Source organism: Pseudomonas sp. SAR267, from assembly GCF_052077595.1.
GTDB classification, from domain to species: Bacteria; Pseudomonadota; Gammaproteobacteria; order Pseudomonadales; family Pseudomonadaceae; genus Aquipseudomonas; species Aquipseudomonas vlassakiae.
The window spans coordinates 3,700,927-3,814,019 of sequence record NZ_JBQIHU010000001.1 but is presented as its reverse complement, the minus strand read 5'-3'; the positions used below and the strand labels follow the sequence as shown (position 1 = coordinate 3,814,019).

102 protein-coding genes, 6 tRNA genes, 3 rRNA genes and 3 pseudogenes (2 of these 114 only partly in view) are annotated in these 113,093 nt (G+C 60.9%); 47 read left to right on the top strand and 67 right to left on the bottom strand.

Going from position 1 to position 113,093, the window contains the following annotated elements; genetic code table 11:
* A protein-coding gene (mksF, locus tag ACTORR_RS17905; protein ID WP_441343745.1) for an Mks condensin complex protein MksF crosses the window boundary here: on the top strand, window positions 1–1,803 show its 3' portion. Its footprint begins 1,029 nt before the window's first position; 1,803 of the gene's 2,832 nt are visible here — the last part of the coding sequence; the start codon falls outside the window, past its left edge; it ends in the stop codon at window positions 1,801–1,803.
* A gap of 135 nt (window positions 1,804–1,938) precedes the next feature.
* On the opposite strand, the gene ACTORR_RS17900 is transcribed toward mksF, so the two are convergent.
* The 5 genes from ACTORR_RS17900 to rplU all read right to left on the bottom strand — a co-directional run bounded on the left by ACTORR_RS17900 (window position 1,939) and on the right by rplU (window position 5,629).
* On the bottom strand, window positions 1,939–2,400 hold the full coding sequence (locus tag ACTORR_RS17900) for a CreA family protein (protein ID WP_099815047.1): 462 nt from the start codon (window positions 2,398–2,400) through the stop codon (window positions 1,939–1,941).
* On the bottom strand, window positions 2,397–3,515 hold the full coding sequence (gene proB / locus ACTORR_RS17895) for a glutamate 5-kinase (RefSeq protein WP_313365846.1): 1,119 nt from the start codon (window positions 3,513–3,515) through the stop codon (window positions 2,397–2,399). The genes ACTORR_RS17900 and proB overlap by 4 nt, the downstream gene beginning before the upstream one ends.
* Before the next feature lie 85 nt (window positions 3,516–3,600).
* The gene (gene cgtA, locus ACTORR_RS17890; RefSeq protein ID WP_054887600.1) at window positions 3,601–4,830 is read right to left on the bottom strand and encodes an Obg family GTPase CgtA; all 1,230 of its coding nucleotides are present in this window, start codon (window positions 4,828–4,830) and stop codon (window positions 3,601–3,603) included.
* A 188-nt stretch (window positions 4,831–5,018) separates the two neighbouring features.
* Window positions 5,019–5,276 (bottom strand): 50S ribosomal protein L27, encoded by a 258-nt coding sequence (rpmA, locus tag ACTORR_RS17885; protein WP_003247464.1) that lies wholly within the window; start codon window positions 5,274–5,276, stop codon window positions 5,019–5,021.
* Window positions 5,277–5,314: 38 nt separating this feature from the next.
* A complete protein-coding gene (gene rplU, locus ACTORR_RS17880; protein WP_003247466.1) occupies window positions 5,315–5,629 on the bottom strand; it encodes a 50S ribosomal protein L21 in 315 nt (104 codons plus the stop codon).
* A gap of 244 nt (window positions 5,630–5,873) precedes the next feature.
* On the opposite strand from rplU, the gene ACTORR_RS17875 reads away from it, so the two are divergent.
* The 3 genes from ACTORR_RS17875 (at window position 5,874) to ACTORR_RS17865 (ending at window position 7,674) form a co-directional block, all read left to right on the top strand.
* Entirely contained in the window at window positions 5,874–6,842 is a 969-nt protein-coding gene (locus tag ACTORR_RS17875; RefSeq protein WP_099815048.1) for a polyprenyl synthetase family protein, read from the top strand.
* Between the two features lie 163 nt (window positions 6,843–7,005).
* Window positions 7,006–7,347 carry a zinc ribbon domain-containing protein YjdM gene (locus tag ACTORR_RS17870; protein ID WP_054887598.1) on the top strand — a complete coding sequence of 114 codons (342 nt, stop codon included), beginning with the start codon at window positions 7,006–7,008 and terminating at the stop codon, window positions 7,345–7,347.
* Window positions 7,348–7,428: 81 nt separating this feature from the next.
* Window positions 7,429–7,674, top strand: coding sequence for a PA4570 family protein (locus tag ACTORR_RS17865; protein ID WP_054887597.1), 246 nt, complete (start codon window positions 7,429–7,431; stop codon window positions 7,672–7,674).
* Window positions 7,675–7,775: 101 nt separating this feature from the next.
* Here ACTORR_RS17865 and ACTORR_RS17860 read toward each other — a convergent pair whose 3' ends face one another.
* The 5 genes from ACTORR_RS17860 to ACTORR_RS17840 all read right to left on the bottom strand — a co-directional run bounded on the left by ACTORR_RS17860 (window position 7,776) and on the right by ACTORR_RS17840 (window position 12,557).
* Window positions 7,776–8,393, bottom strand: a complete 618-nt coding sequence (locus tag ACTORR_RS17860; RefSeq protein WP_054887596.1) for an FKBP-type peptidyl-prolyl cis-trans isomerase — start codon at window positions 8,391–8,393, stop codon at window positions 7,776–7,778.
* An 85-nt stretch (window positions 8,394–8,478) separates the two neighbouring features.
* Window positions 8,479–8,784 (bottom strand): DUF6482 family protein, encoded by a 306-nt coding sequence (locus tag ACTORR_RS17855; protein WP_099815049.1) that lies wholly within the window; start codon window positions 8,782–8,784, stop codon window positions 8,479–8,481.
* 237 nt (window positions 8,785–9,021) lie between these two features.
* Window positions 9,022–9,510, bottom strand: coding sequence for a TIGR00645 family protein (locus ACTORR_RS17850; protein WP_003247486.1), 489 nt, complete (start codon window positions 9,508–9,510; stop codon window positions 9,022–9,024).
* A gap of 108 nt (window positions 9,511–9,618) precedes the next feature.
* On the bottom strand, window positions 9,619–9,957 hold the full coding sequence (locus tag ACTORR_RS17845; RefSeq protein WP_054887213.1) for a PA4575 family protein: 339 nt from the start codon (window positions 9,955–9,957) through the stop codon (window positions 9,619–9,621).
* Window positions 9,958–10,118: 161 nt separating this feature from the next.
* A complete protein-coding gene (locus ACTORR_RS17840; RefSeq protein WP_099815050.1) occupies window positions 10,119–12,557 on the bottom strand; it encodes a Lon protease family protein in 2,439 nt (812 codons plus the stop codon).
* Window positions 12,558–12,810: 253 nt separating this feature from the next.
* Between ACTORR_RS17840 and ACTORR_RS17835 the strand changes: the two genes are divergently transcribed.
* The 4 genes and pseudogenes from ACTORR_RS17835 to ACTORR_RS17820 all read left to right on the top strand — a co-directional run bounded on the left by ACTORR_RS17835 (window position 12,811) and on the right by ACTORR_RS17820 (window position 16,362).
* Window positions 12,811–13,299, top strand: coding sequence for a DUF3015 domain-containing protein (locus ACTORR_RS17835; protein WP_054887210.1), 489 nt, complete (start codon window positions 12,811–12,813; stop codon window positions 13,297–13,299).
* 75 nt (window positions 13,300–13,374) lie between these two features.
* Window positions 13,375–15,228: an Lnb N-terminal periplasmic domain-containing protein gene (locus ACTORR_RS17830; RefSeq protein ID WP_313365547.1), complete on the top strand. Its 1,854-nt coding sequence runs from the start codon at window positions 13,375–13,377 to the stop codon at window positions 15,226–15,228.
* 217 nt (window positions 15,229–15,445) lie between these two features.
* On the top strand, window positions 15,446–15,802 hold the full coding sequence (locus ACTORR_RS17825) for a hypothetical protein (protein WP_099815051.1): 357 nt from the start codon (window positions 15,446–15,448) through the stop codon (window positions 15,800–15,802).
* A 68-nt stretch (window positions 15,803–15,870) separates the two neighbouring features.
* A pseudogene (locus ACTORR_RS17820) lies at window positions 15,871–16,362 on the top strand (GreA/GreB family elongation factor).
* 36 nt (window positions 16,363–16,398) lie between these two features.
* Here the strand turns inward: ACTORR_RS17820 and gdhA are convergent.
* The 3 genes from gdhA to ACTORR_RS17805 form a co-directional block, all read right to left on the bottom strand.
* On the bottom strand, window positions 16,399–17,739 hold the full coding sequence (gdhA, locus tag ACTORR_RS17815; RefSeq protein ID WP_054887206.1) for an NADP-specific glutamate dehydrogenase: 1,341 nt from the start codon (window positions 17,737–17,739) through the stop codon (window positions 16,399–16,401).
* A gap of 313 nt (window positions 17,740–18,052) precedes the next feature.
* Complete coding sequence (gene ettA / locus ACTORR_RS17810; RefSeq protein WP_054887205.1) at window positions 18,053–19,720, bottom strand: energy-dependent translational throttle protein EttA; 1,668 nt, start codon at window positions 19,718–19,720, stop codon at window positions 18,053–18,055.
* A gap of 388 nt (window positions 19,721–20,108) precedes the next feature.
* Complete coding sequence (locus tag ACTORR_RS17805) at window positions 20,109–20,519, bottom strand: hypothetical protein (RefSeq protein WP_313364812.1); 411 nt, start codon at window positions 20,517–20,519, stop codon at window positions 20,109–20,111.
* A gap of 258 nt (window positions 20,520–20,777) precedes the next feature.
* On the opposite strand from ACTORR_RS17805, the gene ACTORR_RS17800 reads away from it, so the two are divergent.
* The 4 genes from ACTORR_RS17800 (at window position 20,778) to ACTORR_RS17785 (ending at window position 28,016) form a co-directional block, all read left to right on the top strand.
* Complete coding sequence (locus ACTORR_RS17800; RefSeq protein WP_313364811.1) at window positions 20,778–24,608, top strand: sensor domain-containing protein; 3,831 nt, start codon at window positions 20,778–20,780, stop codon at window positions 24,606–24,608.
* 313 nt (window positions 24,609–24,921) lie between these two features.
* Window positions 24,922–26,175 (top strand): serine hydroxymethyltransferase, encoded by a 1,254-nt coding sequence (gene glyA, locus ACTORR_RS17795; RefSeq protein WP_054886141.1) that lies wholly within the window; start codon window positions 24,922–24,924, stop codon window positions 26,173–26,175.
* A gap of 145 nt (window positions 26,176–26,320) precedes the next feature.
* Window positions 26,321–26,914, top strand: a complete 594-nt coding sequence (locus tag ACTORR_RS17790) for a hypothetical protein (RefSeq protein ID WP_262110277.1) — start codon at window positions 26,321–26,323, stop codon at window positions 26,912–26,914.
* Window positions 26,915–27,059: 145 nt separating this feature from the next.
* Window positions 27,060–28,016, top strand: coding sequence for an arsenic resistance protein (locus ACTORR_RS17785; protein ID WP_313364809.1), 957 nt, complete (start codon window positions 27,060–27,062; stop codon window positions 28,014–28,016).
* Between the two features lie 74 nt (window positions 28,017–28,090).
* Here the strand turns inward: ACTORR_RS17785 and ACTORR_RS17780 are convergent, their stop codons facing one another.
* The 3 genes from ACTORR_RS17780 to ACTORR_RS17770 all read right to left on the bottom strand — a co-directional run bounded on the left by ACTORR_RS17780 (window position 28,091) and on the right by ACTORR_RS17770 (window position 30,138).
* Window positions 28,091–28,507, bottom strand: coding sequence for a hypothetical protein (locus ACTORR_RS17780; protein WP_054886138.1), 417 nt, complete (start codon window positions 28,505–28,507; stop codon window positions 28,091–28,093).
* Complete coding sequence (locus tag ACTORR_RS17775) at window positions 28,504–28,986, bottom strand: ImmA/IrrE family metallo-endopeptidase (RefSeq protein WP_099815055.1); 483 nt, start codon at window positions 28,984–28,986, stop codon at window positions 28,504–28,506. Before ACTORR_RS17775 ends, ACTORR_RS17780 begins: the two co-directional genes overlap by 4 nt.
* Window positions 28,987–29,208: 222 nt before the next feature.
* Window positions 29,209–30,138 carry a malate dehydrogenase gene (locus ACTORR_RS17770; RefSeq protein ID WP_313364808.1) on the bottom strand — a complete coding sequence of 310 codons (930 nt, stop codon included), beginning with the start codon at window positions 30,136–30,138 and terminating at the stop codon, window positions 29,209–29,211.
* Window positions 30,139–30,517: 379 nt separating this feature from the next.
* Between ACTORR_RS17770 and ACTORR_RS17765 the strand changes: the two genes are divergently transcribed.
* Window positions 30,518–31,903: a GntP family permease gene (locus ACTORR_RS17765; RefSeq protein ID WP_313364807.1), complete on the top strand. Its 1,386-nt coding sequence runs from the start codon at window positions 30,518–30,520 to the stop codon at window positions 31,901–31,903.
* Window positions 31,904–31,935: 32 nt separating this feature from the next.
* On the opposite strand, the gene ACTORR_RS17760 is transcribed toward ACTORR_RS17765, so the two are convergent.
* The 3 genes from ACTORR_RS17760 to ACTORR_RS17750 all read right to left on the bottom strand — a co-directional run bounded on the left by ACTORR_RS17760 (window position 31,936) and on the right by ACTORR_RS17750 (window position 34,559).
* Window positions 31,936–32,748, bottom strand: a complete 813-nt coding sequence (locus ACTORR_RS17760) for a class I SAM-dependent methyltransferase (protein ID WP_256218663.1) — start codon at window positions 32,746–32,748, stop codon at window positions 31,936–31,938.
* 423 nt (window positions 32,749–33,171) lie between these two features.
* Complete coding sequence (locus ACTORR_RS17755) at window positions 33,172–33,615, bottom strand: GFA family protein (protein WP_082433622.1); 444 nt, start codon at window positions 33,613–33,615, stop codon at window positions 33,172–33,174.
* Between the two features lie 101 nt (window positions 33,616–33,716).
* Window positions 33,717–34,559, bottom strand: coding sequence for a LysR family transcriptional regulator (locus ACTORR_RS17750; protein ID WP_313364806.1), 843 nt, complete (start codon window positions 34,557–34,559; stop codon window positions 33,717–33,719).
* Window positions 34,560–34,662: 103 nt separating this feature from the next.
* Between ACTORR_RS17750 and ACTORR_RS17745 the strand changes: the two genes are divergently transcribed.
* Complete coding sequence (locus tag ACTORR_RS17745) at window positions 34,663–35,052, top strand: tautomerase family protein (RefSeq protein ID WP_054886132.1); 390 nt, start codon at window positions 34,663–34,665, stop codon at window positions 35,050–35,052.
* Window positions 35,053–35,073: 21 nt separating this feature from the next.
* On the opposite strand, the gene ACTORR_RS17740 is transcribed toward ACTORR_RS17745, so the two are convergent.
* The 5 genes from ACTORR_RS17740 to ACTORR_RS17720 form a co-directional block, all read right to left on the bottom strand.
* Window positions 35,074–35,691 carry a LysE family translocator gene (locus ACTORR_RS17740; protein WP_099815060.1) on the bottom strand — a complete coding sequence of 206 codons (618 nt, stop codon included), beginning with the start codon at window positions 35,689–35,691 and terminating at the stop codon, window positions 35,074–35,076.
* A gap of 25 nt (window positions 35,692–35,716) precedes the next feature.
* Window positions 35,717–36,349, bottom strand: a complete 633-nt coding sequence (locus ACTORR_RS17735; protein WP_099815061.1) for a hypothetical protein — start codon at window positions 36,347–36,349, stop codon at window positions 35,717–35,719.
* 103 nt (window positions 36,350–36,452) lie between these two features.
* The gene (locus ACTORR_RS17730; RefSeq protein WP_313364805.1) at window positions 36,453–37,262 is read right to left on the bottom strand and encodes an AraC family transcriptional regulator; all 810 of its coding nucleotides are present in this window, start codon (window positions 37,260–37,262) and stop codon (window positions 36,453–36,455) included.
* Window positions 37,263–37,386: 124 nt separating this feature from the next.
* Complete coding sequence (locus ACTORR_RS17725) at window positions 37,387–37,617, bottom strand: hypothetical protein (protein WP_054886128.1); 231 nt, start codon at window positions 37,615–37,617, stop codon at window positions 37,387–37,389.
* Between the two features lie 456 nt (window positions 37,618–38,073).
* On the bottom strand, window positions 38,074–38,307 hold the full coding sequence (locus tag ACTORR_RS17720; RefSeq protein ID WP_313364804.1) for a hypothetical protein: 234 nt from the start codon (window positions 38,305–38,307) through the stop codon (window positions 38,074–38,076).
* Between the two features lie 341 nt (window positions 38,308–38,648).
* On the opposite strand from ACTORR_RS17720, the gene ACTORR_RS17715 reads away from it, so the two are divergent.
* The gene (locus ACTORR_RS17715) at window positions 38,649–39,542 is read left to right on the top strand and encodes an FRG domain-containing protein (RefSeq protein ID WP_313364803.1); all 894 of its coding nucleotides are present in this window, start codon (window positions 38,649–38,651) and stop codon (window positions 39,540–39,542) included.
* A 107-nt stretch (window positions 39,543–39,649) separates the two neighbouring features.
* Window positions 39,650–40,678: a restriction endonuclease gene (locus ACTORR_RS17710; protein ID WP_313364802.1), complete on the top strand. Its 1,029-nt coding sequence runs from the start codon at window positions 39,650–39,652 to the stop codon at window positions 40,676–40,678.
* 237 nt (window positions 40,679–40,915) lie between these two features.
* Here ACTORR_RS17710 and ACTORR_RS17705 read toward each other — a convergent pair whose 3' ends face one another.
* From ACTORR_RS17705 to ACTORR_RS17675, 7 genes and pseudogenes are all read right to left on the bottom strand, one after another.
* On the bottom strand, window positions 40,916–43,429 hold the full coding sequence (locus ACTORR_RS17705) for a DEAD/DEAH box helicase (RefSeq protein WP_313364801.1): 2,514 nt from the start codon (window positions 43,427–43,429) through the stop codon (window positions 40,916–40,918).
* Window positions 43,430–43,438: 9 nt separating this feature from the next.
* Entirely contained in the window at window positions 43,439–44,275 is an 837-nt protein-coding gene (locus tag ACTORR_RS17700; RefSeq protein WP_196184736.1) for a HamA C-terminal domain-containing protein, read from the bottom strand.
* An 86-nt stretch (window positions 44,276–44,361) separates the two neighbouring features.
* Entirely contained in the window at window positions 44,362–44,595 is a 234-nt protein-coding gene (locus ACTORR_RS17695) for a hypothetical protein (protein WP_418056010.1), read from the bottom strand.
* 362 nt (window positions 44,596–44,957) lie between these two features.
* A pseudogene (locus tag ACTORR_RS17690) lies at window positions 44,958–45,932 on the bottom strand (integrase domain-containing protein); the annotation flags it as partial.
* Window positions 45,933–46,828: 896 nt separating this feature from the next.
* The gene (locus ACTORR_RS17685) at window positions 46,829–48,151 is read right to left on the bottom strand and encodes a tyrosine-type recombinase/integrase (protein WP_313365512.1); all 1,323 of its coding nucleotides are present in this window, start codon (window positions 48,149–48,151) and stop codon (window positions 46,829–46,831) included.
* A gap of 160 nt (window positions 48,152–48,311) precedes the next feature.
* Window positions 48,312–48,387 (bottom strand) — tRNA-Thr (locus ACTORR_RS17680).
* A gap of 70 nt (window positions 48,388–48,457) precedes the next feature.
* Window positions 48,458–48,868, bottom strand: coding sequence for a pilin (locus ACTORR_RS17675; protein ID WP_313365513.1), 411 nt, complete (start codon window positions 48,866–48,868; stop codon window positions 48,458–48,460).
* A gap of 216 nt (window positions 48,869–49,084) precedes the next feature.
* Here ACTORR_RS17675 and ACTORR_RS17670 point away from each other — a divergent pair, with 216 nt between their 5' ends.
* The 4 genes from ACTORR_RS17670 to yacG are packed head-to-tail and all read left to right on the top strand — an operon-like array spanning window position 49,085 to window position 51,982.
* Entirely contained in the window at window positions 49,085–50,293 is a 1,209-nt protein-coding gene (locus ACTORR_RS17670; RefSeq protein WP_054886120.1) for a type II secretion system F family protein, read from the top strand.
* Window positions 50,294–50,295: 2 nt separating this feature from the next.
* On the top strand, window positions 50,296–51,162 hold the full coding sequence (locus ACTORR_RS17665; RefSeq protein WP_313365514.1) for a prepilin peptidase: 867 nt from the start codon (window positions 50,296–50,298) through the stop codon (window positions 51,160–51,162).
* Window positions 51,162–51,785, top strand: coding sequence for a dephospho-CoA kinase (coaE, locus tag ACTORR_RS17660; RefSeq protein ID WP_054886118.1), 624 nt, complete (start codon window positions 51,162–51,164; stop codon window positions 51,783–51,785). Before ACTORR_RS17665 ends, coaE begins: the two co-directional genes overlap by 1 nt.
* Window positions 51,782–51,982, top strand: a complete 201-nt coding sequence (gene yacG / locus ACTORR_RS17655) for a DNA gyrase inhibitor YacG (RefSeq protein WP_054886117.1) — start codon at window positions 51,782–51,784, stop codon at window positions 51,980–51,982. The genes coaE and yacG overlap by 4 nt, the downstream gene beginning before the upstream one ends.
* A gap of 137 nt (window positions 51,983–52,119) precedes the next feature.
* Here yacG and ACTORR_RS17650 read toward each other — a convergent pair whose 3' ends face one another.
* Window positions 52,120–52,827, bottom strand: a complete 708-nt coding sequence (locus tag ACTORR_RS17650) for an energy-coupling factor ABC transporter permease (RefSeq protein ID WP_313365515.1) — start codon at window positions 52,825–52,827, stop codon at window positions 52,120–52,122.
* A gap of 86 nt (window positions 52,828–52,913) precedes the next feature.
* Between ACTORR_RS17650 and ACTORR_RS17645 the strand changes: the two genes are divergently transcribed.
* The 3 genes from ACTORR_RS17645 to ACTORR_RS17635 all read left to right on the top strand — a co-directional run bounded on the left by ACTORR_RS17645 (window position 52,914) and on the right by ACTORR_RS17635 (window position 55,228).
* A complete protein-coding gene (locus tag ACTORR_RS17645) occupies window positions 52,914–53,543 on the top strand; it encodes a DUF1780 domain-containing protein (protein ID WP_027918232.1) in 630 nt (209 codons plus the stop codon).
* Between the two features lie 131 nt (window positions 53,544–53,674).
* Entirely contained in the window at window positions 53,675–53,848 is a 174-nt protein-coding gene (locus ACTORR_RS17640) for a DUF3094 domain-containing protein (RefSeq protein WP_054886115.1), read from the top strand.
* 84 nt (window positions 53,849–53,932) lie between these two features.
* Window positions 53,933–55,228: an NAD(P)/FAD-dependent oxidoreductase gene (locus ACTORR_RS17635; protein ID WP_054886114.1), complete on the top strand. Its 1,296-nt coding sequence runs from the start codon at window positions 53,933–53,935 to the stop codon at window positions 55,226–55,228.
* 177 nt (window positions 55,229–55,405) lie between these two features.
* On the opposite strand, the gene ACTORR_RS17630 is transcribed toward ACTORR_RS17635, so the two are convergent.
* The 8 genes from ACTORR_RS17630 to rluD all read right to left on the bottom strand — a co-directional run bounded on the left by ACTORR_RS17630 (window position 55,406) and on the right by rluD (window position 60,769).
* A tRNA-Lys gene (locus ACTORR_RS17630) sits at window positions 55,406–55,481 on the bottom strand.
* Window positions 55,482–55,486: 5 nt separating this feature from the next.
* Window positions 55,487–55,563: transfer RNA gene (locus tag ACTORR_RS17625), tRNA-Pro, on the bottom strand.
* Window positions 55,564–55,613: 50 nt separating this feature from the next.
* A tRNA-Lys gene (locus tag ACTORR_RS17620) sits at window positions 55,614–55,689 on the bottom strand.
* Window positions 55,690–55,695: 6 nt separating this feature from the next.
* Window positions 55,696–55,772: transfer RNA gene (locus ACTORR_RS17615), tRNA-Pro, on the bottom strand.
* Between the two features lie 4 nt (window positions 55,773–55,776).
* A tRNA-Asn gene (locus tag ACTORR_RS17610) sits at window positions 55,777–55,852 on the bottom strand.
* A gap of 404 nt (window positions 55,853–56,256) precedes the next feature.
* Window positions 56,257–58,821, bottom strand: coding sequence for an ATP-dependent chaperone ClpB (gene clpB, locus ACTORR_RS17605; RefSeq protein WP_099815069.1), 2,565 nt, complete (start codon window positions 58,819–58,821; stop codon window positions 56,257–56,259).
* 248 nt (window positions 58,822–59,069) lie between these two features.
* On the bottom strand, window positions 59,070–59,810 hold the full coding sequence (gene pgeF, locus ACTORR_RS17600) for a peptidoglycan editing factor PgeF (RefSeq protein WP_313365396.1): 741 nt from the start codon (window positions 59,808–59,810) through the stop codon (window positions 59,070–59,072).
* Window positions 59,807–60,769, bottom strand: a complete 963-nt coding sequence (rluD, locus tag ACTORR_RS17595) for a 23S rRNA pseudouridine(1911/1915/1917) synthase RluD (RefSeq protein ID WP_027918228.1) — start codon at window positions 60,767–60,769, stop codon at window positions 59,807–59,809. The genes pgeF and rluD overlap by 4 nt, the downstream gene beginning before the upstream one ends.
* Before the next feature lie 147 nt (window positions 60,770–60,916).
* Between rluD and ACTORR_RS17590 the strand changes: the two genes are divergently transcribed.
* Window positions 60,917–61,936, top strand: coding sequence for an outer membrane protein assembly factor BamD (locus tag ACTORR_RS17590; RefSeq protein ID WP_054886111.1), 1,020 nt, complete (start codon window positions 60,917–60,919; stop codon window positions 61,934–61,936).
* Between the two features lie 93 nt (window positions 61,937–62,029).
* The gene (locus ACTORR_RS17585; RefSeq protein WP_103445776.1) at window positions 62,030–62,260 is read left to right on the top strand and encodes a PP0621 family protein; all 231 of its coding nucleotides are present in this window, start codon (window positions 62,030–62,032) and stop codon (window positions 62,258–62,260) included.
* Window positions 62,261–62,390: 130 nt separating this feature from the next.
* Here ACTORR_RS17585 and thiO read toward each other — a convergent pair whose 3' ends face one another.
* Genes thiO through ACTORR_RS17560 form a run of 5 tightly spaced genes read right to left on the bottom strand, consistent with a single transcriptional unit; the run spans window position 62,391 to window position 65,232 of the window.
* Window positions 62,391–63,488, bottom strand: a complete 1,098-nt coding sequence (gene thiO, locus ACTORR_RS17580) for a glycine oxidase ThiO (RefSeq protein ID WP_313365395.1) — start codon at window positions 63,486–63,488, stop codon at window positions 62,391–62,393.
* A 53-nt stretch (window positions 63,489–63,541) separates the two neighbouring features.
* The gene (locus ACTORR_RS17575; protein WP_313365394.1) at window positions 63,542–63,931 is read right to left on the bottom strand and encodes a type IV pilin protein; all 390 of its coding nucleotides are present in this window, start codon (window positions 63,929–63,931) and stop codon (window positions 63,542–63,544) included.
* 1 nt (window position 63,932) lies between these two features.
* Window positions 63,933–64,406: a hypothetical protein gene (locus tag ACTORR_RS17570; RefSeq protein WP_313365393.1), complete on the bottom strand. Its 474-nt coding sequence runs from the start codon at window positions 64,404–64,406 to the stop codon at window positions 63,933–63,935.
* Window positions 64,403–65,053 (bottom strand): PilW family protein, encoded by a 651-nt coding sequence (locus tag ACTORR_RS17565; RefSeq protein WP_313365392.1) that lies wholly within the window; start codon window positions 65,051–65,053, stop codon window positions 64,403–64,405. The genes ACTORR_RS17570 and ACTORR_RS17565 overlap by 4 nt, the downstream gene beginning before the upstream one ends.
* Window positions 65,050–65,232 carry a prepilin-type N-terminal cleavage/methylation domain-containing protein gene (locus ACTORR_RS17560; protein WP_054886105.1) on the bottom strand — a complete coding sequence of 61 codons (183 nt, stop codon included), beginning with the start codon at window positions 65,230–65,232 and terminating at the stop codon, window positions 65,050–65,052. The genes ACTORR_RS17565 and ACTORR_RS17560 overlap by 4 nt, the downstream gene beginning before the upstream one ends.
* Window positions 65,233–65,341: 109 nt before the next feature.
* Here ACTORR_RS17560 and ACTORR_RS17555 point away from each other — a divergent pair, with 109 nt between their 5' ends.
* On the top strand, window positions 65,342–65,821 hold the full coding sequence (locus ACTORR_RS17555) for a GspH/FimT family pseudopilin (protein WP_054886104.1): 480 nt from the start codon (window positions 65,342–65,344) through the stop codon (window positions 65,819–65,821).
* Between the two features lies 1 nt (window position 65,822).
* Here ACTORR_RS17555 and ispH read toward each other — a convergent pair whose 3' ends face one another.
* From ispH to murJ, 6 genes are all read right to left on the bottom strand, one after another.
* A complete protein-coding gene (gene ispH, locus ACTORR_RS17550) occupies window positions 65,823–66,770 on the bottom strand; it encodes a 4-hydroxy-3-methylbut-2-enyl diphosphate reductase (protein WP_054886103.1) in 948 nt (315 codons plus the stop codon).
* A gap of 14 nt (window positions 66,771–66,784) precedes the next feature.
* Window positions 66,785–67,222: an FKBP-type peptidyl-prolyl cis-trans isomerase gene (fkpB, locus tag ACTORR_RS17545; RefSeq protein ID WP_054886102.1), complete on the bottom strand. Its 438-nt coding sequence runs from the start codon at window positions 67,220–67,222 to the stop codon at window positions 66,785–66,787.
* Window positions 67,215–67,730 carry a signal peptidase II gene (gene lspA, locus ACTORR_RS17540; protein ID WP_054886101.1) on the bottom strand — a complete coding sequence of 172 codons (516 nt, stop codon included), beginning with the start codon at window positions 67,728–67,730 and terminating at the stop codon, window positions 67,215–67,217. Before lspA ends, fkpB begins: the two co-directional genes overlap by 8 nt.
* Window positions 67,723–70,554, bottom strand: a complete 2,832-nt coding sequence (gene ileS, locus ACTORR_RS17535; protein ID WP_441343742.1) for an isoleucine--tRNA ligase — start codon at window positions 70,552–70,554, stop codon at window positions 67,723–67,725. Before ileS ends, lspA begins: the two co-directional genes overlap by 8 nt.
* Window positions 70,551–71,501 carry a bifunctional riboflavin kinase/FAD synthetase gene (ribF, locus tag ACTORR_RS17530; RefSeq protein ID WP_054886099.1) on the bottom strand — a complete coding sequence of 317 codons (951 nt, stop codon included), beginning with the start codon at window positions 71,499–71,501 and terminating at the stop codon, window positions 70,551–70,553. Before ribF ends, ileS begins: the two co-directional genes overlap by 4 nt.
* Before the next feature lie 118 nt (window positions 71,502–71,619).
* Entirely contained in the window at window positions 71,620–73,158 is a 1,539-nt protein-coding gene (murJ, locus tag ACTORR_RS17525; protein WP_054886098.1) for a murein biosynthesis integral membrane protein MurJ, read from the bottom strand.
* 250 nt (window positions 73,159–73,408) lie between these two features.
* On the opposite strand from murJ, the gene rpsT reads away from it, so the two are divergent.
* Complete coding sequence (gene rpsT / locus ACTORR_RS17520; protein ID WP_003247625.1) at window positions 73,409–73,687, top strand: 30S ribosomal protein S20; 279 nt, start codon at window positions 73,409–73,411, stop codon at window positions 73,685–73,687.
* A gap of 110 nt (window positions 73,688–73,797) precedes the next feature.
* On the opposite strand, the gene ACTORR_RS17515 is transcribed toward rpsT, so the two are convergent.
* The 8 genes from ACTORR_RS17515 to ACTORR_RS17480 all read right to left on the bottom strand — a co-directional run bounded on the left by ACTORR_RS17515 (window position 73,798) and on the right by ACTORR_RS17480 (window position 85,935).
* A complete protein-coding gene (locus tag ACTORR_RS17515; protein ID WP_054886097.1) occupies window positions 73,798–76,098 on the bottom strand; it encodes a PqiB family protein in 2,301 nt (766 codons plus the stop codon).
* Complete coding sequence (locus ACTORR_RS17510) at window positions 76,091–76,714, bottom strand: paraquat-inducible protein A (protein WP_054886096.1); 624 nt, start codon at window positions 76,712–76,714, stop codon at window positions 76,091–76,093. Before ACTORR_RS17510 ends, ACTORR_RS17515 begins: the two co-directional genes overlap by 8 nt.
* Window positions 76,701–77,360: a paraquat-inducible protein A gene (locus ACTORR_RS17505; protein WP_262110398.1), complete on the bottom strand. Its 660-nt coding sequence runs from the start codon at window positions 77,358–77,360 to the stop codon at window positions 76,701–76,703. Before ACTORR_RS17505 ends, ACTORR_RS17510 begins: the two co-directional genes overlap by 14 nt.
* A gap of 148 nt (window positions 77,361–77,508) precedes the next feature.
* A 5S ribosomal RNA gene (rrf, locus tag ACTORR_RS17500) occupies window positions 77,509–77,624 on the bottom strand.
* Between the two features lie 131 nt (window positions 77,625–77,755).
* Window positions 77,756–80,648: ribosomal RNA gene (locus ACTORR_RS17495) — 23S ribosomal RNA — on the bottom strand.
* Between the two features lie 278 nt (window positions 80,649–80,926).
* A 16S ribosomal RNA gene (locus ACTORR_RS17490) occupies window positions 80,927–82,463 on the bottom strand.
* Together the 16S, 23S and 5S rRNA genes form the textbook arrangement of a ribosomal RNA operon.
* Before the next feature lie 559 nt (window positions 82,464–83,022).
* Window positions 83,023–84,516, bottom strand: coding sequence for a CoA-acylating methylmalonate-semialdehyde dehydrogenase (locus ACTORR_RS17485; protein WP_099814404.1), 1,494 nt, complete (start codon window positions 84,514–84,516; stop codon window positions 83,023–83,025).
* 72 nt (window positions 84,517–84,588) lie between these two features.
* Window positions 84,589–85,935, bottom strand: a complete 1,347-nt coding sequence (locus tag ACTORR_RS17480; RefSeq protein WP_054886801.1) for an aspartate aminotransferase family protein — start codon at window positions 85,933–85,935, stop codon at window positions 84,589–84,591.
* Window positions 85,936–86,053: 118 nt separating this feature from the next.
* On the opposite strand from ACTORR_RS17480, the gene ACTORR_RS17475 reads away from it, so the two are divergent.
* The 5 genes from ACTORR_RS17475 to ACTORR_RS17455 all read left to right on the top strand — a co-directional run bounded on the left by ACTORR_RS17475 (window position 86,054) and on the right by ACTORR_RS17455 (window position 90,407).
* Window positions 86,054–86,971 (top strand): LysR family transcriptional regulator, encoded by a 918-nt coding sequence (locus tag ACTORR_RS17475; RefSeq protein ID WP_054886800.1) that lies wholly within the window; start codon window positions 86,054–86,056, stop codon window positions 86,969–86,971.
* Between the two features lie 90 nt (window positions 86,972–87,061).
* Entirely contained in the window at window positions 87,062–87,724 is a 663-nt protein-coding gene (locus tag ACTORR_RS17470) for a TetR/AcrR family transcriptional regulator (protein ID WP_054886799.1), read from the top strand.
* Window positions 87,725–87,733: 9 nt separating this feature from the next.
* Window positions 87,734–88,318 (top strand): IMPACT family protein, encoded by a 585-nt coding sequence (locus tag ACTORR_RS17465; protein WP_054886798.1) that lies wholly within the window; start codon window positions 87,734–87,736, stop codon window positions 88,316–88,318.
* A gap of 370 nt (window positions 88,319–88,688) precedes the next feature.
* Window positions 88,689–89,375 (top strand): SDR family oxidoreductase, encoded by a 687-nt coding sequence (locus ACTORR_RS17460; protein ID WP_313364564.1) that lies wholly within the window; start codon window positions 88,689–88,691, stop codon window positions 89,373–89,375.
* Window positions 89,376–89,459: 84 nt separating this feature from the next.
* Window positions 89,460–90,407: an adenosine deaminase gene (locus tag ACTORR_RS17455; protein ID WP_054886796.1), complete on the top strand. Its 948-nt coding sequence runs from the start codon at window positions 89,460–89,462 to the stop codon at window positions 90,405–90,407.
* Window positions 90,408–90,412: 5 nt separating this feature from the next.
* Here the strand turns inward: ACTORR_RS17455 and ACTORR_RS17450 are convergent, their stop codons facing one another.
* Complete coding sequence (locus tag ACTORR_RS17450) at window positions 90,413–91,114, bottom strand: ArsR/SmtB family transcription factor (RefSeq protein ID WP_054886795.1); 702 nt, start codon at window positions 91,112–91,114, stop codon at window positions 90,413–90,415.
* A 451-nt stretch (window positions 91,115–91,565) separates the two neighbouring features.
* Between ACTORR_RS17450 and ACTORR_RS17445 the strand changes: the two genes are divergently transcribed.
* Window positions 91,566–91,763 (top strand): hypothetical protein, encoded by a 198-nt coding sequence (locus ACTORR_RS17445; protein ID WP_082433666.1) that lies wholly within the window; start codon window positions 91,566–91,568, stop codon window positions 91,761–91,763.
* Here ACTORR_RS17445 and ACTORR_RS17440 read toward each other — a convergent pair.
* Together ACTORR_RS17440 and ACTORR_RS17435 are read right to left on the bottom strand one after the other, a co-directional pair.
* Window positions 91,714–92,895: a multidrug effflux MFS transporter gene (locus ACTORR_RS17440; protein WP_313364563.1), complete on the bottom strand. Its 1,182-nt coding sequence runs from the start codon at window positions 92,893–92,895 to the stop codon at window positions 91,714–91,716. The genes ACTORR_RS17445 and ACTORR_RS17440 overlap by 50 nt on opposite strands.
* A gap of 105 nt (window positions 92,896–93,000) precedes the next feature.
* A complete protein-coding gene (locus ACTORR_RS17435) occupies window positions 93,001–93,198 on the bottom strand; it encodes a heavy-metal-associated domain-containing protein (protein WP_054886793.1) in 198 nt (65 codons plus the stop codon).
* Window positions 93,199–93,343: 145 nt separating this feature from the next.
* Between ACTORR_RS17435 and ACTORR_RS17430 the strand changes: the two genes are divergently transcribed.
* The 5 genes and pseudogenes from ACTORR_RS17430 to ACTORR_RS17410 all read left to right on the top strand — a co-directional run bounded on the left by ACTORR_RS17430 (window position 93,344) and on the right by ACTORR_RS17410 (window position 98,722).
* A complete protein-coding gene (locus ACTORR_RS17430) occupies window positions 93,344–93,730 on the top strand; it encodes a hypothetical protein (protein WP_054886792.1) in 387 nt (128 codons plus the stop codon).
* Between the two features lie 57 nt (window positions 93,731–93,787).
* Window positions 93,788–96,187 (top strand): heavy metal translocating P-type ATPase, encoded by a 2,400-nt coding sequence (locus ACTORR_RS17425; RefSeq protein ID WP_099814402.1) that lies wholly within the window; start codon window positions 93,788–93,790, stop codon window positions 96,185–96,187.
* Window positions 96,184–96,588 (top strand): Cu(I)-responsive transcriptional regulator, encoded by a 405-nt coding sequence (gene cueR / locus ACTORR_RS17420; protein ID WP_054886790.1) that lies wholly within the window; start codon window positions 96,184–96,186, stop codon window positions 96,586–96,588. The genes ACTORR_RS17425 and cueR overlap by 4 nt, the downstream gene beginning before the upstream one ends.
* A gap of 139 nt (window positions 96,589–96,727) precedes the next feature.
* A pseudogene (locus ACTORR_RS17415) lies at window positions 96,728–97,864 on the top strand (cache domain-containing sensor histidine kinase); the annotation flags it as partial.
* 90 nt (window positions 97,865–97,954) lie between these two features.
* Window positions 97,955–98,722: a methyl-accepting chemotaxis protein gene (locus ACTORR_RS17410; protein WP_371263267.1), complete on the top strand. Its 768-nt coding sequence runs from the start codon at window positions 97,955–97,957 to the stop codon at window positions 98,720–98,722.
* A 58-nt stretch (window positions 98,723–98,780) separates the two neighbouring features.
* Here the strand turns inward: ACTORR_RS17410 and ACTORR_RS17405 are convergent, their stop codons facing one another.
* Together ACTORR_RS17405 and ACTORR_RS17400 are read right to left on the bottom strand one after the other, a co-directional pair.
* Complete coding sequence (locus tag ACTORR_RS17405; RefSeq protein WP_262109677.1) at window positions 98,781–99,560, bottom strand: AraC family transcriptional regulator; 780 nt, start codon at window positions 99,558–99,560, stop codon at window positions 98,781–98,783.
* 58 nt (window positions 99,561–99,618) lie between these two features.
* On the bottom strand, window positions 99,619–100,896 hold the full coding sequence (locus ACTORR_RS17400) for an acetyl-CoA C-acetyltransferase (RefSeq protein ID WP_313364561.1): 1,278 nt from the start codon (window positions 100,894–100,896) through the stop codon (window positions 99,619–99,621).
* 117 nt (window positions 100,897–101,013) lie between these two features.
* On the opposite strand from ACTORR_RS17400, the gene ACTORR_RS17395 reads away from it, so the two are divergent.
* The 8 genes from ACTORR_RS17395 to ACTORR_RS17360 all read left to right on the top strand — a co-directional run bounded on the left by ACTORR_RS17395 (window position 101,014) and on the right by ACTORR_RS17360 (window position 107,122).
* Complete coding sequence (locus tag ACTORR_RS17395) at window positions 101,014–102,366, top strand: 3-oxoacyl-ACP reductase (RefSeq protein ID WP_313364560.1); 1,353 nt, start codon at window positions 101,014–101,016, stop codon at window positions 102,364–102,366.
* A 2-nt stretch (window positions 102,367–102,368) separates the two neighbouring features.
* Window positions 102,369–103,220, top strand: coding sequence for a MaoC family dehydratase (locus tag ACTORR_RS17390; protein ID WP_313364559.1), 852 nt, complete (start codon window positions 102,369–102,371; stop codon window positions 103,218–103,220).
* 64 nt (window positions 103,221–103,284) lie between these two features.
* The gene (locus tag ACTORR_RS17385; RefSeq protein ID WP_313364558.1) at window positions 103,285–103,590 is read left to right on the top strand and encodes a MazG-like family protein; all 306 of its coding nucleotides are present in this window, start codon (window positions 103,285–103,287) and stop codon (window positions 103,588–103,590) included.
* Window positions 103,587–104,336 carry a methyltransferase domain-containing protein gene (locus ACTORR_RS17380; protein ID WP_054886783.1) on the top strand — a complete coding sequence of 250 codons (750 nt, stop codon included), beginning with the start codon at window positions 103,587–103,589 and terminating at the stop codon, window positions 104,334–104,336. Before ACTORR_RS17385 ends, ACTORR_RS17380 begins: the two co-directional genes overlap by 4 nt.
* Before the next feature lie 22 nt (window positions 104,337–104,358).
* Complete coding sequence (locus ACTORR_RS17375; RefSeq protein ID WP_054886782.1) at window positions 104,359–104,994, top strand: DUF4136 domain-containing protein; 636 nt, start codon at window positions 104,359–104,361, stop codon at window positions 104,992–104,994.
* A 19-nt stretch (window positions 104,995–105,013) separates the two neighbouring features.
* Window positions 105,014–105,583 carry a DUF4136 domain-containing protein gene (locus ACTORR_RS17370; RefSeq protein WP_099814397.1) on the top strand — a complete coding sequence of 190 codons (570 nt, stop codon included), beginning with the start codon at window positions 105,014–105,016 and terminating at the stop codon, window positions 105,581–105,583.
* Between the two features lie 167 nt (window positions 105,584–105,750).
* Entirely contained in the window at window positions 105,751–106,221 is a 471-nt protein-coding gene (locus tag ACTORR_RS17365; protein ID WP_313364557.1) for an A24 family peptidase, read from the top strand.
* 115 nt (window positions 106,222–106,336) lie between these two features.
* Entirely contained in the window at window positions 106,337–107,122 is a 786-nt protein-coding gene (locus ACTORR_RS17360) for a response regulator transcription factor (RefSeq protein WP_409521006.1), read from the top strand.
* Between the two features lie 40 nt (window positions 107,123–107,162).
* Here ACTORR_RS17360 and ACTORR_RS17355 read toward each other — a convergent pair whose 3' ends face one another.
* Both ACTORR_RS17355 and pbpC read right to left on the bottom strand, forming a co-directional pair.
* Window positions 107,163–108,824, bottom strand: a complete 1,662-nt coding sequence (locus tag ACTORR_RS17355; RefSeq protein WP_313364555.1) for a ShlB/FhaC/HecB family hemolysin secretion/activation protein — start codon at window positions 108,822–108,824, stop codon at window positions 107,163–107,165.
* A gap of 90 nt (window positions 108,825–108,914) precedes the next feature.
* On the bottom strand, window positions 108,915–111,269 hold the full coding sequence (pbpC, locus tag ACTORR_RS17350) for a peptidoglycan glycosyltransferase PbpC (protein WP_262109667.1): 2,355 nt from the start codon (window positions 111,267–111,269) through the stop codon (window positions 108,915–108,917).
* Window positions 111,270–111,346: 77 nt separating this feature from the next.
* Here pbpC and ACTORR_RS17345 point away from each other — a divergent pair, with 77 nt between their 5' ends.
* Window positions 111,347–111,640, top strand: coding sequence for a hypothetical protein (locus ACTORR_RS17345; protein ID WP_012270337.1), 294 nt, complete (start codon window positions 111,347–111,349; stop codon window positions 111,638–111,640).
* A 132-nt stretch (window positions 111,641–111,772) separates the two neighbouring features.
* Here ACTORR_RS17345 and ACTORR_RS17340 read toward each other — a convergent pair whose 3' ends face one another.
* Window positions 111,773–113,093: the 3' end of an alpha-2-macroglobulin family protein gene (locus tag ACTORR_RS17340; RefSeq protein WP_054886776.1), read on the bottom strand. Its footprint extends 3,581 nt past the window's final position; 1,321 of the gene's 4,902 nt are visible here — the last part of the coding sequence; the start codon falls outside the window, past its right edge — the gene reads right to left on this strand; its stop codon occupies window positions 111,773–111,775.

Sequence of the window (113,093 nt, the reverse complement as noted above, 5' to 3'; positions counted from 1 at the left end):
GTCAAGGTGCTGGAACAGGGCCTGTTGGCCGCCAAGGACGCCCACGACGAACTGGCCGGCGCCCTGGCGCAGTCGCGCCAGTTCAGCGCCGAAGACCTCGACGAGCGCGTGCGCGACCTGGAAAAACGCCTCAAGCAGGTCAAGCAGCAGCTCGACCACGCCGACAACAACAGCTACGCCCGCCTGCGCGAAGAATTCTCGCAGCAGGACGTCGACCGCCTGATGCGCCTGTTCAACGGCGCGCTGTTCAGCTTGCCGCTGGGCGAGCGCGGCATCGAACTGGACGACAGCGACCTGTGGGTGAAGTCCCTGGAAGCCGTGCTCGACAGCTTCAAGGGCGAGCGCTTCGAGGCCCCTGGCCTGTCCATCGACCTCTCCAACATCGACCCGCCAGCGCTGCAGGCCTTGGCCGACCGCGCCGCCCTGCGCGACCAGAAGGAGCGCCTGGAAAAAGAGCTCAAGCAGCTCAAGACCCAGCAACAGGTCGCCGCCGACCGTACCGCCTCCAAGGCGCAGACAGAAGCCCTGTACCAGGAAGTGCTGGACGCCCAGAAGGCCCTGGAAGACTACCGCCGCAGCGAAACCCTGAGTGCCGAAGAGCCCGAGAAGCTGGAGCAACTGGCACAGCTGGAAGCCGCCCAGGACGAGCTCAAGCGCTCCAGCGACGCCTTCACCGAGCGCGTCCAGCAGCTGTCGGCCAAGCTGCAGCTGGTCGGCCGCCAGATCGGCGACCTGGAATCCAAGCAGCGCACCCTGGAAGACGCCTTGCGCCGCCGTCAGCTGCTGCCGGCCGACCTGCCCTACGGTACGCCGTTCATGGAAGAAGTCGACGACTCCATGGAAAACCTGCTGCCGATGCTCAACGACTATCAGGACAGCTGGCAGGCCCTGCAACGCGTCGACAACCAGATCGAGGCGCTATATGCCCAGGTGCGCCTCAAGGGCGTGGCCAAGTTCGACAGCGAAGACGACATGGAGCGCCGCCTGCAGCTGCTGGTGAACGCCTACGCGCACCGCACCGACGAAGCCCTGACCCTGGCCAAGGCGCGCCGCGCCGCAGTCACCGACATCGCCCGGACCCTGCGCAACATCCGCAGCGACTACGACAGCCTCGAGCACCAGCTGGCCCTGTTCAACCGCGAGATCAACAAACGCCAGGTCTCCAACCTGGAAAGCTTCCGCGTAGTGCTGGCGCCGAACAAGGAAGCGCTCAAGCACATCGACCAGATCATCCACAGCGCCGGCCAGTACGAGGAAGGCGAGACCCTGTCGGTGTTCGACCTGACCCAGAGCGCCGAGCAGGACAACAAGAACGAAGAGGCCAAGGAGTACCTGGCGCGGCTGGTGGCTGCAAACCATAACCAGCTGGGCCTGAAGGACCTGTTCGAGCTTGCGTTCGAGATCACCAAGGTCAACGGCCAACCGATCATCCACGCCGACATCGACGGCGCGGCATCCAACGGCACCACCATGACCATCAAGGCGCTGACCAACATGTACCTGTTGCTGCACCTGATGGACCGTGACCTGGCCGGGCGCATTCGCCTGCCGTACTACCTCGACGAGGCGGCGGACATCGACGAACGCAACCAGGCGGCACTGCTGGAAACCAGCCTGCAACTGGGCTTCGTGCCGATTCTGGCGAGCGTGAAGCCGCAGGTGTCGGCGCGCGTGGCGATCGACCTGGAAGGTGGCAGCGGGCCGAATGGCATCTACATCGACGAGGCGGACTGGAAGTACATCAGCCGGCTGGATGAGGTGAAGGCTATCGTGCGCGAGGATCAGTCTGAGGAGTTGGCCTGAGGAATCTGGGGCCGCTTTGCGGCCCTTTCGCGACACAAGGCCGCTCCCACAAAGGTCCTGCGTACACCGGCCAATGTGGGAGCGGCCTTGTGTCGCGAAAGGAGGCCAAAGGCCTCCCGGCGATCTACCAGGCTATCAATGAGCCCAAGGCAGGATCGGGATCGCCGTCACCGCATTCTGCGGGCTGCCTTCGATCATGCGGTCGCTGTACACCAGATAAACCAGCGTATTGCGCTTCTTGTCGAGGAAGCGCACCACCTGCATGGTCTTGAATACCAGCGAGGTGCGCTCCTTGAACACCTCCTCACCGTCTTTCAGTTCACCCTTGAAGTTGATCGGCCCTACCTGACGGCAGGCAATCGAAGCCTCCGCCCGATCTTCCGCCAAGCCCAAACCACCCTTCACGCCGCCAGTCTTGGCCCGCGACAGGTAGCAGGTCACACCCTCGACCTTGGGATCATCGAACGCCTCGACCACGATGCGATCATTCGGCCCAAGGAACTTGAACACGGTGGACACCTGGCCGATCTCCTCGGCCCCGGCCAGCACCGGCAGGGTAAGGACCGCCATCGCGATTACCCGCTTGAGCAGCTTCATACCAGCACCAGGTTGTCGCGGTGCACCAGCTCCGGCTCGGCGATGTAGCCCAGCAAGGCCTCGATCTGATCGGACGGCTGGCCGATGATCTTGTGTGCCTCCAGCGCGCTGTAGTTGGCCAGGCCACGGGCCACTTCGACGCCATCCGGGCCTACGCAGACCACCATCTCGCCACGGCGGAAACTGCCCTGCACCGTCTTCACGCCGACCGGCAGCAGGCTCTTGTTCGCCTCGCGCAACGCCTGCACGGCACCTGCGTCGAGCACCAGGGTGCCGCGGGTCTGCAGGTGGCCAGCCAGCCACTGCTTGCGTGCCGCCAGCATGCCGCGCTCGGGCGACAGCAGCGTACCCAGGCGCTCACCGGCTTTCAGGCGATCCAGCACTCGCTCGATGCGGCCACCGATGATGATCGTGTGGGCGCCGGAACGGGCTGCCAGGCGTGCGGCACGCAGCTTGGTCTGCATGCCGCCCCGGCCCAGCGCACCACCGGTACCACCGGCCACGGCGTCGAGCGACGGGTCGTCGGCACGGGCTTCGTAGATCAGCTGGGCTTCGGGGTTGTTGCGCGGGTCGGCGTCGAACATGCCGTCGCGGTCGGTGAGGATCACCAGCAGGTCGGCTTCCACCAGGTTGGCCACCAGCGCGGCCAAGGTGTCGTTATCGCCGAAGCGGATCTCGTCAGTGACCACGGTGTCGTTTTCGTTGATCACCGGTACCACGCCCAGGTCAACCAGGGTACGCAGGGTACTGCGGGCGTTCAGGTAACGCTTGCGGTCGGACAGGTCGTCGTGGGTCAGGAGGATCTGCGCGGTGTGTTTGCCGTGCTCGCCGAAGCTCGTTTCCCAGGCCTGCACCAGGCGCATCTGGCCAATCGAGGCAGCGGCCTGCAACTCGTTCATTGCACTCGGTCGCGAAGTCCAGCCCAGCTGGCTCATGCCGGCAGCCACGGCCCCGGAGGAGACCAGTACCAACTCCACGCCTGCTTCACGCAGCGCGACCATCTGCTCGACCCATACGGCCATGGCGCCGCGGTCGAGACCCTTGCCATCAGCGGTCAGCAGGGCACTGCCAATCTTCACGACCCAGCGCTTGGCGCCCGTCACCTTGCTTCGCATCTTCTTCCAACCTATGCCGAATCTATAGATACCGTGGATACAAAAACGCCGCTCCCGAGAGCGGCGTTTAGTGTACTGCAACCGATCAGTCGCGCACGTAAATGATTTCCGGGCCGTCTTCGTCGTCCTCGAAATCATCGTCCCAGGCATCGTCGTCGTCGCCGATGTCGTGCACGCTCTTGACGCCGGTACGACGCAGGGTACGGGCGTCGTCCAGGGCCTGCAGCTGGGCGCGGGCTTCGTCTTCGATACGTTGATCCAGTTCGGCCAGTTCCTCGGCGTAGGCCGGGTCGTTGGCCAGGCGGTCGGCGCGGTCTTCGATGTAGCGCATCAGGTCGTGACTGAGCTGCTCGGTACCTTGCTTGGAGATTGCCGAGATCACATAGACCGGGCCCTCCCACTGGAGGCGCTCGATCACTTCCTTGACCCGCTCTTCGCGCTCGTCTTCCATCAGCATGTCGGACTTGTTCAGTACCAGCCAGCGCTCGCGGTCGGTCAGCGACGGGCTGAAGCGGGTCAGCTCGTTGATGATGACTTCAGCGGCATCGGCCGGGCTGCTGCCGTCCAGCGGCGCCAGGTCGACCAGGTGCAGCAGCACGCGGGTACGCGCCAGGTGCTTGAGGAAGCGGATACCCAGGCCGGCACCGTCGGAAGCACCTTCGATCAGGCCGGGGATGTCGGCGATGACGAAGCTCTTCCAGCGGTCGACGCTGACCACGCCCAGGTTCGGTACCAGGGTCGTGAACGGATAGTCGGCGACCTTAGGCTTGGCGGCCGAAACCGAGCGGATGAAGGTGCTCTTGCCCGCGTTCGGCAGGCCGAGCAGACCGACGTCGGCCAGGACCTTCAGCTCCATCTTCAGGTCGCGCTGTTCACCTGGCTTGCCCGGTGTGGTCTGGCGCGGCGCACGGTTGGTACTGGACTTGAAGCGGGTGTTACCCAGGCCGTGCCAGCCGCCCTGGGCGACCATCAGCTTCTGGCCTGGAGTGACCAGGTCACCGATCACTTCCTGGGTCGAGGCATCGATCACGGTGGTGCCGACTGGCACACGCAGGAACAGGTCCTCGCCCTTCTTGCCGGTGCAATCGGTGCTGCCGCCATTGGAACCGCGCTGGGCTTCGTGGTGACGGGTGTAGCGGTAGTCGACCAGGGTGTTGAGGTTTTCGTCGGCAACCATGTACACCGAGCCACCGTCACCACCGTCGCCGCCGTTGGGGCCGCCGTTCTCGATGAACTTCTCGCGGCGGAAGCTCATGCAACCGTTACCGCCGTCACCGGCCTTGACCCGGATGGATACTTCGTCAACAAACTTCATTCAAAACCGCCTCTCGCCTGCGGGCGAGTTGAATACTGAAAAACCTGAGGCTCTTGCAAAAATGAGCGCGGCGGCCCCGTACGACCGTAGAAACCCACGCCGGCAGCCCATACAAACAGCTTTGCAAGAGGCTCACCACAAACGAAAAAGCCCCGTCGCGTGACGGGGCTTCTGGAGCGACGTCGCGATTAAGCGGCGACGATGCTCACGTAACGGCGCATGAACTCGCCTTTCTTCTCGAACTTGATCACGCCTTCGATCTTGGCGAACAAGGTGTGGTCCTTGCCCATGCCAACGCCGTAGCCAGCGTGGAATTCGGTGCCGCGCTGACGGACGATGATGTTGCCTGGTTTGATAACCTGGCCGCCATACATCTTCACGCCAAGGCGTTTCGATTCTGAGTCGCGACCGTTACGAGTACTACCACCAGCCTTCTTGTGAGCCATGGTTCAATTCTCCAAATAAATTCAGGGGACCGAGGCGATTAAGCCTGGATACCGGTGATTTTGATCTCGGTGAACCACTGGCGGTGGCCCATACGCTTCATGTGGTGCTTACGACGACGGAACTTGATGATACGAACCTTGTCGTGACGGCCTTGCGAAACGACTTCGGCAACCACTTTAGCGCCGGCGACGACTGGTGCGCCGATGGTGACTTCTTCACCGTTGGCAACCAGCAGGACGCGGTCGAAAGTCACGGATTCGCCAGTGGCGACTTCCAGCTTTTCGATCTTGAGGAATTCACCTTCAGCGACTTTGTACTGCTTGCCGCCGGTAACGATTACTGCGTAAGACATGGTATTTCTCCGATAATCCTGCTCACCCAGCGCTTTATATGATGAGTATTGGCTGGCATGGCTGCATGGGGCTGGAACGGCCCTGTGCAATTGCGTAAGGCAGGTGCTGCCCAGGAAGTTAGGGTGCGCGATTGTACGCAACCCCGGTTTTGCTTGCAAGTCCCGCCCCCGGCCAGCGGGCACCGCGCCTTGACACACCGGGACCCGCGACCTAGCATGCCGCGCAACCTCACTGGAGCAGCCGATGCAACCCCAAACCTTCTACCGCGCGGTGGCTGAAGATTTCAGCGCCGTCGACGAGATCATCAAGAAGCAGCTGACCTCGCGCGTGCCGCTGGTATCGAAGATCGGCGACTATATCACGTCGGCCGGTGGCAAGCGCCTGCGTCCACTGCTGGTCCTGCTGTGCGGCAAGGCCCTGGGCCGTGAAGGCGCCGACCTGCGCCTGCTGGCCGCGACCATCGAGTTCCTGCACACCGCCACCTTGCTGCACGACGATGTGGTCGACATGTCCGGCATGCGCCGTGGCCGCTCCACCGCCAACGCCCTGTGGGGCAACGCGCCGAGCGTCCTGGTAGGCGATTTCCTCTATTCGCGTTCGTTCGAGATGATGGTCGAACTGGGCTCGATGCCGGTCATGCAGATCCTCTCCAAGGCCACCCGGGTAATCGCCGAGGGCGAAGTGCTGCAGTTGTCGCGGGTACGCGATGCCAGCACCACCGAAGAGGTCTACATGGACGTCATCCGCGGCAAGACCGCCATGCTGTTCGAAGCCTCGACCCACAGCGCCGCGGCACTGGCCGAAGCCAGCGAAGCGCAGCGCGAAGCCCTGCGCACCTTTGGTGACCACCTGGGCGTGGCTTTCCAGCTGGTCGACGACCTGCTCGACTACGAAGGCGATGCCGAAGCCCTGGGCAAGAACGTCGGCGACGACCTGGCAGAAGGCAAGCCGACCCTGCCGCTGATCTACACCATGCGCGAAGGGACGCCGGAGCAGGCGGCACTGGTGCGCAAGGCGATCCAGAAGGGCGGCCTGGAAGATCTGGAGCAGATTCGCGAGGCCGTCAACGCCTCTGGCGCACTGAAGTACACCGCCGAACTGGCACGGGACTACGTCAAGCGTGCCATCGAGTGCCTGGAAGTGCTGCCAGCCAGCGAATACCGGGATGCGCTGGTTGAACTGAGTGAGTTTGCCGTCGCGCGAACCCACTGACAGACCGAGTCGCCTTCATTCGCGGGTAAACCCGCTCCCACAGATTGTGCAAACGCTGTGGGGGCGGGTTTACCCGCGATGCATTTGTCCGGACAAAATTACTTCTGCCGCTAGACCTTATACAATATGGGCCTTTAACCGTCTGTCTGTTTAAGGAACCGAAGTGAGCACCCTGCCTCCCTGCCCTAAATGCAACTCCGAATACACCTACGAGGATGGCAGCCAGCTGATCTGCCCTGAGTGCGCCCACGAGTGGTCGGCCAGCGGTGAAGCCGAGGCGGCCAGCGATGACGTAGTGAAGAAGGATTCGGTCGGCAACGTCCTGCAGGACGGCGATACCGTTACCGTGATCAAGGACCTCAAGGTCAAGGGCTCGTCCCTGGTGGTCAAGGTCGGCACCAAGGTGAAGAACATCCGCCTGTGCGATGGCGACCACGACATCGACTGCAAGATTGATGGCATCGGTGCAATGAAGCTCAAGTCGGAATTCGTGCGCAAGGTCTGATTACAAAATCTGCCAATTGGCGCTTGCCATTCAGATAATAAGAATTATTCTCATTGGAGCCGTTTTCCAAGGAGAATCTCCATGACTTATCTGATCGACGCCTGGCTGGACCGCCCCCACCCCTATCTGCGCATCCTCCATCGGGAAACCGGTGAGGTGTGCGCAGTGCTCGAAGAAGAAGCACTGGACGAGCTGCGCGACCAGGGTGACCTGGACTTCAGCGGGCTGAACTCGAGCGAGCCGATCGTGCTCAAGGAATTGGTGCGGAATTTGTTTCTGTTCTGCTATGCGCGGGCGTTGCGCCCCGGGGGGACAGACTGGAACTGAGGCTGGCAGGCCCGGCCTCTTCGCGGGTGAACCCGCTCCCACAGAACTCTGTGCAGTGCCCTGTGGGAGCGGGTTTACCCGCAAATGGCCTCAAGCAGATCTTACAGAACGTCGAGCAGCTCGACGTCGAACACCAGTACGCTGTGCGGCGGGATGCTGCCAACGCCTTGCGCGCCGTAGGCCAGCTCGCTCGGCACGTACAGGCGCCATTTGCTGCCCGCGTTCATCAGCTGCAGGGCTTCGGTCCAGCCAGCGATCACGCCGCCAACCGGGAATTCGGCAGGCTGGCCACGATCGTAGGAGCTGTCGAACACAGTGCCGTCGATCAGGGTGCCGTGGTAATGGGTGCGGACGTTGCTTTCGCGGGTCGGCTTGGCGCCTTCACCTGCGGTCAGCACTTCGAACTGCAGGCCCGAAGCCAGGGTGGTGATGCCGTCACGCTTGGCGTTTTCGACCAGGAAAGCCTTGCCAGCGGCTGCGGCGGCTTCAGCCTTGGCGGCAGCTTCGGCTTGCATCAGCTCACGAATGACCTTGAAGCTGGCCGACAGGTCGGCTTCGTTGACACGGCTTTCGGCGCCGTTGAAAGCATCGGTCAGGCCGGCCAGGATGGCTTCCAGGCTCACGCCTGGCGGCGGGTTGTCACGCAGCTGGCCGCCCAGTTGACGGCCGATGCCGTAGCTGACGCGCGTTTCGTCGGTGGACAGGTTGAGTTCGGACATGGTCATGCTCCACTGCAGGGCGCAGTGCAGCCGCGCCCTTGATGAAAAGGGCGAGCAGCCTAGCACACTGGGCAGCCGCGAGCAGCTACCAGGCCGAACGCTGGGAAATCGGCACCTTCAAATCTTCTTCGGGGTGCATGCCCATGCCACACATCTCGTCCTGCACCGACCAGTGCACAAGGTTCATCGACACCATCGGGATGGTCTGCAACAACTTGCGCGCATCCTCCACCGAGTGCACGCGCAAGCGCTCACCGCGGGTATCGGACAGGGGATGGGGATGGCCTTTGATCCGCGCTTCGATCAGGTAGTCGCCGCCCTCGATGGCAATGAGGTTCAGTTCGTCGACATGGCCGGCCCTGGCCTCGGTGTTGAGCTGATGCAGGTTCATGAGAGCACCTCGCTATGGGAACCACGCATGAGTGCTCATTTTTTGTACGAATCTAATGATTGCACAAGGCATTACTGACGCCGCTCGTCAGTTGGTTTGATCCTCTGTGGGAGCGGCCTTGCGTCGCGAAAGGGCCGCAAAGCGGCCCCAGCAATCTATGCACCAACGCTGATATCTGGGGCCGCGCTGCGGCCCTTTCGCGACGCAAGGCCGCTCCCACAATGACCGCGACAGCTGTCAGTGCTTGGTCAGCTTGTCCAGGTAGCCCATGCAGAACGCCGAGACCACGAAGGTCATGTGGATGATCACGTACCACATCAGGTAGTCGGTGGAGATATTCTGCGCATCCATGAACACCCGCAGCAGGTGGATCGAAGAAATCGCCACGATCGAGGCGGCTACTTTCATCTTCAGCGACGAAGAATCCATCTTGCCCAACCAGTTGAGCTTTTCTTTGCTCTCGTCGATGTCCAGCTGCGACACGAAGTTCTCGTAGCCGGAAATCATCACCATTACCAACAGGCCGCCAACCAGCGACATGTCGATCAGCGACAGGATGACCAGAATCAGGTCGGCTTCACTGAGGGCAAAGACGTTGGGCAGGACGTGGACAACTTCCTGGAAGAACTTCAGCGCCAGGGCCAGCAGGCCGAGGGACAGCCCGAAGTAGATGGGAGCGAGCAGCCAGCGCGAGGCATACATCGCGTTTTCGAGAATACGTTCCATGGAGAATTTGGGACTCGTCAGGTGACTGGAAATTCGGCCGGGAGTATAGCCAGCCACCTGTGACAGCAAAAGCCTGCGGCCTGATGCCGCACCGCTGGCAAAGAGTGCTCAGGTTTCAGGATGAAACTGGTAGTCCCCCAGATTGCGGCAGCGTTCGCCATTGATCCGGCGCAGCTGAGCCTGCAGGTGCAGGCACCAGATCTGTGGATCGTCGGCCACCTGATACCCATGCAGCGTCAAGCTGTCGACGATGGCGCTGAGCACGGACTCGGCCACTACCGGCCCATGGAACGGCCCCTGGGCTTTGATTGCCGAGGGTTGTTCACCGGCCATGCCGGCGGCAAACAGCAGCGTCCACATGCCGTTGTCACCGGCCAGTGGGCGGATGCTGCATTCAATGCGGGTCACCAGGCCCAGGCACTGGCGAGTAAGGCTGAGGTTGCGCATGGCCGCGTCCCCTCCAATGAGCCCTGTTCAGCCTGAAAACCAGGCTGTTTCCATCCTGAACCCTGATACCGTCCTTAAGTTCCAGCATAGAAGAATGGCACAGAAAGATGGAAAACCGGCGCTGAACGGTAGCACTTGGCCGCCAGCGCCGATTTTTTGACTCAGGCCGGCTTGGCTTGGGCAATCACCTCTTCCAGCCGTTCCTTTTCTGCCTTCTCGATCTCTTCCTCGCTGATCATCTCGGCGATCTCGCGCAAGCGTTCCACCACCCGGGCGTTGACGCTGCCTTCGGTAAAGACGCCTTTATCGTTGAGTTCGCCAGCTTCTTCGCCCACCAGCAGGCTCAACGCTTCATCAGCCTGGCTGACTGCATAGACGTGGAACATGCCGTTCTCGACCGCCTGCAACACGCGCTCGTCGAGCATCAGCGTGGCGACGTTGGCGCGCGGAATGATCACCCCCTGCTCGCCCGTCAGGCCACGTGCCTCGCAGAGGCGGAAGAAGCCTTCGATCTTCTCGTTGACCCCACCCACCGCCTGCACTTCACCGAACTGGTTGATCGAACCGGTGATGGCGAAGCACTGCTTGAGCGGCGTGCGCGACAACGCCGAGATCAGTGTGCAAGCCTCACCCAGCGAGGCGCTGTCGCCATCGACATAGCCGTAGGACTGCTCCAGGGCGATGCTGGCGGAAATCGCCAGGGGGAATTCCTGGGCATAGCGGCTGCCCAGGTAGCCCGTAAGGATCATTACGCCCTTGGAGTGGATCGGCTGGCCGAGGTTGACCTCACGTTCGATGTCGACGATGCCGCTGCCGCCCGGGTAGACGGTGGCGGAAATGCGCGCTGGCATGCCGAAAGCCGAATCGCCGACTTCGAGCACGGTCAGGCCGTTGCACTTGCCGATCGCCGCGCCTTCCGTGTCGATCAGGATGATGCCTGCGAGCATGTCATCGAGCACCCGCTGCGAGACACGCCCGGTACGGGTGGCCTTGGCCTTGAGCGCCCGCTCGATGTGCCCGGCGTCGGTCATTTCGTCACTGGCCAGCTGACGGATGAAATCCGCCTCGCTGACCAGCTGGAACAGGTCGCCAATGCGTGCCGACAGGCGCGACTGGTTTTCCGCCAGGCGAGCGCTGTAAGTAGCCAGGCGCGCCACCGCATCGCTGGTCAGCGGTGCCATGCCTTCTTCGTTGGTGCGGGTGCGCAGCAGCTGGGCGAACTGCTCGAGGTTCTCGTCGACCATCGGCATGTCTTCGTCGAAGTCGACCAGCACACGGAACATCTCCTGGAAGTCCGGGTCGTGGTCCTGCAGCGCGTAGTACAGCTGGCGCGAACCGATGATCACCAGCTTGATGTTCAGCGGAATCATCTGCGGCGTCAGGCTGACCGTGGCTACGCGGCCCAGCTCGCCCAACGGCGACTCCATCTTCAGCTTGCGCGACTGCAGGGCGCGCTTGAGGGCGTCCCAGACGAACGGCTCGCCCAGCATCTTCTCCGCTTCGAGAATCAGGAAGCCGCCGTTGGCGCGGTGCAGCGCGCCAGGGCGCAGCTGCCGGTAAGAGGTGTACAGCGCCCCTTGATCGGTGCTGTATTCGATGCGCCCGAACAGGTTGTCGTAGGTCGGGTGCGGCTCGAATACCACCGGTGCACCACCGTCAGCGTGGTGGCCGACCACCAGGCTTGGCGCGTACTGTTCTTCAAGCAGCTTGCGCGCAGCAGCATCGGTCTTGCTGTCTTCAACCAGCTGCTCGACCACGGTGCGCAGCAGGTTCAACTGCACGGACTGCAGGTAAGCGCAGACCGCCGCGTTCTCCGCGTACTTTTCCGACAGCGGCGCCAGCAGCGGCTGCAGGGCCAAGGTGATGGTTTCTTCGTTGAGCTGACGCAGCTGGTTGTTCGACTCACGCTTCCATTGCGGCAGGCTGGCCAGCTCCTCGTTGAGGCGCTCCTCGAGCAGGGCGATGTCCTCGTGGAATCGCTCGCGAACCTCTTCGGGCAACTGGGCGAATTCGGCTTCGTCCAGCGCCTTGCCGTCGGCCATCGGGGTGAAGGCCACGTTGCTGGCATCGCGGTACAGGGCCACGTCCTTTTCCAGCGAGGCGCGCTCGATCACGTCCAGTGCACGGTCATAACGCTGGTTGAAGGCGCGGTCGATGGCGCCCTTCTTTTGCTGGTACGACGGGTGCTCGAACACCGCCGGGAAGGTCGCCAGCAAGTTGTCGATCAAGCCGCCCATGTCGTTGATGAACTCGGCAGCGCTGCCGGAAGGCAGCTCCAGGGCGCGTGGCTCGCGGGTGTCATCGAAATGGTTGACGTAAAGCCAGTCGGACGGGGTCTGCTGACGCTTGCCCTCGGCCTTGAGGTAGCGTTTGACGAACGAGAAGCGGCCGGTGCCCGGCTCGCCCATCACATAGACGTTGTAACCCGGGCGCGGCATGGCCACGCCGAACTGCAGGGCCTCGACAGCACGCTCCTGGCCCAGGACTCCGCGAAACGGCTCCAGATCGTCGGTATTGGTAAAGGCAAACTGCTCGGGGGAGAAACGCCGGGTCAGGGCTTCAGGCGCGAGACGCAGGCGCGCAGCGACAGGATCGGGCATTGGGTTTCCTTACTTCGGCGGGGCAGATACGCAGCATTCTGGCGCTGCCCGCGCGCGCCTTGCAAGGTTCCTCGGGACTTTATGTCGCAGCGGTGATGATGTCATCTGCGAGCAAATTTTTCGCAATCAACAACGCAACCTTTAGATCCTGCCTAAACTCCAAGCTGCGCGGGTGGGTGAAATGCTTTCCCGACCTGGCAACCGAGTTGCCAGAAACCCTGACCCTTGGTTAAGACAAATAGAGAACAATGCTATGAAACGGATTCTTCTGGGTACTCTGTTCACCGTGGTTTCGCTCAACGCGCTTGCCGAAGCGCCGGGTGGCCCGAACTGCGGCTGGGGCAACATGCTGTTCGAAGGCCAGCGCGGCACGCCGGCCCACTTCCTGGCTTCCACCACCAACGGTACCTCCGGCAACGCCACCTTCGGCATGACCTCCGGCACCAACGGCTGCTCGACCAAGGCCTCGCTGACCTATGGCGGCAAGTCCTGGTTCGCCATGAACGGCATGATGAACGAGCTGTCCGAAGACATGGCCATGGGCCAGGGCGAAGCCCTGACCACCTACGCCGTGGTCCTGGGCGTCGCTCCGGAAGATCGTGGCTACTTCGCCTCGGTCACCCACCAGCACTTCAATCAGATCTTCAGCAGCGCCGACGTGACTGCCGAGACTGTCCACAGCAATACCCTGGCCGTTCTGAAGAACGACCCACGCCTGGCCAAATACGCCACCGAGGCCTGAGTGCAGCTACCCCCGCCCCGGCCTCCGGGGCGGGTTTCGCCTTTCTTCGGCATCGTTAAGAAGTAGTTGCCCGACATGCTCAAACGCCTCGCATTCCTGGCGCTGTGTGCCTGCGCCCCTGTACATGCCATGCCCGTGCTGGACTCAGGCCGTATCCAGCAACTGGCCAACACCCCTTACTGGATTGCCCTGGGCCACTATGAAACCGCCAAGCTCGGCGGCTGGCGCAGCTATGTGGACGATGATGCCTTCTTCCTCGCCGAGGACGGCGCGCACCATCCGGACCAGGAGCTCAAGGCCACGGTTGCAGCGCTGTACGCCCCAGCCAGCCTGGGCGACAAGCACGCCCAATGCGTATTCCCCGCGCGCACCCGTTGGCTGCGTGAACAGCTGGACCTCAAAGACCTGCCGCAACCGGACTGCCAGGAATTCAAGACCTGGTACCAGTCGATCGACCCGCACAGCGCGGCGCTGATTTTCCCGGCGGCCTACCTCAACAGCCCGTCGTCGATGTTCGGCCACACCTTGCTGCGCATCGACCAGTCCAACACCCGCAGCGACGACACCACGCTGCTGAGCTACGCAATCAACTTCGGCGCCTACATCGAAGGCAGCGACAACAGCATCCTGTATGCCTGGAAGGGCCTGATGGGTGGCTACCCAGGCCTGTTCGCGCTGATGCCCTACCAGGAAAAGCTCTCCGAATACCGCAGCCTGGAGAACCGCGACCTGTGGGAATACCAGCTGGACCTGACGCCCGAAGAAACCGGGCGCATGGTCGAGCACGTCTGGGAGCTGAAGCAGATCCAGTTCGACTACTTCTTCTTCGACGAAAACTGCTCCTACCGCCTGCTGGAGCTGTTGCAGGTGGCCCGGCCAAGCCTGGACCTGACCTCGCAATTCCCGCTCACTGCCATCCCGACGGACACGGTGAAAGCGGTGAAGCAGTCCGGCCTGGTCGCCAGCGAAACCTACCGCCCGTCACGCGAACGCGAACTGCTGGCCCGGGCCGAGCCGCTGGACCATGACGAGAAGCGCCAGGTGCTGGCCGTCAGCGCCGATACCGCGCAGTTGCAAAGCCCTGAATTCAGAGCCCTGCCCCGCGAGCGCCAGGCACTGGTGCAGGATGCGGCTTACCGCCTGGAGCGCTACCGGGCCAACGGCCAAGCGCGAGACCCTGGGCAGGCCAAGCGCAGCTTCGAGCTTCTGCGGGCAATCAACAGCAACCCGCCGCCGCCGTTGCAGATCGAGCGCCCTGGCCTGCCAGAGGACGGCCATGACTCGCGGACCTGGCAACTGGGGGTGGGCACCCGAGAGGACCGCGCCTACGCCGAATACGGCCTGCGCATGGCCTACCACGACCTCAACGACAACGCCTACGGCTTCCCGTTGGGGGCGCAAATCGAAATTCTGCAACTGAAAGTGCGCCAGTACGAAGGCAACGACTGGCAGGTACAGCGCCTGGACCTGGCCACCATCCGCTCGCTGACGCCACGCAACGAGCTGCTAAAGCCATGGTCCTGGCAAGTCGCTGGCGGCCTGGAACGGGTGCCGGGCAAGCATGACGACGAGGTGCTGGTGAGCCATGTGAACGGCGGCGCCGGGGGTACCTGGCAGCTGGCCGATGGCTTGCTGGGCTTCGCCCTGGGCACGTTGCGAATCGAGCACCACAACGACTTCGCCCAGTTCGTCGCCCCGGCGACGGGGTTCAATGGCGGGCTGCTGTGGCGCAACGGGCTGGGCAACATGACGCTGGAAGCCAAGGGTGATTACTTCACCAATGGCGAGGTACGGCGCAGTGTGAGCCTGAACCAGCAGTGGGAGATCAGCCAGAACCTGGGGGTGCGGTTGAGTGCTTCGCGGGAGTTCAGCCACTTGGCGACGGCGCAGAATGAAGTGATGCTGGAGCTGAAGTGGTATCACTATTGAGGCCGCTTTGCGGCCTTTCGCGGGCTTGCCCGCTCCCACGGATACGCCAACGCCCTTCGGGCATGTGCAGTTGCTGTGGGAACGGGCGCGCCAGCGAAAGGGCCACCAGCCTCGATAACCGCAATGTGAACCAACCGACTCTTTGACACTGTTTTGACACCTGCCCGACAAATCGCCACCTAGACTTTGCGGTATATCCCAAAGGGTCCAGGTGGTCATGTCGCGGTACTGGTTCGGCTTGTGCGTTGCGTTGTTGCTGGCGGGTTGCGAAACCACCCATGATCAGATGGTCAACCACGGTTATCCCCCCGCCTACGCCGACGGCTACCAGGACGGTTGCAGCAGCGGCCGCCAGGCGGCCGGGCTGATGGTGGGCGACTTCAAGAAGGACGTACCGCGCTACTTGCACGAGCGCCACTACGAGACCGGCTGGGACGATGGGTTCCGTCAATGCCAGGCGATGCAGGACAGCGAGGAGCAGCGCCAGTACCACGAGCGCTTCTGGGACGAACGTGATCGCCAGTGGCAGCAGGAGAAAGACCGGGGCGCCGCCCGTGCCTACCGCCACGACTGAGTCGCAAATGGACATCCATTGAAACCGTCGGCCTGCCATGCTGGTCTCCAGCACAAGGAGGCCATTGCATGAGCCGAGCATTCGTCAACGAAGACCAAGCCGCTGCCCAGGCCGATCAGCCGGTGGAGCGGCGCGTCAGCGACCAACCCAATTACGTCACTGCCAATGGCCTGCGCCAGCTGCAACAACGCGTGCGTGAACTGAATGCCTTGCGCAGCGCGTTGCAGGCGCAGGGCGAGCGCGGTGACCAGCAGCGCCTGGCCGATACCGAGCGGGATTTGCGCTATTTCAGCGCGCGGGCGCAGAGCGCCCAGGTAGTGCCGGAGGCGACTTCGCGCAGCAAAGTGCAGATTGGCAGCCGGGTCCGGTTCGTCGATGAACAGGAACAGGAGCACGTAGTGCAACTGGTGGGCGAGGACGAGGCAGATGCCGCCCGCGGGATGATCAACTGGTGATCACCGCTGGGGCGGGCATTGCTTGGGGCCGGGCCTGGGGATGAAGTGCTGTGGCGGCGACCGGCGGGCGATCAAACGATCGAGGTGGTCGAGATCGAGACTTGACGCCTGGGGGTCGCTCTGCCCCCCTGGAAGCTGGAGTCAGACCACGCCTTGCGCCAGCATGGCATCGGCGACCTTGACGAAACCGGCGATGTTGGCGCCCTTCACATAATTGACCGTGCCGTCGGCTTCTTCACCGTAATGCACGCAGGCATGGTGAATCGACTGCATGATGTTGTGCAGTTTGCTGTCCACTTCACCCGCCGTCCACAGCAGGCGCATGGCGTTCTGCGACATCTCCAGGCCCGATACGGCTACGCCGCCGGCGTTGGATGCCTTGCCCGGTGCGTACAGGATCCCGGCCTCGATGAACAGGTCGACCGCCGCCAGGGTAGTCGGCATGTTGGCGCCTTCGGCCACGCAGATGCAGCCGTTGCGCAGCAGGGTGCGGGCGTCTTCGATGTCCAGCTCGTTCTGCGTGGCGCATGGCAGGGCGATGTCACACGGCAGGCTCCACGGGGTCTGGCCCTTGCGGAACTCCAGGCCAAACTGTTCAGCCAGCTCGCTGATGCGGCCGCGCTTGACGTTCTTCAGCGTCATCAGCGCGTCCCACTGGGCATCGGTCAGGCCAGATTCGGCGTACAGGGTGCCTTCGGAGTCGGACAGCGAAATCACCTTGCCGCCAAGGTCCATGACCTTGCGGGCAGCGTACTGGGCGACGTTGCCGGAACCGGAAATGGCCACGCGACGGCCATCGATGCGCAGGTTCTGGCGCTTGAGCATTTCTTCAGCGAAGTACACGCAGCCGTAGCCAGTGGCTTCGGGGCGGATCAGGCTGCCGCCGTAGGTCATGCCCTTGCCGGTCAGCACCGACGTGAACTGGTTGGCCAGGCGCTTGTACTGGCCGAACATGAAGCCGATCTCGCGGGCGCCCACGCCAATGTCACCAGCCGGCACGTCGCAATCAGCACCGATGTGGCGGTACAGCTCGCTCATGAAGGCCTGGCAGAAGCGCATGACTTCGGCATCGCTCTTGCCTTTCGGGTCGAAGTCCGAACCGCCCTTGCCGCCGCCCATGGGCAGCGAGGTGAGGGAATTCTTGAACACCTGTTCGAAGGCCAGGAACTTGAGCACGCTCAGGTTCACCGACGGGTGGAAGCGCAGGCCGCCCTTGTAGGGGCCGATGGCGCTGCTCATCTGGATGCGGTAACCGCGGTTGACCTGCACCTTGCCCTGGTCATCGACCCACGACACGCGGAACAGCACGGCGCGCTCCGGCTCGACCATGCGTTCGAGGATGCCGGACTGCAGGTAGTGCGGGTTAGCTTCGAGGAACGGCCACAAGGTACGCAGCACTTCTTCGACGGCCTGGTGGAATTCCGGTTGGCCCGGGTCGCGTTGCTGCAGGCGTGCGAGGAAATTGTCGACAGATTCGATCATGGTAGACATCTCACCAAGAGGATTGGACTTATTGGTTTTTTCTGGAATGTACCAAGAAGCAATCGCACTGGAATAGGGCGAAATGTCGTGTTTCTGAAATTATTTGGTGCGTTTTATATAAGTGTATACAAAATCGCCTTCCGCGCCGCCTACTTCGCGGGCGCGCCCGCTCCCACAGGAACCTCGCAAACCTCAAGACCGGCGCTGTACCTGTGGGAGCGGGCATGCCCGCGAATGAAGCCAACACCACTTTCCAGACAGGCACAAAAATGGGGCCACGATGGGCCCCATTTCTGTGCATCAAGAAACCGGCTTACTGGGCCAGCTTCTTGTGCCGTACACGGTGCGGCTGGGCAGCAGCATCGCCCAGGCGCTTCTTGCGGTCGGCTTCGTACTCGGTGTAGTTACCCTCGAAGAACACCACGTTCGAGTCGTCTTCGTACGCCAGGATGTGAGTGGCAACACGGTCCAGGAACCAGCGGTCGTGGGAAATCACGATGGCGGCGCCCGGGAAGTCCAGCAGGGCTTCTTCCAGGGAACGCAGGGTTTCGACGTCGAGGTCGTTGGACGGTTCGTCGAGCAGCAGGACGTTGCCGCCCTCCTTCAGGGTCAGCGCCAGGTGCAGACGGCCACGCTCACCACCGGACAGGTCCTTGACGAACTTCTGCTGGTCACCACCCTTGAAGTTGAAGCGGCCAACGTAGGTACGCGACGGGATCTCGTAGTTGCCGATGCGGATCTGGTCGGAACCGTCGGAGATCTGCTGGAACACGGTCTTGGAACCGTCGAGGTCTTCACGGCTCTGGTCCACGCAGGCCAGCTGCACGGTTTCGCCGATCTCGATGCTGCCCGAGTCCGGTTGCTCCTTGCCCATCAGCATGCGGAACAGGGTCGACTTACCGGCACCGTTACCGCCGATCACGCCGACGATGGCGCCTTTGGGCATCGAGAACGACAGGTTGTCGATCAGCACCCGGTCGCCGTAGCCTTTGGTGACGTTCTTGAACTCGATGACCTTGTCGCCCAGGCGCGGACCGGCCGGGATGTAGATCTCGTTGGTTTCACTGCGCTTCTGGAATTCCTGCGACTGCATCTCTTCGAAGCGCTGCAGACGGGCCTTGGATTTCGACTGGCGGGCCTTGGCGCCTTTGCGCACCCACTCCAGTTCCTCTTTCATGGCCTTCTCGTGGGCGCTCTGCTGCTTGGATTCCTGCGCCAGACGCTCCGACTTGGCTTCCAGCCAGCCCGAGTAGTTGCCTTCGTACGGGATACCGGCGCCGCGGTCCAGTTCGAGGATCCAGCCGGCGACGTTGTCGAGGAAGTAACGGTCGTGGGTAATCGCTACCACGGTGCCCGGGAAGTCGTGCAGGAAGCGCTCCAGCCAGGCTACCGAATCGGCATCCAGGTGGTTGGTCGGTTCGTCGAGCAGCAGCATGTCGGGGGCCGACAGCAGCAGGCGGCACAGGGCCACGCGGCGCTTCTCGCCACCGGACAGGTGCTCGATGCGAGCATCCCAGGCCGGCAGGCGCAGGGCGTCGGCGGCGACGTCCAGCTGGCGCTCGAGGTTGTGGCCGTCGGCAGCCTGCAGGATGGCTTCGAGCTTGGCCTGTTCGGCAGCCAGCTTGTCGAAGTCGGCATCAGGTTCGGCGTAGGCCGCGTAGACCTCGTCCAGGCGAGCCTGGGCGTCCTTGATCACACTGACCGCTTCCTCGACCACTTCGCGCACGGACTTGTTCGGGTCCAGTTGCGGCTCCTGCGGCAGGTAACCCACGTTGATGTCGGGCATCGGACGGGCTTCGCCGTCGAATTCCTTGTCGACGCCCGCCATGATCCGCAACAGGGTCGACTTACCGGCGCCGTTCAGGCCGAGCACGCCGATCTTGGCGCCTGGGAAGAACGACAGGGAAATATTCTTGAGAATTTCCCGCTTCGGCGGCACGACCTTGCTCAGCCGATGCATGGTGTAGACGTATTGAGCCAAAACCAAGCCCTCTAAATAGGTAAAGACATCGACGATCGCCCCGGCACTGCGGCCAGGGGGATGTGTTTACGGGTTTCATTGAACAAAGTCGACCATTCTACGCCAACGCGCGGCGTTGCACAGGGTGGTCGGATGGTGGGGTGGGATCGTTGTGATCCTGCCGGGCATTCTTTGTCTGTGCCGGCCCTTTCGCGGCTAAAGCCGCTCCCACAGGTACTGCATGAAATTCAAGCCTTGAGCAATCCTTGGCTCACACAGCTACTGCATGAGATTCAAGCCTTGAGCAATCCTGTGGCTCCTACAGGTACTGCACAGGATTCAAGCCTTGTGCAGTACCTGTGGGAGCGGCTTTAGCCGCGAAGAGGCCGGCACAGCAGCCCGAAATGGGTCAGACGTGACGCTGCTTGCCAGCCTTGCCCCGTGGCAGGCGGCAACGGTCGCTCTGCTCGGCCAGGCGCGCAGCATAAGCGGCTTTGACGCTGAAGCCACCGCTGCGGGCTGGCTGTTCGACAACCTTGGCCGGCTGGGCTGCAACAGGCGTGCTGACGACCTTGCCAGCCGGCTTGGCTACGCCAGCCACCGGTGCCTTTTCAGCGGGTGCTGCGGCCGCCTTGGCGGTCTTGCGCAGCTCAGCCAGCGATGGCGTCTTGTTTTTCGTGGCCGCAGCCGCATCTGGTTTGACCAGCGAACGCTGGCACGATTTGCAGGATACGTCCGCGGTCACGGCAGTGCTGACAAGGGTCTGACTGCTGCGCCCACAGGCGGAATCGAGGCCATTGGTGGAAAAGTGAGTAACCAAAACCGAACATCTCCGATGCGTTGTCATTGAAGCGGGCGGCATTCTCGCACAGGATGCAGGGTCTTGCCGAACGGGTCAGCATCACCACCACCATTGGCTTCGGACAATCGGGCTGGCACATTGCCATAATCACAGGCATGCTAGCCCGTTCGCATGTCCGGCTTTATAGTGCGCGGCCGCGGTCCAGGCCTGTGCAGTACCGGCATACACCGTGCATGTCCATCCCTGCCATCGCCAGCCCAATCGCAGGACCAACGCTTGACCAATCTCAATCATCCGACTCTGCTGCGCCCCACTTCGCCGGCCCCAGTCGCTTCGCTACGGGGTTCGGTCAAGGGTGCGTTGGCGCTGCTGGCCCTGATTCTGCTGGGCTTGCTGCTATGGCAACTGGTCTCCCAGTTTCGCCACACCCAGGCCGACCAGCGCCAGCTGAACCTCAACGCGAGCGCCGAACTCGCCGACCACCTGAGCCTGAACATGGCCCTCAAGGCCCAGCAGGCCATCAACGTGGTCCAGCCCTACGTCAAGGCACCGGCGCCGGCCGCCCTGCCGAGCCTGCTGGAGACCTTGCGTGAACGCCTGCCCGCCCTGCGTGACCTGGCCTGGCTGGACCAGGCCGGGGAACTGCACGGTGACAGCCTGGTCGACAGCCCTGACCGTCAGTCGATTGACGAGCTGGTCGGGCTGAACCAGGGGCGCAACTACTTTTTTACCAACTCGGCAGACAACCGCACCCTCTACCTGCTGTTGCGCCAGTCGGCGGAGCAGGACCGCGGCTACTGGCTATTGCGCCTGTCACCGGACTATTACCAGACACTCACCGAACACCTCGACGGCCCGGGCCACCCGCTCTGGCTGCTGGAAAACAGCCGCAGTGGCGAGGTGCTGGAACGCCACGCTCCGGCGCAGACCAGCGGTGAGCCGCTGCAAAGCGTGATGCTCGCCTTCATCGACAACAGCACCTGGCAATTGCGTGGCCTGTTCGACGCTGGCCTGGCCCAGCAGAAGCTGCTGCCGGCGCTGATCGGCAAATGCCTGCTGGCGCTGTTCTGCGCCCTGCTGCCGGTACTGGCGCTGTTCAACATGCGCCGACGCCAGCGCGCCCTGCAGGAAGACCGCCGGCGCTACCAGGAAATCTTCGAAGGCACCGGCGTGGCCTTGTGCGTGCTCGACCTGTCGAGCCTGCCCGGCCAGCTCGACCGCTATCACCTGCGCAACCTGGCCGGGCTCAAGCAGAGCCTGGCGCTGGACTCGAACCTGCGCCGCTCGCTGCTGCTGGAGCTGAAGATCACCGAGATCAACCAGGTGGCGCGCCAGCTCCTCAATGTCGAGTGCCACCAAGGCGCCTGGCAACGACTGATCGATGGTAGCGGCGACGGCCGCGACAGCGTCGGCATGCAGCTGATCGACGCGCTGATCGAACAGCGCCCGACGCTGGAGCTGGAAGTGCGCCTGCCCGCACCGCTGGGTGGCGAATTGCACCTGTGGCTGATGGCGCGCCTGCCGCAGCAGCGTCGCGATTACCAGGCGGTGATCCTCAGCATCAGCGACATTACCAGCCGCAAGCAGGTGGAGCTGTCGCTGCTGGAACGTGAAAGCTTCTGGTCCGACGTCGTGCGTACCGTGCCCGACCAGCTGTACGTGCAGGACGTGCTCAGCCAGCGAATGATCTTCAGCAACCGCCACCTCGGCCAGACCCTCGGCTACGACCGCACCGAGCTGGCGCAGATGGGCGACCGCTTCTGGGAACTGTTGCTGCACCACGAAGATGCCGCGCACTACCAGGCTTTGCGCCAGCAACAGCGCGACAGTGCCCATAGCCAGTCACTGCACACTCAGTTGCGCTTCCGCCACCGCGATGGCGGCTGGCGCTGCTATGAAATCCGCGAACAGGTACTGACCCGCGACGACGATGGCCTGGTCACACGCATCATCGGCGTGGGCAAGGATGTCACCGTACAGATCGAGGCCAGCCAGTCGCTGCGTGACAGCGAGCAGCGCTACCGCATGCTCGCCGAAAGCATCAGCGACGTGATCTTCTCCACCGACAGCCGCCTGCAGCTCAACTACGTCAGCCCCTCGGTGCAGGCCGTGCTGGGATACCAGGCCGAGTGGATCTTCGACAACGGCTGGCAGTCGATCATCGCCAACCCGTCCCAGCTCACCGGCATCTACAGCCTGATGGAGCGCGTCAGCAAGGCCATGGGCGACAGCGAGCAACTGGCCCAACTGCGCAGCCAGCTGCCGACGCAACTGTTCCTGTTCGACTGCCTGCGCGCCGATGGCCGCAAGATCCCCATCGAACTGCGCCTGGTGCTGGTGTGGGACGACCAGCAGCGCTTCGAAGGCGTGCTCGGCGTAGGCCGCGACATCAGCCAGCAGCGCCGTGCGGAAAAAGACCTGCGCATGGCGGCGACGGTATTCGAGCATTCCACCTCGGCCATCCTCATCACCGACCCGGCCGGCTATATCGTTCAGGCCAACGAAGCCTTCAGCCGGGTCAGCGGCTACGCGGTCGGCGACGTGCTCGACCAGCTGCCGAGCATGCTGGTCGTCGAGGATCAACAGGAAAGCCACCTGCGCTACGTGCTCAAGCAACTGCACCAGCGCGGCAGCTGGGAAGGCGAAGTGTGGCTCAAGCGCCGCGACGGCGACCATTACCCGGCCTGGGTCGGCATCACCGCCGTGCTCGACGACGAAGGCGACCTGGCCCGCTATGTGTGCTTCTTCACCGACATCAGCGAGCGCAAGGCCAGCGAACAGCGCATCCACCGCCTGGCCTACTACGACGCCCTCACCCACCTGCCCAACCGCACGCTGTTCCAGGACCGCCTGCACACCGCGCTGCAGCAGGCCGAGCGGCAGAAGTCATGGGTGGTGCTGATGTTCCTCGACCTGGACCGCTTCAAGCCGATCAACGACTCCCTCGGCCACGCTGCAGGCGATCGTATGCTCAAGGACATGGCCCTGCGCCTGCTGGCCTGCGTCGACGATGACGATACCGTGGCGCGCATGGGTGGCGACGAATTCACGTTGCTGCTGCAGCCGCGGGCCACCCGCGAGATGGCCCTGAACCGCGCCATCCACGTGGCCGAGAATATTCTTGGCAGCCTGGTGCGGCCATTCGTGCTGGAGGGTCGCGAGTTCTTCGTCACCGCCAGTATCGGCATCGCCCTCAGCCCGCAGGACGGTAACGAGCTGAGCCAGTTGATGAAGAACGCCGACACCGCCATGTACCACGCCAAGGAGCGCGGCAAGAACAACTTCCAGTTCTACCAGACCGAGATGAACGCCAGCGCCCTTGAGCGCCTGGAACTGGAAAGCGACCTGCGCCACGCGCTGGAGCAGAACGAATTCATCCTCTACTACCAGCCGCAGTTCAGCGGCGACGGCAAGCGTCTGACAGGTGCCGAAGCCCTGCTGCGCTGGCGCCACCCGACCCGCGGGCTGGTGCCGCCGGGCGACTTCATCCCGGTGATCGAAGAACTGGGCCTGGTAGTGGATGTCGGCGACTGGGTGCTACGCGAGGCCAGCCGCCAGCTCAAGGCCTGGCACAAGAACAAGGTGCGCGTGCCGAAGGTATCGGTGAACATCTCGGCGCGGCAGTTCTCTGACGGCCAGCTAGGCACGCGGATCGCCACCATCCTCGAAGAAACCGGCCTGCCGCCGGCGTGCCTGGAGCTGGAGCTGACCGAGAGCATCCTGATGCGCGAGGTCAATGAGGCGCTGCAGATTCTCGCCAGCCTGAAAAACCTCGGCCTGAGCATCGCGGTCGACGACTTCGGCACCGGTTACTCGTCGCTGAACTACCTCAAGCAGTTCCCCATCGACGTGCTGAAAATCGACCGCACCTTCGTCGACGGCCTGCCCGAGGGCGAGCAGGACGCGCAGATCGCCCGGGCGATCATCGCCATGGCCCACAGCCTCAACCTGGCGGTGATCGCCGAGGGCGTGGAGACCCATGAGCAGCTGGAATTCCTGCGCGAGCATGGCTGCGACGAGGTGCAGGGCTACCTGTTCGGGCGGCCGATGCCGGCCAACCAGTTCGAAGCGCAGTTCGCCAACGCCGCCCTGTTCATGTTCCAGTGAGCCTTCGCCCCTTGGACGCGACATGGTACCTGTGGGAGCGGGCTTGTCGGACCGCCGCACCGCCGCGAAGCAGGCACCGCGCTGGATGGCACCGGCTTCGCCGGTGTACGCGGGCAAGCCCGCTCCCACAGGGGGTGCGTCACGGCTGAAAATCGTGCCGGAAAAACGGACCTGAAAGTCAACTCCAGCCCAGACACGGCGCGGGATGCAACATGAAGCCCATTGGTCCGCGACTTGATGCCGGTTCATATGCCAGGCGCGGATCAATCGGTTAGAATGCCCCCCCAAATTACCCCGATCCTTGAGGACCGCCATGTTCAGCCGTGATTTGACCATTGCCAAGTACGACGCCGAGCTCTTCGAAGCCATGCAGCAAGAAGCCCTGCGCCAGGAAGAGCATATCGAGCTGATCGCTTCGGAAAACTACACCAGCCCGGCAGTCATGGAAGCTCAGGGCTCGGTCCTGACCAACAAGTACGCCGAAGGCTACCCAGGCAAGCGCTACTACGGCGGCTGCGAGTACGTCGACGTGGTCGAGCAACTGGCCATCGACCGTGCCAAGGAGCTGTTCGGCGCCGACTACGCCAACGTCCAGCCGCACGCTGGCTCGCAAGCCAACGCGGCGGTCTACCTGGCCCTGCTGTCGGCCGGTGACACCATTCTGGGCATGAGCCTGGCCCACGGTGGCCACCTGACCCACGGTGCTTCGGTAAGCTCGTCGGGCAAGCTGTACAACGCCATCCAATACGGCATCGACAGCAACGGCCTGATCGACTACGACGAAGTCGAGCGCCTGGCTGTCGAGCACAAGCCGAAGATGATCGTTGCCGGCTTCTCGGCGTACTCGCAGGTCCTGGACTTCGCCCGCTTCCGCGCCATTGCCGACAAGGTCGGTGCCTACCTGTTCGTCGACATGGCCCACGTTGCCGGCCTGGTTGCCGCTGGCGTGTACCCGAACCCTGTGCCGTTTGCCGACGTGGTCACCACCACCACCCACAAGACCCTGCGCGGTCCACGTGGCGGCCTGATCCTGGCCCGCGCCAACGCCGACATCGAGAAGAAGCTGAACTCCGCCGTCTTCCCAGGTGCCCAGGGCGGCCCGCTGGAGCACGTGATCGCGGCCAAGGCCATCTGCTTCAAGGAAGCGCTGCAGCCTGAGTTCAAGGCTTACCAGCAGCAGGTCGTGAAGAACGCCCAAGCCATGGCCGAAGTGTTCATCGAGCGTGGTTTCGACGTCGTTTCCGGCGGCACCCAGAACCACCTGTTCCTGCTGTCGCTGATCAAGCAGGAGATCTCCGGTAAAGATGCAGACGCTGCCCTGGGCAAAGCCTTCATCACCGTCAACAAGAACTCGGTACCGAACGACCCACGTTCCCCGTTCGTCACCTCGGGCCTGCGTTTCGGCACCCCAGCCGTCACCACCCGTGGTTTCAAGGAAACCGAGTGCCGCGAACTGGCCGGCTGGATCTGCGACATCCTCGCTGACCTGAACAACGAAGCGGTGATCGACGCCGTACGCGAGAAGGTCAAGGCCATCTGCAAGAAGCTGCCGGTTTACGGCAACTGATTGGCGCAAGCCTGATGTGAAGAAGCCCGGCCCGGTGCCGGGCTTTTTCATGCATGCGATCCGGCCCGGGAACAGCTTCCGGATAGGTTGAACGAACCAGGCTGCCTAACCTGCCGCCTCCTTTGAAACTGACGGGAGGCCACCCATGGCAGACCACGCAGCACTGTCCTTCACCGCAACGTTGCAGTTCGCTGAAGCCCCCATCAATGTACTGGGCGACATGACCACCGGGCCCGTGACGCTGGTGAGCCCGCATCAGGCGCCGGGTTACGTCGTTGAAGGCGCCACGGCCCTCGGCATGTTGAACGGCACCGACACGGATTGGCATCACGGCCGGGAGACCGGGCTGATCACCTTCGAACCAGCCGCCCAGCCAGCTGCGTTGCTGCTGTACTTCCGCCATAGCGAAGCGGGTTATCGCCTCTATCTGCGCAACGGCCCCCACTCCGGCGAAGGTGTGTTCACCACCGCCGATGGCCTGGTCAACGTACAGCCGATCAAGGCAAAAGACCCAAGCCTGTGGACGCTGACCGATGCACAGACGGGTGCGGCGTTCGACCTGACACCGCTTGAAGTGGGCCGCAGGGAAGTCCAGCTGGCAAGCACGCAAGGACACCCGCTGGAATTGCACAGTCTGTACCCGGTAGGCGGGTTTCTGGCCTGCTACCCGGCGGCGCAGCAAGGGACCTTGAGCCTGATCATTCAGGAGCGCGGTGTCGACTGGCTCAAGCCGACCTGATCTGCCCCGCTCACGTCTTCAGGACTGGCACAATCCCTGTGGGGGCGAGTGAACCTGAGCCCCTTCAGGCTCATTCAGCTCATGCAGCCCCCGCCGTCACGTATTAACCTGTGCCACCCAAGCGCAACCAGACACAGGCCCGGCTTTGACCAGAGAGCAACTCGAAACCCAGCAGATCCCGATCTACTTCGCCGCCGTGCTCGCCGCCCTGGCCTTCGGCCTGCTGCCCAGCGACACCGCACGGCACCTTGAAGCCCTGGTCACGCCCGCCATCGCCATCCTGATGTACGCGATGTTCCTGCAAATCCCTTTCCTCGACCTGCGCCAAGGCCTGGGCAACCGCCGCTTCATGGCCGCCCTGCTGCTCGCCAATTTCATCCTGGTACCTTTGCTGGTGTGGGCCCTCACCCGCGGCGTTGCCGATCATCCGGCGATCCTCATCGGCGCGCTACTGGTACTGCTCACACCCTGCATCGACTATGTGGTGGTGTTTACCCACATCGGCAAAGGCGACTCGCGCCTGACCCTCGCCGCCACGCCCGTGCTGCTGCTGGTGCAATTGGTGCTGCTGCCGGTGTACCTGGCGCTGATCCTCGGCGACAACAGCGAGGTAACAATCAGCATTGCCCCGTTCGTGGAAGCCTTCGTGCTGTTGATCATGCTGCCGATGATCCTCGCCGTGTTCACCAGCGCCGGCGCCCGCCGCTCCCGCGCTGTATCGGCGTGGAACGACGCCTGGGCGTGGATGCCGGTGCCAGCGATGGCGTTGGTATTGGTGGCGGTGATCGGGTCGCAGATTACCGTGGTGCTTCGGGACTTCGATCGGTTGCTGCCGGTGATTCCGGTGTACGTCGGCTTCATGCTGCTGGCACCGCTGCTCGGGCTCGTTTCGGCGCGGTTGTTGCGCCTGCCGGTGGCCGAGGCACGCTCGGTCACCTTCAGCGCCTCGACGCGGAACTCGCTGGTGGTGTTGCCATTGGCGCTGGCGTTGCCAGAGGACCTGCGCGGGTTGGCGGCGGCGGCGGTGATCACCCAGACGCTGTTGGAATTGGTGAGCGAGCTGGTTTACATCAGGCTGATTCCGCTGCTTGTACGGCGCTGACACGTCTTGTGGGAGCCAGCTTGTTCGCGAAGGGCTGCAAAGCAGCCCTCGACAAACGCTGTTTCAATGATCGGCTACGGTGCCTTCATAGCATCGGTAGTCGCCTTGATAATCTCTTTGGCCGCTTCAACGCTAATCGGTAGAGGCGCCTGTGCATCATCTTGCTCAGGCTTTGGCCGATGATGGAAATAGCGCAGCAAGGCAATCAGCAACAAGGTCGGCACGGTGGAAAGTGCCACGATGATCGGGATATCACCCGTGGAGTGAGGCTTCACGGAGGTGAAGAAATACCACGTGCCTACCGTCAGCCGAATATTCCCAAGAAACACGAAGCCAAGCAGCGCAATGTAGAAAGTGATGACCAGCGCCACAGTGACATTGGTCAGGCGCTTCTCCCAGCGAAAACGCCAAGACTCTCGTTTAAGGTAGTCACTGACCAGACCTACGTTATCCGCCTCTCCCTGAGACAGGTCATCACTCGTGCCTGTCATAGGAACCCGATTGCCTTAAGCCGGAACTCCATCGCAGCGGTCGAGACACCAAAAGCCCTGGCCAGGCGAGCAAGGTCAGTAATCCTCTGCTCAAGCACCAGGTGTTTGACCAAGGCTGCAGGCATCAGCAACGCAGCAGCGAACCGATTGGCCGCGACCTCTTTAGGGTCCCTCGTTCTCGCACTGAATTGTTCCGTGGTATCACGTGGAGCGTCCAGATCACCGTGCACGTGATGGCCTATTTCATGAGCGATCGTGAACCGCTGACGAACAGGCGCATCCGTGGAGTTGTAAGTGATCAGCGGCTTCCCGTCACGATAGGAATAATGGCCGCTCTCGTTAGGGCGCCAGTTCTCCTGATCGAACGGGGTCAACGACTTGACCTCGATGCCCATCGCCTCAGCTATCGATTGAGGGTTGACCGGCAGTCGCCCGTCCCAATGCGCTTGCAGGACGTCGTTTGCAGTACGGTACTCCATTCGGCCTCCTGAGAAAGGTTGGGGTTGTTGGTCAAAAGTGAGGGGCGATTTTGCACAAGTCAAGGGTAGCGGTCAAATTTAGGTTGACACGCGATATTGCATTCGTTCTACCGCTGAAGCTGTAGGTAAGAAAAAAGGAAATACGGAGAGCGAAAGTGCCTACGCATCCGCGTGAAAGGACCCTACAGTACGTGATGCACAGGCACTTGGTATCCCTGCTGCCTATATCGCCTTCATCTCCGCAATATCCCGCGCCACCTGATCCGCCGAGTGATCAAACATCGCCTGCTCCTGCGTATCCAGCGGCAGCTCGATCACCCGGGCAATCCCCTTACCAGCCAGCACGCAAGGAACGCCCATGGCGATGTCGGTGCGCCCGTATTCCCCTTCAAGAATCGCAACTGCCGGCAAAATGCGGTTACGCCCATTGGCGATCGCATCCACCATCTGCGCAATGGCCACACCCGGCGCATCACAGGCGCTGCCGACCTTCTTCAGGCCCAGGATCTCGCCACCACCCTTGCGTGTGCGTTCGACGATCCGCTCGATCTGCTCCTCGGACAGGAAGTGCGACAGCGGCACCGAGCCGATCTGGCAGTAGCGCATAAGCGGCACCATGCTGTCGCCATGCCCGCCCAGCACCAGCGCCGTGATGTCCCGGGCGGAAAACCCCGTTTGCTCGGCAATGAAGCACTTCATGCGCGCGGTATCCAGCACCCCCGCCTGGCCGAACACCCTGCCACGCCCGAGCTTGCTGAGCGACCAGGCGCGATAGGTCAGCACATCGACCGGGTTCGACACCACCAGCACCGTCGCTGCCGGCGCATAGCGATTGATGTCGTGCATGATGCCGTCGAGGATCGGCAGGTTGATGCTCAGCACGTCCTGCCGCGACTGGCCAGGCTTGCGCGGCACGCCTGCGGTAATCACCACCAGCTCCGAGTCCTGCAGCATTTCGGCCGTGGCGCCACCCTGCACCTTGGTATCGGAACCTGACTCAACGGCTGCCTGCCAGATGTCCAGCGCCTTGCCCTGGGCCAGCTCACCCTGCACGTCGAGCAACATCAGTTCACGGCAATACTCTTCCCGGGCGATGATCTGCGCCGCCGCCTCACCCACGATCCCCGCGCCCACGATTGATAACTTGTTCACCTGACACCTCCCAGCGGCGCGCACCACCCGGAGCGCGCCTGCGTATACAGAGAAGTATTGCCTGCCAAGGCGAAAAGACCATGGGACGCGACCGCCTGCTATTGACAGCCTCCCACGGTCCCGGAAATACTTTGTAATGATTCATATAGATGACCAAATAACAAGGTGAATCGCTCCATGACCGCACTGCCCAGCCCTACGCGTTTGCCCGGCGCCACACCGCCGTGCGCCAACCCCATTCCTCCGAAGTTCGAAGTCTGCGCATCCAGTCGGCCATCTGCCCGCGACCGATAACGGCTCGCTACCGCCCGCAGAACCCGCTGGCAAGCCTGCAATGCCTGAGCGCCGCTAGTGCGCCAGCCCAACCGAGATTCCCTGAATGACTCCCTTAGATATACAGCTGTTGCTGACCGCGTTGGTCAGTGTCCTGGTGCTGGTTGCGCTTATCGTCTCGCGCCTCAAGATGCACCCGCTGCTGGCCTTGCTGGTGGTGTCCATTGGCGTCGGCTTTGCCACCCGCATGGAGCCCGGCAGCATCGTCTCCCACCTGCTCACTGGCGCTGGCAAGACTCTGGGTGCGGTGGGGGTGGTGATCGCGCTGGGCGCGATGCTCGGCAAGATTCTGGCTGACGCTGGCGTCACTGAGCAGGTCGCCGACGTCATCCTCAAGCGCACCTCGGACCGGATGATTCCTTGGGCGATGATGCTGGTAGCCTTTGTCATCGGCATCCCGATGTTCTTCGAAGTGGGTCTGGTGATCATGCTCCCGTTGATCTTCAGCGTGGCGCGCAAGCTGGAGGGCCAGGCCCGCTTCAAAGGTTCGGCGTATGTATATGTCGGTGTGCCGGTGATTGCCGCGCTGGCCGCCATGCACGGCATGGTGCCGCCGCACCCAGGCCCCTTGACTGCCATCGCCGTACTCAAGACCTCGGTCGGGCCGACCATGCTCTATGGCTTCCTGGCCGCGATCCCGGCCATGATCCTGGGCGGCCCACTGTATGGCCTGTTCATTGCGCCGCGCATGAGCACCCGGCCCGATCAGGCATTGCTGGACCAGTTCACACTGGCTGAAAAAGCCGACGGCCAACCCCGCCCCGGCGTTGTGGTCGGCATGCTGGCGGCGTTGCTGCCGGCGATCCTGATGCTGGTGCATGCCGTGGCAGAAATGCTGCTGCCCAAAGGCAATGCGCTGCTGGAACTGGCCAGCTTCCTGGGCAACCCGCTGATCGCCATGCTGCTGGGCGTGCTGTTCGCCGGCGCGAGCCTGGTGCTGGCGCGTGGCGGCGATGCCGAACAGCTGCGCGATGCGCTGGGCAAAAGCCTCAAGCCGATTGCCTCGATCATCATGATCATTGCCGGGGGCGGGGCCTTCCAGGAGATGCTGACCAGCGCCAAGGTCGGCGATGCCATCGTGCACCTGACCCAGCAATCTGCCTTCCCGCCGTTGATCCTGGGGTGGCTGATCGCGATGCTGTTGTCGGTGTCTACCGGCTCCGCCACGGTCGGTATCGTGGGCGCTGCCGGCTTGCTGGCGCCGCTGGCAGGTGCTGATCCGAGCCTGAACCTGCCGTTGCTGGCCCTGTCGATCGGCTGCGGTTCGCTGTTCTTCAACTACGCCAACCATGCGGGCTTCTGGATGGTGAAGGAGTCGTTTGGCATGACCATGGGTGAGGCCACCAAGACCATCTCGGTGGTGCAGTCCATCGTGGCGGTGGTCGGCTTGATCGTGGTGTTGATGCTGAATGCGGCGATTAGGGTGAACTGAGCCGGGAAAACCGGCCCAGTTCATCAACTGCCTCAGCGTTTTTCTGCGACCAGGGTGTAGCACATGGGTATCTGTGCCGCGCCCTGCTCATAGACGTCGTACACCTCCTCCCGATTGGAATGCGGGTATTCGTCGAACGCACGAAGGCTCAAGCCTGCGCCAGCAACGCTCATGAGCACCTCGCTTAGCGGGTGGAGCTGCCAGTAGGACTGCAACTCGTTTGGCTCGCCCTTGCCTTCGTAAACAATGGCGCCCGTTTCGACCAGCGGTTCGGCCAGGAAATAGGACGTGCTGATGCGCCAAGGGTCGCTGGCTTCGGGGTCGAGCATTTCCAGGAAAGGGTGTGTTTCGTAGATCACCAGGGTGCCGCCCGGTTTCAGCGTTCTGGCGACGTGGGTGAAGAACAGCGCGAGGTTGGGCATCCAGTTCAGGACACCGATGGTGATCAAGGCGATATCGAAGCGCTGGTCGAGGCTTGCCGGTAGTTCGTGGATGTCTGACTCGATGAAGACGGGCGAATAGGGGGACCTTTCGGCCAGCTCGTGCGCTTGCTTCAGAAACTCCGAAGACTGATCGACGCCCACCACTTCCGATGCGCCAAGGGCAAACAGCGATATCGCTTCGCGGCCATTGTTGCAGCCCAGCTGGATAACGGCCTTTCCCGTTATGCCTACCTGTTTCAACTGGTCGGTCAGGGTTGAATCCAGGCAGGAAAAGTCTTTGTGAGCCACAGCATCGATCAGTGGGGGCCAGGACGCGCTTTGCCGATGGAAATCTGCAGATGCATTCCAGGCATCACGATTGCTGGCGATTACATCCCTGTGAGAAACCATCTTGAACCTCATCTTTGGTTGTTGAGGCTTGTGACGTTAGCAGCTGCGCCCGGTTAACGGCCTTTCCAAAATGGCTGGCGTACGAAAAGCCTACCGCCTCTCGCGAACATCATAATTCCGTGATCGAGTTGTCCCGGGACACGGGACGGCTAGATAGAGGTTCTCATGAAAGGTCAAGACATCGGCTTACTGCTCAAGCTGGTTTGCCTCCAGCGACATGAGTCGCGGGACAACGCCAAGGCACTGCTCGATGATGCCGAACTGGGCATGATGAAAGATTGAAGTCGAGCCACCCGCCCCTGTGGGGGCCGCGCTTGTCGTGGCGATGAACCGCGGCGATGGGCCGCAAAGCGGCCCCAACAACCCAAGCACCCGCGCAGACTTGCAAGAGAATTCATCTATGTTGGAAGACGACCTCCCACGCCAGCTGTGCAGTCACTCAAGGTTGCTTTCATACCGCAGCCATCCTGCAACCCCTGCTGCTCCACCCACGCGGTCTTTAGGATGATTCCGTCCTTCACTGACAGGCACTTGCGGGAAGTCGAATGGGCTCATCCCCTCAATACAAGCCACGTTGACCCCGTACTGGTCCGGCACAGAGCGACGCTGGTGGAAGGTATAGATCCCACACTTCGAGCAGAAGTAGTGCTTGGCTTCACGTGTGTTGAATTGATAAAGGGTCAGCGCTTCTTCGCCTTGGGTGACGGTGATGTCGTTCAGGTTGGCTGATACCGCCACGGCGCCACGCATGCGGCAGAGCGAGCAGTTGCACCTACGCGCTGTACGCAGCCCGTCGGTCAAGCGCAGTGAAAATCTCACTGTTCCGCAATGGCAGGCTGCTTGATAAACAGGGCGATCATCGTTTTTTTCATCAGTCATAGCGGTTCTCTAGTCTGAGAAGCCAATCTGGATATTCACGGGGCAAGGCCAAATGGGTGTCTATTAGCCTGAATGAAACGATCAATGCCTCGCCCCAAACCTTATGCGAGATAACCCTGCAACAATCGCCGCACATTTTCCACTAGCGCAGACTCCCCCTTACGCGGTGGAAGCAGCGAGAACCTGGCTTGCGCCAATGCCGGCAAGCCAGTCCTGTAAGGCTCCACGCCATGGGGGACAGCACTCGCGTTAAGGCATGCAATTCCAAGCCCTGCCTTCAATGCCGATTGCAACCCCGCCACCCCTGAAGTCGAGTAAACGATCTCGTATTCGACATGGGCGCGCTCCAGCACCTGGCAGCTGTACTCCGACAATCCGCACCCGCTGATCGCGAGCAATGGCAGCGGCTGCCCAGGCTCTGGAACCCAACCGGCAGCGGCTACCCATTGCAGTGGCTCCTCCCTTACTTCAAACATGGTGGATGAAGACACGCGCTCGTTGAAACGCATGGCCAAGCCAATGTCCAGGTGGTCATTTGCCCGATCAATTTCCAGGCTCTTTTTCATCACCACATGAAGTCGAAGCCGTGGATGCCATTCACGAAGTTTTTTCAGCAGCCCAGCAATGTCGTCGGGGCGAAAGTAATCAGTGATCGCTAACCGTATCTCCCCTTCGAACTGTTCGCCTCGAACGTCGGACAGCGCCCGCTCGCCCAGGGTGATGATCTGCCTGGCGTGGCGCAAAAGTCGTTCACCAGCAGCTGTTGGGCGAACGCCTTGCTTGCCGCGAATGAGCAACTCCACACCGATGGCATCTTCCAGCTTACGCAGCTGTTCGCTGATGGCGGAGGTCGAGCGAAACAAGCTCGGAGCGGCTGCCGAGATACTGCCGGCCTCACAAACTGCCAAGTAGACGTGGAGCTGCGCAATGTCGAAGTGGTACATGCAGGTTCCGGGTAAACAGGAAGATGAGCACTGATTTTCCCGCTTTTTAGGAACATGTTCAAAGGCTAAGTTACAGGCACATTCACTGACGAGGATGACTCAAATGCCTGGTATCACCCTGACCCTGTCCGGCGCGCCGAATGCTGCGTTGGCGTCCGACCTCAGCCACGAGCTGACTGAACTGACCGCACGCGTTCTGGACAAGCAGCCATCACAAACCATGGTGATCGTTCGGTTCGTCGACCCTGGCTTGTGGTTTATCGAGAATGAATCGCTTGAGAGCTTGGGGCGCAATAGCTTTCGCCTGGAGGTCACGATCACCGACGAGACGACGACAGTGGAGCAGAAACGGCGGTATCAGCGTGAGACGTATGATTTGCTTTCGGGACGCATCGGTAATGTGCACCCTCATTCGAACGTACACATCATAGACGTGCGCGCTACGGCTTATGGCTATGGCGGGGTGCCGCAAAGCGCGAAGCTGTGGAGCTGAGACAGGTAACTCGGCCTGGCGTTATCGAACCAGCGCCAGCCGCAAGCCAAGCCCCACCAGTACCGCGCCCATTGCAGCATCGATCGGCCGACGCACCTTTGTGTAAAGCACCTGCACCCGAGCCGTGGAAAACATCAATGCCAGCATGGAAAACCAGGCAAACGCAACAAGCGTGACCACCACCACGGCAGCAGCCATCACCCAGCCTGGGGCATGTGTCGGCAGCACGGTGATGAAAAAGCTGCCGAAGAACGCCGCGGCCTTGGGGTTTGTAACGGACACCAGCAAGCCGACGCGGGGGGCTGCTGTGGTGGTGTTTTGCGTCGTGCTGATTTCGAGGGCTGCATAAGGCCGCCGAGCGCCAAGCAGCATTTTGATGCCCATATAGATCAGATACCCCGCGCCCACTACCCGAATCGCGTCATACAACCACGCCACTGTGCTCAGCAAGACACCCAGTCCGACAATCGCCAGCACCGCCCAGATGGCGATGCCTGCGCTGGTGCCCACTGCAACACCCATTCCTCGGCTGCGGCTCACCAAGGCGTTGGAAGTGACGGCGATGAAATCGGGGCCTGGGCTTACGCAAGCCAGGAGCATGACGGCGCCAATGGTCAAAAGCTGGGGAACGTAGTCCACGTGATGTCTCCAGTTACTTCGTTGTCTATCGAGCTACGTCGTAATGCACCGACAGCAGGCCTTTCTTCTCTTTGAGCTTGAGCACCTTGATCGGCCCGACCATGCCCGTTGAGGTGACATGCGTGCCGCCGCAACCGTGCATCGGCAAGGTGCCGAAGCGCACTGAGCGGACACCGTCCTGATCGATCAACTCACGCGGCACGTCACGCTCGATCAGCGCGTTTACCTCTGCCTCGATGCCTTCGACCGTCAGCGGTTCGCAACCGCCCTGGCGCTCGAAAACCACTCGGCACTCCCCAGGCCAGTGGTGGCCTTTGCTGGGAAGCCAACCCAAGTTCTGCCCGATACCGGCAATCAGGTGGCCGGCCGAATGCAGGCGAGCATGCAACGCACGCACTTCTGGCGAGATGGCAATCCTGACGCTGCCAACGGGCACGGGTTGCCCGAGGACATGCGCCACATCGCCGTCGATATTGAGCACTTCCTCTACCCGGATACCCGCGATGGTTCCCTGATCCGCCAGCTGCCCGCCGCCCTGGGGGTGAAAGAGGGTCTCGGCCAAGTCGACCCGGAACCGCCCATCCTCCATCGGCGTGCAACGCACCACGTGCGTGCTCAAGGTCAGTTCATCGCTGGTGTAGTAAGCCCGTTGCGTCATCGATCGAAATCCTTGTTTCTTTCCGGGGCAGCGCCCGCTCAAGACTCAAGGCTAAAGGGCGAGGACTTCGCGCACTTGTAAAAAATTGATGGGGCAACAGCGATCAGTAACGAGACGGTGCAACGCCAAAGGCTTGCCTGAAGGCCCGATTGAAGTGGCTCTGATCGTAGAAACCCACCTCTTGCGCGACCCTGGTCAATTCCCACTGGGTATGGCTCAGCAGCACACAGGCGCGCTCCAGGCGCAAACGTACCAGCCAGGCATGTGGCGTCATGCCGACTGTTTGCTTGAACAACTTGAGGAACTGAAAACGCTCCAGGTCGCACAACGCAGCCAGTGCTTCGAGCGTTATCTTGTCGGCGAGGTGTTCGTTGCAGTAGTCCCGCACACACCGCCACTGCACGTTCGAAAGCGTGCCCTTTACGAACTGCGGCTTGACCATCCGCACTTGGGCGAACAGCCGCCCGAGCAGCATGAGCCATTGAGCATCGACGAACAGCGGGTCGGTGGGCAGCCCTGCTGCGAGCGCGTCGTGCAGCCGGGAAAGCTGGATGGCGAGGCTGGCATCCTGCAACAGCGCGCCACCCAGGGCGGAAAACTGGTCACGGCCCGTCAGCTCTTGCGTAACGCTGCGCAACAGGTCGGCGGACACACGGAACGTCTTTAGCGTGTAGGCGTCGTCGCCTGCACTGATGCCATCGTGGATTTCGCCGGGTGGCATCAACTGGATGGTGCCCGGCGACAGCAACGCCGTTTCACCGTTGAGTACCTGGCGCTGCACGCCGTCGGTGACCAAGCCGACGTGGAAATCCAGATGGTAGTGACGCCCGAAACGAAAGCTCGAGAAACGCGCCTCGCTCAGCACCAGCCCGGGGATATCGCTGTTGCGTTTGTAATCAACGTGGTCTGCCATCGACCGCCTCCTGCCACACCGGAGGGAATCATCTCATACCTGATCTTGTGGGGCTGGCGTGGTTGCCGGGTCGAGGGCTTGGCGAGGCTGCGCCAGCGCTTGGCTGGCGGCAGCGGTGCCTTGATCAGGCAGCTGGATCATTCAGGTTGCCGGGGTCGATCATCTTTGAGCACTGTTCACTGGCCAGCCGGCTGATGATCCGGATCGCCTGGTGGATACCTGCTGTGTTACGAAAGCTCAGGTGAGGGTTGTGTTCGCACTCCAGCACTTCATCGTGCTGGACCAAGGCTTCGCCGAGCAGTTCGAGGGTCCAGGCGTAGCTTTGGATGGTCGATAAGCGTTCCTGGTCAGTCATGGGGCACCTGCCTGGGTTGGGAGGTGGGGCGAGCCAGATTGCAGATCGGGTAGAAGCGGTGAGGTTTGGGAGCCGGCGCGGGGCGGCGGCGGAGAACGGATGCGAGGATCCTGGATAGACTTCGGATGAGCATGCATGAGGTCCTTTTCGGTTGAAGCACCACGCTGACCGTCGCCAAACGGTTAGGGTGGCAGCTGTACGCAGGTTGGCGAACCGAGGAAAAGGAACTCGGCAGACCCGAAGGTCTCCCACGCACAGCCGCCATTACACGAAACTGCGGACGCAAAAAAAGCGCCTGCAATCGTGGTCGGGGCGCCGTTGCGCCTTTTCGTACGGGTCGCCAAACCCGGTCGCGGAATTGGCCGCGACTGGGGCAATTTATCGCCATGAGGCTGCTTTCGCAAGCGCCTGGGAAATTCAGGAAGGCAACGCATGTTGTAGGAATAATGTGAGCGGCTAGAAGCTGCCAATTACTGGTAAGCCATGCTCCAAAATGCGCGTTTGCTGTACTCGCCAAACATTCACCAAGATTTGCCCTGTAAGGTCAGACCACCCATTTTCGGCAATTTTTTTAGTATCCGGAAAGTGCGCGACTTTTTTCAAAACACAAAAAAAGCCTGCATCGCTGCAAGCCTTGATATCTGGTGCGGAGACAGGAGTCGTATCAGAACATAAAGGTCTGAATTTCATGGCTATTATTCTTCAGGATACGGTGCGTTATCTCTAAAATTATCCTCAGTCTGTCTATCGGCGCGGACTACGAAAAACTGGCGAGATTAGGGAAAGTGCTAGAGGGTTCTGCCCCCATGCGCCAACGCCTCCTCTGATGCTTCTAGCGGGTGGCAGATATCGAGCATAGCTGCCCTTCCTGAGAGCCAGAAGCCGGTCGGGATGCATAGAGTGGGCAGGTAGACAGCCTGCTGGCGAAATAGTAGCGTTCGGATTTGCCCCACCGCGTATGTCATCAGGCGGAGGCAATCATTCAGGTCCATATGGATCGGTAAACGTCAGGTCGCACTTGAGGTTCATAAGTGGCAGTCAAGTCAAAACGAGTCGCAGCCATCGAACCGGAAGAAGCCGTACGCGTTGGGAGCGTACGGACTTTTCTGGATGCACTGGAGAAGCTCCAAAAACCTAGTGGCACGACCTTCTTCTATCGTGGCCATTCGAGCTTCACTTATCTACTTCAGCCCAGTATTTATCGTGAAGCTAGATGGATCAACAACGAAGACATCATGTTCAAGGAGCTTATTCTCAGATGCCCGAACGAATTCACCTCACTAGCGTCCACCTTTCAAACTCTTGTTAAGATGCAGCACTACGGGCTTCCAACAAGACTGCTTGATTTAACAGCGAATCCCCTTATCGCACTCTATTTCGCATGCGACCCTGCTGATCCGCCAAGTGAAAGCGGAGAGGTACTCGCTTTTGGGGTACCTACTGGTGAGGTGAAGTACTATGACAGTGATACAGCAAGCGTAATTTCGAATATTGCTCGCAGACCTATTTCTTTCGAAGTGCCATCGGAAGATTTGACAAAGACCAAGTTCAATCAAGAACCAACCATTCGCTATCTCCTGCACGAGATAAAACAAGAAAAGCCATATTTTGAACCAGAAATCGTGCGAGAGCACCTCGAATCGGTTGTCTGCGTTAGGCCTAAGCTTGAGAACCCTCGCATAATTAGACAGGATGGAGCATTCTTTCTATTTGGCGTTTCTGGGTCGAAATCAAATGCTGCATCGGTCCCGAAACGCTACATCGCGAGCTCGTCATCAAAACGAATACTGATCATCGGTTCTGAGAAGCGGCGTATACGTAGTCAACTGGAGTCGCTGGGTATCTCCCAAGGTACTGTGTATCCAGAAATTGATCGTGTAGCTGAATTTCTCAAACATCACTACGCGCCTGCGGGCGAAGGCTAGCAATGCGCTCAATATCGTTCGCTCAGCTCAGAGGCCTAACTAAGGCTACCGGATGCAAGTACGGCGGATATGCTTCCCTATTGGTTTAATTATTAGGCCCATTAAACATGCATCAATCATTAGCAACATGGCAGTTATTTGAAGATCTAGCTCGCAGCATCTTGGAAGCTAATAATTTTGATGTCACGCGCAATAGACTTAGAGGAGATCAGGGATTTGATCTGCTCGCCAACTTGGGAAATGAGAGCTGGGCAATTGAGGTTAAATACTATCGCACGGCACGAGCTCAGCCAGCTCTTATCGATGCTGCTGCTGCCCGCCTAGAAATTAATGGCATCACTGCGCAGGCAGGGAAAGGAATGCTGATAGTTTCCTGCTTTCTACCAGGAAAACTAAGAGAGGCGCTTGAACAGAAGTATAGCATCACATTTGTAGATCAAGTTGACCTAAGAAATTGGTGTGCAGCGCGCCCCGATCTCGCAGAGAAATTGGATTCTCTATTAGAAGCTAACCCAAGCGAACCTCAGGCAACACATCCAACACGTAACGACCCTACACAAGGAAGTAAACTCCTCAAAGGTATGCCGCTCCAACCTCGCGACACAAGAGGAACTGAGCTATGTAACGAGCTAAAAAATATTAAAAAAGGCAAGGCGGCTTGGGCAAAGTACGAGAAGGTGTGCGAGAAAATACTGAAGTACCTTTTCCCGAACGATCTTCATGGCTGGCATTCTCAAATGCGTACTGATGATGGACTCAATCGTTTTGACTATATTTGCCGCGTGAGACCAACCACCGAGTTCTGGAAATTTGTCATTGATCATCTTGATAGTCGCTACGTACTTTTTGAGTTCAAGAACTACACGCAAGAAATTAAACAAGGTCAAATTTTAACGACTGAGAAGTATCTCCTAGAACGTGGTCTCCGGCGCATGGCAATCATTATGACCAGATTAGGCGCAGACGAACACGCGATTGCAATGACGCAGGGAGCTATGCGCGAGCATGGAAAGCTGATGCTCATCGTAGACGACGAAAAAATATGCAAGATGCTCCACATGAAAGAGCGTGGCGAGGATCCCACAGATTGTCTTTTTGAAATTGCCGACAATTTCCTGCTGACACTACCTAGATAAATAGTTACAACCCCATCTACCTGATCAGCTTTATGTCAGCTGAACTCATAAGCTGGCATCCACAATAGGGCGAAACGGCCACTCATGAACGGCAGCTAATGACCCGAAGTGACCCTTTAACCTGGGGTAGAGACCGGTTCCCTTTGGGTCTATTAGCAAAACCGCGCACCAAACTCACAAACCATGCCTATCAATAATCTCCAACCTCAAAAAGTTGAGCCAAGCCAAACTTACCCATTATAAAATATGGCCCAAATGCTGGAGCTCCCAAGAATTTAACTTACTCTTCAAAAATGAAAAATCTATACCTTCTATTTTTTTAGCGGGTTCCACCTCTCCGTAAAGCCTGGAAACTCGAATAGCTGTTTCTCTGGGCACGCCTCGGCTCATAAGATATTTAGATATTGGGGAATAAACCCCCAACTCAATCGCAGAAATAATACTGGAATCTGAGCTCCGAATATCAGCCAGAGGCTTTAGCAGCATAGGCAAGCCAAAACTCACATACTTGGTTAACTTCTCAATCTCAGAATCAATTTTTTCATCAAGTCCCTCCCCGCCGCGCCCAAAACGATTAATTAAAATATCAATCATCGGCATCTCTCTCGCCCAACTCTCAGCGCTTTTCGCAATCCCAAAAAGATATTTATCATCAAGGCCTAACTTTAAATACCTACCGTAATAGAAAGGAAACTCATTACGCATCAAAAAAATCCAATCAAGCAATGACTGGCAAAGATTTCTCTCAAACACATTAGTTGGGAATTTATTTTTTGCCTCTCCGTACACCCGATAAAGTCTATCCAAGTCCAAAGGATCCCAATACCGGTTAGCCATCACAACTTTTTTATCAACCCTCATTGCTGCCATCTCCGCAAGGGAGCTAGCAAGCAGAGATTTATCTATATACAGGCCGACATTTTTTAGCCGCGACTCACCTTCAAGACCGTATCTAAATAACACTTGCCTTATATATATAACCAGGCTTTTTGGCGCAGCCCCATCTACTATGGAGCGCCCAGCCAATGCAGATTCTACTTGCTCCGCATTTCTGTCATATATATCTTGATACCCAGTGGATATTTCCTTATGTTTATCTGGAAACATTGCACCGCGCTCATCTCCTTCATCCTCTGCAGAAAATGCCTCCTCGTCCAGCACCACAGTGCGCCCGATAAAGTCGGTGAGAAGACGCCCAGCACGACCCCGCAAGTTGGCAAACTCGTAAGCAGACAGTGTAGCTTCTTTCCCTCCTTGCCTTTTCGTATAAAGGTTTGGATTCCGAATCACAACATTTTTTGCTGGAAGATTAACTCCTTGCATGAGAGTAGTTGTACAAAACAGCGTATCAATCCAACACTTTGAGACTGCGTACTCAATACTTTTCCTAGCATGCATCGGAGTTTTACCGGTATGGTAAGCCGCTCCACTTTCAATAATACTTGCAAGTTCGTATTTCGGATGTACAGAATCCCTTAGATACTGAGCCAGGCCAGCACACTCACTTGCCACATCAAACTTAGACTCAGCTTTAGATTCTGCATAAGCGTGAGCAGACTTACGAGCCTGATTAGAGGTTGGGGAAAACACAATATTCACATCACCTGCTAGTCGATCAAGCACGTAATGAAGATATTCATTAAATTTTTTTGTGTATTGAACCTGGCCCAGCCCTTGTATCGAGCAATAATTTTCAACCTCTAACTGAATAGGGTTCTCAAAAATTGTCGAGTATTGATTAAGAAAAAATTTGTTGTCTTTTTTTAAGATCGAATACGTCAAGCTAAGTACTGGCGGAGCATCCGTTGTCTTTTCACTAGAGATTTCCCCAAACACTCTAAAACCTAGATTTCCAATATTACGCAACCGCGGCCCACTGAGAATTATTTTCCCCACATCAATATCATTACGAACATCCGTCAATATGTCGTATAAGATTTTGGGGCGATTCTCACTATCACTACCAACCTTCTCAAGATTTTGAACCTCATCAACGACCAATAGGTCGAGATGCTCAACACCCTGATCTGAAAACAACACTATGGCGCGCTCTTGGGTGACGACGTAAATAAAATTATCTACATTTTCCTCAAATGAACTCAACACATCGATATCAAGAAATCCATGCTCACGAAGAAGCTTTGTCAGGTCAGACATAACTTGACCAATCAGACTTAGTGTTGGCACAACATAAACCACTCGACTCCCGCCTTTCGAAATCAAATCTATAATCTTTAAGTAGATCAGAAACGATTTTCCAGCCGAAGTTGGAGCAGAAATCCCAATCAAGTTGCTTTCATCGATAACTTTCCAGAGTTCCGCCTGAAACCCGGTCAATGTATATACCCGATCAGCAACCAAAACTTGATTCTTAAGATCATGAGCAACTATCCTAATCTTATCAAAATAGCTAGAGATTGGAGAGTATACCCCTTCTTCCCTTAATGACTTATCCAACATCAGATTGCTTGGAGAGAAGCCCATTGTAGATAAAATTGGAGCTAGGATTTGCCGGAGACCGTCCCTCCTTGAATTTCCGGCATGAGTCCAAAGCAACGCGACAATCATAATCGCCATTTGATTATTAAAATCGCTGCATTCCCTGTTAGAGATCCCCTTCAACAAATTAAGCGACTTTAAAAGCAACTCATATGGAAGCTCAGAACAATCACCCGAAACAAATCCCAACTTAACAGCAAAATCTCTTAACTCGAACTCTAATAGCGCTCTTAGTATATCCCTTTCGCTCATGACATTGCCTCAAAATTCACTCAACAGGGCTTCCAATCCCCAAACGGGAAATACCACATAATTTATTCTATCTATCACTGAATTTCTTATGCCATCATAAACATCATCAGCGACACCAGCCCATCGTTCAACGATGCACCGCTCTATGTTTTCTTTTATTTCCTGCTCTGAAGAAGCGTCAATATCTTTGTTTTCTTCGTATGCGACCATACAAACTAGTTCGAAGCGCACACCAGATAGATTTCCATCTTTCAAGTCCGTAGCTACTTGCTGAAGCTCCGGATCTATAAAATCATCCAACTGATAAAGAATCAGTTCATCCTCGATATTGTTGAATGAGGTCATGATGCTTTCAATAGAAGCTTTCAGCGCAGAATTAAACTTATACTTCGATTCATAGCACTTGGACTCCCCGAGCACGAAAAGCCGCACATCACCTGATTCTTGATAGTGAATAGCATCTGCACCATGACGCTCCACTGCCGGATTAGTTGTCAGTTGCATTTTTCGAAGCAGAGGCGGAGCACTAAAAAAATGTTGGATAAAATTAAAAAGCAGCAGTTCGCCAAACTGCCCTTGAGGACATCCCTTCCGAAACTTTTGGTCTGCCACCTGCTGCAAATAGCTTTGAGTATTCATTGCGTCACCGCCACGCTTTGATAACTCATCTGAAAATAGCTGGTTGTATTTTCGCTTCGAATACACCCAGTTCATTGCGGTGCTTTTCATCTCCCTAATAAAACTTTTCTGCATACTTTTTAGGTCGACATACTTTATCGCAACTCCACGATGCGAAGCCGCTCGAGGCTTCCCAATAGTTTGTTGAAACCAGAACATCTGATTCATAAGTGAATCTGTGTTTGATAATAAGTGGCTGTACTTCATATCTATAGAGCTAGCCTCAATATCAACTAAAACAGAAAACTAGCGACTTAAACAAACCCCATGATGCCGCCAATATGATTTATTATCTTTCCTTTTTCAGAGCAGTTTTTCTGCCGAAAAAAATCCCTCAACTGATTAAATAGCGCAATTATAGAAGCGAATCCGTTAACCATGACCAAAGCGATTCCGCCGCTGATCCATGAAACGAGTTTGTTTAGTGCATAGCCGCACTGCTGGAGGGCCGTGGGCGATACACCAAGGAGAGAGAGCGGTCCAAGCATTTCAAGCATCCCTGCTGCTAATGATGGCTCGATGCTACCCTTCGCCCCATCGTGGGGCAAGGAGCGTGCCCTGGTACTTACTTTCGTCCCGCGCCTCATTGCCCCTCGGGACGTCTCTTAGGCTACGAGTAGCCGCTAGCCAGCGCTTTCAGTAAGCGCAATCTTTGCTCGGAGGAAGTTCACTATCCGCCCGAGCCCATCGAGGGTCAGATCTCCGCTCCGATGCTAAACACCCATGATTTTTCTAAACGACGGACGAGCAATCGCACAGTTAGAGAATAGTAGTACCGAGTCGCCCCACTACTGCGGCCCAAGCAGTGTTCTAGAAACCATGCCACATGCTTTCGTTGCCAAGCCCATGGCCGGCCTCCTACATAGGCAGCGACCACATCGATCCGACCGTGCCCCAGCTCATAGCTGATTTGCCTCCGGGCCTCGCGGTCAAGGTGCTGATTTAGCTCGCAGCGTTGCCCGCCGTTGATAGGCGCCCGGTGCTGAGTGATTTGCTCATAGCGCTCACATGCGTACGCCGCGCGGAGCTCATGGAAGCCTCTGAGATTGTGTGCATGCAGGATGTCCCGGGCAGGGCGGACGATTTTCTGCAAAACATTCAGGAAGCTTTCGCTTGGCGCAATCAGATTGCGGCTACCGGCAGGCGACACCTGCCGTGCAAAACTAAGTGCACCTCGAACATGTTCGTCCACCGCAATCCAACGCGGCGCCGAGGCACCGGCGCGACCGCCTTTGGTGCCATCCTGAATGTTGATCCTGCCTAGGTCGTTAGCCTCACGGCTTAGCCTTGGCAGGTCAGCCAAGATGGCCTCACGCAAGCGCATGCCGGTGGCTCGCGCCAACAGAACAATTGCGGCGGCCCGTTGCTGATGATCGCGGCAAAGCGCACCGACGATCAGCTTAACCTGTTCGGGGTCTTGGCCCTGCGGCACCGACTGGCGAACTCCGGTGCGCTGCATACCCAACGCCTTGCTCGGACTTAGCAATTTGACGTATTGATCACCGCGAAGCGCTGCCATGGTCCTGTTAACGCTGGAGAGGCGGTTTTGTGCGGTGCTGACGGCGAGATCACCGCGCCTAACCATGTCGCGCAGATACACCGCGTAGTCGGCCAACACCTTTCGATCAATCTGCCGCGCATCATTGATACCGGGCCACTGTTCGGAGCGGCACCATCTGACGAATGCCTGCCACCGATCACAGTGTGCCTTCACCGTGCCGTAGTGGCCGCCGCCGAACATGTCTTTCAACATCTGCGGCCCTGCATAGCTCAGTTGCCTGCCGTAGCCGAAATTACGGCCATCGCGTCTACCCACCAATGCCATGTCGAATCACCTCATCGCCTGGTCTCCGATCCTCGCCCCACGTCATCCCGCCAAGAATGTTGAGTGTTATCAGGGATCAAGGCCCCTGCGACCTGTGAGGGTGTCCACTGACGCGGGACTGGCGGCTCCTTACGACCAGGAGCAAGGGCATCTCATGATCTGGCCTCCTGAGCACCGTTACCGGTGGGCGGGTAGAGACTGCACTGGCTGACGAGACCAGCGCCGCGAGATCCTGAGCCACGAGCAAGCAGCACTGCGATGACCGGGGCATGCCTGACTGTCAGTCAGGTGCAGTCCATTCCTTGGTCTGCGGCACCATCATCTACAGCGCTGTTGCTGGTGACATCGGCGTTTGTCACGCCGATTGTCACGAGGGGGATTGCCGCAAAGCCATGTGCGATCAGGGCTGCAGCAGTGGTAGAAGTGCCCGTCTCTTTCCACAGCAAGAGACGGGCACAGGTTGGCGCAATAGTCGGCCAAGCGGATAGGTTGCTGCAGGGCAGCGAGTTACGGTGTATCTGGCGCACGAGCGCCATATGTGTAAGAGCATCCATCACATGGGTAGTGACCGGGCGAGCTGCCGGATGCGAATCGCCCTTGGGGAGAACCACCGCGAGAGCGGCGTGACCTTGAAGGCTCGGGTCACCTGGGGTGCTGTCAACGACAGCCTTTGCACTGCCTTTTCTACGCCCGCAATCCGAGAGGGTCAAGCGACTCGCCCACTGGATTCTGCGGTTGAAAATGGCATTGGCCGTGTACGGAATCCCGTGGTTTCCAGTGGCAGATTGGGTGCTTTTGATTTTTTAGGTGAGGTCCATCCAAACAGGGCGGCTTTGCAGCCCTGTTTGGATGGACCCGCATGGAAAGCGGATCATCGAAACTTCAAAACCGTGCGCTCACTCGACTGCGCCACGCCTTGCTCTGAGGCTTGAAACGTTTGCCCCGGTCTGATTCGCGAACTCATGCGGCGAGATATGCTCCTGCCGGTTCGCTTCGAGGTAACGGCTCCACCAGCTCATGATCATTCGCCGTTCCTCCAGGAACTCAGCCTTGTGGATATACGCCGCCCGAACGTTGTTGCGCTCCCTGTGGCTCATCTGCCGCTCGATAGCCGTCTCTGACCACAGCCCGGATTCGACCAAGGCACTGCACGCCATGGACCGGAAGCCATGCCCGCAGATTTCGGTCTTGGTGTCATAGCCCATGTTCCGCAGAGCACTGTTGACCGTGTTCTCGGACATTGGCTTCCACGAGCGAGCATCACTGGTGAACACCAGATCGAAGTACCCCGTGATCGCATGAATCTGTTCGAGCAACGCCACCGCTTGCGGTGACAGAGGGACAAGATGAATGTCACCTGCCATCTTCGTCCCCCTTGTCGAATACGGTACGCCGTCCAACGGGGGCCGCGTATCAGGTATCTCCCACATACCGCGCTTCAGGTCGAACTCACTCCAACGTGCGAAGCGCAATTCGCTGGAGCGTACGAACACATGTAGGGACAGCATGACGGTCAGCCGAGTGAGCGTGCGACCCTTGTAGTTCTCGATGCGGTCCATCAACTCTGGCAGACGTGAGAGAGGGAGTGCAGGCCGATGCGTAACCCTTGGCGCGCTGATGAAGCCCTCAAGGTCATATGCAGGGTTCACCGTGATCAACCGTAGTCGCTTCGCCTCACGCATGATGCTCTGTAGGTAGTTTTGTACCCTTAAGGCCACATCAATCGTGCCGCGTTTCTTGATCGCCTCAAGCGGTTGCATGAGGTCAAAGGTATCCAGATCAACGATGGCGCGTGCACCTAGCAGCGGGAATACGTGAGTCTTCAAACGACTCAACACGGTCCTCGAATGGCCAGGCGCCCACTTCACGGACATTTCCTTATGCCAGTCCAAGGCAACGCGCTCAAAGGTGTGCCCTCTGACAACCGCCTCGGCCTTGGCCTGCTGCTTGGACGCAATCGGATCAATGCCTTCCGCCAGCATCCGTTTAGTCTCCAGACGCTTCTGTCGAGCATCTGCGAGACCGATGACGGGGTAGTTGCCAAACGATGTCAGCCCCTCTCGCCCATCCGGTTTCACATACCGGAAGCGCCAGCCTTTGCGGCCATTGGGGTAAACGAGGAGGTAAAGACCGTCACCGTCGAAAAGCTTGTAGGGGCGGTCAGTAGGTTTGGCCGAGCGGCATGCTGTGTCGGTCAGGGGAGCAGTAGTACGAGCCATAAGGGTAAACCCCTTTATCGAATCGACTTTATCCCAAACGTTACCCCTAAATCGGCTGGCAGCTGTCGGAATCCGACGGAACGCCATAACGAAAAAACCCGCCAGAAGTCGGGTTTTACGGGGGTTCCAGAGATTTTGTAGCCTTCGCTGGAACCTGAACTGGTGCCGGAGACAGGAATCGAACCTGCGACCTTCGCGTTACGAGTGCGCTGCTCTACCGACTGAGCTACACCGGCATGTAGCGCAACGTACCACTGCCGCACCTGCCGCGTAAACCCCTGTTTCCCCGGCCTTATTCCCCTTTCCTCAGAGCGCTTTGCAGCCCTTCGGCGCGAGGTCTTCCTCGATATCGGTCGTACAGGTCCAGCCAGTTGGCGAACGCGTCAGGGCAAGGCTCTTGCCAACCACATTGGTCGGCGCATCAACCAGGGTGCATGCAATCGTGCCGATCCCGTCAGACGCCTTGCTGCTGACCGCAATTGCACAGTTCGCCGTAGCCGGCTGCCCACCCAACTCGGCCACACTCGCCACATCCTTGCCTTCATTCAAGCGCAGCTCCATCGCCGTCTTCAGCGCGCTGATCTCCAGCAACCCGGCCGCAGCCTTCGTGCGGGACTGGTGGTTGGTATACATCGGGATGGCAATGGTCGCCAGAATGCCGATGATCGCGACGACGATCATCAGTTCGATCAGGGTGATACCGCGTTGCCCTTTCATGAACGGTTTCCTTTTTCATACGGGTATTCGTGGAGGTCAGGTTCGCCCCCAGCTGGCAGCGGCGCAGTAGGCCTGAACAGACACCTTTTGTCACCCCTGCCTGCCAGGGCGTCATCTTCGCTGAACTACTCTAGTGAGCATCACGGACGCACGCCCGCTCATGGACGCGCCAAGCTGTTTCCAGGCTTGTCGCACGAGCCGAAAAGGACCTCTGCAATGAACCCATCTACACACCTCTACACCTGGCGCGGCACGGATGCCAATGGCGCCGCGGTCAGCGGCCAGGTCAGCGGGCGCAGCCCGGCCTATGCGCGGGCCGGCTTGCAGCGCCAGGGCATCCGCGTGGTCAGCCTGCGGCAGGCTGGCGGGTTGGAATGGCGTTTGCCGAAGGCGCGCGAAAAGACCGACCCGGCGGGGTTCAGTCGGCAGCTGGCGACCTTGCTCAAGGCTGGGGTTCCACTGTTGCAGGCCTTCGAGGTAATGGGGCGCAGCGGCTGCAGTGCGGGCCAGGCAGCGTTACTAGATAAATTGAAACGGGATGTGGCCTCGGGCCTGGGGCTGGCGGATGCGCTGCAGCGCCATCCGGCATGGTTCGATGGGTTGTACTGCAACCTGATTCGTGTGGGCGAGCAGTCCGGTACGCTTGATCGGCAGCTGGAACAACTGGCGGGGATGCTGGAGCAACGCCAGGTGCTGCGTAAGCGAGTGCGCAAGGCGATGCTCTATCCGTTGCTGCTGTTGCTGACCGGGCTGGGGGTTTCGGCGGTGTTGTTGCTGGAGGTGATTCCTCGTTTCGAGAGCCTGTTCGCCGGTTTCGATGCCGCGCTGCCGGCCTTCACCCAGTGGGTGATCGACTTGTCCACAGGGCTGGGGCGCTATGCGCCGCTGCTGTTGATAACCACGCTTGGCCTGGGATTCGCCGTGACCCGGCTGTATCAGAAGCATGCGCCAGCCCGCTTGTGGATAACTGCACAAGCTTTGCGCCTGCCTGTGTTCGGCAGGCTGTTGAGCCAGGCGGCCCTGGCGCGCTTCGCTCGCACCCTGGCCACGTCCTATGCTGCGGGGGTGCCGTTGCTGGATGCGCTGGTCACCGTGGCCAAGGCCTGCGGCGATACCCTGCACGAGCAGGCGGTGCAGCGCGTGCGCCAGGGCATGGCCAACGGGCAGGCACTGAACCAGGCAATGGGTAATGAACCGCTGTTTCCGCCATTGTTGGTACAACTCACCGCCATCGGTGAATCCAGCGGCACGCTGGACCAGATGCTGGATAAGTCCGCCAGCCATTACGAGGAACAGGTCAGCCAGACGCTGGACCAGTTGACCAGCCTGCTGGAGCCGGCCATCGTGCTGATCCTGGGCTTGCTGGTCGGTGGCCTGGTGGTGGCGATGTACCTGCCGATCTTCCAGTTGGGTAGCTTGATCTGAACATGACTTCATGGACTTTGCTGGCCGAGCAGCCGGCCTACTTCATCACCCTGGCGGCTGTGCTCGGCCTGCTGATGGGCAGCTTCCTCAACGTGGTGGTGCATCGCCTGCCAATCATGCTCGAGCGCCAGTGGCAGCGCGAGGCACAGGAAGTGCTGGGCCTGCCGACCACCGAGCACGAGCGTTTCAATCTGTCCCTCCCCGCCTCCCACTGCCCGCATTGCCACCACGCGATCCGCGCCTGGGAGAACATTCCCGTTCTGAGCTACCTGGCATTGCGCGGACGCTGCTCGGCCTGCAAGCAGCCGATCGGTGCGCGTTATCCATTGGTCGAGTTGGCGTGTGCGCTGTTATCGGTGGTGGTGGCCTGGCACTCCGGCGCTGGTGTCCAGGCGCTGACCCTGCTGCCGTTGACCTGGAGCCTGCTGGCACTGAGCCTGATCGACCATGACCAGCAGATTCTGCCCGATGTCATCGTGCTGCCGACGCTGTGGCTGGGCTTGATCGTCAATGCCTTCGATACCGTGGTGCCACTGCCCGATGCGCTGTGGGGCGCGGTGGCCGGGTACCTGAGCCTGTGGCTGGTGTACTGGGTGTTCAAGCTGATCACCGGCAAGGAAGGCATGGGCTATGGCGACTTCAAGCTGCTGGCGCTGATCGGCGCCTGGGGCGGCTGGCAGGTATTGCCGTTGACCTTGCTGCTGTCATCGGTAATCGGCGTGGTGGCGGGCCTGTGCCTGCTACGCGTGCGCGAACAATCCGTCGGCACGGCCATACCATTTGGCCCTTATCTGGCCATTGCGGGGTGGATTGCTGTGCTCTGGGGTGATGAAATGTACGCCTTCTACCTGCAACTGTTTGGAATGTGATGACCACCAAGGCCTTCACCCCCTGGATTCTCGGGCTGACCGGCGGCATCGGCAGCGGCAAGAGTGCCGCCGCCGAGCGCTTCGTCGAACTTGGCGTGCACCTGGTCGACGCCGACCAGGCGGCGCGCTGGGTGGTCGAACCTGGTCGCCCGGCACTGGCCAGCATCGTCGAGCGCTTCGGCACCGGTGTGCTGCTGGACGATGGCCAGCTGGACCGCGCAGCGTTGCGCCAGCTGATCTTCGCTGACCCGGCCCAGCGCAAGTGGCTGGAACAACTGCTGCACCCGCTGATCGGCCAGGAGATCTTCAGTTACCTGGCGAAGGCCGAGTCGCCCTATGCGGTGTACGTGTCGCCGTTGCTGATCGAGTCGGGCCAGCACCAGAAGGTCCAGCGCGTGCTGGTGATCGATGTGCCGCAGGAGCTGCAGGTGGCGCGCACCCTGGCGCGTGACAACACCAGCCCTGAGCAGGTACAGGCCATTCTCAAGGCCCAGCTGGCCCGTGAGGAGCGCCTGGGCCATGCCGACGATGTGGTGGTCAATGATGGCAATCTCGCCGCACTGCACGAGCAGATTGACCGCCTGCACCATTTTTACCTGACTTTACGAGGAGGCCAGCCATGAGCCAGCCATTGACCGTCGATTGCCCGACCTGTGGCGCACCTGTGGAATGGAACGAGAAGAATGCATACCGGCCGTTCTGTTCCGACCGCTGCAAGCTGATCGATCTGGGCGCCTGGGCGGCCGAGGAGCACAAGATTCCGGTAGCGCCGGATGCAGAGGATGAGCTGTTTTCGGGGGAGCTGGAGCCGCGGCATTAAACTGAAACCTAGGCTGCCTGTGCCGGCCTCTTCGCGGGTGAACCCACTCCTACAGGTCCGTCACAGATCTGCAAGCCGTGATACCCCCTGTGGGAGCGGGTTTACCCGCGAAGAGGCCAGTACAGCCAATACATAAATCAGCGCTCATCATCCTTCCACGGCGCCTGCAGATACCGGGTGCGGTTGAACGTCTCCAGCCATTCCGGGCAGAACACCACCAGCGCACTGATCACCATGCCGTTGATGAACGCCTCCGGGAACATCATCAACCACAGGTAGCCGATAAAATCGCTGAGCCACTCCGGCATCGCAAAGCGACCATCCAGCCATAACACCGCCAACGCCACCGGCACGCAAATCAGCACGGTCAGCGCAGCGGGAAAGAACCCCGAACAGAAGATATAAACGAACAGGTTTCGCGGCTGCGCCCGCTCGACCAGGATGGCGCACACTTCGGTGATCAGCACCGGCAAGCCCACCAGCAGCAAACCGTTGACCCCAAGCGCCGCAAAGTCTTGCCGCCCCAGCGCCAGCAACCCCAACTGGGCGAGGAAACCGCCCAGAACGGCCAGTGGCCAGTCCAGCAGCAAGGTCACCGCCGTCATGCCGATGAAGTGGTAAGACACACCCGTGTCGAAATCGCGCCGGACCAGCCACAGCGCGAACAGGCAGAACACCGTGCCAAACAAAAGGTGCTGACGGCGCCGGTCGGTCACCAGTTCCACCCAGCGTGTACGGCTGGCAGCCCAGATCAGCAAGGGCACGTAACCGAGCCAAGCCACGGCAAGGCTGGTTGTGGATAAAACCTGCGCGCTGATCACCTGGAACATATCCCTTTCGGCCATGTGGACAAGCTGAGTCTACACCCTGCCCCGTTTCCTACGCACAAACAGCATCTTACCGTCATCGATTAACGGCTAAGCTTGTTCCCATGGATGACTCAGATTACCTGCGCCTGCTTACCATCCAGGCCGAACAAGCCAATGCCTTTCTCTCCAACGCCCGCAAGTGGGAGCGGGAGCGGTGGGTGTGCCAGCGCCTGCTGCAAGGGCTGAACATCCCCTACCGCAGCGAGGACTTCACCCCGGCCGGCCAGGAGCCACCGGATGTGCTGTTCCGCGATGCGGCATTCGAGGTGTTCTTCGTGCTCGACGAAGGCCGCCGCCTCAACGACGAGTGGCGAGAGGAGCTGCAACGCCGGCGCAGTGCCTTTTCCCTGGCCCAGCTGGTGCGCCGCGAAGCCCGCCCCCGGCGCATCGCCGCCGCCGAGCTGCTCGGGCGCCTGGCGCCGACCCTGCGCAAGAAAGCGCACAACTACCGTGAGCGCGGGCTGGACTTGAGCGAGCTGGACATCATTGCCTTTGCCAGCCTCAAGCGCGAAGTGCTCGACCTCAATACCCATTTCCCACCGCCCACCGAATACTTGCGCCAGGGCTGGCGCTCGCTGTCGCTGGTCGGGCCGACATTCGCCCGCGTGCTGTTCGCCCACCCCGACGCGCCGGACTTTCTGCGTGGCAACCTGGGGCGCAGCATCGTCTTCGACGTGGGCATCAGTCTTTGATCCACTGCCGAGAGTCTTTGCGATGGCGTAAACTCGGCGCCAGGGATAGAAAGCATTATCATTTGTTTGACGCGCTTGCATGAACGCTGTGGCGTTCGTGCAGTCACAAACGTCTATCTACGAGGCCCACCATGACCAGCCGCCTGAACCCGGAAGATCAGCGTCGTGTCGATGAGTATCTGCAAGCCCCCCAGCATCAAGTCGAGCGCCGGCCTTTCCGGCCCTGGCTGCTCCTTGTGCTGGTATTGGCCGTGACCATCGGGTTGGGTCTTGTCAGCCGCCTGCTGAGTGGACTGGTGCTATGAGCTGCCTTGCGCTCGCCCTCCCCTCACGCAGTCTGCGGCCGGCCCTTGTGGCCACGAATTCCGTAAACCTTATGAGATATTTCCATGACTCATCGCATCGTGATTGTCGGCGGCGGCGCCGGCGGCCTGGAACTGGCGACCCGCCTGGGTAAAAGCCTGGGCAAGCGCAAACAGGCCGAGATCACCCTGGTCGACGCCAACCTTACGCACATCTGGAAACCCCTGCTGCACGAAGTGGCCGCCGGCTCGCTGAACTCCTCGGAAGATGAACTGAACTACGTGGCCCAGGCCAAGTGGAACCACTTCAACTTCCAGCTGGGCCGGATGAGTGGCCTGGACCGGGAAGGCAAGCAGATTCAACTCGCCGCCACCCTCGATGACGAGGGCCGCGAGTTGCTGCCTGCGCGAATCCTGGGCTACGACACCTTGGTCATCGCCGTGGGTTCGAATACCAATGACTTCGGCACCCTGGGCGCGGCGCAGCACTGCCTGTTCCTCGACACCCGCAAGCAGGCCGAGCGCTTCCATCAGCAGCTGCTGAACCACTACCTGCGTGCCCATGCCGGTGACGTGGCCAGCGAGCAGATCAGTGTGGCCATCGTCGGCGCTGGTGCCACCGGTGTGGAACTGGCCGCAGAGCTGCACCACGCGGCCCACGAACTGGCGGCCTATGGTCTGGACCGCATTCAGCCCAAGGACATGCACATCACCCTGATTGAGGCCGGCCCGCGCGTGCTGCCTGCACTGCCGGAGCGTATCAGCGTGCCGGTGCACAAGACCCTGGAGAAACTCGGGGTGAAAGTGATGACTAACGCGGCGGTCAGTGAAGTGACCGAGGATGGCCTGAAGACCAAAGACGGTGAAGTGATCCAGGCCAGCCTCAAGGTGTGGGCAGCAGGTATCCGTGCGCCGGGTTTCCTCAAGGACATCGATGGCCTGGAAACCAACCGCATCAACCAGCTGGTAGTGCGCCCGACCCTGCAGACCACCCGCGATGACAACATCTTCGCCTTCGGTGACTGTGCCGCGTGCCCGCAACCGGGCAGCGACCGCAACGTGCCACCACGGGCCCAGGCCGCGCATCAGCAGGCTTCGATGCTGGCGCAGAGCCTGAAGGCGCGGCTGGAGAACAAGGCGCTGCCAACCTACGCGTACAAGGACTACGGTTCGCTGGTGTCACTGTCGCGCTTCTCGGCGGTGGGCAACCTGATGGGTAACCTGATGGGCAGCGTGAAGCTGGAGGGCTGGCTGGCGCGGATGTTCTACGTGTCGCTGTACCGTATGCACCAGATGGCGTTGTACGGATTCTTCCGCACGGCGTTGATGATGCTGGGCAGCAAGATTGGCCGTGGCACGGAGCCGCGATTGAAGCTGCACTGAGATTGCTGGGGGCGCTTTGCGCCCCTTTCGCGACACAAGGCCGCTCCTACAGAAAACCGCGTTCCCTTGTAGGAGCGGCCTTGTGTCGCGAAAGGCCTGCGAAGCAGGCCCAAGGATCTGGCAGGATAAATTCGAGGCAAAGAAAAAGGGCATCTCGTTCGAGATGCCCTTTTTGCATGGTGGGTCGTGTAGGATTCGAACCTACGACCAATTGGTTAAAAGCCAACTGCTCTACCAACTGAGCTAACGACCCAAAAATGGTCGGGGTGAGGGGATTCGAACTCCTGACATCCTGCTCCCAAAGCAGGCGCGCTACCGGACTGCGCTACACCCCGAGGTCTTACTTAAAAAAAAGGGCACCTCAATCGAGATGCCCCTTTTTACATGGTGGGTCGTGTAGGATTCGAACCTACGACCAATTGGTTAAAAGCCAACTGCTCTACCAACTGAGCTAACGACCCGGAAAATGGTCGGGGTGAGGGGATTCGAACTCCTGACATCCTGCTCCCAAAGCAGGCGCGCTACCGGACTGCGCTACACCCCGAGATTGGCTCCGCGACCTGGACTCGAACCAGGGACCCAATGATTAACAGTCATTTGCTCTACCGACTGAGCTATCGCGGAACTGAACTTCGGTACATCTTTACAGCTTCGAAGTCTGTGTTAGCTTCGAACCCTTTAGCTACTTCGCTTTCGCGTTGTCGCTGCTGAGGTCGGCTATTCTACATTCTTCGTTTTGCTTGTCAACCACTTTTTTTCATTCAACTTACTGATTTGTAAGTTATTTTGCGGTCACCGATGTTGCTGGTGATTCGCTTAGTGCCTGACAACGCGGCGTATATTAGGGGCACTCGATTTTTGATGCAAGCAGAAATTTCAAAAATTTCAGCAGGTTACCCTGAGAACTGGAAAACCCCCGGATTTGCTGGGCCTGAGTCGGCCTCTTCGCGGGCAAGCCCGCGAAGAGGCCGGCACAGGTAAATGGGCAAAAAAAGCCCCGCCGAAGCGGGGCTTGTGCAAGACAGCAATCAGGCAAAGACGATTTCGTCGCCTTCCACCTTCGCGGTAATCGCCGTACCCGGGAGGAACTTGCCAGCCAGGATCAACTGCGCCAACGGGTTTTCGATCCAGCGCTGGATTGCCCGCTTCAGCGGCCGTGCGCCATACACAGGGTCGTAACCCACGGCGATCAGCTTGTCCAGGGCCTCCGGGCTCAGGCTCAGCGACAGCTCGCGTTCGAGCAGTCGGCTGCGCAGGCGGCCAAGCTGGATCTCGGTGATACCGGCGATCTGCTCGCGGCCCAGTGGCTCGAACACCACCACTTCGTCGATCCGGTTGATGAACTCCGGACGGAAGTGCGAACCCACCGCGTCCATCACCGCCGCACGCTGCGCCTCACGGTCCCCCACCAGCTCCTGAATCTGTGCCGAGCCCAGGTTGGAGGTCATCACGATCACCGTGTTGCGGAAGTCCACCGTGCGGCCATGGCTGTCAGTCAGGCGGCCGTCTTCCAGCACTTGCAGCAACACGTTGAACACATCCGGGTGCGCCTTTTCCACCTCATCCAGCAGCACCACCGAATACGGCTTGCGGCGCACGGCCTCAGTCAGGTAACCGCCCTCTTCATAACCGACATAGCCTGGCGGAGCGCCGATCAGGCGAGCCACGGAGTGTTTCTCCATGAACTCGGACATGTCGATGCGCACCATGGCCTCTTCGGTGTCGAACAGGAACTCGGCCAGCGCCTTGCACAGTTCGGTCTTGCCCACACCGGTCGGGCCGAGGAACATGAACGACCCACTGGGTCGGTTCGGGTCGGACAGCCCGGCACGGGAACGGCGCACGGCGTTGGCAACCGCGGTCACCGCCTCGCCCTGGCCGATCACCCGCTGGTGCAGCAGCTCTTCCATCTTCAGCAGCTTCTCGCGCTCGCCTTCGAGCATCTTCGCCACCGGGATGCCGGTCCACTTGGACACCACTTCGGCAATTTCTTCCTCGGTGACCTTGTTGCGCAGCAACTGGTTCTCGGTCTTGCCGTGCTGGTCGACCATCTGCAGGCTGCGCTCCAGGTCGGGGATCACCCCGTATTGCAGCTCGGCCATGCGGCTCAGGTCGCCTTTACGACGGGCGGTTTCCAGTTCCTGACGGGCCTGCTCGATCTTTTGCTGGATCTGCGCCGAGCCCTGAACCTCGGCTTTCTCCGACGCCCAGATCTCCTCCAGGTCGGAATACTCCCGCTCCAGCCGCTCGATTTCCTCGGTCAGCTTCTCAAGGCGCTTCTTGGCCGCCTCGTCTTCTTCCTTCTTCAGCGCCTGGGACTCCACCTTCAGCTGGATCAGGCGACGGTCGAGGCGGTCGAGCACTTCCGGCTTGGAGTCGATTTCCATACGGATGCGGCTGGCCGCTTCGTCGATCAGGTCGATTGCCTTGTCTGGCAGCTGGCGGTCGGTGATGTAGCGGTGGCTGAGCTTGGCCGCAGCGATGATCGCGCCATCGGTGATGGCCACCTTGTGGTGCACTTCATAACGCTCTTTCAGGCCACGCAGGATGGCGATGGTATCTTCCTCGCTCGGCTCTTCCACCAGCACCTTCTGGAAACGCCGCTCCAGCGCCGCGTCCTTCTCGATGAACTGGCGATATTCGTTGAGCGTGGTGGCGCCAACGCAGTGCAGTTCGCCACGGGCCAGGGCCGGCTTGAGCATGTTGCCAGCGTCCATGGCGCCCTCGCCTTTACCGGCGCCGACCATGGTGTGCAGTTCGTCGATGAACAGGATGATCTGGCCTTCCTGCTTGGACAGCTCGTTGAGCAGGCCTTTGAGGCGCTCTTCGAACTCACCACGGTATTTGGCACCGGCGATCAGCGCGCCCATGTCCAGCGCCAGCAGGCGTTTGCCTTTCAGGCCATCGGGCACTTCACCATTGATGATGCGCTGGGCCAGGCCTTCGGCGATGGCGGTCTTGCCCACGCCAGGCTCACCGATCAGCACCGGGTTGTTCTTGGTTCGCCGCTGCAGCACCTGCACGGTGCGGCGGATTTCATCGTCACGGCCAATCACCGGGTCAAGCTTGCCTTCTTCGGCGCGCTTGGTCAGGTCGACGGTGTACTTGTCCAGGGCCTGGCGTGACTCCTCGGCGTTGGCGTCATTCACCGCCGCACCGCCGCGAAGGTTGTTGATGGCGTTTTCCAGAGCCTTCTTGCTCACGCCTTGGCTGAGCAGCAGCTTGCCGAGCTTGCTGTTCTCGTCCATGGCGGCGAGCAGTACCAGTTCGCTGGAAATGAACTGGTCGCCCTTCTGCTGGGCCAGGCGATCAGCCTGGTTGAGCAGGCGCGCCAGGTCCTGCGACATGTTCACATCGCCGGTAGGATTCTGGATTTTCGGCAACTGGTCGAGTTCTTTCACCAATGCCTGGCGCAGGTGGTTGATGTCGAAGCCGACCTGCATCAGCAGCGGCTTGATCGAGCCCCCCTGCTGCTCGAGCAGCGCCTGCAACAGGTGCACGGGCTCGATGGCAGGGTGGTCCATGCCAACGGCCAGGGACTGGGCATCGGATATTGCAAGCTGGAGCTTGCTGGTCAAACGGTCTATTCGCATGGGGTACCTTCCTTTAAAGGGCAGGTCGGAGCGATGGACAGCGCCTGTTTATGAAGAAACCTGCCTGAGATGCCTTAATAGATAAGGGTGATTCTGGAGGATTCAAGCTTAGCGGGGTTGACCGGCGTCAAACTGATGGATTAGCGCTGGGGCATTCGCGGGCACGCCCACCCACCAGTAAAGCACCGCTTTCAAGGCCGGTGAGTTCCCTGTGGGAACGGGCTTGCCCGCAAAGAGGCCAGTACAGGCTAGCGCGGAGCCAGCCAGACCAGCGAGGCGAAGCGCCCGCCCTGCGGGGTACGTCGGTAGGAGAAGAAGCGCCCATCACTGACCGTGCAGTAGCCACCGCCATAAACAGCCGTCACCCCACGCGCCGCCAGGCGAATGCGCGCCAGCTCATAGATGTCGGCCAGCAACTTGCCCGGCCGTTCGCCATCGACGAAGGCTCTGGCCGCTTCTGGATGCACGGCGGTAAATGCATCACGCACCTCCAGCCCCACTTCGAAAGCCTTGGGGCCGATGGCCGGCCCAAGCCACACCAGCACCTCTTCAGGTGCCACGGCCAGGCGATCGAGGGTCGCCTCAAGCACGCCGCCCGCCAACCCGCGCCAGCCAGCATGGGCTGCCGCCACGCGAGTACCGGCGCGATCACAGAACAGCGCCGGCAGGCAATCGGCCGTCATCACGGTGCAGGCGATACCTGGCTGGTCAGTCCAGCTGGCATCGGCTTCGGCCACCACGGCCGGGTCGGCATCCGCCACCCCTTGGCCATGCACCTGCTTGAGCCACGCTGGCTGGATAGCGAAGGTGTCACTCAGGCGACGACGGTTCTCGGCAACCGCGACCGGGTCATCGCCCACGTGATCGCCGAGATTGAAGGATTCGTAGGGCGGCAGGCTGATACCGCCCTCGCGGGTAGTGACGCAGGCACGAACCGAGGCCGGGGCTGGCCAGTCGGGAATCAACAGCGACTGCGTCAGGCTGCTCATCCGATAAAGCTCTCGCGGTCCTGGTTGAGCAGCGACAGCAACCAGACGAAGTCGTCCGGCAGCGGCGACTCCCACTTCATGATTTCACCGGTGATCGGGTGGGCCAGCGCGAGGAAACGCGCATGCAGGGCCTGACGCGGGAAGGTCTTCACCGCCTCGACCATGGTTGGGCTGGCAGCTGGCGGAATGCGGAAGCGCCCGCCGTAGGTCTGGTCACCGACCAGCGGAAAACCGACATGGGCCATGTGCACGCGAATCTGGTGGGTACGGCCGGTTTCCAGCTTCACGCGCACGTGGGTGTGCGAGCGGAAGCGCTTGAGCACACGATAGTGGCTGACCGCCGGCTTGCCGCCGTCGGTTACCGCCATGCGCTGGCGCATGCCGCCGTGGCGACCGATGGGCGCATCGATCTTGCCGCCAGCGGTCACTACACCAATCACGATGCACTCGTAGATGCGGCTGACTTTACGCGCTTGCATCTGTTCGACCAGCTTGGTCTGCGCCTGCAAAGTCTTGGCTACCACCATCAGACCCGTGGTGTCTTTATCCAGGCGGTGAACGATACCGGCGCGCGGCACGTTGACGATGTCCGGCACATGGTGCAGCAGCGCGTTGAGCAAGGTACCACTGGCATGCCCGGCAGCCGGGTGCACGACCAGCCCGGCAGGCTTGTTGATCACCATGATATGGTCGTCTTCGTAGACGATATCGAGTTCGATATCTTCTGCGATCCACTCACCCTGGGCCTCTTGCTCGGCCTCCAGGATAAGTTGCGAACCACCGTGGACCGGGTCCCGAGGGCGCACGACGGCGCCATCGACCGTCAGGCGGCCTTCTTTGATCCACGAAGTAAGCCGCGAACGCGAATACTCGGCGAACAATTGGGCGGCGACCTGGTCGAGGCGTTGGCCGCCCAGTTCGGACGGGACCTCTGCGCTAAGTTGAATGATCTCGGACATGCTCGATTCGGCGGGCGCACAGCCTTTGGTTTCGGCTGCGAGCTTGTGGTTAAATACGGCTTCTTTTGTCCCGGGGTTGGCCGGGGCGCTCATCATAACAGGACGGCACCGCCCAAGACAGCGGCCGTCAAAGGGACGCAAGCCGCCATGCAAGTGAAACACCTGCTGCTGATCGCCATCCTCGGGCTCACCGCGGCCTGTTCCTCCAATAAGGAAGTCATTGACGAGAACCTCAGTGAGGCCGAGCTCTATCAACAGGCTCAGGCTGACCTGGACAACTCCAGCTATACCAGCGCCGTGAACAAGCTCAAGGCGTTGGAGTCGCGCTATCCGTTCGGCCGCTACGCCGACCAGGCGCAGCTCGAGCTGATCTACGCCAACTACAAGAACTCCGAGCCTGAGGCTGCCAAATCGGCCGCCGAGCGCTTCATCCGCCTGCACCCGCAGCACCCGAACGTCGACTACGCCTACTACCTCAAGGGCCTGACCTCGTTCGACCAGGACCGTGGCCTGCTGGCGCGCTTCCTGCCTCTGGACATGACCAAGCGTGACCCGGGTGCCGCCCGCGACTCGTACAACGAGTTCGCCCAGCTGACCAGCCGCTTCCCCAACAGCCGCTACTCGCCGGACGCCAAGCAGCGCATGATCTACCTGCGCAACCTGCTGGCTTCCTACGAAATCCACGTGGCCGACTACTACCTGGGCCGCCAGGCTTACGTGGCCGCCGCCAACCGTGGCCGCTACGTGGTCGAGAACTTCCAGGAAACGCCATCGGTCGGCGACGGCCTGGCGATCATGGTCGAGTCGTACCAGAAGATGCACCTGGACGACCTGGCTGCCACCAGCCTGGAAACCCTCAAGCTCAACTACCCCGACCATCCGAGCCTGGTCGATGGCCAGTTCCAGCCCAAGCAGACCGAGTCTGACGGCCGCGGCTGGCTGTCCAAGGCCACCCTGGGCCTGATCGAGACCGACACCCCGCTGCCGCCGGGTGAAACCCGCGCCAACCAGGACGTGGTCAAGCAGTTCCAGGACGCGCGCGACGAGATGCCGCAAGAACTGCTGCCAAAGGACGAGAACGGCGACCCGATCGTGCCAGCAGGTCCGAAGGAAGCTGAAAAAGACCGCTCGTGGTTCAGCTACATGACCTTTGGTCTGTTCGACTGATCCACGTGACATGAGAAAGGGAGGCTCGAGGCCTCCCTTTTTTTATGCCCGCGTCCTAGACTGTCGGCTTCTCCAACCAACAAGCTGGACACCATGGTTCGCCTACTCTTCTGGATCGCCCTGATCGCCGCCGCGTTCTGGCTGTGGCGCAAGTTCAAAGTCAGTCAGCAGTCGCACTCCGAGCCCAAGCTCGACGCGCCGCTGAAGATGGTGCGCTGCGCCCACTGCGGCGTGCACCTGCCCAACGACCGGGCGCTGCAGCAGGGGAATGACTGGTATTGCAGCCAGGCGCACTTGCAGCAGGGGCCTGGTCAATCGCGGTGATCTGTTAGTTTGGTGAAATAGGGGCTGCTTTGCAGCCCTATCGCGACACAAGGCCGCTCCTACCAGAGACCGCAATCCCTGTAGGAGCGGCCTTGTGTCGCGAAAGGCCCGCAAAGCGGGCCCGGCAATCTCAGCCCAAACGCCCCTCTAGCGCATACGGCGCCGGATCGATGATCGGCTCGGCCCCGGTCAACAGGTCGGTGAACAACTGACACGAAGCCGGCGCCAGCACCAACCCGTTGCGGTAATGCCCGCAGTTCAGCCACAGACCGTCATGCCCCGGCACCGGCCCGATGTAGGGAATGCCTTCCGGCGACCCCGGCCGCAGTCCAGCCCAATGCCCCACCACCGTGGCATCCTTGAGCGCTGGCAGCAACTCGATAGCCGAAGCCTTCAGGCTTGCCAGCGCGTCCTCGGTCGGTGTCTTGTCGTATCCGGCATGTTCCAGCGTACTGCCCACCAGGATGTGCCCATCACGACGCGGGATCGCATAGCGCCCTTTGGCCAGCACCATGCTCGGCAGGAAGTCTTCGGCGCACTTGAACAGGATCATCTGGCCCTTCACCGGCTCGACCGGCAGCTTGAGCCCCAACGTGCCCAAAAGGTCACCGCTCCAGGCGCCTGCGCTAAGCACCACTTCATCTGCCCTGAGCACACCGTCAGCGGTCTGTACGCCAGTCACGCGTCCGTTCTCATGAACGAAGCCGCTGACCTGACAGTGCTCGCGCAGGGTCACGTTAGGCAGTGCCAGTAATGCCGCCTTGAGCGACTTCACCAAACGAGGATTGCGCACGTTGGCCACACCGGCCATGAAGATGGCGTGCTTGAAGCCCGGGCCAAGCACCGGCACCGCATCATAGGCAGCGGAAATATCCACAGCACTAAGTGGCCGCCGTTCGCGCTCGGCCCATGCCAGCGCCTCGGCTTCGTCGTCCAGGTCGAGCCAGTACAGCCCGGTGGTGTGCACCTCGGGGTCGAGACCGGTGCTGGCGAACAGGCGTTCGCCCAACTGTGGATAGAAATCCTGCGACCAATGCGCCAGGGCGGTCACCGCCGGGCTGTAGCGCCAGGGGTACAACGGCGAGACGATACCGCCGCCGGCCCAGGACGACTCGCGGCCCACCTCGCCCTGATCACACAACACCACCTGGCCTACCTTCGCCGCCAGGTTGAACGCGGTCAGCAGGCCGATCACCCCGCCGCCGACCACCACTACTTGCTTGCTCATCTGTAGATCCAACACCTGAAGTAATTCCGCGATGCCTGGGCACCATTCAACCTTCAGCTTCCCCAGCAGCGTTCACCGCTAACCGCTGCACCCGGATTGCTCTGCACGCCGGCCTGGTCGAGCTGGAAGTCGCCACAGCGATCATCGGCCATCGGGCCATCGGGCAGCCGGCGGGCGGTCAGCGTGAAGGTGTCGCTGTCGCGCTGGGCCTGCAGGCGGTAATGACGGTTGCCAGCGGGCAATTGCGGGTCACCCTCGGCGTACTGCCCGGTGCGCACGCGGTGGCCCTCCAGGCGCAAGGCGGCGACATGCAGCAGGCCAACCACTTCGCTGCGTGCGGCTCGCCTGAGCTGGTCGCTGTAACTGGGGTAGGCAATGGCTGCCAGAATGCCGGTCACGGCCAGGACAATCAACAACTCGATCAGGCTCATACCTTGCTGCATGTCAGTCTTGCCTCAGTCTCTGCCGCCAGAGGATCCGCTGCGGGGCCTGTGGTTGAGCGATCGGTATGGCGTAGACGGCTTCCAGCACCTGACGGGCTGCCAATTGCTGGCTGACGGCTGTTACTCGGTACAAGGTGACCCGTTCGCCGTTTGGCATGTGGGCGGCGCGGGTTGTTGTCCCCAGGTTCTGCAACTGGAAATAGCCGTCTTTGCCACGCTGCCACTGACCGTGCAGGTCATGGGGACGGGGTGGTGGCGGGCAGGCCTTGCATGACACTGGTTGCGCCTGCTGCAGTTGTTCAACACCGGCCTGCAACATGGCTTGCGCCTGCGCGAATGCCAGCAGGCCGTCGCGCATGGCACCGGTCAGGCGCGTTTCGACCAGCGCATCGCGCAGGGCTGAAGCCGCGAGCAAGCCCAGAAGAAGGCTGAGCACCAGCGCCAGCAGCAACACCATGCCACGTTGGCGGTTCATGGCATGGGCACCGGGTTGCGCAGTGCCACGCTCAGTTCATGGCGCTGTTCGAGCATCAAGGTCGGCTCATACAACGTCAGTTGCATGTCTATACGTTGCCCTTCCGAAGACTCGACTCGCTCTATCCGCCACTCACGCACATGATCGACCATGGGCTGTGGATTTCTGTTGTGACGTTTTAGCTTCAAGGTGCTGCCATCCAGCAGGTAGCGATGGTGACTGACCGGGATCGCCATGAGCTTCAATGGGTTCTCGGGGCGCTTGCTGTGTACGCTCACCTTCTCGATACAGTCGGTGAGTATCGTCCAGTCCGGCAAGCCGGCATGCCCTGAGGGTTCCGCGACGACCAAGCCAAGGCTGGCTGGGCCGACTTCCACGGGTTGGTTGAAGAGTTGCCGCGCAGCCGGGTCCTGAAAATCGGCCGGTTCTAGCCGCAAGCAGCCGAACATTCCGGCCATGCGGATATCCTGAGCCATGCGCAGCAACGCCAGGCGGGCATCATCCTGCAAGCGCAGCGCTGCCCCCTGCAGGCGCCAGCTCTGGTGGGCGGAAACCAACAGCTGACCGGCCGCCACGACCACCATCAGCCCGATTGCCAGGGCCAGCGTCACTTCGAGCAAACCGAAACCGCTTTGCCGGCACCTCATCGGGGGCTTCGCTCTTGTTCGCTGTACTGCGCCAGCACCGCCTGCGCATCACGGCGAGCACTGTCCGTAGCCTGCAATGCTTTCAGTTGCAAACCTGCCGCGGCGAACATGCCAACGGCCACCACAAGCACCGCGAGCAACACCTCGATCAGCGTCATTCCCCACTGTTTGTTGTGCATCCCTTCACCTCCTGCGACTTCTCCTGCAATTGCCTTGAACTTGCTCGACTGGACCTCATGTCCAACGACCGTGAAGCTATAGCCAAGCACTTCCAGGGAGGAATGCACGGTGAGGCAACGTGGTGTAACACTGATTCAAACAATGTTTGCACTGGCCATGGCCGCCTTGCTGACGCAACTCGGCATGCCGGCCTACGCCAGGCTGAGCAATGACCTACACAGAGCTGCGGCAGCGCGAGACCTGGCCCAGGCGCTGCGCAGCGCGCGCAGCCACGCCTTGCTGCAAAGCCAGCCTGTGATTGTGCGATCGTTGGAAAATGATTGGGGCAAAGGCTGGATTGTGCAGTTGGAGCACAATCAACAAACGCTACGCGAACACCGGCTGCCACGTTCGATGCGGATCATCGAAAACACCAAGGGACAGGTGAAATTCAGTGCGCTGGGAATGCCAGTGGGGCAATTGGGCGCCACGCTGGAAGTGTGTGAGAGTTCCCCGGCGAGCAACAAGTACCAGGTAGTGATATCCAGCGAAGGCAGAGTCGACCTGCGCACAGTCGAGGTAGCAAACCCCTTGTGCGCAGGCCGCTGACTCAGATCAGCGAGCGAACACGCAGCTCCTTGGGCATGGAGAACGTGATGTTCTCCGGCCGCCCATCCAGCTCTTCGGCGCCGGTAGCGCCCCAGGCCTTGAGCTGTTCGATCACGCCCTGCACCAACACTTCGGGGGCCGAAGCACCGGCAGTGATGCCCACCCGTTGCGCCTTTTCAAACCAGGCACGCTGCATGTCCTCAGCGCCATCAATCAGGTATGCCGGGGTGCCCATACGCTCGGCCAGCTCGCGCAGGCGGTTGGAGTTGGAGCTGTTGGGGCTGCCAACCACCAGCAGCACATCACTTTCGCTGGCCAGCTGCTTGACGGCATCCTGGCGGTTTTGCGTGGCGTAGCAGATGTCGTCCTTGCGCGGGCCGCCGATGTTCGGGAAGCGTGCTCGCAGGGCATCGATGACGCGGCTGGTGTCGTCCATCGACAGCGTGGTCTGGGTAACGAAGGCCAGGTGGTCCGGGTCTCTCACCTGCAGCTGGGCAACATCGTCTTCGTCTTCGACGAGGTAGATGGCGCCGCCGTTGCTGGCATCGTATTGCCCCATGGTGCCTTCGACTTCCGGGTGCCCCTCGTGGCCGATGAGAATGCACTCACGACCATCGCGGCTGTACTTGGCCACTTCGATGTGCACCTTGGTGACCAGCGGGCAGGTCGCGTCGAACACCTTCAGGCCACGGCCGGCGGCTTCCTGGCGGACGGCCTGGGACACGCCGTGGGCGCTGAAGATGACGATGACGTCGTCCGGCACCTGGTCCAGCTCTTCAACGAAGATGGCCCCACGATTGCGCAGGTCTTCTACCACGAACTTGTTATGCACCACTTCGTGACGCACATAGATCGGCGGGCCGAAGACTTCCAGCGCACGGTTGACGATTTCGATCGCCCGGTCGACCCCCGCGCAGAAGCCGCGCGGGTTGGCGAGTTTGATTTGCATGCTCGGCTCCAGGCTTACAGGGCCTTGACCTCGAGGATCTCCACCTCGAAGGTCAAGGTCTTGCCGGCCAGTGGGTGATTGAAGTCGATGGTCACCTGATTGTCATCGAACGCTTTGACCACACCCGGCAGCTCGGTGTTGGCGGCATCGTTGAAGATGATCAGCAGCCCTTCGGACAACTCCATGCCCTCGAACTGGGACCGCTGCATGACTTGCACGTTCTGCGGGTTGGGCTGGCCGAAGGCGTTCTCCGGGGCCACCACCACCGTGCGCTTGTCGCCGGCCTTGAAGCCGAACAGGGCGCTCTCGAAGCCCGGCAGCAGGTTGCCGTCGCCGACCTTGAAGGTGGCCGGCGCCTTATCGAACGTGCTGTCGACGGTGTCGCCGTTTTCCAGGTGCAGCGCGAAGTGCAGGGTGACTTCGGTGTTCTGGCCGATACGGGTGTCAGTCATGGACCGGATCCTCGGACTTCTTGCTCTTGAACATATCCAGCGCCAGCATCACCGCACCAACGGTGATGGCGCTATCGGCCAGGTTGAAGGCCGGGAAGTAATGGCGGTTCTGCCAGTGCACCAGGATGAAGTCGACCACATGGCCGAGCACGATGCGGTCGTACAGGTTGCCGATCGCACCGCCCAGCACCAATGCCAGCGCCACCGCCAGCCAGGTCTCGCCGCGCCCCAGGCGCTTGAGCCATACCACCAGCACCGCACTGACCACCACGGCGATCAGGGCGAACAGCCAGCGCTGCCAGCCAGCGCCATCGGCGAGGAAGCTGAAGGCGGCACCGGTGTTGTAGGCCAGGGTCCAGCTGAAGTAGTCCGGGATGACGACGATCTGCTGGTACATGGTCAGGGCGTTGTTGAAGTACAGCTTTGTGGCCTGGTCGAGGACCAGGACCAGCAAGCTGAGCCACAGCCATGCAAGGCGCCCGAAGCGCCCTGCTGCAGGGTTAGGCATAGTGGCGCACCTCACCCGAGCCGGTCAGGTTGTCGACGCAACGGCCACAGATTTCCGGGTGTTCCGGGTGGCTGCCGACGTCGGCGCGGAAGTGCCAGCAACGGCCGCACTTGACGTGACCGGACTTGACCACCTGCAGCTTGAGGCCTTCGACTTCGGTGGCCACGGCTTCGGCCGGCGCCTGGGCGAACGGCACTACGCTGGCGGCGGAAGTGATCAGCACGAAGCGCAGTTCGTCGCCCAGCTTGCTCAGGTCGACGCTCAGGCCTTCCTCGGCGAACAGGGTGACTTCGGCCTGCAGGTTGCCGCCGATGACCTTGGCGGTACGCTGGTTTTCCAGCTCCTTGTTGACCGCGGCCTTGACAGCCATCACACGGTCCCAGTAAGCGCGGTCCAGCTCGGTGCCTTCCGGCAGCTCGCTCAGGCCCTGGTACCAGCCATTGAGCATCACCGACTCGTTGCGCTCGCCCGGCAGGTACTGCCAGATTTCATCGGCGGTGAACGCCAGGATCGGCGCGATCCAGCGCACCAGTGCCTCGCTGATGTGGAACAGCGCGGTCTGGCAGGAACGGCGGGCGACACTGTTGGCGCCGGTGGTGTATTGGCGGTCCTTGATGATGTCGAGGTAGAAGCCGCCCAGCTCCTGTACGCAGAAGTTGTGGATCTTCGAATAGACGTTCCAGAAGCGGTATTCGCCGTAGTGCTCTTCCAGCTCGCGCTGCAGCAGCAGGGTGCGGTCCACCGCCCAGCGGTCCAGGGCGATCATTTCTTCCGGCTTCAGCAGGTCACGGGCCGGGTCGAAGCCAGACAGGTTGGAGAGCAAGAAGCGCGCGGTGTTGCGGATACGGCGGTAGGCATCGGCGCTGCGCTGCAGGATCTGCTCGGAAACCGCCATCTCGCCCGAGTAGTCGGTCGCCGAAACCCACAGGCGCAGGATGTCAGCACCCAGGGTGTTGTTGACCTTCTCCGGTTCGATGGTGTTGCCCAGCGACTTGGACATCTTGCGGCCGCTTTCGTCCACGGTGAAACCGTGGGTCAGCAGCTCGCGATACGGCGCGTGGCCGTCGATGGCGCAACCGGTCAGCAACGACGAGTGGAACCAGCCGCGATGCTGGTCGGAACCTTCCAGGTACAGATCGGCGCGCGGGCCGGTGGCGTGGCCGATGTCATGGGAACCACGCAGCACGTGCCAGTGGGTGGTACCGGAGTCGAACCAGACGTCCAGGGTATCGGAGATCTTGTCGTACTGGCCGGCTTCGTCACCCAGCAGTTCGGCGGCATCGAGCTTGAACCAGGCTTCGATGCCCTCTTGCTCGACGCGCTTGGCTACCGCTTCCATCAGCTCGACGGTGCGTGGGTGCAGCTCGCCGGTCTGCTTGTGCAGGAAGAACGGGATCGGTACGCCCCAGTTGCGCTGACGCGAAATGCACCAGTCCGGGCGGTTGGCGATCATCGAGTGCAGGCGCGCCTGGCCCCAGGCCGGGACGAACCTGGTGTCTTCGATGGCTTTCAGTGCACGCTCGCGCAGTGGCTCGCCAGTGGTCGGCTGCTTGTCCATGCCGACGAACCACTGCGCAGTGGCGCGGTAGATCAGCGGAGTCTTGTGGCGCCAGCAGTGCATGTAGCTGTGGCTGATGGTTTCGGTGTGCATCAGCGCACCGACTTCGCTCAGCTTGTCGACGATAGCCGGGTTGGCCTTCCAGATGAACTGGCCGCCAAAGAACGGCAGCGATTCGACGTACACGCCATTGCTCTGCACCGGAGTGAAGATGTCGTCGTTGACCATGCCGTAGCGCTTGCAAGTGACGAAGTCGTCTTCACCGTAGGCTGGCGAGGAGTGAACCACGCCGGTGCCGGCACCCAGCTCGACGTAGTCAGCCAGGTAGACTGGCGACAGGCGGTCATAGAACGGGTGGCGGAAGTTGATCAGTTCCAGTGCCGAGCCCTGCGCGGTGGCGATCACCGAGCCTTCCAGGTTGTAGCGCTTGAGGCACGACTCGACCAGCTCTTCGGCCAGCACCAGCAGGCGCTCGCCGGTGTCGACCAGGGCGTACTTGAACTCCGGGTGGATGTTCAGCGCCTGGTTGGCCGGGATGGTCCAGGGGGTGGTGGTCCAGATCACGATGGCGGCTGGCTTGGCCAGCGACGCCAGGCCGAAGGCGGCAGCCAGCTTGGCCTCGTCGGCGACCGGGAAGGCCACGTCGATGGTCTGGGACTTCTTGTCGGCGTATTCGACTTCGGCTTCAGCCAGGGCCGAACCGCAGTCGAAGCACCAGTTCACAGGCTTGAGGCCCTTGAACACGAAGCCTTGCTTGACCATTTCAGCCAGGGCGCGGATTTCACCGGCCTCGTTGACGAAGTTCATGGTCTTGTACGGGTTGTCCCAGTCACCCAGCACGCCCAGGCGGATGAACTCGGCCTTTTGCCCTTCGATCTGCTCGGCGGCGTACTCGCGGCACAGCTCGCGGGTACGGTCGGCAGTCAGGTGCTTGCCGTGGGTGACCTCGACCTTGTGTTCGATCGGCAGGCCATGGCAGTCCCAACCCGGCACATACGGCGCATCGAAGCCGGACAGGGTCTTGGAGCGGACAATCATGTCCTTGAGGATCTTGTTCAGCGCATGACCGATGTGAATCTTGCCGTTGGCATAGGGCGGGCCGTCGTGCAGGACGAACTTTGGACGATCCTTGCCAATTTCGCGCAGCTTCTGGTACAGGCCAATGCTGTCCCAGCGCTGCAGGATCTGCGGTTCGCGCTGAGGCAGGCCGGCCTTCATGGGGAAGGCGGTGTCCGGAAGGTTTAGCGTGGCTTTGTAGTCGGTCATTTCAGGCTCTTCGTTAGCGGTTGAGCGTGCCAATGTGCACGTGCGGCGGCGATATCCGCATCGATCGCCGACTTCAGCGCCTCCAGGGAGGCGAATCGCTGCTCTTCGCGCAGCTTGTGGTGGAATTCCACCGTCAGGCGCCGGCCATAGAGATCGCCGGCATAATCCAGTAGATGAATCTCGAGGTGCGGGCGGCCGTCACCAGCCACCGTGGGGCGCACGCCAATGTTGCCTACACCTGGCCAGGCCTTGCCGTCGATTTCGATACTGGCCAGGTAGACCCCGGACAGCGGCACGCGGCGGCGTTTGAGCTGGATGTTGGCGGTTGGCGTGCCCAGCTGGCGAGCCAGCTTCTGGCCATGCAGCACACGGCCGCTGATACGGTATGGTCGGCCCAGCAGGTGCTCGGCCAGCTCGAAGTTGCCCGCAGAAAGCGCCTTGCGCACTTCGGTGCTGCTGACCCGGAGGCCGTCCTGAATCACTGTGTTGGCCGCTTCGACGGTAAACCCGTACTGCTTGCCGGCAGCGACCAGGAAGGCGAAATCACCGGCACGATCACAGCCGAAACGGAAGTCGTCGCCTACTTCGAGGTGGCGCACACCCAGGCCGTCGACCAGGATTGCCTTGACGAACGCATCGGCGCTGAGCTGGCTCAGACGCTGGTTGAACGCCAGGCACAGCACCCGGTCGATGCCTTCGTCGGCCAGCAGCTCGACCTTGTCGCGCAGGCGCGCCAGGCGGGCGGGTGCGGTGTCCGGGGCAAAGTACTCGCGCGGCTGCGGCTCGAAGATCACCACGCAAGTCGGCAGGCCCAGCGCCTGGCCGCGCTCGCGCAGGCGCGCCAGGATCGCCTGGTGGCCGCGGTGAACCCCGTCGAAGTTGCCAATGGTGGCGACACAGCCCCGGTGCTCGGGGCGCAGGTTGTGAAGACCTCGAACCAGCTGCATAACGCGCTTCTTGCTCATAAAGTGGCCGATTATAACCACACCCGGGCGCTGGTGACAGGCAGCAGCGCCAAGGGGTGGCGTTGAATGTGAAAAACCGACGTCTGACCCGCCATCTACCTCAATGCAGGGCCTTGCGGGCAAAATGCCGAGGCCGGAAACCACACAGGTACAGGCAACCGAAATAGGTCAGCACACCCGCCGCGATCAGCGCGCCCAGGCGCAGGAACCGCTCGAGCATGTTGCCCTGTTCCCAGGCCGGCAGGTAATGCATGCCCAGCAGCAACACCGCTGCCATGAGGGTGACTGCCAGCACCAGCTTGAACAGGAACAGCGCCCAGCCCGGTTGCGGCTGGAACAACTGCTGGCTGCGCAGCTTCCAGAACAGCAGGCCCGCATTCAGGCAGGCGCCCAGGCTGATCGCCAGGGCCAGGCCGGCGTGCTGCAGCGGGCCGATGAGTGCCAGGTTGAACAGCTGGGTGCAGACCAGGGTGAAGATGGCGATCTTCACCGGCGTACGAATATTCTGCTGCGCATAGAAGCCCGGTGCCAGTACCTTGACCAGAATGATCGCCAACAGGCCGACCGAATAGGCGATCAGCGCGCGCTGGGTCATGGCCGCGTCGGTGGCGGTGAACTTGCCATACTGGAACAGCGCCACGGTCAGCGGTTCGGCCAGGATCGCCAGGGCCAGGGTGCACGGCAGCACCAGAAGAAAGCACAGGCGCAGGCCCCAGTCCATGATCCGCGAATACTCCTCGCGGTCCTTGTTGGCGTAGGTCTTGGCCAGGGTCGGCAGCAGGATGGTGCCCAAGGCCACGCCCAGCACGCCCGAAGGCAGTTCCATGAGGCGGTCGGCGTAATACATCCATGACACCGAGCCGGCCACCAGGAAGGAAGCGAAGATCGTGTTGATGATCAGCGAGATCTGGCTCACCGAGACCCCGAGGATCGCCGGCAGCATCTGCTTGAGCACGCGCCACACGCCAGCATCGCGCAGGTTGAGGCGCGGCAGCACGAGCATGCCGATCTTCTTCAGCGCCGGCAGCTGGTACAGCAACTGTGCCAGGCCTCCGGCCAGCACGCCCCAGGCCAGGGCCATGATCGGCGGGTTGAAGTAAGGCGTGAGCAACACGGCAAAGATGATCATCGCCACGTTCAGCAAGGTCGGGGTGAACGCCGGAACGGAAAAGCGGTTCCAGGTGTTGAGGATCGCACCGGCCAGCGACGACAGCGAGATCAGCAATATATAAGGGAACGTCACCCGCAACAGGTCCGTGGTCAGCGCGTACTTCTCGGGGCTGTCGACGAAACCCGGGGCCGTAGCCCAGACCACCCAGGGTGCAGCGAGGATGCCGACCGCCGTGACCAGCGCCAGCACCAGGGTCAGCAGGCCGCTGACGTAGGCGATGAAGGTCCGCGTCGCCTCCTCGCCCTGTTGGGTCTTGTATTCGGCCAGAATCGGCACGAACGCCTGGGAGAATGCCCCTTCGGCAAAAATCCGCCTTAGCAGGTTAGGCAGCTTGAAGGCGATGAAGAAGGCGTCGGTGGCGATACCGGCACCGAAGACACGGGCCAGGATGGTGTCGCGCACGAAGCCCAGCACCCGCGAAATCATGGTGATGGAGCTGACTGCAGCGAGGGATTTGAGCAGATTCATCGAAAAGATTCACGCCAGGGACAGAGGGCGCTGCCAGACAGCGTCCGAATGTGCGATACTCCCGCGCCTTCGCAGGGGAGCCAAAAATTCCCGAGTTTACAGGTAGCACGGCAGAAAGGAACATTTCCCGCCTGTTGCTGCACCACTCGGCGGAACCCTGCAGGTGGCCTTGACATCCGGTCGACTCATCGGCATGATTCGCGGCCTATTTTGTTTGCTATTTACCTAAAGTCTTTCGAGGAGCTCGACGGTGGCCAACACACCTTCCGCCAAGAAACGTGCAAAACAGGCTGAGAAGCGTCGCAGCCACAACGCTAGCCTGCGTTCCATGGTCCGCACCTACATCAAGAATGTAGTTAAAGCCATCGACGCAAAAGACGCCGAAAAAGCGCAAGCCGCTTACGTTCTGGCTGTGCCTGTAATCGACCGTATGGCCGATAAAGGCATCATCCACAAGAACAAAGCTGCTCGCCACAAAGGCCGTCTGAATGGCCACATCAAGGCACTGAAAGAAGCTGCAGCTGCCTAAGCGACGTTCTAGTCGAAAAAACCGGCCCCAGGGCCGGTTTTTTTATGCGTGCGATTCAGGCCATGTCCAGCCCTTGCGGGAGCGGGCTTGCCCGCTCCCCTGGCGCTAGCTTACTTCGCGATCTGGATCTTCGGCGCCCACTGCAGCCAGGCGTCCTCTGGCTGGTCGAACAAGGCGAAGGTCTGCTGCGGCCGGGCCGGGTTACCCATCTGCTCGCCCTCGGGCGTGGCAAAGGCAATGCCGCCATCGATGAGTGTCTGCAGCGACTCGGTACGCACCGTGGCGCCCTTGAACAAGCCCCAGTCAAAACCGAAGCCACTGCTGTTCCAGAACCGGCTACCACTGCGCACCAGGGCGGCGTAGCGCGGCTCGATCAGAATGTGGATCAACACACGGTCCGCAGTCTGGCCCAGCTCGAAACCAGTGACCTTGCCCACCGCCACCTCGCGATAGGTGACCGGCACGCCCGGCTTGATCGAACCACGGCGCGGCGCGCTCAAGGTCAACGGCAGGCCGACTTCCTCCCCTGCAACTTCAGGCGCCTCGGCCAGCGCCATGAAATCACGCTGCGGCCCCTTGTCCTTCACCGCTGGCTGCACTTCGATGTACTGGCCGCCAATCAAGGTATCGAGGTTCTCGGTACGCACCAACCCAAGTTCCGGCTTGACCACCCAGAACTGCGTGCCTGCCCGGGCAATGCGATCCGCCGCTTCAGTGATGCGCGCCCGCAGTACAACAGCTTGCAAGTCCTTGGTCAGGTCCACGCTTTCGACACTGCCGACATCCAGGCCACGGAAGCGAATTGGCGTACCTGGCTTGAGGCCATCGGCCCGATCTACGCGAATAGTCACCAGGGTGCCGGTGCGGTTTACCGCCTCCTGGCTCTCCAGCAGACGGAAGCGCGGAATACGGCGCTTAAGCGCAACATTGGGGGTTGGCGTATCAAAGGCGATACCACCTGCCATGAGCGTCTGCAACGACTCACTCTTGATCTTGATGCCAGACAGCCCGCCCGTCAGGGTGATACCGCTGACGTTCCAGAAGCGCGAGGAGCCGTTGACCAGGTTTTCGTACTCCTTCTCGATGTGCACACCAATCAGGATACGGTTGCTGTTGCGGGCAAACTGGTAGCTCTGCACGCTGCCCACCTTGACTTGGCGATACATCACCGGGCTGCCGATCTCGAGCGAACCCAGGGTATCGGCGAACAGCACCAGGTGCAGGCCTGGGGCCTTCAGGTCCAGCGGCGGCGCCTTGGCCCTGGCCTCGAATTCGCGCTGCGGCTTGGCGCCCTTCTCGCCGGGGCGGATGGCGATGTAGTTACCTTTGACCAACGCTTCCAGGCCGGTGATGCCAGCCAGGGAAATGGACGGCTTGACCACCCAGAACTGCGTACCTTCGACCAGATAGTCCTCAGTCAGCGGGTCGAGCGTCAGCTCGGCAGTGGCGCTGGACAGGTTGTCTTCCATCTTCAGGGTTTTCAACGAACCGACCTGGATACCCTTGTACATGACCGGCGTACGTCCGGCCTGGAGGCCTTCATAGTCGCTCAGCTTCACCTTGACGCGGATACCCGCCTGGGCCGCGTCGAAGTCTTCATACAAGCGGAATGGCAGGCTCGGGTCAGTCGGCGGGCTGTCCTTGCGGTATTCCGGCGTGGCGAAGGCGATGCCGCCGGCAACGATGCTCGACAGCGACTCACTGCGCACTTTCACGCCCGACAGATCAGCGTCGATACTGATGCCGCTGGCATTCCAGAAACGCGTGTGCTTGCGCACCAGGCTGGCATAGGCCGGCTCGATGAAGACCTTGACCTCGACCGTGCTCTGGTCGTCAGACAGGCGGTAGCTTTTCACCCGGCCAACCTGGATCTGCTTGTAGAACACCGGGCTGTCCCGATTGAGCGAACCCAGGCGCTCGGCCTTGAGGGTCAGGTGCAGGCCTGGCTCGCTGTCGGACAGCGGTGGCGCGACCTTCAGTGCGGTAAAGCGCTTGGTCCGTTCGCCTTCCCCCGGGCTGACAGCGATGTAGTTGCCGGATACCAGCGTTTCCAGGCCCGAGATACCGGCCAGGCTGACACTTGGCTTGACCAGCCAGAACCGCGTGCCCTTGGTCAGGTGCGGCTCGGCAGCCTTGTTCATTTCGATGGTGGCGATTACCCCCTGGTTCTCGCCCTTCGCATCCAGCACAAGTTTCGTGACCTTGCCGACGGACATGCCCTTGTAGATCACCTCGGTCTTGTTGGCGACGATGCCTTCGCCAGTCTCGAAACGCACCTCGATCTCAACGCCAGCATCGCGGTAGGCCTGCCAGGCCAGCCAGCCACCAATCATCAGCGCGATCAGCGGCAGGATCCAGATGGCCGACCAGTTCGAGGCAGGGCGGGTTTTAGCCGTTGGCATGTCACTCATGGTCGTCATCCGACTCCGTGTTATCCCAGATCAGTCGGGGATCGAAAGTTAAAGCAGCAAGCATCGTGAGGATCACCACAGTTGCGAAGGCGACAGCGCCCAGGTTGGCTTCGACACTGGCAATACGACCGAAATTCACCACTGCCACCAGAATGGCAATGACGAAGATGTCCAGCATTGACCAGCGCCCTATGAATTCGATGAAGCGGTACATGAGGATCCGTTGCCTTGCCGACAGCGGCTGGCGGCGCTGGACCGAATACAACAACAGACCGATGCCCACCAGCTTGAAGGTAGGCACCAGAATGCTGGCAATGAACACGACGGCGGCGATTGGCAACATGCCGTGCTTGAGCAAGGTGATGACGCCAGACATGATGGTGTCGCCGCTACCCTGCCCCAAGGTGCTGACCGTCATGATCGGCAACAAGTTGGCCGGGATATATAGAATCGAGGCAGTGATCAGCAGGGCCCAGGTACGGATGATGCTGTTGGGGCGCCGCGCGTGCACGACAGCACCGCAGCGTGTACAGGTTTGCGAATCGCTCTCGGCATCCCGACGGTTAAGCTCATGACATTCATTGCAGACCAGGATGCCTGCATCAATCGCCCGCATGGAGGTCCTCCCCTGACAACGCACTCCAGATCTGGTGTGGCGACATCACCACTTCGAGCCAGACCTGGACCAGCAACAGACTGATGAAGCAGAACAGACCAAGGCCAACGGTCAGTTCGGCCAGATCCACGAGTTTGACGATTGCCACCAGCACGCCCATGAAATAGACCTCAAGCATGCCCCAGTCACGCAGGTGGTGATAAAAGCGGTAGAACACCAGCCCGTAATCACGCCCCACATTGAGGCGAATGCTCAACAACACGGCCAGCTGGCACAGCAGCTTGAGCAGCGGAATAGCCATGCTACAAAGGAACACCACCACGGCAACGCCGCGCATCTCTGAGTTGTAAAGGCCCAGCACACCACTCCAGACGGTATCGTCCGAAGTCTGGCCGAGCAGGTGCAACTGCATGATTGGCAGGAAGTTGGCCGGTATGAACAACAGCAAGGCCGTCAACACCAAGGCCAGGCTGCGGTTGACCACATTGTGCCTATGGGCGTACAGCTCGTAGCCACAACGCGGGCATTGGGCTTTTTCGCCATGCTGCAGCACCGGCTTGCGCATCAGCAGGTCGCACTCGTGACAGGCGACCAGTTGATCCAATGGCAACTGCTCTAGGGCTTGGGTTTGGACGGGATCGGGCATCTCGAGATTCTGAGTAGGTACGTCGGCTCTATTCTAGTGTTCCTAGCTCGAAATGTGGGAGACGACTAATGCCTGGCGCGCGCCCGGAAATGATCCAGAAAGACAAAACCCCTACCTGCATGCGCAGATAGGGGTTTTGCGAAATGAATCTTGACGATGACCTACTCTCACATGGGGAAACCCCACACTACCATCGGCGATGCATCGTTTCACTACTGAGTTCGGGATGGGATCAGGTGGTTCCAATGCTCTATGGTCGTCAAGAAATTCTGTTGCCAGAATGTCTTTTGAACACTCTTGGCTAATTCGGATATGTGAATTTGTGGTCTTGCGAACTTTCGGTTCGTGTCATCTTCACCACCGCAATCTGCGCTAGCAAATTGCTTGGGTGTTATATGGTCAAGCCTCACGGGCAATTAGTATTGGTTAGCTCAACGCCTCACAGCGCTTACACACCCAACCTATCAACGTCGTAGTCTTCGACGGCCCTTCAGGGAACTCAAGGTTCCAGTGAGATCTCATCTTGAGGCAAGTTTCCCGCTTAGATGCTTTCAGCGGTTATCTCTTCCGAACATAGCTACCCGGCAATGCCACTGGCGTGACAACCGGAACACCAGAGGTTCGTCCACTCCGGTCCTCTCGTACTAGGAGCAGCCCCTCTCAAATCTCAAACGTCCACGGCAGATAGGGACCGAACTGTCTCACGACGTTCTAAACCCAGCTCGCGTACCACTTTAAATGGCGAACAGCCATACCCTTGGGACCGGCTTCAGCCCCAGGATGTGATGAGCCGACATCGAGGTGCCAAACACCGCCGTCGATATGAACTCTTGGGCGGTATCAGCCTGTTATCCCCGGAGTACCTTTTATCCGTTGAGCGATGGCCCTTCCATACAGAACCACCGGATCACTAAGACCTACTTTCGTACCTGCTCGACGTGTTTGTCTCGCAGTCAAGCGCGCTTTTGCCTTTATACTCTACGACCGATTTCCGACCGGTCTGAGCGCACCTTCGTACTCCTCCGTTACTCTTTGGGAGGAGACCGCCCCAGTCAAACTACCCACCATACACTGTCCTCGATCCGGATAACGGACCTGAGTTAGAACCTCAAAGTTGCCAGGGTGGTATTTCAAGGATGGCTCCATGAGAACTGGCGTCCCCACTTCAAAGCCTCCCACCTATCCTACACAAGCAAATTCAAAGTCCAGTGCAAAGCTATAGTAAAGGTTCACGGGGTCTTTCCGTCTAGCCGCGGATACACTGCATCTTCACAGCGATTTCAATTTCACTGAGTCTCGGGTGGAGACAGCGCCGCCATCGTTACGCCATTCGTGCAGGTCGGAACTTACCCGACAAGGAATTTCGCTACCTTAGGACCGTTATAGTTACGGCCGCCGTTTACCGGGGCTTCGATCAAGAGCTTCGCTTGCGCTAACCCCATCAATTAACCTTCCGGCACCGGGCAGGCGTCACACCCTATACGTCCACTTTCGTGTTTGCAGAGTGCTGTGTTTTTAATAAACAGTCGCAGCGGCCTGGTATCTTCGACCGGCATGGGCTTACGGAGCAAGTCCTTCACCCTCGCCGGCGCACCTTCTCCCGAAGTTACGGTGCCATTTTGCCTAGTTCCTTCACCCGAGTTCTCTCAAGCGCCTTGGTATTCTCTACCTAACCACCTGTGTCGGTTTGGGGTACGGTTCCCAGTTATCTGAAGCTTAGGAGCTTTTCTTGGAAGCATGGCATCAACCACTTCGCGCTCTAATGAGCACTCGTCATCAGCTCTCGGCCTTGAGATCCCGGATTTGCCTAAGATCTCAGCCTACCACCTTAAACTTGGACAACCAACGCCAAGCTGGCCTAGCCTTCTCCGTCCCTCCATCGCAATAACTGGAAGTACAGGAATATTAACCTGTTTTCCATCGACTACGCTTTTCAGCCTCGCCTTAGGGACCGACTAACCCTGCGTCGATTAACGTTGCGCAGGAAACCTTGGTCTTTCGGCGTGCGAGTTTTTCACTCGCATTGTCGTTACTCATGTCAGCATTCGCACTTCTGATACCTCCAGCAAGCTTCTCAACTCACCTTCACAGGCTTACAGAACGCTCCTCTACCGCATCACCAGAAGGTGATACCCGTAGCTTCGGTGCATGGTTTGAGCCCCGTTACATCTTCCGCGCAGGCCGACTCGACTAGTGAGCTATTACGCTTTCTTTAAAGGGTGGCTGCTTCTAAGCCAACCTCCTAGCTGTCTAAGCCTTCCCACATCGTTTCCCACTTAACCATGACTTTGGGACCTTAGCTGACGGTCTGGGTTGTTTCCCTTTTCACGACGGACGTTAGCACCCGCCGTGTGTCTCCCATGCTCGGCACTTGTAGGTATTCGGAGTTTGCATCGGTTTGGTAAGTCGGGATGACCCCCTAGCCGAAACAGTGCTCTACCCCCTACAGTGATACATGAGGCGCTACCTAAATAGCTTTCGAGGAGAACCAGCTATCTCCGAGCTTGATTAGCCTTTCACTCCGATCCACAGGTCATCCGCTAACTTTTCAACGGTAGTCGGTTCGGTCCTCCAGTCAGTGTTACCTAACCTTCAACCTGCCCATGGATAGATCGCCCGGTTTCGGGTCTATACCCAGCGACTAAACGCCCTATTAAGACTCGCTTTCGCTACGCCTCCCCTATTCGGTTAAGCTCGCCACTGAATATAAGTCGCTGACCCATTATACAAAAGGTACGCAGTCACCTAACAAAGTAGGCTCCCACTGCTTGTACGCATACGGTTTCAGGTTCTATTTCACTCCCCTCTCCGGGGTTCTTTTCGCCTTTCCCTCACGGTACTGGTTCACTATCGGTCAGTCAGTAGTATTTAGCCTTGGAGGATGGTCCCCCCATGTTCAGACAAAGTTTCTCGTGCTCCGTCCTACTCGATTTCATTGACAAGAGATTTTCGTGTACGGGGCTATCACCCACTATGGCCGCACTTTCCAGAGCGTTCCACTAATCTCAAATCAACTTAAGGGCTGGTCCCCGTTCGCTCGCCACTACTAAGGGAATCTCGGTTGATTTCTTTTCCTCAGGGTACTTAGATGTTTCAGTTCCCCTGGTTCGCCTCTTGTACCTATGTATTCAGTACAAGATACTCAGCTTGTGCTGAGTGGGTTCCCCCATTCAGAGATCTCTGGATCACAGTCTGTTTGCCGACTCCCCAAAGCTTATCGCAGGCTACCACGTCTTTCATCGCCTCTGACTGCCAAGGCATCCACCGTATGCGCTTCTTCACTTGACCATATAACCCCAAGCAATCTGGTTATACTGTGAAGACGACATTCGCCGAAAATTCGCATGTTGCGCTTTCGCGCAGAACTCACAAATTTTACCTTAGCCTGATCCACCAGCAGTGAAACTGGTGTTCAGTCTATATCTATCACATATCCGAATTTTTAAAGAACGATCTGACAAAAGTCAGAAATCAGCATTCACAGGGAATACTCATTACTGAGTTCTGATCAGCAAATGAATCAAGCAATTCGTGTGGGAGCTCATCAGCAGGCTGATGTCGTCGATTAAGGAGGTGATCCAGCCGCAGGTTCCCCTACGGCTACCTTGTTACGACTTCACCCCAGTCATGAATCACACCGTGGTAACCGTCCTCCCGAAGGTTAGACTAGCTACTTCTGGTGCAACCCACTCCCATGGTGTGACGGGCGGTGTGTACAAGGCCCGGGAACGTATTCACCGCGACATTCTGATTCGCGATTACTAGCGATTCCGACTTCACGCAGTCGAGTTGCAGACTGCGATCCGGACTACGATCGGTTTTGTGAGATTAGCTCCACCTCGCGGCTTGGCAACCCTCTGTACCGACCATTGTAGCACGTGTGTAGCCCAGGCCGTAAGGGCCATGATGACTTGACGTCATCCCCACCTTCCTCCGGTTTGTCACCGGCAGTCTCCTTAGAGTGCCCACCATAACGTGCTGGTAACTAAGGACAAGGGTTGCGCTCGTTACGGGACTTAACCCAACATCTCACGACACGAGCTGACGACAGCCATGCAGCACCTGTGTCAGAGTTCCCGAAGGCACCAATCCATCTCTGGAAAGTTCTCTGCATGTCAAGGCCTGGTAAGGTTCTTCGCGTTGCTTCGAATTAAACCACATGCTCCACCGCTTGTGCGGGCCCCCGTCAATTCATTTGAGTTTTAACCTTGCGGCCGTACTCCCCAGGCGGTCAACTTAATGCGTTAGCTGCGCCACTAAAATCTCAAGGATTCCAACGGCTAGTTGACATCGTTTACGGCGTGGACTACCAGGGTATCTAATCCTGTTTGCTCCCCACGCTTTCGCACCTCAGTGTCAGTATCAGTCCAGGTGGTCGCCTTCGCCACTGGTGTTCCTTCCTATATCTACGCATTTCACCGCTACACAGGAAATTCCACCACCCTCTACCGTACTCTAGCCTGCCAGTTTTGGATGCAGTTCCCAGGTTGAGCCCGGGGCTTTCACATCCAACTTAACAAACCACCTACGCGCGCTTTACGCCCAGTAATTCCGATTAACGCTTGCACCCTCTGTATTACCGCGGCTGCTGGCACAGAGTTAGCCGGTGCTTATTCTGTCGGTAACGTCAAAACAGCAAGGTATTAGCTTACTGCCCTTCCTCCCAACTTAAAGTGCTTTACAATCCGAAGACCTTCTTCACACACGCGGCATGGCTGGATCAGGCTTTCGCCCATTGTCCAATATTCCCCACTGCTGCCTCCCGTAGGAGTCTGGACCGTGTCTCAGTTCCAGTGTGACTGATCATCCTCTCAGACCAGTTACGGATCGTCGCCTTGGTGAGCCATTACCCCACCAACTAGCTAATCCGACCTAGGCTCATCTGATAGCGCAAGGCCCGAAGGTCCCCTGCTTTCTCCCGTAGGACGTATGCGGTATTAGCGTTCCTTTCGAAACGTTGTCCCCCACTACCAGGCAGATTCCTAGGCATTACTCACCCGTCCGCCGCTGAATCAAGGAGCAAGCTCCCGTCATCCGCTCGACTTGCATGTGTTAGGCCTGCCGCCAGCGTTCAATCTGAGCCATGATCAAACTCTTCAGTTCAATACTGCTTGGGTTTTTAAGAAACCCTAAACTTGGCTCAGCAATCTCAAATGACTATGTGATTTCTCGCATGGCCACTTGTGATGCTGATAATCTTTGTGACTATCAGTCCGTACTCACAAGCACCCACACGAATTGCTTGATTCGATTTGTTAAAGAGCGTTTGGTCAAGAGCGTTTCGTCTCAACCGAGGCGCGCATTCTACGCTTTCCTCAGAGCCTGTCAAGCGTTTATTTTGAAGTTTTTTGCGAGAAACTCGTTTAGCTTCAAACACTTGGCTCGCTGCGATCTCTCGTAACGGGAGGCGAATAATACAGCGTTTAAAAACGCTGTCAACCTTCATCTCAACCGCCATCGATCATTCGACCGAAGCGCCTCCAACCCCGCCTGAACTACCTAACTCGTTGAATTTCAAGGAGTTTGTCGTTCCGATGTCGCTGGAAGTGGGGCGCATTATAAGGGGATTCGAAACCCCGTCAACCTTTAATTTCAAGAAACTTTAATATCGCTGAAAAGCAAAGCGGGGAGGCCTGTCGGCCTCCCCGCTTAACATCATCCCTTACAAGCTAGGGAAGGCAAACTGCGACGCCTCATGGCTGGCGCGCTGCGGCCAACGCTGGGTGATCGCCTTGCGGCGGGTATAGAAGCGCACACCGTCCGGGCCATAGGCATGCAGGTCACCAAACAGCGAGCGCTTCCAGCCACCAAAGCTGTGATAGGCAACCGGCACCGGCAGCGGTACGTTGACCCCGACCATGCCCACTTCGATTTCGTCGCAGAACAGGCGCGCCGCTTCACCGTCACGGGTGAAGATGCAGGTACCGTTGCCGTATTCGTGATCGTTGATCAGCTGCATGGCCTGCTCGAGGCTGTTCACGCGCACCACGCACAGCACCGGGCCGAAGATCTCTTCCTTATAGATGCGCATCTGCGGTGTCACGTTGTCGAACAGCGTGCCGCCAACGAAATAGCCATCTTCATTACCTGCCACGCGCAAGCCTCGGCCATCCACCACCAACCTGGCGCCAGCGGCAACGCCATCGTCGATATAACCGACAACCTTGTCACGGGCTGCAGCGGTCACCAGCGGGCCCATGTCCAGGCCACAGGAAGTGCCAGCACCAATCTTCAGCGCCTTGATCTGCGGCTCCAGCTTGGCGATCAGTGCATCGGCAACCTGATCACCCACGCACACTGCCACCGAAATAGCCATGCAGCGCTCGCCGCACGAACCGTAGGCAGCGCCCATCAGCGCGCTGACTGCGTTGTCCAGGTCGGCATCGGGCATCAACACCGCGTGGTTCTTCGCACCGCCCAGGGCCTGTACGCGCTTGCCACGCTTGGTGCCTTCGGCATAGATGTATTCGGCGATCGGAGTCGAACCGACGAAACTCAGCGCTTTCACTTCCGGCGCTTCGATCAGTGCATCGACCGCTTCCTTGTCACCATGCACCACATTGAGAATGCCCTTGGGCAGGCCAGCCTCCAGCAGCAACTGAGCGATGAACAGGGTCGAGCTCGGGTCACGCTCGGATGGTTTGAGAATGAAGGCGTTACCGCAGGCAATGGCCAGTGGGTACATCCACAGCGGCACCATGGCCGGGAAGTTGAATGGCGTGATGCCAGCGACCACACCCAGTGGCTGGAAGTCGGACCAGGCATCGATGTTCGGGCCGACGTTGCGGCTGTACTCGCCTTTCAGCACTTCCGGCGCAGCACAGGCGAACTCGACGTTCTCGATGCCACGCTTCAGTTCGCCGGCCGCATCCTCCAGGGTCTTGCCGTGCTCTTCGCTGATCATCTGCGAGATGCGGGCTTCGTTTTGCTCCAGCAGTTGCTTGAAGCGGAACATCACCTGGGCGCGCTTGGCCGGTGGGGTGTTGCGCCAGGCGGGGAAGGCAGCCTTGGCCGACTCAATGGCTTCCTGCACGGTCGCGCGGCTAGCCAGTTCGACCTTGCGCACCGCCTGACCGGTAGACGGGTTGAAGACATCGGCGGTGCGCTCACCTTTGGTAACCAGCTCGCCGTGAATCAGGTGCTGAACAATGCTCATGCAAAACTCCAGGTAAAGAAGGTTGAGGCAGGCGCGTGATGGTTCACGCGCCCTACGTCAAAAGCGGAAAGATCAGTCGATCTGGTTCAGGGTTTCGCCGACCGCGTCGAACAGGCGGTCCAGTTCCTGCGGCTGGGTATTGAAGGTTGGGCCGAACTGCAGGGTGTCGCCACCGAAGCGCACATAGAAGCCGGCTTGCCACAGCTTCATGGCGGCTTCGTACGGACGCACGATGGCATCGCCATCGCGGGCGGCGATCTGGATCGCGCCGGCCAGGCCGTAGTTACGGATGTCGACGATGTTCTTGGTGCCCTTCACGCCATGCAGCAGCTTCTCGAAGTGCGGCGCCAGCTCGGCAGCCGACTGCACCAGGCTCTCCTTCTGCAGCAGATCGAGCGCGGCGAGACCGGCGGCGCAGGCTACCGGGTGCGCCGAGTAGGTGTAGCCGTGGGGGAATTCCACTGCATATTCCGGCGTCGGCTGGTTCATGAAGGTCTGGTAGATCTCACGCGTGGCGATGACCGCCCCCATGGGGATGGCACCGTTGGTGACCTGTTTGGCGATGCACATCAGGTCAGGGGTGACACCAAAGGCCTCGGAGCCGGTCATGGCGCCCATGCGGCCAAAGCCTGTGATCACTTCGTCGAAGATCAGCAGGATGTTGTGCTGGGAGCAGATTTCACGCAGGCGCTTCAGGTAACCCTTCGGCGGCGGCAGCACGCCAGCGGAACCTGCCAAAGGCTCGACGATCACCGCTGCGATGTTCGAGGCATCGTGCAGCTCGATCAGCTTGAGCATTTCATCTGCCAGGGCGATACCGCCCTCTTCCGGCAGGCCTTTGGAGAAGGCGTTGACTGGCAGCACGGTATGAGGCAGGTGGTCGACGTCCAGCAACTGGCCGAACATCTTGCGGTTACCGTTGACGCCACCCAGGCTGGTGCCGGCAATGTTCACCCCGTGATAACCACGGGCACGGCCGATGATCTTGGTCTTGGTGGCCTGGCCTTTCAGGCGCCAGTAGGCACGCACCATCTTCAGCGCAGTGTCGCAGCACTCGGAGCCGGAGTTGGTATAGAAGACGTGGTTCAAGTCGCCCGGGGTCAGCTCGGCGATCTTCTCGGCCAGCTGGAAGGACAGCGGGTGGCCGAACTGGAACGCCGGGGAATAATCGAGGGTACCGACCTGGCGTGCGACCGCTTCGGTGATTTCCTTGCGGGTATGCCCGGCGCCACAGGTCCACAGGCCAGACAGGGCGTCGAAGACCTTGCGCCCCTTGTCATCGACCAGGTAGTTGCCTTGGGCCGCCACGATCAGGCGCGGGTCGCGCTGGAAGTTACGGTTGGCGGTGTAGGGCATCCAGTGGGCATCCAGCTTCAGCTGGCTGGCGATCCCCGCGGTTGCGGTTTCAGGCATGTTCATCGGCGGTTCCTCGGAAGACGATTAGGCAACGATGGATGTTGTTGCAGCTAAATTCGCACGCGGATAAAGTCTGAAAAAGCCTACATTTCTAATCTTCAGGTAGCGCAAGACTAAACATATGAGCAGACGACCCGACCCTCTCGCACAAGTGAGCGATTTCGACATCCGCCTGCTGAAAATCTACCGAAGCGTGGTTGAATGTGGCGGTTTCTCGGCTGCGGAGAACGTGCTGGGGATTGGCCGTTCAGCCATCAGCCAGCAAATGAACGATCTCGAACAGCGCCTGGGTCTGCGCTTGTGCCAGCGTGGTCGTGCCGGTTTCTCGCTGACCGAGGAAGGCCGCGAGGTCTATCACTCGGCATTGCAGTTGCTCAGTGCACTGGAAACTTTCCGTACCGAGGTCAACGGCCTGCACCAGCACTTGCGCGGTGAGCTGAACATCGGCCTTACCGACAACCTGGTCACCCTGCCGCATATGCGCATCACCCATGCCTTGGCCGAACTGAAGGACCGCGGCCCGGATGTGCGCATCCAGATCCGCATGATCGCCCCCAGCCAGGTGGAGCAAGGGGTACTGGACGGCAGCCTGCACGTCGGTGTGGTCCCCCAGACCAGCCCTCTGTCCGGCCTGGAATACCAACCGCTGTACAGCGAACGGTCACAACTGTACTGCGCAGTTGGCCACCCGTTATTCTACGCCGACAACCAGCAGATCGACGATGACCGCCTCAACAGCCAGGAAGCGATCGCGCCAACCTTCCGCCTGCCTGCGGAAATCCAGGCGCACTACCAGGCGCTCAACTGCACTGCCAGTGCCTCGGACCGCGAAGGCATGGCGTTCCTGATCCTCACCGGCCGCTATATTGGCTACCTGCCCGACCACTACGCCACGTTCTGGGTCCAACAAGGCCGCCTGCGTGCACTGAAGCCTGCGCAACGCTTCTATGACCTGAGCCTGAGCTGGGTGACGCGCAAAGGGAGGCGACCGAACCTGGTACTGGAAAGCTTCCTGGAAAGCCTGGCTGCGACACGTTGATGCCAGCTTCTGACGCTAAGGCTTGTCACGCCAGCACAGGCAGGTAATCTTGTCCGACATTCGTTGCCACAGACCTGTCCGGAATCGTCCATGAGCCTAGAAGTCCCTGCGCATCGCCTCGCCGCCTCTGGCAAGCCCGCCGGCCGCATCCGCCAGAAGAACGAACAGGCCATCATCCAGGCCGCCGAAGACGAATTCGCCCGCCATGGGTTCAAAGGCACCAGCATGAACACCATCGCGCTGAAAGCCGGCTTGCCCAAGGCCAACCTGCATTACTACTTCACCAACAAGCTCGGCCTCTACATCGCCGTGCTGAGCAACATCATCGAGCTGTGGGACAGCACCTTCAATGCCCTGAGCGTCGATGACGACCCAGGCGAAGCGCTGAGCCAATACATCCGCACCAAGATGGAGTTCTCCCGGCGCAACCCGCAGGCCTCGCGCATCTTCGCGATGGAGGTGATCAGCGGCGGCACCTGCCTGACCGAGTATTTCAGCGCCGACTACCGCGAATGGTTCCGCGGGCGGGCCGCCGTGTTCCAGGCCTGGATGGACGCCGGCAAGATGGACCCGGTCGACCCGGTGCATCTGATCTTCCTGCTCTGGGGCAGCACCCAGCACTATGCCGACTTCGCCACCCAGATCTGCCAGGTTACCGGCCGCAGCCGCCTGACCAAGCAAGACATGGAAGATGCCAGCAACAACCTTATCCACATCATTCTCAAGGGGTGCGGCATAAAGCCGAGTGCCTGACGTTCATCTATGCCTTCTACCCTGCTCGACCTCTGCGAATTTCGCGAGGAAATCCGCAAGAGCCGCTTCATCACCCTGGCCAGCCCGATCAACAGTGCCGCCGAGGCGATGAGCTTCATCGAGCGTCACAGTGACTTGGCCGCCACCCACAACTGCTGGGCATGGAAAATCGGCGGGCAATACCGCAGCAATGACGATGGCGAACCGGGCGGCACTGCCGGAAGGCCGATCCTGGCGGCCATCGAAGCACAGGACTGCGACCAGGTGGTGGTGCTGGTGATTCGCTGGTACGGCGGTATTCAGCTGGGCACCGGCGGGCTGGCGCGTGCCTACGGCGGTGGCGCCAACAAGTGCCTGCAGCAAGCCCCCAAGCGCCTGCTGGTCCAGCGCAGCGAGTACACCTGCAGTTGTACCTTCAGCGAACTGGCCCTGGTGAAACTGCGCCTGGCAGAAGTGGATGGCCTGGTGCTCGACGAGCAATTCACCGCCAATGGCGTCGACCTGCATATCGCTGTGGGCGAAGCGTACCTGGCCATATTGCAACAGCAACTGGCGGACCTGAGCCGGGGCCGGATTCTCCTCGAGACACACTGAGGTTTGCCCACATCTACTGTGGGCCGGCCTGTGGATAAGCTTGGGGCACTCCGCTACAGGCCAAGCGCTGCAAGGCCTCAAGGCCATTGATCATATTTTGATCACTGTTTGATGACAGCAGTAAGCGACTGAGTCTTCAGAAGTTATCCCCAATGTGTCTGGCAGATTGCACAACCCCGGTCGTGGCGCTTGCACACATTTACTGTGGACGAGCCTGTGGATAACCCGTTAGCCAACAAGCCAGGCACCCGCCCGCTCAAGGCCAGACACACTTGTACATTTTTTAGCCAATCGTGAAGCAGGCGAGGCATACGTCCGAACTCTGAAGTATGCTCAATTCCTTTTCCTACACCGATAAAGGAATGTTCCTATGGCATCCTCCAGAACTGCCCTCATCATCGGCGCTTCCCGCGGTCTCGGCCTGGGCCTGGTACAACGCCTGCACGAAGACGGCTGGAACATTGTTGCAACCGTGCGTAACCCTCAACAGCCAGGCGCCCTGGCCGATGTTCCCGGCGTGCGCATCGAGCAACTGGAAATGAACGACACCCCCCAGCTCGATGGCCTCCAGCAACGCCTGCAAGGCCAGATGTTCGACCTGGTCTTCGTCAACGCCGGGGTAATGGGCCCCCTGCCGCAAGACGTGGAGACCGTAAACGCTCAGGCCATTGGCGATCTGTTCATGACCAACGCCGTGGCCCCGATCCGCGTCGCCCGGCGCCTGGCAGGCCAGGTACGCGAAGGCAGCGGTGTGCTCGCGTTCATGAGCTCGATCCTCGGCAGCGTGACCATCCCCGACGGTGGCGAGATCTGCCTGTACAAGGCCAGCAAGGCCGCGCTCAATTCGATGATCAACAGTTTCGTGGTCGATCTGCAGCGCCCCGACCTGTGCGTACTGGCCATGCATCCTGGCTGGGTGAAGACCGACATGGGCGGCGAAAACGCCGAGATCGACGTGCGCACCAGCACCCGTGGCATGCTCGAACAGATCAAGGCGCAAAGCGGACACGGTGGCCTGCGCTTCATCAACTACAAAGGCGAATCACTCACCTGGTGAGGTGAATACCGACCGGCCGGGCGCAATGCCCGGCCAGGCCCTGTAGAATGGCGGCAACCGTACCTGATTCGAGACTCCCTCCTTATGTATGACTGGCTGAATGCCCTGCCCAAGGCAGAACTGCACCTGCACCTTGAAGGCTCGCTGGAACCCGAGCTGTTGTTCGCCCTGGCCGAGCGCAACAAGATCGCCTTGCCCTGGAACGACGTGGAAACCCTTCGTGGCGCCTATGCGTTCAATAACCTCCAAGAGTTTCTCGACCTGTATTACCAAGGCGCAGACGTGCTGCGCACCGAACAGGACTTCTACGACCTGACCTGGGCTTACCTGCAACGCTGCAAGGCGCAGAATGTGGTCCATACCGAACCGTTCTTCGATCCACAGACCCACACCGACCGTGGCATCCCGTTCGAGGTCGTGCTCAACGGCATCAACCAGGCGTTGAAAGACGGTCGCGAACAACTGGGTATCAGCAGCGGCCTGATTTTGAGCTTCCTGCGCCACCTGAGCGAAGACGAAGCGCAAAAAACCCTCGACCAGGCGCTGCCCTTCCGCGACGCGTTCATCGCCGTCGGCCTGGACAGTTCGGAAATGGGCCACCCACCCAGCAAGTTCCAGCGGGTGTTCGACCGCGCCCGCAGCGAAGGCTTCGTGGCCGTGGCCCACGCCGGTGAGGAAGGCCCACCCGAGTACATCTGGGAAGCCCTCGACCTGCTGAAGATCAAGCGTATCGACCACGGTGTGCGCGCCATCGAAGACGAACGCCTGATGCAACGCATCATCGACGAGCAGATCCCGCTCACCGTCTGCCCGTTGTCGAACACCAAGCTCTGCGTGTTCGACCACATGAGCCAGCACAACATCCTCGACATGCTGGAACGAGGCGTGAAGGTGACAGTGAACTCGGACGACCCGGCCTACTTTGGCGGTTATGTCACCGAAAACTACCACGCCCTGCACACCCACTTGGGCATGACCGAAGACCAGGCCCGCCGACTGGCGCAAAACAGCCTGGATGCTCGCCTGGTCTGAAGCCGTCAACCGACCTGCAAGGTGGTCACGCGGGCTATACGGTTGATCTGCTGCACACCCTCGGCAGAAATCTGCAGTACCCGCGTGCCCTCAGGTTCGCGTATCCAGCCAGACTGCAGAAACAGTTTGAGCAACGCCTGACCAAGGCTACCGCCCAAGTGTGGCCCTTGGTCGGTCCATTCATTGCAGTGGCAGATCACACAGTGCCGCCGCGATGCCAGCGCATCGATGTAGACGCCCATGGCAGCCAGCTGCGTTCGCCCCTCCTCACTGACCATCAGTTCCCGCTCGCTGCCCTCCAGCCAGCCCGCCACCACCAGCCGGTGATACAACTCACCCGCCAGCTCGCCGCCCAGGTGTTCGCCACAGCGACGTGCCCTGCGCATCGACATCGGCAGCTGCAGCACCCCCGTGCGCGGCCCCTTTGTCGACGCCAGCTGGACGCTGGCCAGCGCTTCGACAGCAACGCCCACCTGAGGTGTGGCGAGCCTGAAGTAGCGCTTGCGCCCGCGCGCCTCAAGCCTTAGCAGGCCGGCCGAAGACAGCAACGAAAGGTGGGCACAGGCCGACGACGCGCTCAGGCCGGCCATCATCGCCAGTTCATCTGTCGGCCGCGGTGTGCCATCGATTAGCGCCCACAACATCGCGCTACGCTTGGGGTCGGCCATCAGGCCGGCAATCTGACTGATACTACTGACTGCATTCATGTCCCTGTATCTCCCCGCATGATCACGTCCGGTTTCAGAGGCCAGCATTGGTTACGCTGGTCGCCTCTCAAGCAAACTGCCAAGGGCCAGTATAAGCCGCGCCTGTGCCGCTCCCCGCAGGCCCGCGCATGCTCAAGCGGGCTCATTCAGCGTTGGGTGGGGCCACCCTTTCGCGCGCCAGAATCGGCACAACCTGGAAGAGAAAGGAAAATAAAGGGCATGAGGAAGGATGGCCCAGAGTGAGTAGCGACTCTGCTGACAGCTCACTTCCTCAAGTAGCGCAAATCAAATCGAAGCTTCCACATCAATCCAGGCATATCCGCTGGAAACGTCGCACAGGCCATAGCGAATGGCGCCCGGACCGCCAGTCAGGACACTCACCCTAGCCATGGCGCCAGCAGACTGCGGCGCTACACTTGATCCGCTCTCCCCCAATCGAAGGTATGCCACGATGAAGATTGTCGTCAGTGCGTCGAATCGCAACCCCAACTGCCCCTGGCAGGTAAGGCTCGACCAGCATGTGGTGAGTTTTCGCAGCGAGGCAGAAGCACGTGCCTTCGTCGCCACCCTGCAAACCCGCCTGCAGGCACCTCACCCGCTCATGCTGGACGCGTGGCCTGCAAACGCCGGGTCAACAGCGCGACACTGACCACGAGTGCCCCGCACAGGCTGATCACCAACGTCATCGGCACGGCACTGCCATCATGCAGCACGCCGACCAGCGAGGCCGCAGCGGCCGCGACGCTGAATTGCAGGCAGCCCATCAGCGCCGAAGCACTGCCTGCCCGTGCGCCCTGGCCACTCATGGCGCAGGCCGACGCATTGGGGATGATGCACCCCAGGCTGGCAATGCAGACGAACAGCGGTACCAGCAATGGCCACAACTGCGCCGGGCGCAAGGCTGCCACGCCAAGCAATACCAGGCCTGCTGCCAAGTACAGCCAGACCGCCCGCACCAACAGGAATGCCGGGCCTCGCTTGGCCAGCAAGCGCGCGTTGACCTGGGCGACCAGAATGAAGCCGGCCGCGTTGGTACCGAACAGCCAGCCATAATGCTCTGCGGGTACGCCATAGAGCTTGATGAATACGAACGGTGAACCGGCGATGTAGGCAAACATCCCGGCAATGGCGATACCGCCGGTCAAGGCATGGCCGATGAACACCCGGTCAGTCAATAACCGCAGGTACTGACGCAATGCTCCCGATAGCGGCTGGCGCGGCATGCTGGCCGGCAGGCTTTCCGGCAGGCCCAGGCTTACCGCCAGCAGGCTGGCCGCGCTGAACAGGCTCAGCGCCAGGAATATCGACTGCCAACCGGCCAGGTTCACCAGGACCCCGCCCAGCATCGGCGCAAGGATGGGGGCCAGGCCCATCACCAGCATCAACTGCGAGAACACCTTGGCCGACGCCACCGGGTCGCACTTGTCGCTGACGATGGCCCGCGACAGGACCATGCCAGCGCAGCCGCCCAGCGCCTGGACAAAGCGTGCAACGATCAAGGTGTCGAGGTTGGGGGCGTAAGCACAGGCCAGTGAGGCCAGGGTGAACAGCGCCACCCCGAACAACAGCGGCTTGCGCCGGCCGAAGCGGTCCGCCACCGGCCCGTAGGCGAGCTGGCCGATCGACAGGCCGAGGAAATAGGCCGCCAGGGTGGCCTGTACATGTTTTTCGTCGGTGGCGAACGCCTGCGCCATGGCCGGGAAGGCGGGCAGGTAGAAGTCGATCGCCAAGGGCCCGAACGCACTCAGTGCGCCCAGGATCAGCACCATTCGCAGGTTCATCAGGAATCCATAGCAGGCTAAGCAAGCTGCCAAGTCTACCTGCAGTGGCCACCCTCAGCATGAAAACATTTGCAACAAAACAGGGCCGCAGTGCGGCACCTCGGTTCAGGCCACTTCAGCTTGGTAGCCTTCCTCTCGAATAGCCGCCAATACTTGCTCCGCGCCCAGCGAGCTTTGCACCCGCACTTGCTGGCCAGGCAGATCGACTTCCACGGTAGCCTGCGCATCCTTTTCCTGTACTGCACGAGTCACGGCTTTCACGCAATGGCCACAGGTCATGCCTTGAACATTGAACACTTGCATGGGGACTACCTCCTTCAGGGTTTTCCCCAGTTTCAAGCTTGCCATCGGGGCAAGGTCAAGTTCTGCGTGAAACGGCCGGGCTGGAAATCCGCGCGGACCTCGGCCAAGCTGCGCCTTTGATGATTGTGCAAGCAGGAGATTCTTCATGTTCAGGACAGCAGTGGGCGTTGTCGGGCTGTTGGCCGCACTGATGGCGGTGCCGCCGGCCAGCGCCGAGGGCAACTCGGACTACAGCGTGCTGATCATTTCCCGGGAACGCCTGGAAGTGGCCACCAGCTGCGAAATCGGCGTGTATCTCAACGATCAGCTCTCCGGGCGGGTCTTCCAGGAGCAGTCAACGTCCTTCAACCTGCCGCCCGGCCCGATTGATGTTCGCCTGCGCCTGTTGCCCGGGCAGATGCCGGGGTGTGCCCCGGGTATCGAGGACCAACGCAGCACGCGGCTCAACCTGCAAGCAGGCCAGATCAGCAAGTACCGCATCGCCATGGGCCCACAGGGTCTTGAACTGAAGCGAGCCGGCCTGGGCTATTGACCTTCCCCGCGTGGCAAGGTTGATGCTGACGCTCTAGCCCTGCCAAGGAGGAGAGCCATGCCCGCATCCAACACTTTCAACCTGCCGATTTCCGGCATGACCTGCGCCAGCTGTGCGGGCCGTGTCGAGCGCGCCCTGCGAAAGGTCAGCGGCGCCGATCAGGTCAGCGTCAACCTCGCCACTGAACAGGCCAGGGTCCAGGCCCCGGCAGGTAGCCTGCCAGCCTTGGTTGAAGCCGTGCGCGGCGCCGGCTATGGCGTGCCGACCCGGACCGTGGAGCTGCAGATCGGCGGCATGACCTGTGCCAGCTGCGTCGGCCGCGTGGAGCGCGCCCTCGGCAAATTGCCGGAGGTTGAACAGGTCAGCGTCAACCTGGCCAGCGAGCGTGCCCACCTTGAAGTGCTGCAGGCGCTCGATGACGCGCTGCTGATTGCCGCTGTCGAAAAAGCCGGTTACAGCGCCAGCCTGCCGCAAGCGGCCAAGGATGATCAGCAGGATGCCCAACGACGCCTGCGCAATGAACGCCTGGCTGTCGCTGCCGCGCTGTTGCTGGCCCTGCCATTGGTGCTGCCGATGCTGGTGCAGCCCTTCGGCCTGCACTGGATGCTGCCCGCCTGGGCGCAGTTCGCGCTGGCCACCCCGGTGCAGTTCATTCTCGGTGCACGCTTCTACAAAGCCGCCTACAAAGCCGTGCGTGCTGGAGCAGGCAACATGGACCTGCTGGTCGCCCTGGGCACCAGCGCGGGTTATGGCCTGAGCCTGTACCAATGGGCCAAGGCCCCGGCCGGAATGGCCCCGCACCTTTACTTCGAAGCTTCGGCGGTAGTCATCGCCCTGGTGCTGCTGGGCAAGTACCTCGAAAGCCGGGCCAAGCGCCAGACGGCCAGTGCCATTCGCGCCCTCGAAGCCCTGCGCCCGGAGCGGGCCGTGCGCGTCATCGACGGCCGCGAAGAAGACGTGGCAATCGCCCAACTGCGCCTCGGCGACCTGGTTCTGGTTAAACCTGGCGAACGCTTCCCGGTCGACGGTGCGGTGGAGGAAGGCAGCAGCCACGCCGACGAAGCATTGATCAGCGGTGAGAGCCTGCCGGTCCCCAAGCAACCTGGCGACAGCGTCACCGGCGGTGCCATCAACGGCGAAGGCCGGTTGCTGGTGCGGACCCAGGCGCTGGGCACGGAAACCGTGCTGGCCCGGATCATCCGCCTGGTCGAAGACGCACAGGCCGCCAAGGCGCCGATCCAGAAGCTGGTCGACCGGGTCAGCCAAGTGTTCGTGCCTGCCGTGCTGGTGCTGGCACTGCTTACCTTGACTGGCTGGTGGCTGGCCGGTGCACCGCTGGAGACCGCGCTGATCAATGCGGTCGCCGTACTGGTGATCGCCTGCCCGTGCGCCCTGGGCCTGGCCACACCGGCAGCGATCATGGCCGGCACCGGTGTCGCCGCCCGCCATGGCATCCTGATCAAGGACGCCGAAGCCTTGGAGCGTGCCCATGCGGTCAATCGCGTGGTGTTCGACAAGACCGGCACCCTCACTTCCGGCAGCCCGCGCGTAGTCCACAGCCAGGCGCTGGTCGCTGACGGCGCCGACCTGCATCGCCTCGCCGGCGCCCTGCAGCGCGGTAGCGAGCACCCGCTGGCCAAGGCCGTGCTGGATGCCTGCGCCGAGCAAGGCCTGGAGGTCCCCGCCGTGACTGACAGCCAGTCACTCACCGGCCGCGGCATCGCTGGCCGCGTGGAAGGCCGCGAACTGGCGTTGGGCAACCGTCGCCTGCTTGACGAAAGCAACCTGCAACCCGGCGAGCTGGCCGCCAAGGCTCAAGCCTGGGAGGCCGAAGGCCGCACCCTGTCGTGGCTCATCGAGCGGGGTGCAGCACCTCGCGTGCTCGGCCTGTTCGCCTTTGGCGATAGCCTCAAACCGGGTGCCGAGCAGGCCATCGCTGCCCTGCACGCCCGCCACATCAGCAGCCACCTGCTGACCGGCGACAACCGCGGCAGCGCCAAGGTGGTGGCCGATGCCCTTGGCATCGACGACGTGCATGCCGAAGTGCTGCCGGCCGACAAGGCCGCCACCGTGGCCGCCCTGAAAAAAAACGGTGTGGTGGCGATGGTCGGCGACGGCATCAACGATGCCCCGGCCCTGGCCGCTGCCGATATCGGCATCGCCATGGGCGGTGGCACTGACGTGGCCATGCAGGCTGCCGGTATCACCCTGATGCGCGGTGACCCACGGCTGGTGCCCGCCGCGCTGGAGATCAGCCGCAAGACCTATGCAAAAATCCGTCAGAATCTGTTCTGGGCCTTCATCTACAACCTGATCGGCATTCCCCTGGCCGCGCTTGGCTATCTCAACCCGGTACTGGCCGGCGCCGCCATGGCGTTATCCAGCGTCAGCGTGGTCAGCAATGCCCTGTGGTTGAAGACCTGGAAACCCACCAGCACCTCGCAGGAGGCCCGATGAACATTGGCCAGGCAGCCCGCCGCAGCGGGCTCAGCACCAAGATGATCCGCTATTACGAATCCATCGGCCTGCTCAAGCCGGCCACCCGCAGCGACAGCGGCTACCGCTTGTACCAGGCCGAAGACTTGCACAGCCTGGCCTTCATCAAGCGCTCCCGTGACCTCGGGTTTTCCCTGGAAGAAGTAGGCAAGCTGCTGACCTTGTGGCAGGACCGCGGCCGTGCCAGCGCCGACGTCAAGGCGCTGGCCATGCAGCACATCGATGAGCTGAACCGGCGCATCGAAGAGCTGGTGAGCCTGCGTGACACCCTGGGCGATCTGGTTGCCCACTGCCATGGGGATGACCGCCCGGACTGCCCGATTCTGAAGGACCTGGCCAATGGCGCAGGATGCTGCCAATGAAAGCATGCAGCGCGCTGAGATCGGCACGCCGCACACCTTTGGTATGCCATATTAGCCCAAAGCCGACCGAATAGTCGCCAAATGCGACTTCGCCCAATAAATACGGGCACTTTCACTAAAAATTCCCCGGACCCTGCCGATGCACTGGCTACCTGCCTCGCGTGCAAAAAAACAAACCCCGGGAGCGTCGATGAACATCAAACAGAAACTGACATGGGCCTTCGCGATCATCGCGGGCTTGCCCATCGTCCTCGTAGCCACCTTGGTGGTCATCAACCTGCGCGGCGAAGCGCGTGACGGTTTCCTCGACAGCAGCAGCCGGGAAATCCGCCAGGTCAGCAACGCGATGAACATCTTCTTCCAGGGCATCGACCAGAACGTCGCCTACCTGGCCTCGCAACCGATGGTGGCGTTCACGGGCAACAACCTGAACAAGTTCATGAGCGCCAATCCGTCCTACGAATTGGGCGATCAGGACAAGCAGCTGCTGGAATTTTTCACCCGCCTGGCAGAGTCCCACCCAGGCTATGCCTACATTTCCTACGGCGTGAGTGATGGTGGCTACGTTGGCTGGCCCGCCGGGCAGAAGTTCGTCAACTATGACCCGCGCCCACGCCCGTGGTACCAGTTGGCCATGGCCAACCCCGGTAAGACCGTACGCACCGGCGCCTATTACTGGGCTGCCGACGATGCCGTGCTGATCAGCACCGTGCGCACCGTGGCCAACCAGCTCGGCAACGCCGGGGGCGTGGTCAACATCGATGTGTCGCTCAAAGGCCTTACCGAGATCGTCAAGCAGATCAAGCTGGGCGAAAGCGGCTACCTGATGCTGGTGGAAAACAACGGCAACGTGATGGTCGACCCACGCGATGCCAGCCACAACTTCAAGCAGCTGGCGAGCTTCGGTGATGGCTACGCCGAACTGGCCAAGGCCGGCAAGGGCTTGGTTGAGGTCCAGATCAATGGCGAGCGCTACATGGCCAACGTCTACCCTGACGAGAAGCTGGGCTGGACCTTCATCGGCCTCATCCAGCAAAGCGAAGTGATGCAGACCACCACTCGCCTGACCTGGCTGATCGGCGTGATCGCACTGGTGTTGGCGGCCCTGTTCGCCGTGGTCGGCGCAGCCTTTGCCAAACTCATCGTGCGCCCGATCAACAGCGTCACCAGCGGCCTTGAAGACATTGCCCAGGGCGAAGGCGACCTGACCCGCAACCTCGACGTGCGCGGGCGCGACGAAACCGCGCAACTGGCCAACTGGTTCAACCAGTTCTTGGGCGCCATCCGCAGCCTCATCCAGCATATCGGCTCGGCCGCCAGCAAGATCCTCAGCACCTCCAGCAGCTCCACCCGGGTTTCCAGCGACATGGCCGAGGCTGCCGGGCGCCAGCGAGAAGCGGTGGACATGGTCTCCACCGCGTTCCACGAAATGGTCGCCACGGCCAATGAAGTCGCCCGCTCCTGCAGCCAGGCCGCGCAATCGGCCGACAGCGGCCAGCAGCAGGCCCGCGAAGGCCAGCAACAGATCGACGCGGCCGTCAGCAGCGTCGACCGCCTGAGCCAGGAGATCGAGCAGTCGGCCCAGTCGATCCAGCAACTGGAGCGCGACAGCAACGCCATCCAGTCGATCCTCGGCACCATTCGCTCGATTGCCGAGCAGACCAACCTGCTGGCGCTCAACGCAGCCATCGAAGCGGCCCGCGCCGGCGAGCAGGGCCGAGGCTTTGCCGTGGTGGCCGACGAGGTTCGGGCACTGGCCAAGCGCACGGCCGACTCCACGGCGGAAATCGATGGTTTGCTGGGTAACCTGGCCAGCCGCACTGCGGAAGTGGCCGAGCAGATGCATGCCAGCCTGGAAGTGTCGCAGCAGTCGGTCAGCCGCATTGGCCTGGCCCGTGACAGTTTCGGGCAGATCCGCGAGTCGGTGGACATCATTCGCGACATGAACACGCAGATCGCCACGGCGGCGGAAGAACAGCACCAGGTGGCCGAGGACATCAACCGCCATATCAGCCAGATTCATGGCGATGCGCAGCTGGTGGCGGAACTGGCCCAGGCGGCGCGTCAGGACTCCGAGAGCCTGGCCGGGCTGTCCAATGAACTGGACTCGCTGGTGCGTCGCTTCCGCACCTGATTTCTCCAGTACCGGCCCTTTCGCGGGTGAACCCGCGTAAGGGCCAGTGCAGGCAATATCAAAGCTTCAATTCCCCAGGTGTCGCCCCGAACAACTGCTTGAAGGCCGCAATGTACGCCGAGGTCGAATCATAGCCACAACCCAGCGCCGCCTCGGTCACGCTCTCCCCTGCCTCCAGCAACGCCAGCGACGACAGTAGCCGCATCCGCTGGCGCCAGTTGCGAAAACTCAACCCGGTCTCGCGCTGGAACAGCCGCATCAAAGTCTTTTCCGAACATCCCAACTGCACCGCCCACTGCTGCAAGGTCTGCATCTGGTCCGGCGCGGCGATCAGCCCGTTGCACAGCGCCAGCAAGCCGGGGTGCCGCGGCAACGGCAGCGAGAAACCCACCTCGGGCAAGGTGCGCAACTGGTCGAGCAACACGGCGACCAGGCGGCCTTCGGCACTGTCACCCTCGGCATATTCAGCCGGGAACAGGCAAAACTGCTTGATCAACTCCCGCGCCAGCGCTGTCACTTCCAGGACCCGGCAGTGCGCCGGCGCCCAGGGGCAGGCATCACGGCGGATGTAAAGGCTGCGCATTTCAGCCTGCCCGGAGGTAACCACTTCATGTTCGGCATCGGCCGGTATCCACACGCCCCACTGCGGTGGGGCGAAGTAGCTGCCATCGTCGGTATACACCCCCAATACTCCGCTGATGGCGTAGGAAAACTGCACCCAGTCATGGCTGTGGCGAGTGGTCCAGGACCCCGCGCCAAGGCTTTCCGCACGGGCATAAAGTGGCCGAGGCAACTGCTCCAGGGCAGGAATGGCACGCGGATGTCCGATCGTCTGCATAGCGAATTCTTGTAGTTCTGAGCAGACAAGCCTAACAGAGATCAGCACCGCCCTTCGGTCAACGCTCGACGATCACCGTCACTCCTTGCCCGCCCGCAGCGCAGATGGATATCAAGCCACGTCCCTTCCCCGCCTTTGCCAGTAATTTCGCCAGGTTGGCCAAAATACGCCCACCGGTCGCCGCGAACGGGTGGCCTGCCGCCAACGAGCTGCCTTTGACGTTGAGCTTGCTGCGATCGATGGCGCCAAGCGCTTCCTCAAGCCCCAACTGCTCCCGGCAGTACTCGGCATCCTCCCAGGCCTTGAGGGTGCACAGCACCTGGGCCGCAAAGGCTTCGTGGATTTCGTAGTAGTCGAAGTCCTGCAAGGTCAGGCCATTGCGTGCCAGCAGGCGCGGCACTGCGTACACCGGCGCCATCAACAGCCCTTCGCGGCCAGTGACGAAGTCCACCGCAGCGGTTTCGCCATCGACCAAATAGGCCAGAACTGGCAGGCCCTGTTGTTGAGCCCATTGCTCGCTGCCAAGCAGCACCACCGAGGCGCCATCGGTCAGCGGCGTGGAGTTGCCCGGCGTCAACGTGCCCAGCCCACTGCGGTCGAACGACGGCTTGAGCTTGGTCAGCTGCTCCAGGGTCAGGTCAGCACGCAGGTTGTTGTCACGCGAGAGGCCCAGGAAGGGCGTCACCAGGTCATTCTGCCAGCCTTCACTGTACGAGGCCGCCAATCGCTGGTGGCTGTGCAGGGTCAGCGCATCCTGGTCGGCGCGATCGATCCCCCAGGTTTGCGCCATGCGTTCGCAATGCTCGCCCATCGACAGGCCGGTACGCGGTTCGCCATTGCGCGGCAGTTCAGGTTTCAGGTGGCCCGGGCGCAATTGCAGGAACGGCTTGAGCCGCTCAGCCAAGGTCTTGCCGCGATTGGCTTGCAGGAGGATGCGCCGCAGCCCCTCATTGACGCCGATCGGGGCATCTGACGTGGTGTCCACGCCACCGGCGATACCGCTGTCGATCTGCCCGAGGGCAATCTTGTTGGCCACCAGCAGCGCCGCTTCCAGGCCGGTGCCACAGGCCTGCTGGATATCGTAGGCCGGCGTCTGCGGCGACAGGCGCGAACCGAGTACGCACTCCCGGGTCAGGCTCATGTCCCGCGAGTGCTTGAGTACCGCACCGGCCACCACTTCGCCCAGGCGCAGCCCGTGCAGGCGATAACGCTCGATCAGGCCCTCCAGGGCTGCGGTCAGCATCGCCTGGTTGCTGGCGGTGGCGTAGGCGCCGTTGGAGCGGGCGAAAGGGATACGGTTGCCGCCCAGGATCGCGACCCGGCGAGTTGAACGCATGCGTTTGCTCCTCCTGCAACAATTTGATCCGTACAGCCTAGGTGTTTTTGCCGCATTCGAACGACCTTGCCACAAACTTGGTCCACACTTGCAAGCTTGCCTTCTGGAGACCCGCACATGAGCGATCGCTATCTCGGCTTTGCCAACTCCCAGCTCGGGCGCCGCCTCGTCGATGCCCTTGGCCTGCCGCGCCCAGCGCCGCTGGAGCGCTGGCAGGCGGGCCGCCTGCGTCCGGTGGAGGGCGCGCTGGTGCTGGGTGGCGGGCCACAGGCGAATCAGGTCGAGGCCATTGCCCCGCGCCTGACCGAAACGCTGTTCAGCTTCAATGGCGACGGCTTGCAGGCCCCCGCTTGGGTCGCCGGCCTGGGGCCGAAGCTCAAGGCCGTGGTGTTCGACGCCAGCCATCTGTCCGACAGCGACCAGTTGAAACAATTGCGCGAATTCTTCCAGCCCCTGCTGCGCAGCCTCGCCCCGTGTGCCCACGTGGTGATCCTTGGACGTGCGCCTGAATCCCTTGACGACCCGATGGCCAGCGTCGCCCAGCGCGCCCTGGAAGGCTTCTGCCGTTCGCTGGCCAAAGAGCTGCGCAACGGCGCTACGGCGCAGTTGCTGTATGTGGCGACGGGCGCTGAAGCTCAGCTCGAAGGGGCCTTGCGCTTCTTCCTGTCACCCAAGAGCGCCTTTGTTTCCGGCCAGGTCCTGCGCCTGCAGGCCTGCGCAACCCAGGTCGAAGACTGGACCCGCCCGCTCGGTGGCCGTCGCGCGCTGGTCACGGGCGCTGCACGCGGCATCGGCGCCGCCATCGCCGAAACCCTCGCGCGTGATGGCGCCGAGGTGATGCTGCTCGACGTGCCCCAGGCCCAGCAGGAGCTCGACGCCCTCGCCGCACGCCTGGGTGGCAAGGCCTTGGGCCTGGACATTTGCGCCAGCGATGCCGCCGCGAAACTGCTCGAAGCCCTGCCCGAGGGCATCGATATCGTCGTGCACAACGCCGGCATTACCCGCGACAAGACCCTGGCCAACATGACCCCGGAGTACTGGGACGCGGTACTGGCAGTCAACCTCAAGGCCCCGCAGGTACTGACCCAAGCCTTGTATGACGGGGGTGCGCTGGGCGACAACGCACGTATTACCCTGCTGGCGTCGGTCAGCGGTATCGCCGGCAACCGCGGCCAGGCCAACTATGCCGCGAGCAAGGCCGGCCTGATCGGCTTCGCCGAGGCCTGGGCAGCGAAGCTTGCCGAGCGCGGCGGCAGCATCAATGCGGTGGCGCCTGGGTTCATCGAAACCCACATGACCGCCGCCATGCCCATTGGCCTGCGCGAGGCCGGGCGGCGCCTGAGTTCACTGGGCCAGGGCGGGCGCCCGCAGGACGTCGCCGAAGCCATCGCCTGGCTTAGCCAGCCAGGCTCTGGCGCGGTCAACGGCCAAGTGCTGCGCGTCTGCGGCCAGGCCTTGATGGGGGCCTGAACATGAGCCGCCAATGGCAAGACCTGCACAGCCCGGACTCACGCGCCAGCCTCTACCTGCGCGCCGCCAGTAAACGCAAGATCAGCGGCGCTACCCTGCCCGCCGGCGGTCTGCGCAGCTTTATCCGAGTGCAGCCCGGCAACCTGGCGGCCTATCGTCGGCTCTGCCATTTCACCGACGATGGCCGCCTGCCTGGCACCTACCCACACATAATGGCGTTCACCCTTCAGCTGCAACTGCTGACCGCCCACGACTTCCCTTTTCCGTTGCTCGGGCTGGTGCACCTGCACAACCGCATCGACGTGCTCCGCCCGCTGGGTGGCATCGACGGGCTGCGCTTTGCGGTGTACGCCGACAATCTGCAAGCCCATGCCAAGGGCGGCACCTTTGACCTGGTCACCGAAGCCGAGGATGGCTTGGGCCTGCTGTGGCGCGAAACCAGCCGTATGCTGGTGCGTGGCCTGAAGCTGGAGGAGCCGTTCGGCGAAAGCCAGTTAACCGAGCCCGCGGCGCTGCCGGAGGTCACCCGCTGGTATGCCGACAGTGATATCGGCCGGCGCTACGCCAAGGTCTGTGGTGACTACAACCCGATTCACCTGAGTGCCGTCAGCGCTCGCCTGTTCGGCTTCCCCGAGGCCATCGCCCATGGCATGTGGAGCAATGCCATGGCGTTGGCAGCCCTGCGCACGCATATGCCCAACAGTGGTTATCGCTTCGCGGTGGACTTCCGCAAACCGGTGCGCTTGCCATCGGAGGTTGTCCTGAGCGCCAGCGAAGCGGGGCCGGCGGGTGAATTGAGGCTGGACGGACAGGGTGGGGTGCTGCACATGGTCGGGCGCTGGGCCGTGCTCTAGCGCCCTGATTGCACTTGCTTTGCATCGGGCCTGGGCAGAAGCTATGCGGCATTAGGAGACCCAGATGAACCTGCAAGAACTCACCGAACGCCTGCATCGGATCCGCGACAACAATGACTGGCGCAGCTTCCACAGCCCGAAAAACCTTGCCATGGCGGCCAGCGTGGAAATGGCCGAGCTGGTGGAAATCTTCCAGTGGCTGAGCGAGGACCAATCGCGCCAGCTGCCCGCCCAGCAGCTGGCCCACGCCGGCCAGGAAGTCGGCGACGTGGTGCTCTACCTGTTGCTGCTGTGCAGCGAGCTGGGCCTGGACATGGAGCAGGTGGTGCGCGCCAAGCTGGCCGACAGCGAGAGGCGTTTCGCACGATGAATGACCGTCACTTCGACCAACTGGCCACACGCTTTGCTGAAAAGATCTATGGCGGTGCCAAAGGTGCCATTCGCCTAGCCGTGCTCCAGGCCGACCTGGCCGACGCGCTGCCCGACCGACCGTTGCGGGTGCTCGACATCGGCGCAGGCCTCGGTCACATGGCCTTGTGGCTGGCCCAGCGCGGGCACGATGTAACGCTGGCCGAACCCGCCGCGCCGATGTTGGAGGGCGCCCGGGCACGCTTCGCAGAAGCGGGCCAATCGGCAACCTTCATCCAGGCGCCCTGGCAAGAGCTGCTTGGCCAGCTCACCGAGCCTTATGACCTGGTGCTCTGCCACGCTGTGCTGGAATGGCTGGCCGAACCGCAGAGCATCCTGCCGGTGCTGCACCAGCTGACCAGCCCGGAGGGCTGGCTGTCGCTTGCGTTCTACAACCGCGATGCGCTGGTCTACCGCAACTTGCTCAAGGGCCATTTCCGCAAGTTGCGCAGCAACCGCCTGGAAGGTGAAAAGCAAAGCCTGACCCCGCAAAAACCGCTTGATCCACGGGAACTGAAGGCGCAACTTGAGGGGGTGTGGCACGTTGAAAGCGAGAGCGGCGTGCGCGTCTTCCATGACTACATGCCCAAGGAATTCCAGGACAAGGCCGAGTTGCTCGACCTGCTGGAAATGGAACTGGCCCACCGCCGTCACCCAAGTTTTGCCGGGCTTGGCCGCTACCTGCACTGGGTGTGCCGCCCCCGCTGATTGCGCCCTCCGGGAGGGATACATGCCGTACCGTCAGATGTGCCTGGCCCTGCTGCCGCTCGCCCTGGCCGCCTGTCAGGCCAGCAACCCCTACGTGGCCAGCAGCCGTCCGCTGCCGCCAGCCCCTGCGCAAGCGGCCAACTCCTTCGACGCCAGTGCCTACCCGGCGCCAACGCGTGACTATGGCCACTACCGCAGCTGGAGCTGGCGCGACGGCCAGCTGCCAAGCGGCAATGCCGACGCCGACCCGGCACAAATCGCCGACGCCGTCAGTGGTGCCCTCGACCAACATGGCCTGCGTCCTGCTCGCGGCGCCACCGGCGACCTGCTGGTGAGCGCCGACATGCGCCTGGAACGGCGCCTGCGCCAGGTGCGCGACTATGACTACTACGACCCGTATTACGGCCCGTACCCCTACGGCAGTGTCGGTTTCGGCGGCTACCGCAATGGTTACGGCGCCTACGGCAGCGTGCCGGTCGTACGCACCTACGAAGTGGAGGTGATGGTGGTGCGCATCGACCTGTTCGATGCCCGCAACGGCCAGCCGGTGTGGAGCGCCAGCGCTGAAAGCGGCAGCGACAAAGGCTCGCCGCGCGATCGCGAGACCGCCCTGCGCGAATCGGTTCACAAGGCGCTCAGCGGCTATCCTCCCAGTTAATGCCTAACGGAGAACCACCATGTTGCGCCGCCTCGTTCTACTGTCATTCGCGCTGCTGCTGGCCGCCTGCTCCAGCAACAACGTTCAGCAGGATTTCGATGCCAGCCGCGATTTCGCTGCCTACCGCAGCTGGGCATGGCAGGAACCGGGCCTGCAGTATCGCCCGGATGATCCACGCATCAAGAGCGACCTGACCGAACAACGCATCCGTGCCGCGGTCACCGACCAGCTTGACCAGCGTGGTCTGCGCCCAGCCCAGGGTAATGCCCGGCCTGACGTCACCGTCCGTGCCTACCTGATCGTCGAACAACGCCAGCAGCAGATCACCACCAACTATGGCGGGGCTTGGGGCGGCTACTGGAACGGCTATTGGGGCGGGCCGATGTACAACGAAACCCGCAGTGTCGATTACAAGGTGGCTACCATCCAGATCGACATGTTCGATGGCCGTGACGGCAAGCTGGTCTGGCGCGGCAGTGCCGAACAGATCATGAACAACTATCCGCCTAGCCCCGACGAGCGTAACAGCGCCATTCAGAAGACCGTTGCCCAGGTGCTCGGCAACTACCCTCCGGGCCGGGTCAAGTAAGCCAATCGCAGGGGGCCGCTTCGCGGCCCTTTTCGCGACACCGGACCGCACCTGCAACGACCTTTTTGCCGGTCGACCATGCCCGTTCGTCAGATCGCGTCTACCCTGATTAGGAAACCTGACTGATCGGGTAGCAGTGTTCAACGAATGGGAAAGGCGGCCTGCCGATGCAAAGCATTGTTCTTTTGATGTGGCTTGCCTTGTGCACCGAACAAGATATCCGCGAACGCCAGATCGCCAATATGCTGACCCTGGGTTTCGCCGCTGGCGCACTGGTCTGGCTGTTTGCCACGGGCCACTCATGGATCGGCGCCGATGCCAGCGACGCCGGCTGGGCCCTGGCCATTGTCATGCTGCTGACGCTGCCAGGCTACATGCTGGGCCGCTTCGGCGCCGACGACGTCAAGCTGATGGGGGCGCTGGCGCTTGCTACCAGCCCGCAATACGTGCTCGGCACCTTCATCGGAGCCGGGGTCAGCGTGGTGCTCTGGTTGCTGACCCGCAGGCGCCTTTGGACGCTGCTCAACCCCAGGGTGAAGAAGCGCCTGGCCACACTCACTGAACAAATGGGCGACAAACAAGCATTCGTGCCCTACGTGCTGGCAGGCTTTTTATTGACTGCCGTATGGATCCAATGAGCATTCAAACGGTCCGATCACTTGTACAAGACTTGTACAGAATCGCAGGCAGCGTCTATTTTTTAAGCTGCCAGTGCGTCTGGCTCGGGAGCCAGGGTCATTTACGAACAGGGAGTTGATCGTGACCAAGTCATTGAGTGATGTGAAAGTTCTGGTAGTGGATGACCAGCCGCTGATCGTCGAACAATTGTGTGAATTCCTTCTGTCCGAGGGCCACCCTTGCGTTGCGGCCCACTCCACCAACGAAGCCATCGAACGGTTCATCGCCGACGACACGATTGGCCTGGTGTTGTGCGACCTGCACATGCCCAAACGCGATGGCATCGAGCTCATGCAGGCACTGAAGGACATTGCCGGGCGCCAGCGCATGTTCGAAGCCATCATGCTTACCGGGCGCGCCGACAAGCAGGACGTGATCCGCGCCCTGCGTGAAGGTTTCGCCGATTACTACCAGAAGCCCATGAACTTCGACGAACTGCTCGAGGGCGTGCGCCGCCAGGAACAAGTGCTACGGGAGCGCAGATCCAATCTCCAGGACCTGGGCAACCTCAACCAGCGCCTGCAGGACCTGGCCGGTTCCATAGACGAGCTGTATCAGGACCTGGAAAAAGCCCGAGGCCAGGGCGTTCACCGTCGCGCCACCGATGTCGTGGAAGAGTCCGAAGGCGATCTGCCGGCAGCGTTCGAGAAGCTGTCTCCGCGGCAACTGGAGGTCGCCCGGCTGGTAAGCAAGGGCAAGACCAACTACCAGATTGCCTGCGAACTGGGGATCACCGAGAACACTGTGAAGCTGTATGTGTCGCAAGTGTTGCGTTTGACCCACATGCACAACCGCACCCAATTGGCGTTGGCGTTGACGCCAAGTTCGTCTCCTGTGCACCAGCGGTTTACCACGCACTAAGAGCCTCCCAGGCGTTCCATGAGGCCGGTATCGCCTGGATTCACTCCAACCGGTAGTTGAAGCTCACCGTCCAGCGTGGGCTTCTGCTCATGCTGTCCAAGGCCACATCGGCCAGTGGCTTGGCCACCTCCAGCGCCACATTGCCGTACCGCCCCTCCCCCAGCCGCACACCCAACGCCACGGAACGCATCCTGGCATCTTCGAGTGGTCCGCCGTTGTACCAGGCCTGCGCAGCATCCAGCAGCACATACGGCTGCATCAGCCGCACCCAGCCAGCGCCACGCGTAAAGCTGTAGTTCAGCTCGTAGGCGACACCCCAGCCCTTGTCACCCGCCGCCTGATCCTGCGGATAGCCATAGCCGAAATGCTGCCCGCCGAAGACCGCATGCTCGCTGTCGGGCAGCCGGTCATCGGTCCAGTACAAGGCGCCTGACAGCACGCCCTGCCAGCGTTGCGACAGCGGGTCGCTCTGCAACCCGGCCACGCGAAAGCGCAGGAAGTCCATGTCGTAATCCGCATCGGTGCGAGCGCCCAGGTAATCCAGCCCCTGATACACCCCGGCGCTGACCCAGCGAAACCGCCCGGCCTCGACCTTGCGCCAGTCGCCTTCGAACGACAGCGCACGTACAGAGGTGTCGATGCGTGCCCGGCCACCGTTGAGCGCTTCGTCATGCTCACTGACCGCATACACATGCCCTGTCATCGCCAGCCATTCATCGGCCGTGACGATCACCGGTTGGCCAAGCCCGATTGCATAACGCTCGCTTTCTATCCGCCGGAAGAATTGCGAACCATGCACCGCACGCACAGGTGTGCCCGGCTCGCTGCGGTAGCGAGCGGCTGAAAGCAGCAGCTGGCTGCCTTGTGCATCCAAGTGCTGGCTGTAATCCAGGCGCTGGTAATGGCTGTGGTCATCACCCGGTGGCAGCAACACGCTGGCCGTCAACTGCTCGGCAAAACGCGTCTGGGCATTGCTGGACACCTTGAACAACCCCTGCGGGCCATCGCGGCTGCCATCGCTGAACGCCACTGCCATATCGAGGGTCTTGCGCCAGGCCCGCACGGTAAGCTGCGCGGCCCCATCACTGTGCTCCGCCCGATCCAGGTCAGCCTGCAAGGTCACACCGGGTATGCGCTGGGCCAGGCCGATGAAGCGGTCGAGCGTCGCCCGGGTCAGAGGGCGTTCCGCCCGCAAGTGCTCCAGCAGCGCCTCGAGGTAGGCGCCAGCGGGCCCGACATCGCCTTGCCGTCGAACGTCGTGGACATACCCCTCGACCAGCACGACCTGCACGCGACCATCGGCAAAATCCTGATCCGGCAGGTAGGCCTGCGATAGCAGGTAGCCGTCGCGCTGGTAGCGCTGGGTCAGGCGCTCGGTGAACTGCTGCAGCTCGCCAACACTCACTTCACGGCCAATCAAGGGTTGGTAATGCTCGCGCAATTCGCTCAACGGGTAGACTGTCCCGCCCTCGAAGCGCACCTTGTGCAGCACGAAACGCGTCGCCCGTGGCGGCGTCCCGGTGGGGATCATGGGCGGCGCCAGGTGCAGGTCCGCAGCACGGGGGCGGTAGGCATCGATCGGCAGGTTCGCGCTGGGCAGGCGGCGCTCGTATTCATGGCCGTCGAGAAACACCGGCAATGGCTCGGCAAGCAGCAGACTGGCCCAGGGCGACAGCAGCAGGGGCATCAGCAGAAGACGCATAGGTCGCTCCACAATCCCTTGGGTACCGGGGCGTCGCCGGCCTCACCCGTCACGTGCAAGCGTAGGTGCTGCCCTTGTAAACGTCGAACCCTACTCGTTGACCTGGAACGCCACCCGCGCGGTTTCTCCACTTTCGTCCAAGGCACTGATCTCGAACTGCCCGGCCTGGTCGAACCGCACCAGCATGCTGCCCTGCCCTTCGCTTTCACCCAGCGGCTGGCCGTTGAGGAACCACCAGCGCCGCCCGCCACCGCCGAGGGCAGACACATGCAACTGCAAGGGTTCGCTGCTGGTGGCTGGGCGCCGCAGGTGGTCGCCGGGGCGCACGCCGACGATCGACAGCGGCGGCGCGCTGGCCGGTACCTGTGGCGGGCAGCTCGGGTCCACCGCCGGCAGCCGCGCTGCACGCCGCTCGACGCGTGGCAACCAAGGTTCAAGGGGCGCTGGCCACAAAGCGATGTCGAGCGCCTTGGCCCCGGGGCAACTGCCGTCCACGCGCAGGCCCTGGGCATTGACCCAGATGCTTTCGCGCAGCCCCAGGCCAAGCGGCTGGTCGGCGGCCTGCAAGGTGGGAGGCGTGGTGCCATCGAGGGTCCAGGCAAAGCGCTGGCGCCGGCAGTTCGGGTCCTGCCGGTTCATGGGCTGGCCCAGCGGCCAGCAGATGGCAGCCACACCAACACTGTCCGGCACGCGTTCCACTGGCAGCCGGATGCCTCGCTGGCTGTCGCGGTTGCTCAGCAGGTCATGCACTTGCAGCATCAGCGGGGCCGCCGAGGCCAGGCCGAACTGCCCGGGCACGGGCGTGCCATCGGGCCGACCGATCCAGACACCGATCAGGTAGCGCGGCCCGACGCCGATCGACCAGGCATCGCGGAAGCCATAGCTGGTGCCGGTCTTCCAGGCCAATTGCGGCCGCTGTACCAGTTCGGCATGCGGGTCACGGTCGGGCCGCGCCTGGCCACTGAGGATGCGCCGGATGATCCAGGCCGCGCCTGGCGACATCAACTGGCGCTCCAGCAATGGATCCTGCGGTTGCAGGCGTACCTGCGCACTGTTGCCACCCCGGGCCAGTGCCGCATAACCGCCTACCAGGTCCTCCAGACGGCTGCCGGCACCGCCCAGAATCAATGCCAGGTTGGGCTCGGCCAATGGCGGCAGCGCCAACGGCACGCCGGCCATGCGTAACTGCGCGGCAAAGCGCTTGGGGCCATAGGCTTCGAGCAATTGCACCGCTGGCAAGTTGAGCGACAGCGCCAGCGCTGAACTGGCGGAGACCGGGCCGCTGAAGCCCATCGAGAAATTGCCGGGGCGATAGTCGCCGTAGCGCCGCGGCACATCCTGCAACAGCGATTCGGAGTGAATCAGGCCATCATCCATGGCCAGACCGTAAAGAAACGGCTTGAGCGTCGAGCCGGGCGAGCGTAATGAGCGGACCATGTCGACATGGCCAAAACGGCGCTCGTCGTTCAGGTCGATCGAGCCCAGGTAAGCGCGTACCGCCATGGTCTGGGCCTCGACCACCAGAATCGCCGCCGAGGTGCGCTCCGGCAAGCGCGCCCGCCAACCCAGCAACAGGTCTTCCAGGCGTCGTTGCAAGGAGGCGTCGAGGGTAGTGCGAATCAACGTCGGGCTGTCAGCGGTGTACAGCCGCCGCGCCAGCAACGGAGCCAGCGCGGGTTCCTGACGCGGGGCCAGCAGCAATGGTTCCTCAACCGCCTCCTTGATCTGTTGCGCCGGCCACACCTGGTACTCGTCCAGGCGCTGCAACACCTTGTCGCGGGCGCGTTGGGCACGCGCCGGGTGGCGGTCCGGGCGCAAGCGGCTCGGTGCCTGCGGCAACACGGCCAGCAGGGCAGCTTCGGCGGGTGTCAGCTGCTGTGGCGACTTGCCCAGGTAAGCCCAGCTGGCCGCTGCCACGCCCTGCAAGGTACCGCCGAACGGCGCACGGTTCAGGTAGATCTGCAGGATTTCGCGCTTGGACAGGTGCCACTCCAGTTGTGCAGTGCGCCACAGCTGCCGCAGCTTGCCGGCCAAGGTGCGATCATGCGGGTCGAGCAGACGGGCAACCTGCATCGACAACGTGCTGCCGCCGGACACTACCCGCCCACCGCGCAGGTTGAGCCAGACCGCCCGCGCCAGCGCCAGCGGGTTGACCCCCGGGTGCTGGTAGAACCAGCGGTCTTCGTAGGTCAACAGGGCCTGCAGGTAAAGGGGCGAAATATCCTCCGGGCTGACCGGATAGCGCCATACCCCATCGGCATCGGCAAAACGCCACAATGGTGTGCCGTCTTCAGCCAGCACCACCCTTGCCAGGTCGTTGCCCGGCAACGGTAGCGGCCAGATGCGGTCGGCCAGCCACAACAGGCCGAGCAACACCAGGATGCTGACCGCGGCAGCACGCACGAGCCTTCCCGCTCGGGTACGTGGCCGCGCTAAGCTTGGCATCGGGAACCGACCTGGCCAGGTAGTGGCCAAAGGCTTGGGAACGGCAAACGTGCCGATTCGTTCATCAGGAAGCAACTATGCATGTAGAAGGTTTTTTCGAGTGGCTTGGCCAGGCACTGGGGTCGTTGATCCGCTTCATCGTCGACGCCTTGAGCGGCCTGTTCAACCTGCTGGCCAACGCCGGGGGCAATTTCATCGATGGCCTGGCACGCACATTGGGCATGGACACCTCGCTGCTCAGCATCCTCGCCCTGATCATCGGCCTGATGCTGCTGTACTCGGCGATCCGCGCCTTCATGCGTGCCTCGATCATCCTCGGGATCATCTGGCTGGTGTTGGGGTTGTGGGTGATGAGTTGGGTCATTCACTGATTGTAGGAGCGGCCTTGTGTCGCGAATGGGCTGCATAGCAGCCCCGGCAATTTCAGCTGCCTGGCTGAGATCCAGGGGGCGCTTCGCACCCCTTTCGCGACGCAAGGCCGCTCCTACAGGGTCCGCGAAGCCTTAACGTGCTTTCACCGTCATCTCTCCTTGCCCATCCCCCACCGCCTGCAGATTCGGCCGGTACATCGACTCCACTTGTGGCGGCGGCACCCGGTAGGTGCCCGGGGTCACCGCACGCGCCAGGTACAACAGGTGCGTGGTGCCATAGCCGTCGAGCTTGAGGGCCGCCACGTAGCGGTCATCACGGTACTCCTGATGCACCACGCTGGCGTTCTGCATCGACTCGCGCCACTGCTTCACCGCGCTGCTGGCGTTGTCCAGGCTGGCAGCGCTCTGGGCCAGGTTCTGGTTTTCCAGCTCCAGGCCAGCAGGCAGCAGGTCAACCACCAAGGCATCCGGCACGCGATCGCTGGTCTTGAGCGCCAGGTGCACCAGCACCAGGTCGCCACTGCGCAGGTTATGCAGGTCCAGCGGCTGGCCATTCATGCCCAGGTAGTCGCGGCGAATCTCCATGCCGTTGCCACCGGCAGCAGGCGCCTGGCGTGGATAGCCCGACAAGGTCAGTTGCTGGTAGAGCGTTTCGCTGCCCTCGTTCTGCACAGTCAGAGGCGAGGCCAGCAACGGCCCCTCGAGCTTCATGCCGGCCTCGACATCATTGAACTCACGCACCTCACCGGCACTGTCCAGGCGCGCCTTCCACGGCGCTTCCGGCTTGCCAAGCAGCCCTCGGCCGGCCAGGTACAAGGCATTGCGTTCCTGGGTCGACAGCCAACGGTTGGCCGCCAGCTCGTCCGACAGGGCGAACAGGCGCTGGTCGACCTGGTTGCTGGCCAGCTTGCTTTCCTGCAGCAGCGCCAGGATCAGCGCCTGGTCGCGCAGGCTGCTGCCATAGTCCGCCATCCAGCCCTTGCTGCGGCTGATGCCCAGGCCCGCCTGCAGCGCCTGCTCGGCACGCGGCTTGTCGCCCATGGCGTCCAGCGCTACCGCCAGTTGCACCAGCGGCAGGCCGGAGCGGGCATCGGCGCGGCGCTCGAACAGGCTGCGCAGGGCACCCAGCGGTGCTTGCTGGCTGCGCGACAGCACCAGCGCAGCATAGGCTTGTACGGCAAAGCGGGTGTGCTCGGCATTTTCGCTGTAGTCGACTTCGATGAGATTGCGCTCCTGCAGGTAGCGCAACAGGCGTTCGCTGGCCTTCTTCAAGGCCTCGGCCGGCACGCCGTAGCCTTGGTCGCGGGCTCGCAGCAGGAAGTCGGTGACATAGGCGGTCAGCCAGTACTCTTCTTCACTGTCCGAGCTCCACAGGCCAAAGCTGCCGTTGTAGCGCTGCATGCCCAGCAGATGCTCGATGCCCATCTCGATCTTGCGCTTGCGCACCTCGGCC

Bases quoted from the DNA above. Each gene is read 5' to 3' on its own strand.
- ACTORR_RS17900 (WP_099815047.1), bottom strand. From the start codon at position 2,400: ATGAAGCTGCTCAAGCGGGTAATCGCGATGGCGGTCCTTACCCTGCCG.
- proB (WP_313365846.1), bottom strand. From the start codon at position 3,515: ATGCGAAGCAAGGTGACGGGCGCCAAGCGCTGGGTCGTGAAGATTGGC.
- cgtA (WP_054887600.1), bottom strand. From the start codon at position 4,830: ATGAAGTTTGTTGACGAAGTATCCATCCGGGTCAAGGCCGGTGACGGC.
- rpmA (WP_003247464.1), bottom strand. From the start codon at position 5,276: ATGGCTCACAAGAAGGCTGGTGGTAGTACTCGTAACGGTCGCGACTCA.
- rplU (WP_003247466.1), bottom strand. From the start codon at position 5,629: ATGTCTTACGCAGTAATCGTTACCGGCGGCAAGCAGTACAAAGTCGCT.
- ACTORR_RS17875 (WP_099815048.1), top strand. From the start codon at position 5,874: ATGCAACCCCAAACCTTCTACCGCGCGGTGGCTGAAGATTTCAGCGCC.
- ACTORR_RS17865 (WP_054887597.1), top strand. From the start codon at position 7,429: ATGACTTATCTGATCGACGCCTGGCTGGACCGCCCCCACCCCTATCTG.
- ACTORR_RS17860 (WP_054887596.1), bottom strand. From the start codon at position 8,393: ATGTCCGAACTCAACCTGTCCACCGACGAAACGCGCGTCAGCTACGGC.
- ACTORR_RS17855 (WP_099815049.1), bottom strand. From the start codon at position 8,784: ATGAACCTGCATCAGCTCAACACCGAGGCCAGGGCCGGCCATGTCGAC.
- ACTORR_RS17850 (WP_003247486.1), bottom strand. From the start codon at position 9,510: ATGGAACGTATTCTCGAAAACGCGATGTATGCCTCGCGCTGGCTGCTC.
- ACTORR_RS17845 (WP_054887213.1), bottom strand. From the start codon at position 9,957: ATGCGCAACCTCAGCCTTACTCGCCAGTGCCTGGGCCTGGTGACCCGC.
- ACTORR_RS17840 (WP_099815050.1), bottom strand. From the start codon at position 12,557: ATGCCCGATCCTGTCGCTGCGCGCCTGCGTCTCGCGCCTGAAGCCCTG.
- ACTORR_RS17835 (WP_054887210.1), top strand. From the start codon at position 12,811: ATGAAACGGATTCTTCTGGGTACTCTGTTCACCGTGGTTTCGCTCAAC.
- ACTORR_RS17830 (WP_313365547.1), top strand. From the start codon at position 13,375: ATGCTCAAACGCCTCGCATTCCTGGCGCTGTGTGCCTGCGCCCCTGTA.
- ACTORR_RS17825 (WP_099815051.1), top strand. From the start codon at position 15,446: ATGTCGCGGTACTGGTTCGGCTTGTGCGTTGCGTTGTTGCTGGCGGGT.
- gdhA (WP_054887206.1), bottom strand. From the start codon at position 17,739: ATGATCGAATCTGTCGACAATTTCCTCGCACGCCTGCAGCAACGCGAC.
- glyA (WP_054886141.1), top strand. From the start codon at position 24,922: ATGTTCAGCCGTGATTTGACCATTGCCAAGTACGACGCCGAGCTCTTC.
- ACTORR_RS17790 (WP_262110277.1), top strand. From the start codon at position 26,321: ATGGCAGACCACGCAGCACTGTCCTTCACCGCAACGTTGCAGTTCGCT.
- ACTORR_RS17780 (WP_054886138.1), bottom strand. From the start codon at position 28,507: ATGACAGGCACGAGTGATGACCTGTCTCAGGGAGAGGCGGATAACGTA.
- ACTORR_RS17775 (WP_099815055.1), bottom strand. From the start codon at position 28,986: ATGGAGTACCGTACTGCAAACGACGTCCTGCAAGCGCATTGGGACGGG.
- ACTORR_RS17765 (WP_313364807.1), top strand. From the start codon at position 30,518: ATGACTCCCTTAGATATACAGCTGTTGCTGACCGCGTTGGTCAGTGTC.
- ACTORR_RS17760 (WP_256218663.1), bottom strand. From the start codon at position 32,748: ATGAGGTTCAAGATGGTTTCTCACAGGGATGTAATCGCCAGCAATCGT.
- ACTORR_RS17755 (WP_082433622.1), bottom strand. From the start codon at position 33,615: ATGACTGATGAAAAAAACGATGATCGCCCTGTTTATCAAGCAGCCTGC.
- ACTORR_RS17750 (WP_313364806.1), bottom strand. From the start codon at position 34,559: ATGTACCACTTCGACATTGCGCAGCTCCACGTCTACTTGGCAGTTTGT.
- ACTORR_RS17745 (WP_054886132.1), top strand. From the start codon at position 34,663: ATGCCTGGTATCACCCTGACCCTGTCCGGCGCGCCGAATGCTGCGTTG.
- ACTORR_RS17735 (WP_099815061.1), bottom strand. From the start codon at position 36,349: ATGACGCAACGGGCTTACTACACCAGCGATGAACTGACCTTGAGCACG.
- ACTORR_RS17730 (WP_313364805.1), bottom strand. From the start codon at position 37,262: ATGGCAGACCACGTTGATTACAAACGCAACAGCGATATCCCCGGGCTG.
- ACTORR_RS17725 (WP_054886128.1), bottom strand. From the start codon at position 37,617: ATGACTGACCAGGAACGCTTATCGACCATCCAAAGCTACGCCTGGACC.
- ACTORR_RS17720 (WP_313364804.1), bottom strand. From the start codon at position 38,307: ATGAAATTCAGACCTTTATGTTCTGATACGACTCCTGTCTCCGCACCA.
- ACTORR_RS17710 (WP_313364802.1), top strand. From the start codon at position 39,650: ATGCATCAATCATTAGCAACATGGCAGTTATTTGAAGATCTAGCTCGC.
- ACTORR_RS17705 (WP_313364801.1), bottom strand. From the start codon at position 43,429: ATGAGCGAAAGGGATATACTAAGAGCGCTATTAGAGTTCGAGTTAAGA.
- ACTORR_RS17700 (WP_196184736.1), bottom strand. From the start codon at position 44,275: ATGAATCAGATGTTCTGGTTTCAACAAACTATTGGGAAGCCTCGAGCG.
- ACTORR_RS17695 (WP_418056010.1), bottom strand. From the start codon at position 44,595: ATGCTTGGACCGCTCTCTCTCCTTGGTGTATCGCCCACGGCCCTCCAG.
- ACTORR_RS17685 (WP_313365512.1), bottom strand. From the start codon at position 48,151: ATGGCTCGTACTACTGCTCCCCTGACCGACACAGCATGCCGCTCGGCC.
- ACTORR_RS17675 (WP_313365513.1), bottom strand. From the start codon at position 48,868: ATGAAAGGGCAACGCGGTATCACCCTGATCGAACTGATGATCGTCGTC.
- ACTORR_RS17670 (WP_054886120.1), top strand. From the start codon at position 49,085: ATGAACCCATCTACACACCTCTACACCTGGCGCGGCACGGATGCCAAT.
- ACTORR_RS17665 (WP_313365514.1), top strand. From the start codon at position 50,296: ATGACTTCATGGACTTTGCTGGCCGAGCAGCCGGCCTACTTCATCACC.
- coaE (WP_054886118.1), top strand. From the start codon at position 51,162: ATGACCACCAAGGCCTTCACCCCCTGGATTCTCGGGCTGACCGGCGGC.
- yacG (WP_054886117.1), top strand. From the start codon at position 51,782: ATGAGCCAGCCATTGACCGTCGATTGCCCGACCTGTGGCGCACCTGTG.
- ACTORR_RS17650 (WP_313365515.1), bottom strand. From the start codon at position 52,827: ATGGCCGAAAGGGATATGTTCCAGGTGATCAGCGCGCAGGTTTTATCC.
- ACTORR_RS17645 (WP_027918232.1), top strand. From the start codon at position 52,914: ATGGATGACTCAGATTACCTGCGCCTGCTTACCATCCAGGCCGAACAA.
- ACTORR_RS17640 (WP_054886115.1), top strand. From the start codon at position 53,675: ATGACCAGCCGCCTGAACCCGGAAGATCAGCGTCGTGTCGATGAGTAT.
- ACTORR_RS17635 (WP_054886114.1), top strand. From the start codon at position 53,933: ATGACTCATCGCATCGTGATTGTCGGCGGCGGCGCCGGCGGCCTGGAA.
- clpB (WP_099815069.1), bottom strand. From the start codon at position 58,821: ATGCGAATAGACCGTTTGACCAGCAAGCTCCAGCTTGCAATATCCGAT.
- pgeF (WP_313365396.1), bottom strand. From the start codon at position 59,810: ATGAGCAGCCTGACGCAGTCGCTGTTGATTCCCGACTGGCCAGCCCCG.
- rluD (WP_027918228.1), bottom strand. From the start codon at position 60,769: ATGTCCGAGATCATTCAACTTAGCGCAGAGGTCCCGTCCGAACTGGGC.
- ACTORR_RS17590 (WP_054886111.1), top strand. From the start codon at position 60,917: ATGCAAGTGAAACACCTGCTGCTGATCGCCATCCTCGGGCTCACCGCG.
- ACTORR_RS17585 (WP_103445776.1), top strand. From the start codon at position 62,030: ATGGTTCGCCTACTCTTCTGGATCGCCCTGATCGCCGCCGCGTTCTGG.
- thiO (WP_313365395.1), bottom strand. From the start codon at position 63,488: ATGAGCAAGCAAGTAGTGGTGGTCGGCGGCGGGGTGATCGGCCTGCTG.
- ACTORR_RS17575 (WP_313365394.1), bottom strand. From the start codon at position 63,931: ATGCAGCAAGGTATGAGCCTGATCGAGTTGTTGATTGTCCTGGCCGTG.
- ACTORR_RS17570 (WP_313365393.1), bottom strand. From the start codon at position 64,406: ATGAACCGCCAACGTGGCATGGTGTTGCTGCTGGCGCTGGTGCTCAGC.
- ACTORR_RS17565 (WP_313365392.1), bottom strand. From the start codon at position 65,053: ATGAGGTGCCGGCAAAGCGGTTTCGGTTTGCTCGAAGTGACGCTGGCC.
- ACTORR_RS17560 (WP_054886105.1), bottom strand. From the start codon at position 65,232: ATGCACAACAAACAGTGGGGAATGACGCTGATCGAGGTGTTGCTCGCG.
- ispH (WP_054886103.1), bottom strand. From the start codon at position 66,770: ATGCAAATCAAACTCGCCAACCCGCGCGGCTTCTGCGCGGGGGTCGAC.
- fkpB (WP_054886102.1), bottom strand. From the start codon at position 67,222: ATGACTGACACCCGTATCGGCCAGAACACCGAAGTCACCCTGCACTTC.
- lspA (WP_054886101.1), bottom strand. From the start codon at position 67,730: ATGCCTAACCCTGCAGCAGGGCGCTTCGGGCGCCTTGCATGGCTGTGG.
- ileS (WP_441343742.1), bottom strand. From the start codon at position 70,554: ATGACCGACTACAAAGCCACGCTAAACCTTCCGGACACCGCCTTCCCC.
- ribF (WP_054886099.1), bottom strand. From the start codon at position 71,501: ATGCAGCTGGTTCGAGGTCTTCACAACCTGCGCCCCGAGCACCGGGGC.
- murJ (WP_054886098.1), bottom strand. From the start codon at position 73,158: ATGAATCTGCTCAAATCCCTCGCTGCAGTCAGCTCCATCACCATGATT.
- ACTORR_RS17515 (WP_054886097.1), bottom strand. From the start codon at position 76,098: ATGAGTGACATGCCAACGGCTAAAACCCGCCCTGCCTCGAACTGGTCG.
- ACTORR_RS17510 (WP_054886096.1), bottom strand. From the start codon at position 76,714: ATGCGGGCGATTGATGCAGGCATCCTGGTCTGCAATGAATGTCATGAG.
- ACTORR_RS17505 (WP_262110398.1), bottom strand. From the start codon at position 77,360: ATGCCCGATCCCGTCCAAACCCAAGCCCTAGAGCAGTTGCCATTGGAT.
- ACTORR_RS17485 (WP_099814404.1), bottom strand. From the start codon at position 84,516: ATGAGCATTGTTCAGCACCTGATTCACGGCGAGCTGGTTACCAAAGGT.
- ACTORR_RS17480 (WP_054886801.1), bottom strand. From the start codon at position 85,935: ATGAACATGCCTGAAACCGCAACCGCGGGGATCGCCAGCCAGCTGAAG.
- ACTORR_RS17475 (WP_054886800.1), top strand. From the start codon at position 86,054: ATGAGCAGACGACCCGACCCTCTCGCACAAGTGAGCGATTTCGACATC.
- ACTORR_RS17470 (WP_054886799.1), top strand. From the start codon at position 87,062: ATGAGCCTAGAAGTCCCTGCGCATCGCCTCGCCGCCTCTGGCAAGCCC.
- ACTORR_RS17465 (WP_054886798.1), top strand. From the start codon at position 87,734: ATGCCTTCTACCCTGCTCGACCTCTGCGAATTTCGCGAGGAAATCCGC.
- ACTORR_RS17460 (WP_313364564.1), top strand. From the start codon at position 88,689: ATGGCATCCTCCAGAACTGCCCTCATCATCGGCGCTTCCCGCGGTCTC.
- ACTORR_RS17455 (WP_054886796.1), top strand. From the start codon at position 89,460: ATGTATGACTGGCTGAATGCCCTGCCCAAGGCAGAACTGCACCTGCAC.
- ACTORR_RS17450 (WP_054886795.1), bottom strand. From the start codon at position 91,114: ATGAATGCAGTCAGTAGTATCAGTCAGATTGCCGGCCTGATGGCCGAC.
- ACTORR_RS17445 (WP_082433666.1), top strand. From the start codon at position 91,566: ATGAAGATTGTCGTCAGTGCGTCGAATCGCAACCCCAACTGCCCCTGG.
- ACTORR_RS17440 (WP_313364563.1), bottom strand. From the start codon at position 92,895: ATGAACCTGCGAATGGTGCTGATCCTGGGCGCACTGAGTGCGTTCGGG.
- ACTORR_RS17435 (WP_054886793.1), bottom strand. From the start codon at position 93,198: ATGCAAGTGTTCAATGTTCAAGGCATGACCTGTGGCCATTGCGTGAAA.
- ACTORR_RS17430 (WP_054886792.1), top strand. From the start codon at position 93,344: ATGTTCAGGACAGCAGTGGGCGTTGTCGGGCTGTTGGCCGCACTGATG.
- ACTORR_RS17425 (WP_099814402.1), top strand. From the start codon at position 93,788: ATGCCCGCATCCAACACTTTCAACCTGCCGATTTCCGGCATGACCTGC.
- cueR (WP_054886790.1), top strand. From the start codon at position 96,184: ATGAACATTGGCCAGGCAGCCCGCCGCAGCGGGCTCAGCACCAAGATG.
- ACTORR_RS17410 (WP_371263267.1), top strand. From the start codon at position 97,955: ATGGCCGAGGCTGCCGGGCGCCAGCGAGAAGCGGTGGACATGGTCTCC.
- ACTORR_RS17405 (WP_262109677.1), bottom strand. From the start codon at position 99,560: ATGCAGACGATCGGACATCCGCGTGCCATTCCTGCCCTGGAGCAGTTG.
- ACTORR_RS17400 (WP_313364561.1), bottom strand. From the start codon at position 100,896: ATGCGTTCAACTCGCCGGGTCGCGATCCTGGGCGGCAACCGTATCCCT.
- ACTORR_RS17395 (WP_313364560.1), top strand. From the start codon at position 101,014: ATGAGCGATCGCTATCTCGGCTTTGCCAACTCCCAGCTCGGGCGCCGC.
- ACTORR_RS17390 (WP_313364559.1), top strand. From the start codon at position 102,369: ATGAGCCGCCAATGGCAAGACCTGCACAGCCCGGACTCACGCGCCAGC.
- ACTORR_RS17385 (WP_313364558.1), top strand. From the start codon at position 103,285: ATGAACCTGCAAGAACTCACCGAACGCCTGCATCGGATCCGCGACAAC.
- ACTORR_RS17380 (WP_054886783.1), top strand. From the start codon at position 103,587: ATGAATGACCGTCACTTCGACCAACTGGCCACACGCTTTGCTGAAAAG.
- ACTORR_RS17375 (WP_054886782.1), top strand. From the start codon at position 104,359: ATGCCGTACCGTCAGATGTGCCTGGCCCTGCTGCCGCTCGCCCTGGCC.
- ACTORR_RS17370 (WP_099814397.1), top strand. From the start codon at position 105,014: ATGTTGCGCCGCCTCGTTCTACTGTCATTCGCGCTGCTGCTGGCCGCC.
- ACTORR_RS17365 (WP_313364557.1), top strand. From the start codon at position 105,751: ATGCAAAGCATTGTTCTTTTGATGTGGCTTGCCTTGTGCACCGAACAA.
- ACTORR_RS17355 (WP_313364555.1), bottom strand. From the start codon at position 108,824: ATGCGTCTTCTGCTGATGCCCCTGCTGCTGTCGCCCTGGGCCAGTCTG.
- pbpC (WP_262109667.1), bottom strand. From the start codon at position 111,269: ATGCCAAGCTTAGCGCGGCCACGTACCCGAGCGGGAAGGCTCGTGCGT.
- ACTORR_RS17345 (WP_012270337.1), top strand. From the start codon at position 111,347: ATGCATGTAGAAGGTTTTTTCGAGTGGCTTGGCCAGGCACTGGGGTCG.